The 95,433-nt window shown below is 57.4% G+C and carries 82 protein-coding genes and 5 pseudogenes; 25 read left to right on the top strand and 62 right to left on the bottom strand.

All coding sequences use genetic code 11. The features are described from left to right. Positions 1 to 185 precede the first annotated feature (185 nt). Complete coding sequence (locus AC07VR_RS15840) at positions 186 to 1,241, bottom strand: AraC family transcriptional regulator (RefSeq protein ID WP_495011759.1); 1,056 nt, start codon at positions 1,239 to 1,241, stop codon at positions 186 to 188. A gap of 356 nt (positions 1,242 to 1,597) precedes the next feature. Here AC07VR_RS15840 and AC07VR_RS15845 point away from each other — a divergent pair, with 356 nt between their 5' ends. From AC07VR_RS15845 to AC07VR_RS15870, 6 genes are all read left to right on the top strand, one after another. After that, positions 1,598 to 2,164 (top strand): RBBP9/YdeN family alpha/beta hydrolase, encoded by a 567-nt coding sequence (locus AC07VR_RS15845; protein ID WP_495011760.1) that lies wholly within the window; start codon positions 1,598 to 1,600, stop codon positions 2,162 to 2,164. A 143-nt stretch (positions 2,165 to 2,307) separates the two neighbouring features. Continuing rightward, positions 2,308 to 4,161 (top strand): DUF1302 domain-containing protein, encoded by a 1,854-nt coding sequence (locus AC07VR_RS15850; protein ID WP_495011761.1) that lies wholly within the window; start codon positions 2,308 to 2,310, stop codon positions 4,159 to 4,161. Positions 4,162 to 4,200: 39 nt separating this feature from the next. Then, positions 4,201 to 5,559: a DUF1329 domain-containing protein gene (locus AC07VR_RS15855; RefSeq protein WP_495011762.1), complete on the top strand. Its 1,359-nt coding sequence runs from the start codon at positions 4,201 to 4,203 to the stop codon at positions 5,557 to 5,559. Between the two features lie 156 nt (positions 5,560 to 5,715). Beyond that, entirely contained in the window at positions 5,716 to 6,789 is a 1,074-nt protein-coding gene (locus AC07VR_RS15860; protein ID WP_495011763.1) for a WD40/YVTN/BNR-like repeat-containing protein, read from the top strand. A gap of 31 nt (positions 6,790 to 6,820) precedes the next feature. Continuing rightward, on the top strand, positions 6,821 to 9,355 hold the full coding sequence (locus AC07VR_RS15865; RefSeq protein ID WP_495011764.1) for an efflux RND transporter permease subunit: 2,535 nt from the start codon (positions 6,821 to 6,823) through the stop codon (positions 9,353 to 9,355). Positions 9,356 to 9,362: 7 nt separating this feature from the next. Continuing rightward, entirely contained in the window at positions 9,363 to 11,141 is a 1,779-nt protein-coding gene (locus AC07VR_RS15870) for an acyl-CoA dehydrogenase C-terminal domain-containing protein (RefSeq protein WP_495011765.1), read from the top strand. A 221-nt stretch (positions 11,142 to 11,362) separates the two neighbouring features. Here the strand turns inward: AC07VR_RS15870 and AC07VR_RS15875 are convergent, their stop codons facing one another. Together AC07VR_RS15875 and yecR are read right to left on the bottom strand one after the other, a co-directional pair. Further along, the gene (locus tag AC07VR_RS15875) at positions 11,363 to 11,851 is read right to left on the bottom strand and encodes a hypothetical protein (protein ID WP_494994770.1); all 489 of its coding nucleotides are present in this window, start codon (positions 11,849 to 11,851) and stop codon (positions 11,363 to 11,365) included. Between the two features lie 217 nt (positions 11,852 to 12,068). Continuing rightward, a complete protein-coding gene (gene yecR / locus AC07VR_RS15880; protein ID WP_495011766.1) occupies positions 12,069 to 12,425 on the bottom strand; it encodes a YecR family lipoprotein in 357 nt (118 codons plus the stop codon). 534 nt (positions 12,426 to 12,959) lie between these two features. Between yecR and AC07VR_RS15885 the strand changes: the two are divergent. Beyond that, a pseudogene (locus AC07VR_RS15885) lies at positions 12,960 to 13,103 on the top strand (hypothetical protein); the annotation flags it as partial. Positions 13,104 to 13,272: 169 nt separating this feature from the next. On the opposite strand, the gene AC07VR_RS15890 reads toward AC07VR_RS15885, so the two are convergent. The 12 genes from AC07VR_RS15890 to AC07VR_RS15945 form a co-directional block, all read right to left on the bottom strand. After that, a complete protein-coding gene (locus AC07VR_RS15890; RefSeq protein WP_495011767.1) occupies positions 13,273 to 13,764 on the bottom strand; it encodes an Lrp/AsnC family transcriptional regulator in 492 nt (163 codons plus the stop codon). Between the two features lie 135 nt (positions 13,765 to 13,899). Continuing rightward, entirely contained in the window at positions 13,900 to 15,285 is a 1,386-nt protein-coding gene (locus AC07VR_RS15895; RefSeq protein WP_495011768.1) for an aspartate aminotransferase family protein, read from the bottom strand. Positions 15,286 to 15,296: 11 nt separating this feature from the next. Beyond that, complete coding sequence (locus AC07VR_RS15900) at positions 15,297 to 16,769, bottom strand: NAD-dependent succinate-semialdehyde dehydrogenase (protein ID WP_495011769.1); 1,473 nt, start codon at positions 16,767 to 16,769, stop codon at positions 15,297 to 15,299. A gap of 164 nt (positions 16,770 to 16,933) precedes the next feature. After that, positions 16,934 to 17,968, bottom strand: a complete 1,035-nt coding sequence (gene proX / locus AC07VR_RS15905) for a glycine betaine/L-proline ABC transporter substrate-binding protein ProX (RefSeq protein WP_495011770.1) — start codon at positions 17,966 to 17,968, stop codon at positions 16,934 to 16,936. An 84-nt stretch (positions 17,969 to 18,052) separates the two neighbouring features. Next, positions 18,053 to 18,949, bottom strand: coding sequence for an ABC transporter permease (locus AC07VR_RS15910; RefSeq protein WP_494994776.1), 897 nt, complete (start codon positions 18,947 to 18,949; stop codon positions 18,053 to 18,055). Then, on the bottom strand, positions 18,942 to 20,138 hold the full coding sequence (locus AC07VR_RS15915; protein ID WP_495011771.1) for a quaternary amine ABC transporter ATP-binding protein: 1,197 nt from the start codon (positions 20,136 to 20,138) through the stop codon (positions 18,942 to 18,944). Before AC07VR_RS15915 ends, AC07VR_RS15910 begins: the two co-directional genes overlap by 8 nt. A gap of 196 nt (positions 20,139 to 20,334) precedes the next feature. Further along, positions 20,335 to 20,724: a carboxymuconolactone decarboxylase family protein gene (locus AC07VR_RS15920; RefSeq protein ID WP_494994778.1), complete on the bottom strand. Its 390-nt coding sequence runs from the start codon at positions 20,722 to 20,724 to the stop codon at positions 20,335 to 20,337. Continuing rightward, the gene (locus AC07VR_RS15925; protein WP_495011772.1) at positions 20,717 to 21,529 is read right to left on the bottom strand and encodes an alpha/beta fold hydrolase; all 813 of its coding nucleotides are present in this window, start codon (positions 21,527 to 21,529) and stop codon (positions 20,717 to 20,719) included. The genes AC07VR_RS15920 and AC07VR_RS15925 overlap by 8 nt, the downstream gene beginning before the upstream one ends. A gap of 5 nt (positions 21,530 to 21,534) precedes the next feature. Further along, positions 21,535 to 22,611, bottom strand: a complete 1,077-nt coding sequence (locus tag AC07VR_RS15930; RefSeq protein WP_494994780.1) for an LLM class flavin-dependent oxidoreductase — start codon at positions 22,609 to 22,611, stop codon at positions 21,535 to 21,537. A gap of 29 nt (positions 22,612 to 22,640) precedes the next feature. Continuing rightward, complete coding sequence (locus AC07VR_RS15935) at positions 22,641 to 24,152, bottom strand: aldehyde dehydrogenase (RefSeq protein ID WP_495011773.1); 1,512 nt, start codon at positions 24,150 to 24,152, stop codon at positions 22,641 to 22,643. Positions 24,153 to 24,174: 22 nt separating this feature from the next. Then, positions 24,175 to 25,152, bottom strand: a complete 978-nt coding sequence (locus tag AC07VR_RS15940; RefSeq protein WP_495011774.1) for a flavin reductase family protein — start codon at positions 25,150 to 25,152, stop codon at positions 24,175 to 24,177. A 130-nt stretch (positions 25,153 to 25,282) separates the two neighbouring features. Beyond that, a complete protein-coding gene (locus AC07VR_RS15945; protein WP_495011775.1) occupies positions 25,283 to 25,882 on the bottom strand; it encodes an amino acid synthesis family protein in 600 nt (199 codons plus the stop codon). 168 nt (positions 25,883 to 26,050) lie between these two features. Between AC07VR_RS15945 and AC07VR_RS15950 the strand changes: the two genes are divergently transcribed. Next, positions 26,051 to 27,832: a helix-turn-helix domain-containing protein gene (locus AC07VR_RS15950; RefSeq protein WP_495011776.1), complete on the top strand. Its 1,782-nt coding sequence runs from the start codon at positions 26,051 to 26,053 to the stop codon at positions 27,830 to 27,832. Positions 27,833 to 27,944: 112 nt separating this feature from the next. Here the strand turns inward: AC07VR_RS15950 and AC07VR_RS15955 are convergent, their stop codons facing one another. Continuing rightward, positions 27,945 to 28,358, bottom strand: a complete 414-nt coding sequence (locus AC07VR_RS15955) for a VOC family protein (RefSeq protein WP_494994785.1) — start codon at positions 28,356 to 28,358, stop codon at positions 27,945 to 27,947. A gap of 277 nt (positions 28,359 to 28,635) precedes the next feature. Here AC07VR_RS15955 and AC07VR_RS15960 point away from each other — a divergent pair, with 277 nt between their 5' ends. After that, the gene (locus AC07VR_RS15960) at positions 28,636 to 30,447 is read left to right on the top strand and encodes an ABC transporter ATP-binding protein (RefSeq protein ID WP_495011777.1); all 1,812 of its coding nucleotides are present in this window, start codon (positions 28,636 to 28,638) and stop codon (positions 30,445 to 30,447) included. A gap of 110 nt (positions 30,448 to 30,557) precedes the next feature. Here the strand turns inward: AC07VR_RS15960 and AC07VR_RS15965 are convergent, their stop codons facing one another. Further along, positions 30,558 to 31,583 (bottom strand): SDR family oxidoreductase, encoded by a 1,026-nt coding sequence (locus tag AC07VR_RS15965; protein ID WP_494994843.1) that lies wholly within the window; start codon positions 31,581 to 31,583, stop codon positions 30,558 to 30,560. 238 nt (positions 31,584 to 31,821) lie between these two features. Between AC07VR_RS15965 and AC07VR_RS15970 the strand changes: the two genes are divergently transcribed. Further along, positions 31,822 to 32,481 (top strand): TetR/AcrR family transcriptional regulator, encoded by a 660-nt coding sequence (locus tag AC07VR_RS15970; RefSeq protein ID WP_495011778.1) that lies wholly within the window; start codon positions 31,822 to 31,824, stop codon positions 32,479 to 32,481. A 34-nt stretch (positions 32,482 to 32,515) separates the two neighbouring features. Here AC07VR_RS15970 and AC07VR_RS15975 read toward each other — a convergent pair. Together AC07VR_RS15975 and bcsR are read right to left on the bottom strand one after the other, a co-directional pair. Beyond that, a pseudogene (locus tag AC07VR_RS15975) lies at positions 32,516 to 32,620 on the bottom strand (hypothetical protein); the annotation flags it as partial. Beyond that, the gene (gene bcsR, locus AC07VR_RS15980; RefSeq protein ID WP_495011779.1) at positions 32,574 to 32,762 is read right to left on the bottom strand and encodes a BcsR/BcsP family cellulose biosynthesis protein; all 189 of its coding nucleotides are present in this window, start codon (positions 32,760 to 32,762) and stop codon (positions 32,574 to 32,576) included. The gene bcsR and the pseudogene AC07VR_RS15975, both read right to left, overlap by 47 nt. 291 nt (positions 32,763 to 33,053) lie before the next feature. Between bcsR and AC07VR_RS15985 the strand changes: the two genes are divergently transcribed. The 4 genes and pseudogenes from AC07VR_RS15985 to AC07VR_RS16000 all read left to right on the top strand — a co-directional run bounded on the left by AC07VR_RS15985 (position 33,054) and on the right by AC07VR_RS16000 (position 38,297). Then, the gene (locus tag AC07VR_RS15985; protein WP_495011780.1) at positions 33,054 to 33,407 is read left to right on the top strand and encodes a hypothetical protein; all 354 of its coding nucleotides are present in this window, start codon (positions 33,054 to 33,056) and stop codon (positions 33,405 to 33,407) included. A gap of 154 nt (positions 33,408 to 33,561) precedes the next feature. Beyond that, positions 33,562 to 33,780: pseudogene (locus AC07VR_RS15990) on the top strand (hypothetical protein); the annotation flags it as partial. 61 nt (positions 33,781 to 33,841) lie between these two features. After that, positions 33,842 to 36,094 (top strand): hypothetical protein, encoded by a 2,253-nt coding sequence (locus AC07VR_RS15995; protein WP_495011781.1) that lies wholly within the window; start codon positions 33,842 to 33,844, stop codon positions 36,092 to 36,094. Positions 36,095 to 37,070: 976 nt separating this feature from the next. Continuing rightward, the gene (locus AC07VR_RS16000) at positions 37,071 to 38,297 is read left to right on the top strand and encodes an RtcB family protein (RefSeq protein ID WP_495011782.1); all 1,227 of its coding nucleotides are present in this window, start codon (positions 37,071 to 37,073) and stop codon (positions 38,295 to 38,297) included. A gap of 67 nt (positions 38,298 to 38,364) precedes the next feature. Here the strand turns inward: AC07VR_RS16000 and AC07VR_RS16005 are convergent, their stop codons facing one another. From AC07VR_RS16005 to AC07VR_RS16130, 26 genes and pseudogenes are all read right to left on the bottom strand, one after another. Further along, positions 38,365 to 38,721: a hypothetical protein gene (locus AC07VR_RS16005; RefSeq protein ID WP_495011783.1), complete on the bottom strand. Its 357-nt coding sequence runs from the start codon at positions 38,719 to 38,721 to the stop codon at positions 38,365 to 38,367. Positions 38,722 to 38,919: 198 nt separating this feature from the next. Beyond that, the gene (locus tag AC07VR_RS16010; RefSeq protein WP_494994791.1) at positions 38,920 to 39,753 is read right to left on the bottom strand and encodes a MinD/ParA family protein; all 834 of its coding nucleotides are present in this window, start codon (positions 39,751 to 39,753) and stop codon (positions 38,920 to 38,922) included. Positions 39,754 to 39,921: 168 nt separating this feature from the next. Continuing rightward, entirely contained in the window at positions 39,922 to 41,325 is a 1,404-nt protein-coding gene (locus AC07VR_RS16015; RefSeq protein WP_494994792.1) for an undecaprenyl-phosphate glucose phosphotransferase, read from the bottom strand. Between the two features lie 501 nt (positions 41,326 to 41,826). Further along, positions 41,827 to 42,312 (bottom strand): winged helix-turn-helix domain-containing protein, encoded by a 486-nt coding sequence (locus AC07VR_RS16020; protein WP_495011784.1) that lies wholly within the window; start codon positions 42,310 to 42,312, stop codon positions 41,827 to 41,829. Continuing rightward, positions 42,309 to 43,061: an EAL domain-containing protein gene (locus tag AC07VR_RS16025; RefSeq protein WP_495011785.1), complete on the bottom strand. Its 753-nt coding sequence runs from the start codon at positions 43,059 to 43,061 to the stop codon at positions 42,309 to 42,311. Before AC07VR_RS16025 ends, AC07VR_RS16020 begins: the two co-directional genes overlap by 4 nt. 61 nt (positions 43,062 to 43,122) lie before the next feature. After that, a complete protein-coding gene (locus AC07VR_RS16030) occupies positions 43,123 to 43,557 on the bottom strand; it encodes a winged helix-turn-helix domain-containing protein (RefSeq protein ID WP_494994795.1) in 435 nt (144 codons plus the stop codon). A gap of 1,094 nt (positions 43,558 to 44,651) precedes the next feature. Next, positions 44,652 to 44,960 carry a VanZ family protein gene (locus AC07VR_RS16035; protein ID WP_495011786.1) on the bottom strand — a complete coding sequence of 103 codons (309 nt, stop codon included), beginning with the start codon at positions 44,958 to 44,960 and terminating at the stop codon, positions 44,652 to 44,654. A gap of 47 nt (positions 44,961 to 45,007) precedes the next feature. After that, positions 45,008 to 47,086 (bottom strand): YjbH domain-containing protein, encoded by a 2,079-nt coding sequence (locus AC07VR_RS16040; protein ID WP_495011787.1) that lies wholly within the window; start codon positions 47,084 to 47,086, stop codon positions 45,008 to 45,010. Beyond that, positions 47,083 to 47,850, bottom strand: a complete 768-nt coding sequence (locus tag AC07VR_RS16045) for a capsule biosynthesis GfcC family protein (RefSeq protein ID WP_495011788.1) — start codon at positions 47,848 to 47,850, stop codon at positions 47,083 to 47,085. Before AC07VR_RS16045 ends, AC07VR_RS16040 begins: the two co-directional genes overlap by 4 nt. Further along, entirely contained in the window at positions 47,847 to 48,506 is a 660-nt protein-coding gene (locus tag AC07VR_RS16050) for a YjbF family lipoprotein (RefSeq protein ID WP_495011789.1), read from the bottom strand. Before AC07VR_RS16050 ends, AC07VR_RS16045 begins: the two co-directional genes overlap by 4 nt. Positions 48,507 to 48,519: 13 nt before the next feature. Next, on the bottom strand, positions 48,520 to 49,632 hold the full coding sequence (locus AC07VR_RS16055) for a polysaccharide biosynthesis/export family protein (protein WP_495011827.1): 1,113 nt from the start codon (positions 49,630 to 49,632) through the stop codon (positions 48,520 to 48,522). An 893-nt stretch (positions 49,633 to 50,525) separates the two neighbouring features. Next, the gene (locus tag AC07VR_RS16060; RefSeq protein ID WP_495011790.1) at positions 50,526 to 51,944 is read right to left on the bottom strand and encodes a mannose-1-phosphate guanylyltransferase/mannose-6-phosphate isomerase; all 1,419 of its coding nucleotides are present in this window, start codon (positions 51,942 to 51,944) and stop codon (positions 50,526 to 50,528) included. Continuing rightward, the gene (locus AC07VR_RS16065; RefSeq protein ID WP_495011791.1) at positions 51,945 to 53,069 is read right to left on the bottom strand and encodes a glycosyltransferase family 4 protein; all 1,125 of its coding nucleotides are present in this window, start codon (positions 53,067 to 53,069) and stop codon (positions 51,945 to 51,947) included. Between the two features lie 258 nt (positions 53,070 to 53,327). Next, a pseudogene (locus AC07VR_RS16070) lies at positions 53,328 to 53,775 on the bottom strand (transposase). A 63-nt stretch (positions 53,776 to 53,838) separates the two neighbouring features. Then, the gene (locus AC07VR_RS16075) at positions 53,839 to 55,170 is read right to left on the bottom strand and encodes a hypothetical protein (protein ID WP_495011792.1); all 1,332 of its coding nucleotides are present in this window, start codon (positions 55,168 to 55,170) and stop codon (positions 53,839 to 53,841) included. Positions 55,171 to 55,434: 264 nt separating this feature from the next. Beyond that, complete coding sequence (locus AC07VR_RS16080; protein ID WP_495011793.1) at positions 55,435 to 56,769, bottom strand: hypothetical protein; 1,335 nt, start codon at positions 56,767 to 56,769, stop codon at positions 55,435 to 55,437. Positions 56,770 to 56,931: 162 nt separating this feature from the next. Next, positions 56,932 to 57,981 (bottom strand): pseudaminic acid synthase, encoded by a 1,050-nt coding sequence (gene pseI, locus AC07VR_RS16085; protein ID WP_495011794.1) that lies wholly within the window; start codon positions 57,979 to 57,981, stop codon positions 56,932 to 56,934. Continuing rightward, positions 57,978 to 58,535 (bottom strand): UDP-4-amino-4,6-dideoxy-N-acetyl-beta-L-altrosamine N-acetyltransferase, encoded by a 558-nt coding sequence (pseH, locus tag AC07VR_RS16090; protein ID WP_495011795.1) that lies wholly within the window; start codon positions 58,533 to 58,535, stop codon positions 57,978 to 57,980. Before pseH ends, pseI begins: the two co-directional genes overlap by 4 nt. Beyond that, complete coding sequence (gene pseG / locus AC07VR_RS16095; protein ID WP_495011796.1) at positions 58,535 to 59,671, bottom strand: UDP-2,4-diacetamido-2,4,6-trideoxy-beta-L-altropyranose hydrolase; 1,137 nt, start codon at positions 59,669 to 59,671, stop codon at positions 58,535 to 58,537. The genes pseH and pseG overlap by 1 nt, the downstream gene beginning before the upstream one ends. An 11-nt stretch (positions 59,672 to 59,682) precedes the next feature. Beyond that, positions 59,683 to 60,384, bottom strand: a complete 702-nt coding sequence (pseF, locus tag AC07VR_RS16100; RefSeq protein ID WP_495011797.1) for a pseudaminic acid cytidylyltransferase — start codon at positions 60,382 to 60,384, stop codon at positions 59,683 to 59,685. Further along, on the bottom strand, positions 60,381 to 61,016 hold the full coding sequence (locus tag AC07VR_RS16105; protein WP_495011798.1) for an LbetaH domain-containing protein: 636 nt from the start codon (positions 61,014 to 61,016) through the stop codon (positions 60,381 to 60,383). Before AC07VR_RS16105 ends, pseF begins: the two co-directional genes overlap by 4 nt. A 1-nt stretch (position 61,017) precedes the next feature. Further along, positions 61,018 to 62,178 (bottom strand): UDP-4-amino-4,6-dideoxy-N-acetyl-beta-L-altrosamine transaminase, encoded by a 1,161-nt coding sequence (gene pseC / locus AC07VR_RS16110; RefSeq protein WP_495011799.1) that lies wholly within the window; start codon positions 62,176 to 62,178, stop codon positions 61,018 to 61,020. Between the two features lie 3 nt (positions 62,179 to 62,181). Beyond that, on the bottom strand, positions 62,182 to 63,180 hold the full coding sequence (pseB, locus tag AC07VR_RS16115) for a UDP-N-acetylglucosamine 4,6-dehydratase (inverting) (RefSeq protein ID WP_495011800.1): 999 nt from the start codon (positions 63,178 to 63,180) through the stop codon (positions 62,182 to 62,184). Then, complete coding sequence (locus tag AC07VR_RS16120) at positions 63,181 to 64,467, bottom strand: lipopolysaccharide biosynthesis protein (RefSeq protein WP_495011801.1); 1,287 nt, start codon at positions 64,465 to 64,467, stop codon at positions 63,181 to 63,183. It lies immediately after the preceding gene. A 272-nt stretch (positions 64,468 to 64,739) separates the two neighbouring features. Continuing rightward, positions 64,740 to 66,965, bottom strand: coding sequence for a polysaccharide biosynthesis tyrosine autokinase (locus AC07VR_RS16125; RefSeq protein WP_495011802.1), 2,226 nt, complete (start codon positions 66,963 to 66,965; stop codon positions 64,740 to 64,742). Between the two features lie 37 nt (positions 66,966 to 67,002). Next, positions 67,003 to 67,443 carry a low molecular weight protein-tyrosine-phosphatase gene (locus AC07VR_RS16130; RefSeq protein WP_495011803.1) on the bottom strand — a complete coding sequence of 147 codons (441 nt, stop codon included), beginning with the start codon at positions 67,441 to 67,443 and terminating at the stop codon, positions 67,003 to 67,005. A 606-nt stretch (positions 67,444 to 68,049) separates the two neighbouring features. Here AC07VR_RS16130 and rfaH point away from each other — a divergent pair. From rfaH to AC07VR_RS16175, 9 genes and pseudogenes are all read left to right on the top strand, one after another. After that, positions 68,050 to 68,607 carry a transcription/translation regulatory transformer protein RfaH gene (gene rfaH, locus AC07VR_RS16135; protein ID WP_495011804.1) on the top strand — a complete coding sequence of 186 codons (558 nt, stop codon included), beginning with the start codon at positions 68,050 to 68,052 and terminating at the stop codon, positions 68,605 to 68,607. An 11-nt stretch (positions 68,608 to 68,618) separates the two neighbouring features. Next, positions 68,619 to 68,766 (top strand): annotated as a pseudogene (locus tag AC07VR_RS16140) (IS5/IS1182 family transposase); the annotation flags it as partial. Between the two features lie 2 nt (positions 68,767 to 68,768). Then, positions 68,769 to 69,044 carry a hypothetical protein gene (locus tag AC07VR_RS16145; RefSeq protein WP_495011805.1) on the top strand — a complete coding sequence of 92 codons (276 nt, stop codon included), beginning with the start codon at positions 68,769 to 68,771 and terminating at the stop codon, positions 69,042 to 69,044. Positions 69,045 to 69,125: 81 nt separating this feature from the next. Continuing rightward, positions 69,126 to 69,347 (top strand): hypothetical protein, encoded by a 222-nt coding sequence (locus AC07VR_RS16150; RefSeq protein ID WP_495011806.1) that lies wholly within the window; start codon positions 69,126 to 69,128, stop codon positions 69,345 to 69,347. 13 nt (positions 69,348 to 69,360) lie between these two features. Continuing rightward, complete coding sequence (locus AC07VR_RS16155; protein WP_495011807.1) at positions 69,361 to 69,981, top strand: hypothetical protein; 621 nt, start codon at positions 69,361 to 69,363, stop codon at positions 69,979 to 69,981. A 94-nt stretch (positions 69,982 to 70,075) separates the two neighbouring features. Next, the gene (locus AC07VR_RS16160; RefSeq protein ID WP_495011808.1) at positions 70,076 to 70,897 is read left to right on the top strand and encodes an aldo/keto reductase; all 822 of its coding nucleotides are present in this window, start codon (positions 70,076 to 70,078) and stop codon (positions 70,895 to 70,897) included. Positions 70,898 to 70,931: 34 nt separating this feature from the next. Further along, a complete protein-coding gene (locus AC07VR_RS16165; protein ID WP_495011809.1) occupies positions 70,932 to 71,366 on the top strand; it encodes a DUF1810 domain-containing protein in 435 nt (144 codons plus the stop codon). Positions 71,367 to 71,481: 115 nt separating this feature from the next. Then, positions 71,482 to 71,643 (top strand): hypothetical protein, encoded by a 162-nt coding sequence (locus tag AC07VR_RS16170; protein ID WP_494994845.1) that lies wholly within the window; start codon positions 71,482 to 71,484, stop codon positions 71,641 to 71,643. Between the two features lie 317 nt (positions 71,644 to 71,960). Continuing rightward, positions 71,961 to 72,425: a hypothetical protein gene (locus tag AC07VR_RS16175; protein ID WP_495011810.1), complete on the top strand. Its 465-nt coding sequence runs from the start codon at positions 71,961 to 71,963 to the stop codon at positions 72,423 to 72,425. A gap of 57 nt (positions 72,426 to 72,482) precedes the next feature. On the opposite strand, the gene AC07VR_RS16180 is transcribed toward AC07VR_RS16175, so the two are convergent. The 16 genes from AC07VR_RS16180 to AC07VR_RS16255 form a co-directional block, all read right to left on the bottom strand. Beyond that, on the bottom strand, positions 72,483 to 73,262 hold the full coding sequence (locus AC07VR_RS16180) for a carbohydrate deacetylase (protein ID WP_494994823.1): 780 nt from the start codon (positions 73,260 to 73,262) through the stop codon (positions 72,483 to 72,485). Beyond that, positions 73,234 to 74,418: a GNAT family N-acetyltransferase gene (locus AC07VR_RS16185; protein WP_495011811.1), complete on the bottom strand. Its 1,185-nt coding sequence runs from the start codon at positions 74,416 to 74,418 to the stop codon at positions 73,234 to 73,236. The genes AC07VR_RS16180 and AC07VR_RS16185 overlap by 29 nt, the downstream gene beginning before the upstream one ends. A gap of 5 nt (positions 74,419 to 74,423) precedes the next feature. Next, complete coding sequence (locus AC07VR_RS16190; protein ID WP_495011812.1) at positions 74,424 to 75,113, bottom strand: N-acetyltransferase; 690 nt, start codon at positions 75,111 to 75,113, stop codon at positions 74,424 to 74,426. 93 nt (positions 75,114 to 75,206) lie between these two features. Then, positions 75,207 to 77,144 carry a hypothetical protein gene (locus tag AC07VR_RS16195; protein WP_495011813.1) on the bottom strand — a complete coding sequence of 646 codons (1,938 nt, stop codon included), beginning with the start codon at positions 77,142 to 77,144 and terminating at the stop codon, positions 75,207 to 75,209. Then, positions 77,141 to 78,445: a lipopolysaccharide biosynthesis protein gene (locus AC07VR_RS16200; RefSeq protein ID WP_495011814.1), complete on the bottom strand. Its 1,305-nt coding sequence runs from the start codon at positions 78,443 to 78,445 to the stop codon at positions 77,141 to 77,143. Before AC07VR_RS16200 ends, AC07VR_RS16195 begins: the two co-directional genes overlap by 4 nt. Next, the gene (locus tag AC07VR_RS16205; protein ID WP_495011815.1) at positions 78,442 to 79,452 is read right to left on the bottom strand and encodes a polysaccharide deacetylase family protein; all 1,011 of its coding nucleotides are present in this window, start codon (positions 79,450 to 79,452) and stop codon (positions 78,442 to 78,444) included. Before AC07VR_RS16205 ends, AC07VR_RS16200 begins: the two co-directional genes overlap by 4 nt. A 12-nt stretch (positions 79,453 to 79,464) precedes the next feature. Next, positions 79,465 to 80,601: a glycosyltransferase gene (locus AC07VR_RS16210; protein ID WP_495011816.1), complete on the bottom strand. Its 1,137-nt coding sequence runs from the start codon at positions 80,599 to 80,601 to the stop codon at positions 79,465 to 79,467. Continuing rightward, positions 80,594 to 81,562: a glycosyltransferase family 2 protein gene (locus tag AC07VR_RS16215; RefSeq protein WP_495011817.1), complete on the bottom strand. Its 969-nt coding sequence runs from the start codon at positions 81,560 to 81,562 to the stop codon at positions 80,594 to 80,596. Before AC07VR_RS16215 ends, AC07VR_RS16210 begins: the two co-directional genes overlap by 8 nt. Beyond that, complete coding sequence (locus tag AC07VR_RS16220; protein WP_495011818.1) at positions 81,559 to 82,929, bottom strand: O-antigen ligase family protein; 1,371 nt, start codon at positions 82,927 to 82,929, stop codon at positions 81,559 to 81,561. The genes AC07VR_RS16215 and AC07VR_RS16220 overlap by 4 nt, the downstream gene beginning before the upstream one ends. Next, complete coding sequence (locus AC07VR_RS16225; protein ID WP_495011819.1) at positions 82,926 to 84,008, bottom strand: glycosyltransferase family 4 protein; 1,083 nt, start codon at positions 84,006 to 84,008, stop codon at positions 82,926 to 82,928. The genes AC07VR_RS16220 and AC07VR_RS16225 overlap by 4 nt, the downstream gene beginning before the upstream one ends. Before the next feature lie 2 nt (positions 84,009 to 84,010). Next, the gene (locus AC07VR_RS16230; protein ID WP_495011820.1) at positions 84,011 to 85,603 is read right to left on the bottom strand and encodes a GumC family protein; all 1,593 of its coding nucleotides are present in this window, start codon (positions 85,601 to 85,603) and stop codon (positions 84,011 to 84,013) included. Between the two features lie 20 nt (positions 85,604 to 85,623). After that, entirely contained in the window at positions 85,624 to 86,646 is a 1,023-nt protein-coding gene (locus AC07VR_RS16235; RefSeq protein WP_494994834.1) for a polysaccharide biosynthesis/export family protein, read from the bottom strand. A gap of 22 nt (positions 86,647 to 86,668) precedes the next feature. After that, a complete protein-coding gene (locus AC07VR_RS16240; protein ID WP_495011821.1) occupies positions 86,669 to 87,316 on the bottom strand; it encodes a CpsD/CapB family tyrosine-protein kinase in 648 nt (215 codons plus the stop codon). Then, positions 87,317 to 88,063, bottom strand: a complete 747-nt coding sequence (locus tag AC07VR_RS16245; protein WP_495011822.1) for a sugar transferase — start codon at positions 88,061 to 88,063, stop codon at positions 87,317 to 87,319. Then, entirely contained in the window at positions 88,060 to 89,142 is a 1,083-nt protein-coding gene (locus tag AC07VR_RS16250) for an NAD-dependent epimerase (protein ID WP_494994837.1), read from the bottom strand. Before AC07VR_RS16250 ends, AC07VR_RS16245 begins: the two co-directional genes overlap by 4 nt. After that, a complete protein-coding gene (locus tag AC07VR_RS16255; RefSeq protein ID WP_495011829.1) occupies positions 89,139 to 89,291 on the bottom strand; it encodes a hypothetical protein in 153 nt (50 codons plus the stop codon). Before AC07VR_RS16255 ends, AC07VR_RS16250 begins: the two co-directional genes overlap by 4 nt. Before the next feature lie 509 nt (positions 89,292 to 89,800). Between AC07VR_RS16255 and AC07VR_RS16260 the strand changes: the two genes are divergently transcribed. Further along, on the top strand, positions 89,801 to 91,498 hold the full coding sequence (locus tag AC07VR_RS16260) for a sulfatase-like hydrolase/transferase (protein WP_495011823.1): 1,698 nt from the start codon (positions 89,801 to 89,803) through the stop codon (positions 91,496 to 91,498). 352 nt (positions 91,499 to 91,850) lie between these two features. On the opposite strand, the gene AC07VR_RS16265 is transcribed toward AC07VR_RS16260, so the two are convergent. Then, positions 91,851 to 92,057 (bottom strand): hypothetical protein, encoded by a 207-nt coding sequence (locus AC07VR_RS16265; protein WP_495011824.1) that lies wholly within the window; start codon positions 92,055 to 92,057, stop codon positions 91,851 to 91,853. 278 nt (positions 92,058 to 92,335) lie between these two features. Here AC07VR_RS16265 and AC07VR_RS16270 point away from each other — a divergent pair. Then, a partial coding sequence (locus AC07VR_RS16270; protein WP_495011828.1) for a DUF6531 domain-containing protein occupies positions 92,336 to 95,433 on the top strand: 3,098 nt, incomplete at its 3' end.

Genomic DNA, 95,433 nt, shown 5'->3' on the forward strand with positions numbered 1-95,433 from the left:
CACTCAGTTTTTACGACTGCTACGCAGCCGAACGCAGGCTTCGCCAGCGGCTACGGAGGGCTGCACTGCATTGGTTCCTCGGCGCAGTAATGCTCTGGGCCGGTATCACAAACACGGGTTTTTTCGCGGCGACTGTACCAGCAGTCGCCGTTTTTTTTGCAAGCCATGCGTCCATTTCAATCGGTTCAGGGTGCTGTGGGGCCGGGCAGGGTGGTCGGGTCAATCTGTGCTCTGGCAGCGGCGTGTTTTTGCGCGCTGCGCCAGGCTGCCGGCGGCATGCCGAACTGGGTGATGAACCAGCGAGTGAAGGAACTCGCCATGGAGTAGCCGAGCATGTCGGCAATGCGCCCTAGCGAGTAATTCGGGTTTTCCAGGTAGCGCAGCACCAGATCGCGACGCACGTCGTTGATCAGGTCGTTGAAGGCGCAGCCGTCGCCTTTGAGGCGGCGCTGCAGGGTCCGAACGTTCATGCCCTGGGTCTGGGCGATTTGCTCGATGGTGGCGCGCCCCATCGGCAACAGCAGGTAGATGGCTTTGCGCACCTCGAACAGCATCGATGGTCCTTCGTGGCTGAGCAGCGAGTCGAGGTAACTCTGGGCGTAGCGCGCCATCGCCGGATCGGCATGGGGATTGGTCATGTCGAGGCTGGCGTCGGAGCAGACAATGCCATTGAACTCGCTGCCGAATTCCAGGTTACAGCCGAACAGGCGGCGATGCAGGTGCAGGTTGTCCGGGGGCTGGTGCGTGAAGTTGACGCTGTAGGGGTGCCAGTGTGTACCGAGCAAGGCGGCGCACAGGCGGAACATCACCCCGATTGCCAGCTCAGTGGCTTGTCGGCAAGGCATCGGTGATTCGGTGACCACCTCCTCGCGAATGATCACCATCTTGCCGGCCTCTTCAATGAAGATGGCCAGCGAATCGTTCATCAGATGACGGTAATGCACCACGACCTGCAAGGCATCACGCAGTGTGCGCTGGTGGCTGAGCAGCAGGCTGACGACACCGAAGTCCGAGAGCTGGCGCGATTCGGCCATGCTCAGGCCGAAACTCTGGCATCCGCTGGCGGCGGCCGAATCCTCCAGCAGGCGCACGGCTGCATCGATCGGAATACGTTGTTCGGGGGCTTGTAGCTGGGACTTGCTCAGACCGACGCTCGCCAGCAAATCGTGCGGATTGAACCCAAGGTACTGGGTGACTTCCAGGTAGTTGGTCAAGACGGCGGCGCGAACAAGCTTAGTCATGCAGAGGTCTTTCCTGGAGTAGTTCCGGTGGAAATGAGCGTGACTGACTATATCCAGCAAGTCATGAAATGAAAAGTTATGCCCTGAACGATGTGGTTCACCCATTCCTGTATCGGCTCATGACTGCCTCATAGGGTCAATCCACCCTCAAGCTTTGAATACCGTGACCTGGAGCAACCTCGAGGGTTTTTTCGACCCGCGCAAGAGTCACTTCAACGCCTCGAAATCTGTCATCAAAAGAAAAGCGACTGACGTCAAATGAAAAGCGCGTCGAGTGAGGGCTCTTTAATGTCAGCACTACAAAAAGCTTCTGGCGAATGAGCCAGTCGAGTCATCGAGAAAGCGAAGGTGTTGACGTGGACAAACTGCAAACTGCCGCAACCGTTCTGATCGTACCGGGCCTGCGCGAGCACGTTGCCGAGCATTGGCAAACGTTGCTTGAGGCCAGATTGAGCAAGGTGCGCAGTGTCCCGCCACTTGAAGCCGACAAGCTGGACTGCGTTGCGCGGGTCCGGGCGATCCAGCACGAACTGGAGCAGATCGAAGGGCCGGTGATTCTGGTGGCCCACAGTGCCGGCGTGTTGATGGTCGCGCACTGGGCTGCGCGGCACAGTCGTCCGATCAAGGGTGCTCTGCTGGCCGCTCCACCGGATCTCGATGCCAACTGGCCGCAAGGCTACCCATCCGCTGAAGCTCTTCGTACCAATGGTTGGGATCCTCTACCCCAAGGCCCGCTGCCGTTCCGCAGCCTGGTGGCCGGCAGCACCAACGATCACCTTGCCAGCCTGGAGGCCGTGACCCAAATGGCCCGCAACTGGGGCAGTGAACTGGTCAATCTCGGCGCTGTAGGCCATCTCAACCCGGCCGCCGGCTACGGCGAATGGCCGCAGGCTGAAGCCTTTATCCGCACATTGGATCGCTAGGCGCGACGAGCCTGGCTCACCTCACCCTGGAGGAAAGGAAGTAAGCACCTGAGTAACGGTGCCTGAAAGACACTCGCATCGCCGCCTTACCCGGATGTGAGCCGTTGTTAGAACAAAAAAAACAAAAAAACGGAGACAACGTAATGCACAACCCAACAAGTCACAGCTACTTTCAGCGCAGCCTGCTCGCCACGGCTATGCTGCTGGCCTGCATGCCGGCCGCCCATGCCTTTGAGTTCAACACTGGCAGTGAAGACTGGGCCGTGCGCTTCGATAACACCCTCAAGACCAGTTATGGCCAACGGGTGGAAGGTCAGAACTCGAAGATCGCCAACACCTCCAACCTCAACGACGGCGACAAGAACTTTCGTGTCGGTCGAGCGGTGACTGAGCGGGTCGATCTGCTGACCGAGCTGGATGTTGTCTACCAAAGGACAATGGGCTTTCGTGTCAGCGGCGCGAGTTGGTATGACCATGCCTATGACAACGCAGGTTCCAACTCCAACGCTTTTCCAGGACAGGCGGGCAACGCGGGTAACCTGGTTTCAGCGAATCCTGCTGGCAATTCGCTGAACGGCCACGTTGCACAGACGCATGGGCTGAGCGGTTATACCGATCGTTATTACAACGGCCCCTCCGGCGAAATCCTCGATGCCTTTGTGTTCTACAGCACCGAGATCGGCGAGGAGTCGATGTTCAGCGTCAAGCTCGGCAAGCACAACGTGTACTGGGGCGAGACCCTGTTCAACGCGGCCAACGGTATCAACTACGGTCAGGCAGGCCTGGACCTTGCCAAGCTGTATAACGTGCCGGGCACCGAAACCAAGGAACTGTTCCTGCCGCGCAACCAGATTTCCATGTCGTTCACGGTCAATCCAGAGCTGACGCTGGGCGCTCAGTACTTCCTGGAGTATCAGAACTCCCGTCTGCCCGAGGGTGGGACCTACATGGGGGCCTATGACATGCTGAACGATGGAGGGAAAGTCTTCTGGTTGCCACTGCCGACGGTTGGGAATGGTGCCTTTTTCGGCGCGCCGCGCGGCCATGATATCAAACCGCGCAATTCCGGCGACTTCGGGCTGATGGCCAAGTGGAGTCCGGAATGGCTGGATGGCACCCTGGGCTTCTACTACCGAAACACCTCGGACACCTTGCCGGCAGTGCTGATCAATGCGCCCAACCTGAATAAGGCTGGCCTGGCGGGTCTCCAGGGCACTGAATACTTCAGCGCCTACGCCGATGACATCGATATCTATGGCATCAGTCTGTCGAAGAGTGTGGGTCCGGTCAGCGTCGGTCTCGATCTGAACTATCGCGAGAACATGCCGCTGGTGAGCAATTTCAGCACCATCAACGGGCCATTGAGTGCTGAGGCTGGCCAGGGCCAGATCAACGGCGCCAACCTGATCGGTGCCGTGCCGGGCAAAGGTGATACCGGGCTGGCCCGTGGCAAGACTTTCCACGTGGTACTCAATGGCCTGGTGACTTTTGGCAGGACTCCGTTGTGGGATGCTTCCTCCTTGGCCGTGGAAGGTGCCATGACCCATCTGGTCAGCGTCAATCAGGCCGGCAAGCAGACCTTCAAGGGCGATTCCAGCTACAGGGGCGTCGACAAGGTCGACACCAATGCATACACCATCGCTGCCAACTTCACTCCGACCTGGTTCCAGGTGTTCCCGGGTGTCGATCTGTCCATGCCAGTGGCCTACAACGTCGGCCTCAAGGGCAACTCTGCCATCCAGCTGGGTGGCAACGAGGGCGCCGGTAGCTACTCCGTAGGCATCGCTGCCGACGTCTATCAGAAGTACAAGTTCGACCTGAAGTACGTGGACGCTTTTGGTCCCTTCGATACCTGCAATAGCGGTACTGACAACAACACCCCCGGTGCTAATGGCCTGTACCAGTGCATCCCCGGTCAGATCACTTCGCAGGCAGGCCTGGCGCCTCTGCTGAAGGACCGCGGGATGGTCACGGCCTCGTTCAAAACCACCTTCTGATTGACGCTCGGATTACAAAAACAAGTGGAGAGAATTCAGATGAGATTCCCAAGTAGCGTGCTGGCAGCCTCCCTGGTGGCCGTCATTGCCGGTCAGGCCCAGGCGGGTGTATCGGTTCAGGAAGCGGCCAGGCTGGGCACCAGCCTTACCGGTGTAGGCGCCGAGATGGCGGGCAATGCCGATGGTTCGATTCCAGCCTACAAAGGCGGGCTGACCACCCCGCCAGCCAGTTTCAAACCCGGCGACAGCATGCGTCCGAACCCCTTTGTCGACGAGAAGCCGGTGCTGGTTATCGATGGCAAGAACGTCGACCAGTACAAGGGTCTGTTGACGGCCACCACGGTGGAGCTGGCCAAGCGCTTCCCCAGTTACCGCATCGATGTTTATCCGACCCACCGTACTGTGGCTCTGCCCCAGGCGGTGCTGGACAACAGCCTGAAAAACGCCACCGGTGCCAAGTCCCTCGACGGCGGCCTGTCCATCGATAACGTACTGCCCGGTGTGCCGTTCCCGATTCCGCAGTCGGGCAGTGAGGCCATGTGGAACCACCTGCTGCGTTACCTGGGGGTCAATCTCAGCACCAAGTATGACTCCTGGAACGTTGATGCTTCGGGTGTGCCGACACTGTCCACCACTGCTCTGGCGTTCATGAACTATCCGATCTACGAAAACATGTCGAAGCCGATCAGCAGCACTGACATCTTCTACCAGATGAAGCTGTATTACACCGGTCCCGCGCGTCGCGCGGGAGAGGCGATCATGCTCAAGGATTCTGCCAACCCGTTGGCCCAGCCACGCAAGGCCTGGCAGTACCTGCCTGGCCAGCGTCGGGTGAAGCTGGCGCCGGACCTGGCCTATGACACGCCTAACCCTGGTACTGCCGGTACCAATACTTACGACGATACATTCGTCTTCAATGGCGCGTTGGACCGCTTCGACTGGAAGCTGGTGGGCAAGCAGGAAATGATCGTGCCCTACAACACCTACAAGCTGACCTACGCTCAGGACTCAAAGGTGCTGACGACCCCCAACCATATCGCTCCCGACTATGTGCGCTGGGAGAAGCACCGTGTCTGGGTGGTGGAGGGCACTGTCAAGGCCGGTGCGCGACACATCTACCACAAGCGCCGTTTCTACCTGGATGAAGACAGCTGGATCGCTTTGGCCTCTGACCAGTATGACTCGAGCGGCAAGCTCTACCGTGGCGGCTTCGCCTTCCTCAGTCAGAGTTACGACAAACAGGCCCCCGATACCTCGGCTTTCATGATCTACGACCTGGTGGGCGGCACCTACAACATCAACGGCATCGCGGGCCCGTACGGCGGCATCAAGTACATCGACCCACTGTCGAAGGCGCAGTGGTCGCCGGAGGCCCTGGCGGGGTCCGGTATCCGCTAAGCGGCAGGTGACAAAAGTCCGGGGCGACCGGTTGTCGTCCCCCGGCAGAGGGACTGGAAGATCGACGGCGTGAGTGCCGTTCATCCTGGGTTACCGACTCCGACGCCGGGTTGCACCTCAGGTGCTTCGCGGTGTCGTTTTCCTGGAAGGTGCGGTATGGGTTTCTTGAAAAAGTTTGAGCTGGCGCTGCTGTGCTCGATGCTGGCGCTGTTGCAGGGTGTCGCTCACGCGGCCAGTTATGTGGATGTGCTGGATCTGCCTGCCAAGCCGAGTGCTTTGGCCGTGCGTAGCCCCTTGATCGGCATCGCTCGCGCCGGTGAGCGCCTGATCACCGTTGGCCAGCGTGGCCATATTCTTTATTCCGATGACGCAGGCAAGCACTGGCTGCAGGCCAGCGTCCCGCTCAGCAGCGATCTTAATGCGGTGTTTTTCCCCTCTGCCGAGCAGGGCTGGGCGGTCGGCAACGATGGCGTGGTATTGCACAGCAGCGATGCCGGCGTCACCTGGCGCAAGCAGCTCGACGGGCGCCAGATAGGTGCCTTGCTGGTCAAGCATTATGCGGCGCTGGCCAGTGCCGAGCCGACCAACGAGCAATGGTCTCTGCTGGTCGCTGAAGGTCAGCGTCTGGTCGAGCAGGGCGCCGACAAGCCGTTCCTCGATGTGTGGTTCGCCAACGACAAGCTTGGCTATGTGGTCGGTGTGTTCAACCTGATCCTGCGTACCGAGGATGGTGGCCAGAGCTGGACACCTTTTCAGGATCGCACTGACAACCCGCAGGGCTTTCACCTCAACGCCATCGCCTCGACCGGCGATGCGCTGTACATCGCCGGCGAACAGGGCCTGTTGCTCAAGTGGGATGAGGCCCGGCAGCGTTTCGCGGCCTTGCATACGCCCTATCAGGGCAGCTACTTCGGCGTCGTCGGCAAGCCTGGTGAAGTGATCGCCTACGGCCTGCGCGGCAATGTGTTGCGCAGCACCGATGGCGGCGAGCACTGGAGCCAACTGACTAGCGGCCTGCAGGTCAGCATCACTGCAGCCATCGTGAATGCCCAGGGTCAGTACGAGCTATTCACCCAGGCCGGACACACGCTGATTAGCCAGGCCGGCGGTACACAGCTGCAGTTGCTGCCGCAGCAAGACCTGTCACCCGTGGCCGGTGCCACCCTGGCCGCCGATGGTTCGCTGGTGGTGGTGGGTAGCCGTGGCGCACAGGCATTGTCCGTCAAATAAGACCTCGAACATTTAGAGCGAGTACCCAGACATGGGCAATATCAAGCAAGACAGCATGCCGGTGATCCGCGATCTGCGTGACTTCGATCGGTGTTCCGGCAACCGGCTGGAGCGGCTGGTGTTCAACTACCGCCCGCTGTTCATGCTGCTCATGACACTGGTCACCCTGGTGCTGGGCTATATGGCGGTGAGCCGTCTGGAACTGCGCCCCAGCTTCGAGAAGATGATTCCCCAGAGCCAGCCATACATCCAGAATTTCCTGGCGAATCGCCAGTCGTTGCGCGGCCTGGGTAACTCGGTGCGGGTGGTGGTGGAGAACACCCAGGGCGATATTTTCGACCCCGGCTACCTGGAGGTACTCAAGCAGGTCAACGACCAGCTATTCCTCACCGAAGGCGTCGACCGCGCCTGGATGAAGTCGCTGTGGAGTCCTGGAGTGCGCTGGACCGAAGTCACCGAGGAGGGCTTCCAGGGCGGCCCGGTGATGCCCGGTACCTATCAGGGTTTGCCCGCGGACATCGAGCAGCTGCGCCAAAACATCAGCCGCGCCGGAATCGTGGGCAGCCTGGTGGCCAGTGACTTCAAGTCGAGCATGCTCATCGTACCGCTGCTGGACAAGGCCGGGGCCGGTGGCCAGCGCATCAACTACCACGAATTCTCGCAGATGCTTGAAGAGCAGCTGCGCGACAAGATCGAGTTCGCCGGTGACAGCGCCGCCCGCAAAGCCGGGGCAGAGGGCAAGGGCCTGTACAAGGTGCGGGTGATCGGTTTCGCCAAACTGATGGGCGACCTGATTGACGGTTTGATTCAGGTGATGATGTTCTTCGGCCTGGCCGTGGTCACCTCGCTGGTCATCATTTTTTTCTACACTCAGTGTGTGCGCAGCACGCTGCTGGTGGTGGGCTGTTCGCTGATCGCGGTGATCTGGCAACTGGGCATCGTCGCCTGGTTGGGCTACGCCATCGATCCCTATTCGGTCCTGGTGCCTTTCCTGATCTTCGCCATCGGTGTGTCCCATGCGGCGCAAAAGATGAACGGCATCATGCAGGATATCGCCCGTGGCACCCACAAGCTGATCGCTGCACGCTACACCTTTCGCCGTCTGTTCATTGCCGGTGTCACCGCGCTGCTGGCCGACGCAGTCGGGTTCGCCGTGCTGATGCTGATCGACATACCGGTGATCCAGGACCTGGCCATCACCGCCAGTATCGGTGTTGCGGTACTGATCTTCACCTCGCTGTTGCTGATGCCGGTAGCACTGTCTTATGCAGGCGTCGGTTCCAGGGCTGCCGAGCGCTCACTGAAAATCGACACACGTGCGGACGGGCACAAGGGCTTTGGCAAACTGTGGGACTTGCTCGACCGCTTCACCACGGCCAAGTGGGCCACAGGTGCGGTATTGGTCGCGGTACTGATGGGTATCTGCGGCTTTGTGATCAGCCTGCAACTGAAGATTGGTGATCTGCAGAGTGGTGCTCCCGAGTTGCGTGCCGACTCTCGTTACAACCGCGACAACGCCTACATCACCAGTCACTACGCGTTATCCAGCGACCTGTTCGCGGTGATGATCAAGACGCCGCCCGAAGGCTGTCTGAACTACCAGACGCTGACCCTCGCCGACCGCCTGGCCTGGGAACTGCAGCAGTCTGCGGGGGTGCAGGCGACGACCTCGCTGGTCAATGCCGTGCGCCAGATTACAGCTGGGTCTTATGAGGGCAATCCCAAGCTCAACAGTATCCAGCGCAACCAGGACGTCTTGAACTATGCCGCGCAGCAAGCCTCGGTCAACTCCCCGGAGTTGTTCAATACCGACTGCTCGTTGATGCCGGTGATTGCCTTTCTCAAGGACCACAAGGCCGAGACCCTGGATGCCGTGGTGGGGATCGCCGACACCTTTGCCCGGGAAAACAGCAGTGATGATCGCCAGATCCTGTTGGCCGCCGGGACCGCCGGCATCGAAGCGGCTACCAACATCGTGGTGCGCGAGGCCAATCGCACCATGCTGCTCTACGTCTATGCAGCGGTGACGCTGTTCTGCCTGATGACCTTCCGCAGCTGGCGCGCCACGTTGGTTGCGCTGTTGCCGTTGGTGCTGACCTCGATCCTCTGCGAGGCATTGATGGTGGTCATGGGCATTGGCGTGAAAGTGGCGACCCTGCCGGTGATCGCGCTGGGCGTAGGGATCGGTGTGGACTACGCGTTGTACCTGCTCAGCGTGCAGTTGCATTACCAGCGCCAGGGTCTGCCGCTGGCTCAGGCCTACCGCAACGCCGTGTCGTTTACCGGCCGGGTAGTGGGCCTGGTGGGCATTACCCTGGCGGCCGGCGTGGTGTGCTGGGTCTGGTCGCCGATCAAATTCCAGGCGGACATGGGCATCCTGCTGACCTTCATGTTCCTGTGGAACATGCTCGGCGCCCTGATTCTGATTCCTGCCCTGTCGTATTTCCTGCTGCGGGGGGCGTCGCTGGAGCGTCGCCCTGTTCCGGATGCCCTCGTGGCGCAAGCCGGTGAAACCTGCATATCCCAAAGTCCGGGCATGCCTCATGCCCTGACAACTCCTGAGTAAGCCAACTATGTCTGATTACAAAGCCCCCTTGCGCGACATGCGCTTCGTACTCAATGAGGTCTTTGAGGTGTCCAGGCTATGGGCCCAACTACCTAGCCTGGCCGAGGTGATCGATGAAGAGACGGCCGCCGCGATCCTTGAAGAGGCCGGCAAGATCAGTGCCGAAGTGGTCGCGCCGCTGAACCGCAGCAGCGACGAACAAGGTTGCACCTGGAGCAACGGCACAGTCAAAGCCCCGGAAGGTTTTGTCACGGCTTACCAAGCGTTCGCCGAAGGCGGTTGGGTGGGTGTCGGCGGCGACCCGCAGTTCGGTGGCATGGGGATGCCCAAGGCCATTTCGGCCCAGGTTGAGGAAATGGTCAACTCCGCCAGCCTGTCGTTCGGCCTGTACCCGATGCTGACCGCCGGGGCATGCCTGTCGATCAATGCCCATGCCAGCCAGGCGCTCAAGGAACGTTATCTGCCGAACATGTACGCCGGTGTCTGGACCGGTTCGATGTGCCTGACCGAGGCTCATGCGGGTACCGATCTGGGCCTGATTCGCACCAGGGCCGAGCCTTCGGCCGACGGCAGCTACACGATCAGCGGCAGCAAGATTTTCATTACCGGTGGTGAGCACGACCTGACCGAAAACATCATTCACCTGGTGCTGGCCAGACTGCCGGATGCGCCAGCCGGCCCCAAGGGCATTTCACTGTTTCTGGTGCCCAAGGTGCTGGTCAATGCCGATGGCTCACTGGGTGAGCGCAACGCGCTGTCCTGCGGTTCAATCGAGCACAAGATGGGCATCAAGGCATCCGCTACCTGCGTGATGAACTTTGACGGGGCGACCGGCTGGATCGTCGATGCGCCGAATAAGGGCCTGGCCGCGATGTTTACCATGATGAATTACGAACGTCTGGGCGTGGGTATCCAGGGGTTGGCGTTGGGTGAGCGTTCGTATCAGAACGCGGTCGAATACGCCCGTGACCGTCTGCAAAGCCGTTCGCCGACGGGCGAGCAGAACAAGGACAAGGCTGCCGATCCGATTATCGTGCACCCGGATGTACGGCGGATGCTGTTGACCATGAAGGCCTTGAACGAAGGCGGGCGGGCGTTCTCCAGCTATGTGGCCCTGCAACTGGATACCGCCAGGTACAGCGATGACGCGGCAACCCGCGCCCGCGCCCAGGAGCTGGTGTCGCTGCTGACCCCAGTGGCCAAGGCGTTCCTCACCGACATGGGGCTGGAAACCACGGTGCACGGCCAGCAGATCTTCGGCGGCCACGGTTACATCCGCGAATGGGGCCAGGAGCAATTGGTTCGCGATGTGCGCATCACCCAGATCTACGAAGGCACCAACGGTATCCAGTCACTGGACCTGGCCGGGCGCAAAATAGTCGGAAGCGGCGGGGCGCTCCAGCGTTTATTCGCTGCCGAAATTCGCAATTTCACCGCCAACGCCCGCGCTGACCTCGGCGAGTTCTGCAAGCCATTGAACGCCGCCGTGGACACCCTCGACGAACTGACCGCATGGTTGCTGGATCGGGCCACGAACAATCCCAACGAAATTGGCGCCGCCTCGGTCGAGTACCTGCAGGTATTCGGCTACACCGCCTATGCCTACATGTGGGCACTGATGGCCAAGGCGGCCATGGGCAAACAGGCCGAGGATGACTTCTACGCCAGCAAGCTGGGCACCGCGCGCTTCTACTTCGCCCGCCTGCTGCCGCGTATCCACTCGTTGAGTGCTTCGGTCAAGGCCGGCAGCGAATGCCTCTACGAGCTGGAAGCAGCGCAGTTCTGATCGAAAGGACAAGGAACCCTGACCATGATGGGGCTCAAGCAGGTGTAGATCGGAAGGGGGGAGGGCGCGAGGCAGAAACGAAAAAGCCCGCGTTCGGCGGGCTCTCTATAGATGGGGCCAAATCCTTTTGGCTGACCGCATTGTGCTCGGCAGGTGTGACGAAGGCATGACAGGGCAGATACGAAAAGCCCGCGCCAGGAGGGCCTGGATACTCTGTGTCGTTACCCTTTCTTCTTTCTGCACTCATCTATATTTCTATAGGAGAAGCTCACAATTGCCGAGACATTTGGCTCAGAGCCTAAAAATTCGCTGGAAATCTCTATCAGGTCGTCGCCTAGCTTGTACTTATCCGCTGACCAGACAACGCCCCGGGGGACCTTGTCATCCTTCACGGGCACTCCGTATTTGGATTTAAGTTCCAGAATAGCTGGAGAGGCCGTTTGACTCACATCATCGAAGAGCAGCTGGACCAGGCATAAATCACCTTTTCCGCTAAAAACGTATCTGTACGAGTCCGCTTGCGCCTTCATGGATGGAGATTGCTTTGATGAATATATAGTGGCCCCTGTATCGTTCGAACCGGAAGCCTCAAGCACGGCATATTTTTCAATCTGACCTTTCTTCAGACCCATCTTTGTGCCGGCAGGCCCATCCCATGGTCCGGAGTCACTGCATCCTGGCAGCCACAGCATTAAAGAAAGAATCAGCATTCCCCGAACCATAAATATCTCCTCTTATCGGCTTCAGATGGGCGGGTACCTCATAGCAAAAGGCCCGGCACTGGGCCGGGCCTCAGATTTTCATTTGCTCGAACTTCCCTGGAGGATTGAATTTCCAAACGACCTCCTGCAAATCCCTCGACGCCTGAGTGCAGCTCTCGCGTATTCCGGGCCAGAAGGGCTCGGGCGGTAGCGCCGAAGGGGGGGGTTATTGCTCGATGATCGCCCGGTACCGCTTTTGGTACTCCTCATACGACGGTCCAGATTTGTTCAACTGCTGAATTTGCTGCAGCTTCCACTGATCCTTGCTGAGCGGCCCGCCCGGAGCAGAAGTTGCTGCAGTAGCGGCAGCGGGCGCGGTGGTGGCCGGTGTAGCGGAAGGGCTGGAGGTGTTGAGGTTGCCCAAGCATTGGTATTGGACAACTATCTGACCTGCAATGCAGGTGCCGTAGCCATTCATCTGGCTGCAGTGCTGGGTTTTTCCTCCAAATGCCTCTGCATCGGTGTAACCCCACGCCGCGCATTTCGATTTAGCGATACTCTGGGCTTGCTCGACTCGAACCACAGGGGTCTCAAACTACTGGAAGTCATACGCCATATCAACGACGCCATCAGCTCGGCTTCCCCCTTTGGCGTAAAAGTCTTTGTTAGCGGCACAACCAGCGAGGGTTGTTGACAATACGAGAGCGAGAGCTACCGATAACTTGCGCGCAACTGGGTTCGATGTTGAGAGGGTCATATATGGACTCCATTCATTTTCAGTGCAGTCCGCAAACACCGCGGTTCATTCCTGTACTGTAGGCGGATGCCGAGCATTCTGTAGTCTTCAACGACAATCAGAGGCTATTTATTCATTCTGCCTTTGTGCCGTTTCTGGCATTCGTGCAGGGGAGGTCTTGCTTCAGGACTTCCCTACAAATTCCCCCCGCGTCATCTATTCCGGCCTGCCCCGCACAATCCTTCCCACCTTCACCTCATCCGCGTACGCAGTCAGCCGATCAGCCTGCTCATGCAACCTTTTGATCGTCTCCATTGCCTCCAGAAGCTCTGTATCCCCGCGTTGTTTTGCCAACCTGAACATCTCTAGGGCGGCTTCTTCGAGGCGCACCTGCAAGCGTTTGTCGAGCGTGGCCGCATCAACAAATGGGCGATCCCCAAGCAGTTCAAGTTCGTCGCCGAGATCCCTAAAACCAGCGTCGGAAAGATTAATAAGAAGCTCATCCGGGAACGCGAATTGAGCTGAAGGGCGCGGCGGATATTTTCAGGCAGGGGCTGGTGACCAACTCATCGTGACCCGGATTAAGGTGTTGGCGACCAGGCTCAGAAGCCGGATCACGGGCAATTTGCGGGTAGCCAGGCGCCTTGATCAATTGCTGGGTGTGGTTTTCCTGGGGTTGGCCTGTCGCCTGGCATTAGTCACTGGAAGGTAAAAGGTTCAACGCCTGAGCTGGCAACGCCCCGCCGGTCTTGATGGTCTTGGTCACGATGTAGGTGAAGTAGCGCTCGATGCCCAGGTCTTCCAGTAACAACTGATCGATAAAGCGCTGGTACTGATCAATGTCCGGCGCCCGGATCATTGCGATGTAATCCACGCCGCCGCCGGTGGCATAACAGAACTCCACTTCGGCAGCGTCGGTCATGCGCTGTTCGAAGCGGCGCATGTCCTGTGCCGTGTGACGTGCCAGGGTGATTTCCACCAGTAACTGTTGGCTCTTGAACACCTGGCTCCAGTCGATCAAGGCGCGGTAACCCTTCACCAGGCCCGCGCTTTCCAACTTGCGCACACGTTCCCAGGCCGGCGTCACCGACAGGTTGATCGCCTCGGCCAGGTTCGACTTGGTGACGCGTCCGTCCTCGGAGAGGATGCGCAGGATTTTCAGGTCATAACGATCAAGCTTGTGCATCGTGAACGAACTCCGCAGGCGATGGGTCATGTAGGAGCGAGCTTGCTCGCGATGGACGTTAACGATTACGCGTGCATTCTGACGAAACGCATCAGATTCACGACCATCGCGAGCAAGCTCGCTCCTACAGAAGCATCAGCCCAGCACCTCATTGGCGACCTGGTCAATCGCGCTTTTGGTGATGTCGACGATCAGGTCCGCTTCTTCCTCGGTCAGGATCAGCGGTGGCGCGAAGCCCAGGATGTCACCATGGGGCATGGCCCGGGCGATCATGCCGCGTTCGAGGCAGGCGGCCGAGACTTTCGGGCCGACTTTCAAGGCGGCGTCAAACGGCGTGCGTTGCTCACGGTCGGCCATGAACTCGACGGCGGCGAGCATGCCGTCGCCGCGCACTTCGCCCACCAGCGGGTGGCCTTCCAGGGTTTCGCGCAAGCGGCGGTTCAGGTAGCCGCCGACCTGCTCGGCATTGGCCGTGAGGTTCTCCCGTTCCAGGATGTCGAGGTTGGCCAGGGCGGCCGCGGCGCAGATCGGGTGCCCGGAGTAGGTCCAGCCATGGCCCATGGCGCCTTCATTGGTTGAAGCCTTTTCAATCACGCTCCAGACCTTCTCGCCGATGATCACCGCCGACAGCGGTGCATAAGCGCTGGTCAGGCCCTTGGCGGTGGTGATCAGGTCCGGATGCATGCCATAGCGCTGGCTGCCCATCTTCGAGCCCAGGCGGCCGAAGGCGCAGACCACTTCGTCGGCGATCAACAACACGTCGTATTTGTTCAGCACCGCTTGAATCGCCGCCCAGTAACCGGCGGGAGGGACCACGATGCCGCCGGTACCCATGACCGGTTCGCCAATGAACGCGGCGACGGTATCGGGGCCCTCGGCGAGGATCATTTTCTCCAGCTCGTCGGCGCAATAGCGGACGAATGCAGCCTCGTCCATACCGGCCGGGGCCTTGCGGTACCAATGGGGGCAAACGGTGTGTTTGACGCACGGTGAAGGCAGGTCGAAATGCTGATGGAACGCCGCCAGCCCGGTGAGGCTGCCGGTCATGATGCCCGAGCCGTGATAACCGCGGTCACGGGAGATGATTTTCTTCTTCTGCGGCCGCCCCAGCACGTTGTTGTAGTAGCGCACCAGTTTGATCTGGGTTTCGTTGGCGTCGGAACCGGACAGGCCGTAATAGACCTTTTTCATCCCTTCAGGCGCCCAGTCCATGATGCGGCTCGACAGCTCGATGATCGCCTCGCTCGAATGGCCGACGTAGGTGTGGTAGTAGGCCAGTTCCTTGGCCTGCTTGTAGATGGCGTCGGCGACTTCGGTGCGGCCGTAGCCGATGTTCACGCAATACAGCCCGGCAAAGGCGTCGATGAATTCGCGACCTTCATGGTCGCGAATGCGGATACCTGATGCACTCTTGATGATACGTCCCTTGAGCGCGCCGCTGGCGTGGTCATGGGCATGGGTCGAGGGGTGCATGAAATGCGCACGGTCTTGTTCGAACAACGTGTCGAGTTCTTGATTCATAGCGGATCTCCTTAGAACTGGCCTTGATGGTGCAGACAAAAATATTTGCTTTCGACAAAGGCTTCGAAGCCCTCGGTGCCGCCTTCACGGCCCAGCCCCGAGGCTTTCATGCCACCGAACGGGATGGGGTGGCCGGTGAATTTGACGCCGTTGACCGCGACCATGGCGTGGTCGAGTCGGCGGATCAGCGGGTAGATCAGGTCCAGGCGGTTGGAACAAATGTAGGCGGCCAGACCGTATTCGGTGTCGTTGGCCATTTCGATGGCCTGCTCAAGGGTGTCGAACGGCATCACCCCGGCGATTGGCGCAAAGTTTTCTTCGCGGTAGATACGCATCTGCGGCGTGACGTCGGCCAGTACCGTCGGCTGGTAGAACAATCCACCGAGGGCGTGAGCCTCGCCGCCCACCAGACGTTGCGCGCCCTGTTGCAGCGCGTCGGCCACCCGCTCGGCGGTCACATCGAAGGCGGCCTGGTGCATCAGCGGGCCGATGTCGATGTATTGCTCTTGCTCGCCCATCAGCGCCGGGCCGACCCGCAGTTCATGCACGGCGGCAGCAAAACGGCTGAGGAAAGCCGGGTAAATCGAGCGTTCAACCATGATCCGGTTGGCCGCGCAGCAATCCTGGCCGCAGCTCTGGAACTTGGCCTCTACCGCGACTTTTACCGCCAGTTCCAGATCGGCATCGGCGCAGACAATGAACGGCGCATTGCCGCCCAGTTCCAGCGACACCTTCTTCACATCCTGGGCCGCTGCTTGCAGGACCAACTTGCCAACCCGGGTCGAGCCGGTGAAGCTGACCGAGCGCACGCGACTGTCCTGAACCAGGGTTTTCATGGCCATTTGCGGCTCGCCCAGCACCACGTTGAACACGCCCGCCGGGAAGCCCGCTTCTTCCGCCAACTGCGCCAGGGCAAAGGCCGAATACGGCGTTTCATGGGCCGGCTTGATCACCACCGTGCAACCGGCGGCGAGTGCGGCGGCCGCTTTGCGGGTGATCATTGCCGACGGGAAATTCCAGGGGGTCAGCAGTGCACACACGCCCACCGGTTCCTTGACGGTGCCCAGGTGCGCGCCGGGGATATGGCTGGGAATGTTATGCCCATAGAGGCGTCGGGCTTCTTCGGCGAACCAGGGAATGAAGCTTGCGGCGTAGGCGATTTCGCCGCGGGATTCGGCCAGGGGTTTGCCTTGCTCCTGGCTGAGAATGCGCGCCAGGTCTTCCTGGTGCTCAAGGATTAACGCCGCCCAACGCCGCAGAATTGTGGCGCGAGCATCCAGGCTCAATTCGCGCCAGCCTGCAAACGCCCGGTGCGCTGCGTCAACGGCCGCGACAATCTGTGGCGGGTCGAGCAGGGGCACATGGCCAATCAACTTCTGGTTTGCCGGATCATGCACGGCGATGCTGCGACCGCTGTCACTGTGGACCCAATGCCCATCGACGTAGCACAGGGCTTTGAACAGCAGCGGATGTTTGTAGGTCATGGCGTTCACTCCAAATCGTCTGAGTGGGAACATGCTAGGGCAGGGCGGTAGTGGGGATTGGAGGTTTGACGGGGGGACGGCAGCGGTTTTTTTCTGATTGCAGGCCGTCAAACAGAGGTTTTTGTGGTGAGCGGGCAAGCCCCCTCACCACAAGGTATCCGGGTCTATTTAGCGGCTTTGGCCATGGCAACCCACCCATCCATCGTCGCTTTGTTCTCACTCATCCAGTCATCAGCCAACTTGCGAATATTGCGTTCGCTGGAGCCATCCTGGCTGATGGTTTTTTCCCAGTAGCTCCAGGTTGCCTGGGAGAATGTCATCTGATCCACCAAGGCCTTGACGGCCGGGTTGGCAGCGATAAATTGCTTGTTGCCGATCGCGTACCAGTTCCATGCGGCCATGGCCATGCGGCAAGGGTCGGCGCCGCCGGCGCAACCGGCCACCCCTGGGGTCAACGCCGAAACTGTGCTCGGTACATTGCCAGGCAAGGCATCGAACGGTGTCGGCAGCCATACCACGTCCTTGCCCGGCACCATGGTGTTGGTCATCCACGACGGCGCCCAGGCATAGAAAAATACCGGCTCGCCGCGCTTGAGACGGGCGACGTTTTCGAACATCAGCGCTTCATATTTGCCGCGCACCGGGTTGACGGTGGCCTTGAGGCCGAACTTGTCGAGCTGATAGTCGACCACATCGCCGCAGCCCCAACCCGGATCGCAGCTGATCAGGTCAGCCTTGCCGTTCTTGCCGAACAGCCCGGCGATCTTCGCGTCTTTCAACTGTTCCAGACTGGTGATGTGGTAGGCGTCGGCGGTTTTCTTGTCGATCATGTAACCGTTGTAGCCGGCGCCGGTGATGGAGCCGCTGCCCACCACCTCGATACGGTCCTTGACCTTGTCAAAGCTGGGTTGCAGCTGGGGCAGGGTCACGTCCATCGAGAGGTCCAGGTCGCCCTGGGCCGCCGCCGGGAAAAACAGCGTGGTGTTGACGGTGCTCAACCTGGTCGCGTAACCGAGGCGCTTGCTGGCTTCGATGGCGATTTTGGTGATGACGTAGTTGCCGCCGGTGCTTTCCGACTGCACAAAGCGGATGGTCTTGCCGTTGCCCGGCAGGTCCTCGGCCAACACCTGCGTGCAGGCCAGGCCCACCAGGGACAACGTTGCTGCAAATCCAAGCAAGGCTTTGAATGGACGCATCATGATTTCCTCTTTCTTTTTCTCGTTATGGTTAAGGGTTGGCAGTCAATAACTGGCATTCATGATTTCTTTTTCTTTTTCTTTTTCTTATGCGTTGACCGGACGCGGATTGAGCAGTCGCTTGAACAGTGATTTGCGTTTGCGCGGAGTCGGTTGCGCCAGGTTTTGGGTGATGCGGTCGAGCATCATCGCCAGCAGCACAATGGCGATCCCGCCCACCGCCGCCCGGCCCACGTCCATGCGCCCAAGGCCTTGCAATACCACCAGGCCCAGGCCTTCGGCGCCGATCATCGCCACCACCACCGACATCACCATGGCCGTGAGGACCGTCTGGTTGAGGCCGCCGAGGATGGTCGGGATCGCCAGGGGCAACTGGATTTCCCAGAGCAATTGCTGGCGATCGGCGCCAAAGGCCTGGCCGGCTTCAACGAGTTCCGTTTCCACCATGCGGATGCCCAGGTAGGTAAAGCGGATCAGCGGCGGGCAGGCGGAAATCACCACCGCCACTTCACCTGATACGGTGCCCACGCCAAACAGCATCACCACTGGCACCAGGTACACGAAGGTCGGCGTGGTCTGCATGATGTCGAGGATCGGCCGCATCACGCCCCAGACCCGTTCGCTGCGGGCGCACCAGACGCCCACCGGAATCCCGATGAGCATGCAGATCACAATTGCCGTGGTGATCAGCGACAAGGTAGTCATGGCCTCGTCCCACACACCCAGGGCGGCGATGATCACCAGGGCGACGGCGCTGAACAGCGCCACCCCCAGGCTCGCGGCGCGGTAGGCCACGAGGAACATCAGCAGCACCATGATCGGGAAGGGAATGGCGTGGATCACGCTGTCGCTCAACGCCAGCAGGTGTTCCACCGGCCAGCGAATCGCCTGGAACATCGGCCGCAAATGAATGCCCAGCCATTCGACGCCCTGGCTGATCCATTGGTCCACGGGGAAAACGGCAAGGTCTTCTGAACTAAGCATGGTGTGCAACCTCCGCAGCGGATGGGCGATGGGACGGGACGCTGGCGATACAATCGAGAATGTGGGCAGTGTTCAGGGTGCCGACAAACAGCCCCTCGCCATCGACCACGGCCACCGGCAGGCCTGGTTTGAGCTGGCGTGCCACTTCCACCAGCTTGGCGTTGGCCCGCACGCTGACAAACTGAGTCGACAGGCGTTGCAGGGCATCGGCACCGCCGCCGATGGCCAGCAGCGCACCTGAATCCAGCACGCCGACCGCTTTGCCGCTGGCATTGAGGACGAACGCGCTGGAACTCTCACTGCCGACAATGCGGGTGTCGCCCTGTACCAGCAGGGTGTCGGCGGTTTCCATGATCGAGCGGGCATCAAACAACCGGGAGCGATCCACCTCCCGAGTGAACGCGGCCACATAGTCGCTGCCGGGGTCCATGACGATTTCCTGGGGCGTGCCCTCGCGCACGACTTGGCCGTCGGCCATGATCGCAATGCGTGTGCCCAGCTTCAGGGCTTCCTGAAAGTCGTGGGTGATGAACAGGATGGTTTTCTTCAGGGTCCGTTGCAGGCGCAGCAACTCGTCCTGCATTTCCGTGCGAATCAGCGGATCGAGGGCGCTGAAGGCTTCATCCATGATCAGCACATCGGCGTCGGTGGTGAGGGCACGGGCCAGGCCGACCCGCTGGCGCATCCCGCCGGAGAGTTCATGGGGATGGTGATCGGCCCACTTGGCCAGGCCGACGATTGCCAGGACTTCCTCGGCGCGTTTACGCCGCTGGGCCGCAGGAATGCCTCGCAGCTTGAGGCCGAATTCGGTGTTCTCGATCACGGTTTTGTTCGGCAGCAGCGCGAAGTGCTGGAACACCATGGAGATGCGCGTTCGTCGGACTTCCCGCAGCTCTTTTTCGTTCAAGGTCAGCAGGTCTTCACCGTCGAGCAGAATCTTGCCCGCCGTCGGTTCGTTTAAGCGATTGATGCAGCGTGCCAGGGTGGATTTCCCCGACCCGGACAGGCCCATGATCATGTAGATCGCGCCACTGGGAATGGACAGCGATACGTTATTGAGGCCGACCACGGTGGCGGTCTCGGCCAGGATTCGGTCTTTGCTGACCCCGGCCGTCAAGAGCTGCATGGCTCTGTCTGGCGAAGAGGAAAAGACTTTGTAGAGGTTCTCAATCTTCAGTCGTTCGCTCACCAATTGCCTCCAATTGTTATTTTGCAATCTGCGGAAAACTTCATTAATAGAAATTTTTGGGCTACTGGCAGTCAGGGTCATTCAGGTGTTAGTGACGCAAAGGTGCAGTCTCAAAAATTTCTTGTTGTTGTGCGATGGCACTTACAGCATGAGCGGCGTGGCGAGTGCAAGAGTGAGGCGTCAGTCGGTCGCAAAATCATGATTGCTCCTCCTGACTCATGGTTTCCCGCGCTTTGCGGGCGACACGAAAGGCTTCGACACCCGCCGGCACGCCGCAGTACACCGCGATCTGTACCAGCGCGGCGCGCAGCTCCTCGTCGCTGAGGCCGTTGCGTATGGCGCCACAGAAGTGGGTGCCGAACTCGTCCATCCGGCCCAGCGCCGCCAGCATGCCCAGGTTCAGCAGGCTGCGTTGCTTGAGGTCCAGGGCGTCGTCGGTCCAGACCATGCCCCAGCAGTACTCGTTGAGCACGGCCTGGAAGGGCCGGGAAAAATCGTCGGCCTTGCCCAGGGCCTGGTCGACGTAAGCGTTACCCAGGACCTGGCGGCGAACCGTTTCACCTTGGGCTTGCAATGACTTATCCATGATGTGTCTCCGAATCAACCAGGAAGTCGTGCATGATCAAAGCCACCTGTTCTGGTGCTTCGATCAGGATGCAGTGGCGCAACCCCGGCAGGATTTTCAGGTGTGAGCCTTTGATGCGTTCGTGCATGAACGCGGCCATTCTCGGGTTGGAACCCGCATCGTCAGCCCCCGTGGCAATCAGCGTCGGGCAGCGGATCTGCGATAGCTGTTCGCCGAAATCCGACTCCGCCAGCACCCGATACGCCGCCGCGTAACAGCCCGGGTCGTTGTCGGTATTGTGTTGGCGCAAGCGGGTGACGGCTTCAGGGTTGCGCGCTTGAAAGTCCTCGGTCAGCCAGCGCGACAGCGACGCTTCGTAGTGCGCGACGGGCTCACCGGCTTGCAAGGCCGCCAGGCGGGCTTGCACCCGTTCGCGCTCTTGAGCGTTACGCCCGGCGACCGTCGACAGCAGCACCAGGCGCTGAACCCGTGCCGGATGGGTCAGGGCCAGGCGTTGGGCGATCAGCCCACCCAACGAGAAGCCGGCCAGGTCGAAGCGCTTGAAGCCGACATGCTCGGCCAGGGCCAGGACTTCACCCACCAGGTGATCGATTTCATAACGACCCTGGGTGCGGGATGACTGGCCGTGGCCGCGCAGGTCGAAGGTCAGGATGGTGAAGTACTCTTTCAAGTGCTCCACCACATCGCGCCAGGCCTCAAGGCGTGAGCCGACACCGTGGATGCAGATCAGCTGGCGCGGTCCCTGGCCATCGAGGCGATAGTTGAGGGTGACGTTGGCCACGCTGAATCGTTGTGTGTCGCTCATGGCGCTTACCCCGTGACCTGTTCGCGACGTTTGGCGCGCTCGCGCTCGGCGAATACCGGCATCACTTCATCGATAAACAGGCGCAGCGTCTGCTTCTGCAATTCGAACGGCAGGTTGAAGGTCAGGCCCAGGCAATACTGGTCGACACCGGCGGCTTCGTAATCGAGCAACTTCTCGATGATCTCGTCCGGGGTACCGAACATCAGGTTGCGCCGCAGGTTTTCCGGGTTGTAATTCTCCTTACCCCGCACGCTTTCAAAGGGCACGGCTTCAGGGAAACCGTTGTGCACGGTGCCGACGTTCTGCATCAGGTTTTCGAAGGCGCGGCCAAAGTCCATGCTGTGGCGCACTGGCAACTCCCAATCTTCTGGCTTGGCATACACGCAGGTACGGCGCTGCATCATGAAGCGCGGACGCGGTACATGGGGATTGTCGGCCACGGCCTTGTTGAACTTCTCCCCCAGCACGGCGATTTCAGCGGCCGGTGCCGAGAGTGGGGTGGAGAGGATGTTGGCGCCGATGCCCACCGCCCAGTCGAAGGTGCCCGGATCTCGCGCGGCGACCCAGATGCGCGGGTGATCCTTTTGCAACGGTTTGGGCACAGCGGCCGTCTGCGGGAACTTCCAGTAGTGGCCGTCATGGGCGTAATCCCCGGCCCAGAGCTTTTGCACCGCCGGCACCAGTTCCTTCATATAGCCCACGCCTTCCTGCTGTTGCAGGCCGGGGGTCATGCGGTCGAATTCATACTGATAGGAACCGCGGGCAATGCCGAATTCCAGGCGTCCGTTGGTCAGGTGATCGCACAGCGCCGCTTCACCCGCCAGGCGGATCGGGTGCCAATAGGCGGCTGCCAGGGTCGCGGTGCCCAGGCGAATGCGCTGGGTGTGCTGGCCCAGCCACACCAGGGTCTGGAACGGGTTGGGGGCGATAGTGCATTCGAGGGTGTGGTGCTCCGAAGTCCACAGGGTTTCGAAGCCGCCTTCATCGGCGATCGTGGCCAGTTCCAACAGGTTGGCCATTACGGTCTGCATGGGCACGTCGGGGGAAAAACGTTCCATGCTCAACGATACGGCAAATTTCATGGGTAGCTCCTTGAATAACGAAGGCTTGATCAGCGCAGGCGAATGACGAAGGGGTCCTGCATCTCGCCGGAGTAATCGATGACCACATTCTTGGCCCGGGAAAACTCGCGCATCACGTCAAAGCCCCCGCGACGGCCATAACCGCTCTGCTTGAAGCCGCCATTGGCAGACATGTAGGCGGCGCTGCGGTAGGTGTTGATCCACACCGTGCCGGCGTCGATCCGATTGGCGAAGCGCATGGCGCGATCGATGTTCTGGGTCCAGATCCCCGAGGCCAGGCCGTAGGAGGTGTCGTTGGCCAGGCTGATCATCTGTTCTTCCGAGGTGAACGGCATGACGCCCACCACGGGGCCGAACAGTTCGTCGCGCATGAAGGGCATGTCGTTGGTGGCGTTGGCCATCACGGTAGGTTCGAAGTACCAGCCTTCGGACAGGTGCGAGGCGGTGGGACGTTTGCCACCGATGGCCGCCTGCGCGCCCTGTTTCACGCCGCTGGCGATGTAACCCTCCAGTTTTTGCAACTGGGCTTGCAGCGCCAGCGGGCCGATATCGGTGTGTTCTTCCATGGGGTGGCCGACGTTGATGCGCTGGGTACGGGCCACCAGGGCTTCAACGAACCTGTCATAGATCGGCGCTTCGACAAAGCAGCGCGAGCCGGCGACGCAACTTTGCCCGGCCGCGGCGAAGATGCCAGAGACCACGCCGTTGACCGCCTTGTCGATGTCGACATCGGCAAACACCACGTGGGGTGACTTGCCGCCCAGTTCCATCTGGCACGGCACCAGGTTGTTCGCCGCATTGCCGGCGATGCGCCGCCCGGTGTCGGTGCTGCCGGTGAACACGTATTTGGCGATGGCCGGGTGGCGGGTCAGGGCATCGCCGGTGACCGCACCATTGCCAGTGACGACGTTGACCACGCCTGCCGGGAAGCCGGCTTCGATCACCAGTTCGGCCAGGGCCAGGGTGGAGGCGCTGGCATGCTCGGACGGTTTGATCACCACGGTATTGCCGATGGCCAGGCATGGCGCGAGGGTGCCGGTGAGCAGCATCAGCGGCGAGTTCCAAGGGGTGATCATGCCGATCACGCCCAAGGGTTCTCGGGTGCTGTAGTTGAGCTGGTTGAGCTTGTTGACCGGGATGGTTTCGCCTTGCAGCTTGTCAGCCATGCCGGCGAAGTAGGTATAGGCGTCCGGCAGGGCGCTCATCTGGGCGCGCATTTCCCGCAGCAGCTTGCCGTTGTCGCGGGTTTCCAGCAGGGCCAGGGCTTCGGCGTTTTCCGCCACCAGTTGGGCCAGGCGATAGAGCAATTTGCCCCGCGCGGTGGGCGTCAGGTTGCGCCATTGCGGGTCGTTGAAAGTGCGCTGGGCCGACGCGACGGCATGGTCCACGTCGCTGGCATCCGCCTGGGCGAATTGATACCAGGCCTGGCCGGTGGTGGGGTCGAAGCTGTCGATCCAGATATCGCTGTTGGGGGCGACGAACCGACCATCGATGAACAGGTTAAGGCGATTGCCCTCAAGGGCGCTGACCGTGGTTTTCATGCAAGAGTCCTGTGGGTGCGTGTCAAAGGGATTCGTGGGCCAGTGCTGCGCGTGGCAGCGGGGTGTTTTCGATCATTGCCACCCGGCCGCTGGCGGCGGAGCCGGTGTAAATGCCGAACTGCTGGTTCTCGCGCTCGCGGGCGTAGCGGCGCACCACTGAACGCAATTCGTTGACCGGCATCAGCTCGATGGGCAAGTCGTCCAGGGGGAAGAAACGCAGGGTGTCGGGCAACTCGGCGTCGAGTTGCCCGAGTTGGGCGCGGTAGATCAGGTAGCCGGGGTCGGTGTCGTCGACATCGAACACCGAGTACAGAAAGGTCGATTCCAGTTCGATCGGCAGGGCGCTCTGGCCCGCGTCAATGAAGCCTTTGCGCTTGCCCGCCACGGGCAGGGTCCAGCCACCTTTGCCATCGGCGCGGAACAGAATCGCGTCGCCGGCTTCGATCAGGTAGCCGATGATCATCTTGTGAGAGTCCAGCCAACTGGCCGGCAGCGGGTCCTGGATGTTGGCGTAGCGACCCCGGCAAAAACACAGCGGCAGCTTGGGGCTGGTGCCGAAGGCGCGGACCTGGCCGATCAGCACCAGGTGGTCGCCGGCTTCGATGCGCTGGTCCACGGTGCAATCGAACCAGGTCAGGCTGTCGGTGAGAATCGGCGCGCCGGTGTGGACCTTGTCGTGGTTGACGGTGTGAAACTTGTCCGGTGACTTGGAGGCAAACGTGCCCGAGACGTCCACTTGCCCTTCATGCAGCAAGTTGACGGCGAAGTGTTCGGTGCTGGCGAACGAGGCGTAGCTGGCCGCCGACTTGCCGACGCACACCAGGAGCAGCGGCGGGTCAAGGGAGACTGAGGTAAACGAATTGGCCGTCATGCCCCGTGGGTTGCCCTCGGTGTCATGGGTGGTGATGACGGTAACCCCGGTAACGAAGGTGCCGAAGGCCTGACGCAAGGCGCCAGGATCGACGGCTGCAACGTTGGCGCTGACCATGGTGCTCGGCATCGGAGTACTCCTGTTTTTAAGGGCGTGTTTCTTATGGTTTGCAGCAAGCCTACGGGGAAGAAAACCGCTGGGCTTGCGTCGATCAAGAGCAACTGCAGCAGAAGTTTTGCTGCGGTTCGAAGGGGGTGTTTCAGTCCTTTGGACTTTCCACTTCCATCTCCGCCATGTCCTGATAGCGGTCGGCAATACGCGGGTGCGGGCGCGAGCCGTCGGCGGCACCGATGGCGATCAGGACTTCGTCCGGCCCTGGCGCATCGGCGATCTGGAAATTGGCGGTGAGAAAATGCGAGCGCTTGCCGGTTTCGCTTTTGTGCACCATCGGCAGGGAGAGCAGGGCACCGGGTGCGTTGCGGGTGTTGGTAAAACTCAGGTAGGCCGTGCCTTGCACCGCCTCGCGGAACAGGTTGCCAAAGCGCAGGGTGTGGATCAGCCCGGAAGCGTGCTCGATTTCCCCATTGACCCCGACGCAGGCGGCCTTGCCAAAGGCTTCGACCTGGTCGCCCGGCATCAGCGCAATCAGGCGGCGGGTCAGCTCATGGCCCAGGCCCGGGGCCAGGCGCAGGATCTCCGGGCGCAGGTTTTCCACGAAGCCCTGGCCGGCCCAGGGGTTTTTCAGCACGGCGGCCACGACGATCAGGGTGATTGGCTTGCCGGCGTCCTTGCCGCCCTCGATAAAGGTTTGCTCGATAAAGGTGGAATACTTCCTGACGCCCAGATTCTCTAGATTCATGATGACTCGTCGCCCTTGTGGCTGTTGGTTATGGCCTTAGGCTAGGAGCAAAGGGAAACAGAGTCTTCCGTGGTTCAGCAGTGCAAATGAGCTGGACATTGCTCGGAACCGGAGCAAGTATCAGGCCGGCCTGGCAGGCTAGTTTCCTGCCGTGACCTTCATGTTCAGGTGAGCGCCTTGAATCGAGAAATGCAGATACTGTCGTTGCGCGATGTGGCCAGCCAGATCAACTCCGGCGGCGATCTGCAATCGATGCTGCACCAGTTGGTCTACGCCAGTTGTCGTCACACCCACTGGACCATGAGCTCAATCATGGCCATTGATATGGAGGCCGGTTTTGGCCACGTCATTGCCCGCCATGACCCGACCCTGGTGCAGCGGCCCCTGGTGGATTGCTGGGAGCTGTCATCCAGCCCGGTGATGACCGCCTTACAGCGCAATGAGCCGGTGTTTATCCGCGACGTACGTGAATGCGAGTACCCCGGGTATCGCAGCGAATCCCTGGAGCGCGATTACCGTACGGTGATGGTGATGCCGATGAACTGCACCGACTTCGATGGTCGGCCCATGGTACTCAGCGTGATTTCCCGCACGATCATGGACGTGTCAGAGGAAGACCGGGTGTTCCTCGGCATGATCATCCATCTGGGCGCCATCGCGGTGGAGCGTCAGCGTCAATTGGAAGCCGAGCGCCGCGCAGCCGAACGCATGCAGCAGGCGTTGCATGTGCATACCACCTTGTTGGAGCACGTGCTGGGCGGCGGTTCCGTGACGTCGCTGTCGCTGATGGTCGGTAACCAGTTACCCAACCCGGTGATTGCGGTGGACTTTACCGCTAATCAGGTGGTGGCCGGTCGCTCACCGGATACGGCGTTGTTCGATGACATTGCCTGGCAGGCGGCGGTCGCCGGCGTGCTGAGTGTGCAGATCTCCAGGGCCGCGCATGAAAGCTTGAGAAGTGCGCTCAGGAGTACGGTCAATCTGTTCCTCGACGACGGCCAGCGTCAGTTCACCCTGCGGGCGCAGATCGAGCCGCTGATGATCGATCACGAGCTGGTGGGGGCACTGGTGCTGTTCCCTGTGGCACAGCGGGTCAATGAGCTGGATCTGTTGATGCTGGAAAGCGCCAGGTTCGCCTTGAGCGTGCAGATGATGCGCAGCTTTATCCGCTTTCGCTTCGAAACCCGAACCCAGACCGAACTGCTGTTCGAGGTGCTCGAAGGCCGCTGGCGCGACGCCGATGATATCCAGCAGCGGGCGCAGCGCCTGGGCATCAGCTTCAGCACCGCGCAGCAAATGATCATTATCGATTACGGCGGCAAGGCCCAAGAGTCGAAGAACCTGCATCACAACGTGGCACGAATCCTGGCGCGGGTGGCGATCCACTCAACGGTGATCATCGTCGACAATGGCCTGGTGTGCCTGGTGCCCTCGGAAGGCGAGAAGGGCCGCGAGCGGCTGGCCAAGGTCCAGCGCCAGATTGCCGATGACCTGGCGCACTACCTGGGGGCCGAGCCGATTCTGCTGGCCAGCGGCGTCTGCAGGATGCTGACCGATTACCCCGCCGCCTGGGAACGCTGCAGGCGGCTGATCGATATTGCTCGTTCGTTCGGCCGCAATGGCCCGATCTCCGATCAGGACTTTGGACCGATACCCATCTTCATGGCGGCGGTAGGCGGTGAAGATATTCGTACCTTCGTCAATGAAAGCGTCGGTGCCATGCTGGCTCATGACCGCAAACACCACACGCCTTACCTCGAAACACTGACCGTCTACCTGAGGGAAAGCTGCCGCAGTCAGGCCTGTGCTGATGCAATGGGAGTGCACGTGACGACGCTCAGGTATCGCCTGTCGCGGATTCAGGATCTGTTCGGCATTGATGTCGAGACGCCGGAGCGGCGGTTTGCCACGGAGTTGGCGATTCATTTGCAACGGGTGATTGATAACTAGGATGACGTTTTCGAAATAAATGAACCCTTCGGTACACCGGCCCGCAGCCGGCTGGTGTGGCAGGGGAGCGACCGATGAAGGCCGTCCCCTTATCGAATGGCTGAAACCAGGTTCACTGATCCTTTTCGCAATTGATCATCCACGACACACCGAAGCGATCAACCAGCATTCCGAAGCGGGCCGCCCAGAAGGTGGCTTCCAGCGGCATTTGAATCGTCCCTTTGTCCGCCAGCGCAGCAAAGATCCGCTCTGCTTCGGCAACGCTGTCGACATTCAACGAGATCGAACAACCGCTCATACCGTTAGTGGGGCGATCGGGTGTGGTGTCCGAACCCATGATTGCCTGATCGCCGACCAGCAGGCGGGTATGCATGATCAGGTTGTGGCAGTTCGCTGGAATTTGCTCGCGAGCCGGGCTTTCGCCAAAGGTCATCATGACTTCGATCTTGCCTGGCAGGCATTGGGCGTAGAAAGTGAAGGCGGCTTGGCAGTCGCCGTTGAAGATCAGGTAGGGATTGATTTTCATGTTCTGCTCCCGGCAATGGTGGGTGCATCGGCTGGACGTTGGGTTTGTCCGCGAATTCCGATGGGCGTTGACCCCCAGTAGCAAAGCGCTAAATCGCGGTGTGCGGTTGTGTTTTTTTAGATGTTTTTTCTATGGATCAGCTGAGGCTTATCGCCCCACCTGCAGACACGCGCGTTAGCTGGAGCGCCCCGTTGTCGAGCTGAAGTACCATGGTGCATTGTCATGATCAACGAACCCGACACACCCATCTCCCATCCTCAGCCGAGTCCATTGCCCTATGCCTGTTCTTGACCGTTTCGCCTCGTTGCTCGACCAGGCGAGACGTGCCTTGTTGCTGGTCTGGGGAACTTCCCGCGGGCTGTTTCTGGGGCTGGTGCTGGCGACGCTGATTGCCGGTGTGCTGCCGGCGTTGGCGGCCTGGCTGGGACAGCGCATCGTCGATGCGGTGGTGACCGCCATGCAGTTGCACGCCCGGCAGGGCAGCGCGCCGTTGTGGCCCGCTGTGCGTTATGTGCTGTTTGAAGCCGGTGTGCTCGCGTTACTGTCCGGAACCCAGCGTGCACTCTCGGTGCAGCAGTCGTTGTTGCGGGTGCAGTTGGGGCAGAAGGTCAACACCATGATTCTGGAGAAGGCTCAGACCTTGTCTCTGGTGCAGTTCGAGAACTCCGAGTTTTACGACAAGTTGGTCCGGGTGCGGCGCGAAGCCTCGACCCGGCCGTTGGCGCTGGTGATCAAGTCGCTGGGGCTGATCCAGAACCTGATTGTGCTGATCAGCTTCGGCTTGTTGCTGGTGCATTTTTCACCTTGGGCGCTGGTGCTACTGGTGGTCGGTGCGTTGCCGGTGTTTTTCGCCGAAGCACATTTCTCCGGCGATGCTTTTCGTCTGTTCACCCGTCGCGCGCCGGAGAGTCGGCAGCAGAATTACATCGAGACGCTGCTCTCCCACGAGGGCTACATCAAAGAGGTCAAGCTATTTGGCTTTGCCCCGCTGCTGTTGCAGCGATACAGAGACACGTTCACCCGTCTCTACGCCGAAGACCGGCGCCTGACCCTGCGCCGGGATGGCTGGGGATTTGTGCTCGGTCTGCTGGGGACGGGGGCGTTTTATCTGGCCTATGCCTGGGTGGTGGTCGATACCGTCCACGGCAACATCAGCCTGGGGCAGATGACCATGTACCTGGTGCTGTTCAAGCAGGGGCAGGCTGCCGTAAGCAGCAGTCTGAGCGCCATCAGCGGTCTCTATGAAGACGGGCTTTACCTCTCGAGCCTCTATGAGTACCTCGCCGAACCCGTGGTGGTGGACACCGGTGGCCTGAGCGTGGGCGTCATGCCCGGTGACGGAGTGCGTTTCGAGAATGTCGGTTTTCGCTATCCGGGGGCGAGTCGAGCCGCTCTGGAGGGCATCAACCTGCACCTTGTACCGGGTCGCAGTGTGGCACTGGTGGGTGAGAACGGTTCGGGCAAGACCACGCTCATCAAGTTGCTGACCCGTTTGTATCGCCCCGATCAAGGGCGCATTCTGCTGGACGGCAGCGATTTGCAGGGCTGGGAAGAGGATGCGCTGCGTCGGCGCATCGGCGTCATCTTCCAGGATTACATTCGCTACCAATTCTCCGTGGGCGAGAACATCGGTGTGGGCGACACCTTGGCCTTTGACGATGAAAAACGCTGGCATGAAGCCGCCGCCGAGGGCATGGCCGCACCCTTCATCGAACATCTGGATCGAGGGTATGCCACGCAATTGGGACGATGGTTTGCCGGTGGGCAGGAACTGTCCGGCGGGCAATGGCAGAAGATCGCCTTGTCCCGCGCCTATATGCGCCGCAACGCCGATATCCTGATTCTGGATGAGCCGACCTCGGCACTTGACCCGGCAGCGGAAGCGGCGGTGTTCGAGCATTTCAGCCGGCACACCCAAGGCCGCATGACCTTGCTGATTTCTCACCGCTTCTCCAGTGTGCGCAATGCAGACCACATCATCGTGCTGGACCAGGGAACGATCCTGGAACGGGGCGATCACGACAGCCTGGTCGCGGCTGGCGGGCGCTATGCGCAGTTGTTTGACTTGCAGGCACGGGGTTATCGATAGACCGGGAGCCTCATGAGGCCCCGGGCCAATCACGGTCAAGGCATTGGCGGCAGTTCATGGGGCTGCAGATCGAACACCTGCACTCTGACACCACCACATCATGCCCGGACTTATGCCGTCACCTTGGGTAGCCAATCATGGCTGCGATACCAGGCGACCGTATCGGCAACCGTTTGCTCAAACGGTCTGAACTTCAGGGCGAGTTCGTTTTCGCTCTTGGTATGGTTGAAGTGGCTGCGCCCGGTTTCCTTAACCATCAGCCGTACAGTCGCCAGGCTGAGCAGGACAGGTTTGCCGCTGATGCGCGCGTAGAGTTCCTGGAGTGTCGCCAAGGTGTACAGCAGGGGCAAAGGCACATCACGCGTCGGCGTCTTGACGCCTGCGATTTTGCCCAGCAGGGGCACCAGTTCCCGCATGGTCATATGGCGGCCTGCTGCCAGGTAGCGCTCTCCGCTTCGTCCGCGCTCTGCCGCCGCGATATGCGCCAGTGCTACATCCCGGGCATCGACAACGGAAAAACTGCCGGGCACCAGACCTGGCAATTTGCCAAGAACCACGTCGTTGACAAATTGCCCCGATGAGGTGGGCCCGATGTCCGCGGGGCCCCACATCCAGCCAGGCAGCACCATGCTGGCATGCATGTCTGGATGGTGCTCCAGAAACGACAGCACGGCCTGGTCGGCCAGTATCTTGCTGCGGTAGTAGTCGTCGGCATCGGCCAACTCACGCAGGCAGGTCTCGTCGATAGGTCGGCCCGGAGCCCCATTCAGCACTGCAATGGATGAAGTCTGGATAAAGTGCCGGATGCCGGCACGGTAAGCCTGCTCGATGAGCCGTTGTGTCCCGTTCACATTGATGCGTTTGAGTTCCTTCCAGTGGCTGCCCCCCTTGTAGTTGTCTCGAAAAAAGGCGGCGGTGTGAAACACCACATCGCACCTTTGCAACGTCCTGGAGAAGGCAGACACGTCCGCCATATCGCCCACCACCAACTCAACCCCCGCCAGCCCGGCGAACTGTTGCCGGCCTTTGGCTTGTGAGCGGACCAGTGCCTTGACGGAGAAGCCGCGCGCAACCAACTCGCGCACAAGGTTGTTGCCAAGTAGTCCGGTAGCGCCTGTAACAAAAGCGGATTTCAATTTTTTGGTATTTTGCATGTCGAGTGATTTTCAAAGTCCATTTGAGTTTTAAATGTAGCGAAGTGTAATGACAGATATCAAGTGATATCTGAATTTTCCGGGGAGGCTGTCAGCGGGTTGCCGGAGTCGACCCCGGGTTGGCGTGTCGTCCGCCTGACGGGCGATACCAATATCCGGCTATGCCCCCTGCGCAAAAGCATCGTTTGATACCCAAAGTTCATGTGATATCTTTTTGCGCATGAACCCAAAGACCGCAAGAAAACGCCTGACCCGCGAGGAAAGCCGGGCCCAGACACGTGAACGCCTGATCGAAACTGCGCAGCACCTGTTTGTATCGAACGGGTATGGCGGCACATCGATCCGCGATCTCGCGGATCGGGCCGGCTATTCGCAAGGCGCCTTCTACTCAAACTTTTCCAGCAAAGAGGATGTCCTGCTGGAGCTTTTGCGCCGGCATATGGAAGCCGAAGCGATGCAACTTTCCACGGTCATGGAAAGTGACGGGCGAACGCCGGAACAGCTGCTCGCGGGATTGGAGACCTGGGCTTCCACGCTCAACCACGATGCCGACTGGTGCATGCTTTCCATCGAGCTGCAGTTGCATGCCAACCGCAGTTCGACGTTTGCTGTTGAATACCAGAAGGTCTGGGATCAGCATCGGGCCGAGATTGGTCGCGTTGTCAGCCAGCTGTTCAGTCAACTCGGGCGCATTCCCCCTGCCGCGCCGGACGAACTGGCCGCGGCGTTCATGGCGCTGACCCATGGACTGGCCCTGCAAAGAGTGAGCACTCAGCCTGATCCGTCAGGGCGGCTGATTCTGGTATTCCTGCGCGGGCTGATCGAAAGTGCCGTGGTTGTTGATGCAGCACGTACCGGAAGCGTTCGTCCTTGCCATTGAAATCCGCGCGGTGCGAGTTGACCAAAAATATCGTGCCGCCGCCGTCACCGATTCCCCCTTCGCACGGATAGCCGGTGTAGGGGGAACCGATCTCACCCGTGTTGCGCGGGTGCGCCAGGATGAAGCTGTGAGCACCCACTTGGTAAGTCGCCGACGGGCTCCAGAGTCGGTGTAACCAGGCCATCTTTGAAGTGTTTATAGTTTGGTTGTATTTCCTGGTAGCTCTCTGTACGGGTGCCAAAACTTCTAAACAGATTCGCAATGTCGCGTACATATTCCATGCGTTGTACCAGTTATGAAATAACTCGGGAATTCAACATTTCGTTAAGTTGACAAAGCTGATGCAGTGGTGCGGCCATTTTTTGATGTCTGCATTTGGATGGTTGATTGTTATAAAAGGTCGGAAATATTTGATTGTGTTCGCCTGAATGCTTTCAGGCGTCATGTTGTTTAAGGAAGGCGGGGCTGTTAGAAAACGTCGAGTAACGCATATCGAATAAAGCGTAATGTAATGATGGCAGGTACGTGTACTTAGCGAAATATGACTTCACGAAGCGAAGGGGTATACGTTTTTGGAAGCCTTCGATGATTTGATTCTTGGCTATGTACTAAAGAAGCTGACCGATGTGTTTGAAGAGATAGTGGCGGTGTCTAAAAACACCTCTTCGGATAAGACGGCGGGCGTCGTGGGTCTCAAGCAACGTAAAGCTGCAAAGAAAATTCCCATCTGGCTGGGGCGCTTGAGAGTCAGCACTCCTTATCAAGTGACCCATGTGCTGCTTGATCAGATGCACGCTTCACGAAAGCTTAATCACGACCTGCGCTACGAGGCACAAGCCGCCTTGCTGGAGGCACTGGTGGAGGAAGAGCTGGCGATGGATGCCGCGAGTTATTCGGTGGCTGTTGTCGAGGGTAGATTGAGATGATTTTCGGATCGCTGAACGTGTTTCTATTGGGCTCGCTCTGCGTGTCGGAAACACTTGGGGAATGGCTAATAGGCCGCCGGGTGCTGCTGAATGGGGTAGAGGTTGATTACGCGATCTATACCGACAATCAGATTGGCCTGGTGGTCACACCGCCCAGATAGACGACTACCACGTCACGGCTATTGAACTGGACTTCACACCTGATGCCGATTGGACGTTGGAGCCGCCGCATATATTATTCGGCCCGACGGGCAAGTAGGTCTACCCTGTGCGAGCGACCAGCTCCATCCCATCGAACGGCAATGTGGCGATGAAGGGCATGCCCTACGCCGCTCGCGTGTATACCTACGACGACCGGTACCCACTCGCCTGAATCCTTCAGAAAGCTTCGCCGATATAATCGTGACCAATCCCATATAGAAGGCTGAATCACAATGATTAGTCGCCGCCAATTGATAAAAATCAGCGCACTCGGTACCGCTTCATTTGCGGCGCCGGCGGCTTATCCTGTGAGCGAGATAACCATGAGCTATAACACTCGCAACCCGATCGGCAGTACCGACCCGCGCGATTTGTCCGATAACGCCAAGAGCATCGACAACTTCGCTAATGGGCCCGCCTCAAGGTATACAGATCGGTTCAGCGTGGATCGTAAAAGCATTCCAGGGATGATTGCTGAGTTCGATTCGGATCAGACGCAGCGCAATAGCGAGTTTCAAAGTGCGCAGGGTGATCGCGAATCCACATTCATAACATTTCGGTCCGAAAGCAAATCAGCGTTCGAAGCGGCACAGGCCAGTCGTGCCTCGCAGTTCGAGCATTTCCTTCAGTCCAGCGGCTACGCCTTGCTCGGCGACTATGCGGACAGCCCACTGCAAATCACCGCACACAACCAGTATTTCATGAAGGGTGGGCGGCCGTATCGTCTGTCGTCATTCGTTGCAGTACCGTATTCAACGACCGGTGACTGGACGACCGAGAGCGATGCGTTTGTGCTGCTAGGGGATGATGTGTTGCGGCAGGAAATGGCCGGCCCTGGAGGTGCGGCCCTCTCCAATTATCAGAATCCCGTGTATGGATCAATTAAGTCGGATCTATATAAGAGAGCGCTGGAAGAGGTGAGCGCGGTCAATGATTTTGGGGCCGACCCTTCAGGGTTGGCAAATTCGACCGCAGCGCTTCTGGCGTTCTATACACACTGTCTATCAACCGGGCATCCAGGGGTTATTACGGCTGGAACGTATTTGGTAACTCCGGGCCAGCTGGACTTTTCCTCCGGGTGGATTGATCGGCCTTTTCCTCACATTAAAACCGCAGGGCACGGTTCGGTTTTCTTCGTCGCTGCCTCTGATGTTAACGCGCCGATGCTACGCATCAATAATGGCACTTCCACATCGGCACTTTACCGGCTGTGGCGTGGTGGCAGTCATGGCGGTGTCACCTTTGTGGATCCGTTCCCGGCATCAACCGCCACCGCTAGGCACGGTCTTTCAATTTACGGGTTTAGTGGAACTCATTTCGGGTATATCCGTGGGCAGGGTTTACGCGGCGATTTGCTCCACTTTGAGCGCAAGCTTTATGCAGGGAATAATCCGGATCCGCATAATGTCAGCTTTTGCGAGTTCGATGGTGTTGAGTCCAATGCCTCACTCGGTTACGGAATGAACAATGACAACTCCGTTGGCGTTACCCACTGCAAATTCAAATTCACACGTATTATAGATGGTATTTCGGGTGGGATTCGTGGAGTTGGTGTTGCCAGTGAATACGCCCACATCTCTATGGGCAATCAGCGTGGATGGGCTATAGATATTCCGTTTGATCTCCTTAACGGAGGGCGGACCGCTATCAAGTTCGTGGAGCTTGATAATTGCGAAAAAGGTTACAATATAGAAGCGCTAAACATACTAACGATTGAAGAGTCGCGTATCGTTCATAGATGCCAATTGTGGCCCAATACCTCAGCCGTTTATTGGCCGACTATTAGCTATAATGTGTCACCCCTCGCTAAAAATGTTATTAACTTGACTATAAACGGCATCCATAGAATAGACGCGGGGGGGAGTCTTTCCGTAATTGGTAAATTTGTAGAGTGCAATAACAGCGCTAATATTGCGGGCATGACAGTTAATTTGGATATTGTCGATGGTGCTGGGCTGGGTATATTGGACAGTCAGATTGCAGCTGGTCTATCTCGTAGCGCTCCGGATGTTCAGGTTTTTAGGCGTGGAAAGAAAATAGCTAGCACGTCTAGTATTGTCGGATGTGCTTTAACAGCAACCACTTCACAGCAGGTGGCTAATTCCGGCTATCCAGGAGTAGGCGCTAAAATAAATTTTCCAACCAAGAGTTATGATCATGGGGGTAACTATAATCCTGCAACTGGCTGTTTTACAGTTCCTTACGAGGCTATTTACAGGTTTAGAGCGTGTATAACTTTAGCTGTCCCTGTAGGGACTCGTGTCAGGCTTGGAATCGGGAGAACATCTTCATCATTAATAGCCTCTAGGGTCTATTATGCAGATACGGCAAATGCCAGGACTTATACTCTTGAGGGGGCTTCCCTTATACATGCTGGGGAGGAAATTTATGTGCAGGCGGATCAGAACAGTGCAGCAGCCGTAAATCTTGTGGGTGTGGATGCCGTGTCAGTTGAAAATGCATGGTCAATTGAAGCTATGCAATAACCAATGCTGGCTTTCACTTTGGATTCGTCCGCCTTGGTTTGCGTCTGGTCAACGCGACAGAAAAGCCCCGTTGCCTAACGCATTTTGTGCGGTGACCTGCGGATGGGTTTTCTCCAGCCAGTGAAGCAATTGGACAAGAATCGGCAGGCTCTTCTGTTAACGAGCATCGTAACGTTGCTCGTCGCCGATTTCTTTGATGTCGCGCTCTATGCCCGCAGCTTCCTTCTTTTGATAGCTAACCTCCCACCGAATGCCATCTGGCTCCCTCCTGCCTGTGATCTTGCGCGGATGGCGTCGTGCCGGTTTTTTTAGAACGAGCTAAGCCGCGATTTCCAATATTAGGCGTCCCCATCAATTCAACGGTGGGCTTGCCTCAATGCCGGTAAATTAAGGAGTTTCAGATTCAACGCATTTCCCCGTAGCAGCTGCCGAAGGCTGCGTTCGGCCGCGTAGCGGTCGCAAATGGGTGATAGCGGTCTACCTGAAAGGACGAAGTTTGCCATCTTACGAGTGCTGCGCACTCGGACGCAGCCTTCGGCAGCTGCTACGGGGGATGTGCGCAGCCAAACGCCTTGACTTACCGTCATTCGGGCTTGCCCCAGTGCTCTCAAGCAAATTGCAGTGGTCAACTAATACCGGACACCCAATCGCCCCCATCAATTCGACAGTGGGATTGCCCTGATGCCGGTAAGTTAAGCCGTTACGCGAACCGTAGCAGCTGCCGAAGGCTGCGTTCGGCCGCGTAGCGGTCGCAAATGGGTGACTGCGGTCTACCTGAAAGGACGAAGTTTGCCATCTTACGAGTGCTGCGCACTCGAACGCAGCCTTCGGCAGCTGCTACGGGGGAATGTGCGCAGCCAAACGCCTTGACTTACCGTCATTTGGGCTTACCCCTGCGCTGGCTACGGCTCGCTAAACTTGTAGTAGGCGGTGCATGTTTCACCCGCCGTTGTCGCCTTCAGGAAAGCACCAAGTCATGCAACAACACAGCTACCAATTACTGGAAGTCGCCCACGGCAAGCCGATCAAGCTCTGGACCCAAGGCGTTCCCGTTGAGGCAGAAGCCAGGCAGCAATTGATGAACACCGCAAAGATGCCGTTCATCTTTAGGCACCTGGCCGTTATGCCGGACGTTCACCTGGGTAAGGGATCGACCATCGGCAGCGTGATTCCCACCGTGGGCGCGATCATTCCGGCAGCGGTCGGGGTCGATATCGGCTGCGGCATGATCGCTGCCTGCACCTCGCTGACCGCCGCCGACCTGCCGAACAACCTGCACGGCCTGCGCTGTGCGATCGAGAAGGCCGTGCCCCATGGCCGCACCTGCGGGCGTGCCGAGAGGGACAAGGGCGCCTGGGATAACGTGCCGCGCCCGGTCGATAAAGCGTGGTCGGCACTGGATGCCCGGTTCAAGGCCATCACCGACAAATACCCCAGGCTTGCCACTACCAACAACCGCAAGCACCTGGGAACTCTGGGAACCGGCAATCACTTCATCGAGGTTTGCCTGGACGAGGCGAATCGGGTCTGGTTCATGCTGCACAGCGGCTCGCGTGGCGTGGGTAACGCCATCGGCAATCTGTTCATCGAACTGGCCAAGGCCGACATGCGTCAGCACATCGCCAACTTGCCGGACCGTGACCTGGCCTACTTTGAAGAAGGTAGTCGACACTTCGCGGACTACGTCGAAGCGGTCGGCTGGGCCCAGGACTTTGCCCGGCAGAACCGTGCACTGATGATGCAGTCGGTGATTCTTGCGGTGCGTCAGGTGCTTGGAAAACCCTTCGAGGCGGCACTGCAGGTGGTGAACTGTCATCACAACTATGTGCAGAAAGAGCGACATTTCGGCGAAGACATCCTGGTGACCCGCAAGGGCGCGGTGTCAGCAAGGAAGGGCGAGTTGGGCATCATCCCCGGCTCCATGGGCGCCAAGAGCTTCATCGTCCGAGGGCTGGGGAATGAGGAATCGTTCTGCTCCTGCAGTCATGGCGCCGGTCGTACCATGAGCCGTACCCAGGCGAAAAAAAGCTTCACCGTCGAAGACCAGATCCGCGCCACCGCCCATGTCGAGTGCCGCAAGGATGCAGCGGTCATCGACGAAATCCCGATGGCTTACAAGGACATCGATCAAGTCATGAACGCCCAGCGCGATTTGGTGGAGGTGCTCCATACGCTGCGCCAGGTGGTGTGCGTCAAGGGATAGAAAGCGATAAGGAAGAACATGAAACCCGGTTTGAATAGCAGCTGATTTTAAAGGGGGGGCTTGGGCGTTATTTGAGGTGGGTGGCAGAAATTTTTGCGTACGTTTCGCTATCGGTTGTGGCGAGAAGGCGTTGGCCATTTTTGAATTGAACGTAGAAGGTGATGTGCTTTACTTTTCCGCACAGCAGCAGGCCGGTGACCAGCCCGACGGGGCCAAGAACCAGAGAGCCGGCAAGGCCCCAACGGATGGCGCTGCCTTTGTCGGTGACGATCTCTTCGCTCGAGCACTCGAGGATTTTCAGTTTTGAAATTGGAATATTCAGTTCGCGAGACGGATTAACTGAGGATCTTAAAATGAACATGCCGTCACGAAATTCGGCATCACCTGCCAGGAAATCGCCAGATATCACCATTATTCGCGACATGAGTTTTCTTCTTTTGATTTTGCTTGAAATTAGCTGTGCTACTGGGCTCCAAGACCCTTTCAGAGTCAATCGACTTGCGACAAAAGGTGAGCGACTTCGTCCCATTGTGCGTCGAGCTTGCTGCTGAGCTGTTCGCGCCGGTTTCAGGCGGCGGGGAAGGTGTCCGGTGCCGTAAATGTTCGTGATCGCCGCGGACAGTCACACCAGAGCGGCTGCAGCACTCTGACGCACCAGTCGCTCAACGAAGAACTCCAGATGCCCCCGCGGGGCGGTTTGCAACGGCCAGCGGTTAACTTTCTGCGCAAGGGTCTTGAATGCAAGGGCGCCCCTGGAGCGTGGAAAAGCCTCATACAATGCACGATGGTTCTTCAGTGCCTTGACCATGCTTTCTTCATAAGGCAAAGCGCCGGCATAGTGTAAGGAGACGTCAAGGAAGTTATCGGTAATTTTCGTGAGCTTGCTGAACAGACTGCGACCTTGCTGCTGGTTGCGCACCATGTTGGCCAATACACGGAAGCGGTTCATACCGTAGTCGCGATTAAGTACTCTGATGAGTGCATAGGCGTTGGCGATCGAGGTCGGCTCATCGCACACCACCACCAGCACCTCCTGCGCCGCGCGGACGAAGTTGACGACTAAATCGCCTATTCCGGCCGCGGTGTCGATTACCAGGACATCCAGATCATCCTCAATATCGCTGAAGGCATGGATCAGTCCGGCGTACTGCGCGCTGGTCAGATTAAGAATGTTCTGACTGCCGGGGGAGGCCGGGACGATACGGATTCCGCCGGGCCCTCGAAGTAGCACGTCGCGCAGCTCGCAGCGCCCTTCGAGCACGTCGATGAGAGTCTGATTGGGGGGCAGGCCGAGTGAGACGTTGACATTTGCCAGGCCTAGATCGCCATCCAGCAATATGACGCGTCGGCCAAGTTTAGCCAGAGCCAGCGACAAGTTGACTGCCACACTCGTCTTTCCTACACCACCTTTGCCACTGGTTACCGCGATAACCTGTACGGGATGCATGCTGTCCATGTCATTCTCACTCTATTTGATTTGACAGCTGTTTAACTGGATTAAGCCCCGACGTTCCGCTATAGCGCTGTAGAGTGTTTGCCCATGCAGTAAGCGTTAGAACAATCAAGCGGGTTTTTATAAGCGATCAGCAACTGCCCAGCGGTTCGACAAGAATGATCAAGCGTATTAATAGACATCCTTTGACAGGAGCGTGAACGGGGTCTTGATCAAGATTTTTATATCAAGCCACAGTGACCAGTTATTAATGTAGGCAAGGTCCATTTCGACGCGCTTTTGCATCTTGTCGATGGTTTCGGTTTCGCCCCGGCAGCCGCTGATCTGGGCAAGTCCGGTGATCCCCGGTTTAATCCGGTGGCGAGCCATGTAGGCGCTGATTTTTCCGGTGTAGTAGTCGTTATGGGCAACGGCATGAGGGCGCGGCCCTACGAGTGCCATATGGCCTTGCAGCACATTGAAAAACTGTGGCAATTCATCGATGGAAGTACGGCGTATGAAACGCCCCACAGCGGTAATCCGCGAATCTTGACGGCTAGCCTGCTGGACATGCCGGTCATCATGTACACGCATGGAACGGAATTTCCAGACGTTGATGATCTTGCCGTTCCAGCCATGACGCGCCTGCTTGAAAATAATGGGGCCCGGGGACGACAGTTTGACCGCGACGGCAATGAGCAACAGCAGTGGGCTGAAGCCGATAAGGGCCATGAGCGCCAGGCCACGATCCAGTAACGCCTTGCTAAACGCCGCGGTGGGGTAGCTGGTCAGTGGGCTTTCATTGAGATGTATGGCGGGTAAGCCATCCACCTCGCTCACCGAGTGATTAAGAAGAGTCATGCTGTTCAGGTCAGGAACCCAGACGACATCGACATTCATATCAAGAAGGTCGATATACAACGCTTCGATGTGTTGTGCTTCACTTAATGAGAGGGCAATGTACAAACGCCGAATATCATGAGCGGTGATCAGCGTACGCAATTCATCTAACTGACCCACGATTCTGGATGAGCTGGCGCCAATCAGTTCGTTGGTCGGTTCGTCAGGTGTGGCACTGACAAGGCCGACCAACGGCACAGATTCCAGTCGGGACAGTGAGTCTGCCAGTTTCAGTGCCAGTCCATTGGTGCCTATGATCAACGTGTTGTGCTGGCGGTTCAGCTGGCGATGATAGAACTTTGAAAAGCTGTGCATTGGAATATAAAGCAGGGCCTGTAACCCATACCCCAGCAATGCCCAGGTTATTATGATTTCACGGGAGAACAACTCACCGGTTTTGCTGAGGAAGCCGATACTTGTCAAACCGGCCAAGGTGATCAACCAGCCGATAAGAAGCCGTGCCAGGCCGCTCAGGTAACCATGCTGTTTATGATAGACCTGCATCAGTGAGTAGGAGGGAACCGACCCCAGAAGAAACAGGACGGCAAGCACGCGGTAATGAGAGCCGACTTCTCCTGTTTGGTAATAGGCGAGCGCGAACAGTAGTGCAATGACAAAACCCATTGCAACGGCCCATTGGCCCCAAAAGGTAAGCCCTTTATAGACTGATTTCCGGTTTATACGAGTATGTAACAAAGCGCAAACCCTGTGGTATTTTTTTTGCCTGATTATGGACGGCTCAAAATAGCGAGCTGCACACGCTCGTCCATGCCTTACTTCTGTTGTCTTCCTGGAGCAGATAGGTGTTTGTGTTCTGTACACATCATCAAGTTCGGCCGGAGCGACAACCTTGAATCCGACTGGCTTAGTGTTAGCCTGCGCTTTGTTGGTTTGGTATGTTTAATAGTAAGCAGCAGGCGCAGAAGCGTCTGTATGATGCTTTGATATTAATGGGTTGCTTTCTGCAGCGTCTGACGTTTTATAACGGCGACAATGATGTGTAGTGCTGCTGAGTGTTATAAAAAGTCAGTCTGCGGGAGTGGATAAAAGGTTAATCGCGCGAGCGTAATAACCTTGGTGGTGGGGGAATGGAAGGCATGCTTGAGTAGAAAAAGGATAATAAAAAAGGTCAGGGTTTTATGTTTTACTTGGGGGGTAACCGCATTTATTATTGTTGGAATCTGCGGTCTTGTTTGATCAGCAGGTAATATTTACTTTTTGAACCAGGCAATAGCCACGGTTTCGCACGGAGCGGAACAGGCGCTCCCCATTAGCGGTATCGCTGAATTTTTCTTGCAGCCTGCTCAGACACATTTCAAGGCCGCGGTAACGCTCAGGATCTCTATTGATGCCCTGGATCAGTTCTGTCTTGCTGGATACTCGCTGCTCATTGGATAGCAGTTGTTTGAGCAAGAGTGTTTCAATGCCAGTGAGCGAAATTCTTTTCGCCATATTGGACAGTGTCCGCTCCTCGGCATTGAACGACCATGTCTCGGGATTTTTGTACGGCTTTTTAAGGAGCTCTCCCTCCTCGGCCAGTACGCTCTCGTCGGGGTTGAGTTCGGAGGAGGGGTGCGTGTGCCCAGGGCCCGGTGATTTGAGTTTTTTTCTCGCCAGGAAGTCACGGGTAAAAATTAAAAGCTGTTTATTTACCGGGATGTTATCAAGCATCATTCTAGTCATGGCAAATTCAATCCTTTATTTGCGAATGCCTTGGAGGGGGAGTAATAGTCTCCCTGAAAGAAATCAAACGGCAGGCTTCTTGCCAGTACATGATGGTGTTCAAGCTCTATTCGCTCGGCAATGAATCTGACTTTCTTTGTATGAGTCATGATGTTCATTTGGTCGTAGAGTCTATTGAGTAGTTCTGGTGTGGCGTTGAGCTTTTCACTCAGGTCGTTTTTTTGCAGATCAACTATCAGGTAGTTGAATATGTTTGGGGTGCTCTGGGTCTTGGTGCTGCCTTCGAGTAGGCTGTAGCTCGAAAAGGCGATGTCTATGCCGCTATCTTTTAGCAGGTAGATGTGGCTGATAAGGGTTCTCTTCTCTTCAGTCGTGCTGAGGGGGGATGAGAATTCATAAATACTGACTGTTAATATTTTGTCATGTATTTTCAGTGCGTCACTGACGCGGGTAATATACTCTATCAGTACGGTATCTAATAAGTTGCGTGACCCTATGGAAATAAAAATTCTGCCAAAGGTATCAGGTATCAAAGGAGCGGGCTGCACCATTGATGAAGTTGCTGTCAAGTGAGTCTGAGTGAGTTTTTTGCTGCGAGTGACATCCAGTAGGGCAGCTGAAAGTGTTCGACATACCTTTAGGGCGTCGAAATTCTCACCTGCGCCGTGTGCCTGTATCCCGCAGCCGAACAACGTGTCGTCACGCTTGAATATTGACTGTCGAAATAACTCTGTGTTGGGACTGTCCATAGTGGCGAATTTCTCGTTAACATCCATTTGTCTGTTATTTAGTCATGGGTAGGTTGTATTTTTACGATATAACGCCCCGGCACAATCGATAGCCATAGCCACGCACGTTTTGAATGGCATTAATGTCATAGACCTTTTTTATCTTGCCGCGCAGTCTGCTGATTGTTTTTTCCAGGGCGCGCGGGTCGTAAAATCTTACATTCCAGTCTAGAGCTTTTGCGATATCGTCATGACTCAAAATATGTTCTTGCGCATTGATCAATGCGTCCAGAATTTTCATTTCTGAATAAGAGACTTCCAGTTTTTTTGCATCCCCGCATAGGCAGAGGCGTGCCTGGTCCAAAACCAGCTTTATTTCAGACTTCCACTCGGGGTTCTGAAATAGTTCCGGGAAAAAGTTTGTTTTTTCATGAGGGTCGACAGGCAATTTAATGCAATGATCGGCGCCGGCGAGATAGCACTTGACTTTAGTGAGCGACTTGGTGTGTGTGAACACTATAAAAATTCGTGCCAAAAAATTTTTGAGCCGAATTTTTTTAACAAGTTCAATGCCTTCATTAAAAACGGACGGGGCGTCGATTTCAATGATTATCGCATTGGCGGAACTTATATTGGGGGCCTGCTCCAGGGGGGGTGCAGTAGCTCAATGCGTCAACGTGTAAAGTGTCCGATACAATAAGCAGTTTTAAGTTCTCTGCCAAAGCTGCGGTGCGACCAAAGGCTAAAATGGCTGTCCTTTGCTCTTTGAATGTGCGTCCTGCATCAATCATGTGATCTAACTCAAGTACTTAGCGGTAGCGGCACAATAATATTGCCACACAAGTTTAACGGTGCATCTGACAATTTATAACATTTTTACCTGTCAAACCCTTTGCCAGGCGGTGTAACCCAATGCTCCTCAAGGTTTTGAAAATAGCGGTTTTAAAGCGCTATCCGAAATTTTTCAGGCACATACCCTACAGATATTTTTGCTTATTTAACAGTTCGACTTTCAGCTTAGAGCTTGGGTATCAATCGCCAAGGCGCAGCGGCCATCCAAAATTGGCTCGTCTTAAGCCTCTGAAACGACAGGCAATTTTCCCGTCTGGTATGGCTCCTATGCTCAGGCATGACCGGGAAACCCACAGCGTGCCCCAGTGATTACTGACTGTTTTACAGCGTCAGGATACTGTCGATTTTATTGACGGAATTCCCAGCCTACTAATTTAAACAATGTCATATAGCCATCATTGTTGCCAGGCGCATTTTTCAATCGATATCAGGTTTCAGAAGCGCGCGCTCGTTATGCCATGTCAGCATGAAAACTGACCGATCCTGCATGATGCTTATCTTGGAGATCATCGGTGCGTCTGGATAGCGTATCAATTTAACCACACAATTGTATTCGCCTGACATGACGGAACGACGATGCTATCGGACTGTTAGATAGGAAGTTGCAAGGTAAGCCTGGATGAGTCTCGATTGTAGGGCGATTGATCCAGAGCTGTTTTCACTGTCGTGTTGAAACCCATCTCAGGACCAGGCGGGTGTCGATGCTGAAATGCATGGCAGGCTGAGCATAACAAGGGCAAAGCGTGCATCTCGCTGCTACTAGCGCGTCCAGCGCCACGCAATCAGCAAGCCGAGCAACACGCCGACGCCATTCGCCAGGGCGTCGTAAGCTGATGCCGTGCGTAATGGCATCAGTTCTTGTGCATATTCGATCAGGATCCCCGTGAGTAGGCAACCCAGTGCGATCCAGCGCAGCTTGACCTGTAAAAAGGCCAGCCGGCAACTGAAGGCCAGAGCGAAAAAGCCAACCAAATGGTGCAGCTTGTCCTGCTGGGAAAAGGTTTCGGGGATCGGTTGCGCGCGCAATCCGGCTGTCAGCAAGGCCACACTAATGCCGATGAAAAACAACCCCCGTACCCAGAAGGGGAGTTGTGTGGCACGCGCAATCGACAGGCTCACTCAGTGATCTTCTCAAAGTTTTTATAGAAGGCATCGCCGTTGCGGCCATCGGTCATGGTGTGCAGCGAATACTGGCGGTTAAGGCGCGCGCCACCATCGCGGGTCAGCGGTGCCCAGATCAAATTGGCGCGACGCATGGTGGAAACGCTCATCAACTCGTCGAAGGGGACCGAGATATAGATACCTTTGTCGAAGCTACCCTCACCGAACTCTGCTGCTGACGCGGTGGTGCGGGTGACCCAGCCACCGAACTTCACGCCGTTACTGAACTCATGGGACAGATCGATCGTGGTACCCCAATCGCGCGCCAGGTAACGCCCGACACTGACCGCCGCCTGCAAATCGAACGGCAGCTCTGTATAAGCAGTGACGTGACCGGTCAGGGTCCTGTATCCGCGCAGGCCAAAGCCCTGGTCAAACGCACGCTGGCGTACATAGTTCAAATCAGCACCCAAGGCCCAGCGCTCGCCCATGGGGCGGTACAGCAATTCACCGCCGACGCCGGCGAACATTGACTCCAGATAACCGGCATACACCATGCCATACAAGTCTTGATCCAGTTGCCTGGCGTGGTTGAGCTGAAATGTCGGCATCGTTACATCAGAAGTCGTGATGTACTTGCGCAAATCGGTTCGCACTCGGGGCAGCTTGCTCGGTGCGTCGTACTTGAAGTTATCGAAGTTGTTTATGAGATTGGCGCTTACGACGCCGCTTGTCCACGTGTTGCGGGTAAAGCGGTATTCTGCGTCCACATCGGCGGTCAGCTGGTACAGCATGCCATCAGGACCGCCAACGTTTTGCTTGTAACCCAATCCGAAACCATAGGTAAACCGTTCTGGTGCCTGGGTGTACAGAGTGTTTTCAATGTGTGGGGTGGCCCGGTTTACTTCGGTGGTGCGGTGCAGGTCTGTAAGGTCTTGTTGATTGTTCACCACGGCCCGGAAGGTTTCGCGCGGCACACTGGTTTCTTCCACGGGCATGTCGTAACGCTTGTTCACCAGGGTGAACCAGTCGATTTCGTCATTCGCGCTGTTGTCCAGAATCCGGCTGGCCCGGCCCACGCCTTTGGCCGAGTAGAAATAGCGTGACTGCTCGCCATACACCATCAGCTCGGAATCGCGCTGAGTAATGCGTTCGACCTTATAACCCGCGTTGTTTTCCAGTCGTTTGGAAACCTCGGCCCAGTCGACCTGATTGAGCGGCATAGTCGGCGCGTGTGCTGGAAGCGCTTCGACAGCGGGATCGTAGCGCTTGACCGGCGCCTTGCGGCTGGCGAAATTGGTATGAACCGTGATGCCAAACAACGCGGTATTGCCGCGCTCCCAGCCCGCGGTCAAATCGACAGAGTCACTGAGCTTGTAGACCGCCCCAATGTTAATGGGGGAGTCCTGCACCTGGTTATTGCTTTTCGGTTCGTGCTTGTAGTCGTTACCGTCGAACTCGAGTTTCAAGCTCAAGGGGGCCCAGGGTGTTTGATAGGCTACACCGCCAAACAACGAGGGCGAGCCGCGAAAATACGCGTTGGTATTGATGTCGCCCGCAGTCTCGCTGACTGGGCGTGTATCAAAGCGCTTACTGACGTGTCCCAAAGGGTTGTCGAAATCCCCCCGGTTACCGATGTAACCCCAGGCAATGCCCAGGCTGAAATCCAGGTTGTAGTAACGCTTGTTCGCCACAAAGTATTCGCTGGAAAACAGGCCGGTGCCACCGATATCGCGAAAGCCGAGCGCGACCTCGGGCAGCCAATGGCTTTCTTGCCAGAGGCGGGCCTTTGCATCGACCGCTTTGTCTTTATAACTCTGGTTGCCGCTGAGCGACTCGGACCCGTACTTACGGTTGCTGATGGCGGTATAACGGAAACTACCTTCCAGCCAATCGAGGGGCTGTAATGAAATGCTATAGCGAGAATAAGGGTCCGTACGGTTGGCGTTCAGGCTGAATTCGCCGGCCGGTGCCATCCGGGCGGTAGGCGTTTGCAACAAACCCACGCCACCGAAATCATTCTGGGTAAAACGCGGCTCGCCATGAGCCAAACTGCAGGGCAACAACACTACGGCTGCAAAACATAACTTCAAGGGGCCACCTCGACCAGCGGTTGGGTGGCGAGAAACTCGGCCAGCTGTTCATTCAAATCGGGCGTGGGCAGATCGGGACTATCGTTTCGCACAGGCACCAGAATCGTGCTGCCCGCGGCGGCAATCACCCCATCCTCGCGGTTCCAGGCGGCGATGCCGACTCGCTTGACCTGGCCATCGGGATGAACCAGCCACAGGTAATCGGCCTCTGCGTCGGCGAGTGGCAGACAGCTTTTGAGATATTCATGGGCTTGCTGCAGGGCGCGATAAGGCAGCTTGCAGGGTTTTTCCACCGCGCCCAGGACAGTGACCGTCGTCGGACGCAGGGGGTAAATCAGCTGGTCACCATCATTGAGCGAGTAATTGCGGGCGAACGCGACCTCCAGCGCCACGGGGTCGAGCACCGCGACTTTGCGGCCGGTGACGGGCAGTCGGCTGACATCTTCATACAGGCGCGCAGCCAGGGCTGCAAGGCTGCTTTTTTCTTCCAGCAAGGCGCCGCGCTGGACCATTTTCAAATCGAACAGCACGCCGGCTTTAAGGCGGCTTTGCTGCTCCAGCAGCGGCTGGTGCAACCAGGCGGCGGCCAGCCAGTAACTTTCGGCGTTCGGGCGGGCCTGGCTGACGGCATCGAGCAAGCGTGCGCCTGGCTCCAGCGTGAAGGATCCGGCGTTTAGTACATCACCCGTCACCGTGACAGCGGCCTGAGTCATCGCAGAACTGGCCAGCAACAGGCAAGCCGACAGCGTTTTCGAAAATCTCACCGGGCCGTCTCCCGGTCAGGGCGCAATTGCACAATCTTCAAGAAAAGCTCCGGCGTGAGATGTTGTTCGCTCTGCAGGATCAAGCCATCGCCAGGCCTGACCCAGAAACGGTTGGTAGCGTGGAATCCCAGCTCGGGTATGTCGATGCGTTCGTCTATGCGCTGCAACGCATAGTCCTTGTCCAGGATGGTGACAGTTTCGATGGCCTGTCGACTGAAACGACTGTTGACTGCCAGTCCGACCCGCTGACCCTGGTAGAGATCTATCCAGCGGGTACTGCTGTAACCGTCGGGCAAGCGTTGCAAGCCAAGCTTGAACGGCGACTCGCCGTCGAAGCGTGTGCCATCGAGATTGATATCCAGGCCGACGCTGCGCACAGCCAGGCCGTCGCGCATCAACAACACCTGCTTGCCGGAGGCGACCCAGAACTCCAGGTCGTCCTGCTGGCGAAGCTTTGCCATCACCCCTTCGCTAGCGTTCGTGGTGACCTTGATCTGTGCATAGGGCACGGCCTCCACTTGCGCCGCAGTTACTGCTAGCGGCTGGACGCCCAGTGCGGAGTCTTTAAATGTATCCAGCGACGCCTGCATCAACGGATTGCAGCCACACAGTAGTAAACCCATCGCCAGGCATGAGCTGTTACGCAAAGTTTTCAACGCTTATCAAACCTTATCGGCTGCTAGCTGCACTGATGTCGTTTTGAGCCGCTGCTCCGGTACCCAGGATGGTCGCGGAGGGTACCAACTGGCTGATCAAGCGGTTCCAGCGGGTCACCCCGGCAGGGCCGACGTAGACAATATCCTGGGGTTGCAGATCGAAGCGACTGGCGAGGGCAAAAGCGGTAGGCGATTCGGCGTCCAGCTGAAAGACTTTTGCCGGCTCGGTTTCAAGGTTTTCGGCACCCCGAATGACATAAAGCGCATTGCCATTGGACGTGGTCTGGTTCAGTCCACCGACTGATCCGACCGCATCCGCCAGATTCATCCGATTGATTTTGAACGTGAGCGCCCGTGGCTGGTTGACCTCACCCATGACGTAGATCTTTTTACGGTCATTGTAGGGAAGGTACAACTGGTCGCCGTCTTTCAAATAGACGTTTTGCAACTGCGAGCCTTTGCTGTTAAGTGCGTCCAGATCCAGCCGATATTGACGCCCGTCGCGGGTCAGCGTCAGACCGGAAAGGTCGGCATTCAATGGGTCGACATTGGCGGCGCTGATAGCCTCGACGACACTGGCCGGCGAAGTAGTAATGGGCTGTGGAGTGGCGTTTAAAACAGCACCGGAAACAACTACTTTTTGACTGGCAAACCGTAAAACGCTCAAGTCAACCTGGGGGCTGTCGATGTATTGTTTCAGGCGATCAGCAATAAAAGCGCGCAGCTCTTCGATGGTTTTACCCGCTGCCTGAACATTGCCAACATAAGGATAAAACATAGTGCCGTCCGGACGTACAAGACGGCCGTTGGCATCAATTTGTTGTTGTGGCCCCGACGGCGCAGTCAACTCCGGATGATCCCACACAGTGATGTACAGCACATCGTTGGCGCCGATCCGATAAGCCCCCGGATGGAACGCCAACAACTCGGCCGGCACCGAAACGTCCCTTTTTGTCGCCATGTTCTGAGCAATCAGTTTGGGCGTTATCGGAATCAACTCGACCCGACTGCTTTCCGGTGAGCCATCGTTCACTATTCTACTAGTGTCCAGGTGTTGACCGGGTGCGAACATACAGCCTTGCAGGGCAACGCCTGCAAGCACAGCGAGCGACAAACTACGAATCATGATGGGGGACACTTGTGGAGGGAACACATCAAAACTCAACCACCCGGATTGCTCCGGGTGGTCGAAGACTATCGACCTTGGGGCGCGCTTAGCGGGTAGTACCGGTGGTTCCGGTAGTGCCGGTGGCGCCGCCATTGTTTCCGCTACCGCCACTGGATGACAGCGCAGCGGCCCCAGCTGCAACAGCGACGCCAATACCGATGGCAGTCGATGTGGTAACGCCACCCAAGACACCTGTCGGGGTGGCCAAGGGAGTGCTTGTTAAGGGCTTAGTCGGTGCGCTTGTAGAAGGAGATACCGCGGGAGGCTCAGCAGCCAGGGCGCAGGTACTTAAAGCAAGCATTAGGGCGGAAGCGAGTAGTTTGGTCATGGAAGATTCCTTTTGATGCATCGTCTGTATTTGCGGTGATACTCAGAAATGTGAGTGCAAGGCAACGAGCTTTGAGCGTCCGGTAGCTTGAAGCATAGTCATGGATTCGGGCCCGAATAGAGCGCCGTTCCGGGTCTATCTTCAGTGGCATTCATTTTGCGTTTATTGCCCCTAGAATACCTGTGTAGGACGCCTGACATGTCTGACGTTTTCTAACATGTTCGCTGGTCTGCCTCTCGTTAATGGGTATGTGGTGCAGAACTTTATAGTCTGGTAGAAACCGCCAAAGCCAACAGCAGAAGACTAGGGAGCCTTGCTGCCGTGGAAAGCGCGCTAAATACACACATCGCTTTTTTGCCATGTGTGGTTTATGGATCGCTTACGAAAGAATAATCACTGAGGGTTTTTAGAGGTAGGACGTGTATGAATGGCAAGCTAGAGCTGCTTGAGAAGAGCTGTATCAGGGGCATTCGGATTTTCACAGGATTTCTACTCTATGGAAATCGCCAATGCAGAAACGCTTTCACGCCCTGCCATACTTGTCTTCAAAGCGCACTATATCGTCTTCACCCAGGTAAGAGCCGGACTGGACCTCAATCAATTCCAGAGGGATGACTCCCGGATTTTCCAAGGCGTGGATCTGGCCAATGGGAATGTAGGTGGACTGGTTTTCCGTGATCAGATAGGTCTTGTCGCCATTGGTTACTTTGGCGGTACCGCTGACAACGATCCAGTGCTCGGCACGATGATGATGCATCTGTACCGATAGCTTGGCGCCTGGCTTTACGGTGATGCGTTTGACCTGGTATCGGTGACCATTGTCGATGGAGTCATATACCCCCCATGGGCGATATACCTCGCGATGGTTGATGTGCTCATTGCGTGAAACCGTCTTCAATTGCTCGACGATCTTCTTTACGTCCTGTACATGGTTCTTGTGGGCGACCAGGACGGCATCCTTGGTTTCCACTATCACAAGGTCATCCACGCCGACAGTCGCTACCAGGCGGCTATCCGCATGCACATACGTGTTGCGCGAATGCTGGTCGAGCACATCGCCCTTGAAGACATTACCCTGCTTGTCCTTCTTACTGACCTCCCAGAGTGCCGACCAGGAGCCGATATCGCTCCAGCCTGCATCCAGCGGCACCATGACCGCATCGGCGGTCTTTTCCATCACCGCATAGTCGACGGAGTCCTCCGGGCAGGCGGCAAAGGCCGTTTGGTCGACACGCGTGAAGTGCATATCCTGCGAACCACCGGCTAAAGCCTCCCTACAAGCTGCCAGAATGTCCGGTCGGTAAAGCTGCAGCTCTTCCAGATAGCGGCTGGCGCGGAACATGAACATCCCGCTATTCCAAAAATAGCTGCCGCTAGCCAGATATTCCTGTGCGGTAAGCAGGTCAGGTTTTTCAAAAAAACGGTTCACCGCGAAACCACCGGCATCAACACTGTCTCCTTTCTCGATATAGCCGTAGCCGGTTTCCGGATGAGTGGGGACAATCCCGAAAGTCACTAGCTTGCCGGCCTCCGCCAGCGGCAAGGCCGTCCGGATACTGGCCTGGAACGCTTGAACATCCTGTATCAGGTGATCCGCCGCCAGCACTAACAGTATCGGGTCTTCAGTTTCGCTGTAGACCTGCAATGCCGCCAAGGCAATGGCCGGTGCGGTATTACGGCCGACTGGTTCGAGCAGGATATTGGTCTGTTCGATACCCAACAGGCGCATTTGTTCGGCGGCGAGGAAACGGTGCTGCTCGTTGCAGATAAGCTGTGGTGCCGCGGCATCGAGTCCCTCAAGACGTTTTATTGTGGCCTGCAGCATGGAAAAATCGGTATCGGCCAGCGGCAAAAACTGTTTCGGGTTAAGTTGGCGCGACAGTGGCCACAGGCGGGAGCCATTGCCACCGGCAATGATGACGGGGGTGATTTGGGCGTTCATTTAGCTGTTCTTCCTGAACTCAAAAAAATCGGCGCACTTGTCATCAACAAATGCTTTGAACTCTGTCTTGAAGCGTTCGGTGGAAAAACGCTCGGCGTGATGACGGATGGCTTCAGGGTTGAATTCGAATTCGGTTTCAAATCTCCTGACTGCCTCCTGTATTGATTGTTCGCTTTGTTCGCTGAAAAAAAGGCCAGTTTTGCCATCGATAACGGTTTCAAGGGCGCCTCCTTTGCCGAATGCAATTACAGGCGTGCCGCAGGCTTGTGCTTCAACCGGTATAATTCCAAAGTCCTCTTCTGCAGCGAAGACAAAGGCTTTGGCCCGTTGCATATAATCACGCAGCACATCAAATGCCTGATAACCCAGTATGGTTACATTGCTGGTCGCAGCCAGTTTAACTTTGTCGTATTGAGGGCCTTCACCGATTACGATCAGTTTCAGGTCAGGCATACCTGCGAACGCTCGAACAATCAGGTCCATTTTCTTATAAGGAACCATTCGAGAGGCCGTTAGGTAGAAGTCCTCCTTGTCTTTCTTTAGAGGGAACTCGCTAATTGCGACATTCGGGTATATGGTTTTTGAATCGCGGCTGTAGACTTTCCGAATGCGACGGCCAATGTAATCGCTATTTGAGACAAAATAATCTACACCGTTCGAGGTCCGGTGATCCCAGTTCCTGATTTTAAAAAGTAACGCGCGCGCTATCCAGCCTTTAATCCCCTTATCAAGGCCTGCTTCACTCAAATATTGATTTTGCATATCCCACGCGTAGCGAATGGGTGAGTGGCAATAACAAATATGTAGTTGGTCGGGGCCGGTAATGACACCCTTGGCAACAGCATGGCTGCTGCTAATTATTAAATCGTAATCGGAAACGTCTAGCTGCTCTATGGCGAACGGCATCATCGGCAAGTAAGACTGATATTTTGTTTTTGCTTTTGGTAGTTTTTGAATTAGCGTTGTTTTAGCGAACTTGCCGTTTATTTTTAATCGGTCCTGGGGGGAGAGAAAGTCGATGACCGATACTAAATCAGCTTGAGGCCAGATATTTATGATCTCGGCGAGCACTCGCTCTGCACCTGCAAAGGTAACTAACCAGTCATGGATGATTGCGACTTTCATATTTTGCCTTTCTGCGGAGTGACTCTGGATTGTTTGAACGCGTGTTTTTTTCAGGTGATCCGGAAGGATTTAGTTTGGGTTCGAATTTTTATTAAATTGGTTGTGGTTGCCTAAGGAAGGTCTGAGGTGCCCACCGATTTTTGATGCCCTCTTTGTTTGAGGTTTAAAAATGCTGACTTGCTCGAAAATCAGACCTTTCCTGCCTTTAATCCAGGTTGCTTTTCTTTAATCTCGCTGCTTCAGATCGATTAGTCCGCGTTACAGGTGTACCTCTCCTGTATTCAATAATCGTTTTTGCGCTGTCCATAGATTCGACAATACGAATAGCGTCGCCTGCCGAGCGATGTTTTTCGACAAGCCACGAAAGCATAATTTCGTATAGCCAAACTGACGCTTGATCACCCGAGGCGAATGTTCAGCCTTGGCCTGTACTTGCGATTTCGCATATTCGATCTTGCATCGCAGATGGCCGATCAAGCTCTTTTTAGCGTCTTTTTATACGTGCGGGGTAGTGCGGCAATCGACCAGATCAACCTTCGATGCTGATGCTCAGGACGCTGTAACCAAACCAGTTCTGCATCAAATGCACCCGCAACATGGCCATAAACAACGGATACGCCGGACGACCGCCTTCACCCCTTGAATAATGCGGCTCGATCAATTCAATCAAGCCCTTCCATGGCACGATCTGATCCATCTCGATCAGGAAACGCTCACGGTGGGTTTGCTTACGTTTGCCAGCTTACTTGGCATCGGCGGGACATCTGTTTCATCGGAGCTCAACCGTTCGATTCGTGAGGGGAGTCTTTTTCAGCGTTTGCTTGGGGCTTTTATTTCGGAGTTTTGTTTTTATCAAAAATGCCAGTGGTAGAGCTGAAATTATTGCGTATTGCCCGCCACCTGAGGTAAATAAATTTACGACAAGTACAAATGGAAGGAAAGCACTAAAGATAAGGTAGAGCGGTGTCCACATTATTTTCCTTCTATAAACTAATCGATGTAGAAAGCCTGTGAGACCTCCAAAAAACAAACTCGCTAACGCTCCACCAATTGGCCCGAAATCATACAGTATCGGCCCGAAAAACGTCGTATATACACCTGGCCTCAGTACGGATTTGGCAATTATTGGTTCAATGTCCGCTCCTCCAAAAATGCTGACGATTATTTTGGCAGGTATATATAGGGTTTGAAGTCCGAACGTTGTCATCTCATCCGTGCGTGCTGCTAGATAAAAAAATTCGTACGACCCATGCAGTATGTATTGGCAGAAGTTAACGGCTGAAAATAAAAAACCTGACAGTATGTTTGTGTCTTCATGGGTCAAATAGGTTACTACTGAGTCGCTTGCTGGAGCGAACATAGCGTAACCTGATGTTTGCATTGACTTGATGGGATCAAGTCCAATTTGAATTGTTCTCTCCCAAAATATTGATCCGCCAAACCAAACTAATGCTGCTGAAAGCACAAGGCCTACTATTATTTTTTTTACGTTAATATTTAACGTTCCGGTTGTTATTATTGATATTGTAAATATACTCAGATACATTACCAGGCTACTTCTCGTCCCTTGGAAGGTGACGTCAAATAACGGATTGAGTAGGGAGATGAATATCATTGGATAGTGGGCGCGGTGACGAAGTCCCGCTGAGCGGGACAGAAAAATAAAGAATGGTAAGAAAAAAAGAAATGAAGATAATAACGACCCAATTAGTGCCACGCTGCCTGATCCGCCGGATGAGATCATCTCCCGATTAGCCATGAAGTCTGTACTTATTGCTCCACCGGACCGAATAAAAACTCTTTCAAAGCACCGTACCAATAATCCAAAAAAACCTAGAGCGAAAATTGTGTTGACTAGGCTGTGCATTTTGCTTTTGTTGAACGAGATATAAGAGAAAGACCCGCTTTTTCTTCTGTATCCAGCTATTAGGCCAAGAATAAATAATGCGTTGTATAGCGGAAAGATAATTATTGATTTTCCATCCCCTTGAAAATTAAAATCAATTGGAGCAATAACCCAAAGAAGCAGATAAATTGATAGACCTATAAGGTAGATCTTTAGTGGATGAAGAATTTTGAGTTTTGCCGGAAAATCGTTCATGTTTTTTCGCTTGGAATGACTTAAGGGTTTATGCGGTCTGCTGTTTCTTTCTAAGTACGCAATAGTCAGCCCTCTCGAGGTTGAAGTTTAGAGAAGAAAACGGGGCTGGAGATGAGGCGATTATCGTTGGTGTGGAATTTATGCTCAATCATTGTTGTTTCAGAATATCTGTGGTGCCACATCTCCAGCGTATTAGTGCGCTATCTTGTTATTTTTCTTTTACGGTATTGTCAGTGGTATTGATAGAATCTGCGTATCTTAAGTTTATACGCATGTTTGAGCTACCTCCAATAGGGTGTTGGCTACTGAGCGGACGTTATCTGTCGCCATGACTGCGGGCATGTTTAATGGGTCCGATATTATGCCCGGGAAGCTCGTTGCATAAAGTCGCTGGATCAATCGCACGCGCTCTTCATCATTGGCAAGAGTAAATTGATTCATTTCGATTCGTCGAACTACTTCGGTGATTTCTGTGGGTTTTCCGATCCGTGCACAACCCGGCCCTTCTTCTACAATGCTGGGACCAATTTGTACTAGCGGTTTTCCGGACAATACACATTCCACAGCAACAGTGCCTGTGACGGTGCATATGAGATCCACCTTGTCGAATACAACTGCCATGGTTTCATGAAGGGGGATCGGCGATACTTTAGGATGGGTGTGCAGTACTTCGAGCAGCTCGTCACTAAGTTCGTACTTGGCCTTGGGATTGACTTTTACCCATAGATGCCAGCCGATGGGCAAAGCGTCCGCAAGTTGAGCAATGAGTTTGGGTTGATCACGAAACTCTTGCCCCCAGAGGTCAATGTTCGCTTCCGGCTGCAGTTGCAAGGGATAGAGTGCAAGACGTTGTCCCTTGCTCTCCTTCGCCTTGGCGGTAGCAATCCGTTGCCAGGTTTTTAATCGTTGCTGTATCTGCCGGTCAAGTGACCATTTTCGCCATGGGGCCGGTGTATTGAAACGCTCGCCAGACAGATATCCACGCAATATGGTCAAACGATCTTTCGTTGAACGAGGCAAGGGGAGAGTCCGTTCAGGTTCTAGACCGGAAGGTGGAATCATGTAGTCGGGCACGCGTTCGCGCTTACGAATGGCCTCAGCAAGTGCAAGACAATCGGCTTCGCTCGGCAATTCATTGTTATGCTCAAGCGGTACTTTACTGTCATATGTATAGACTGAGTAACGACCACTTGGATAGCCCAGCATACAGGGGTGGAAATAAGGAATATTTCGGCGGCGACACGCGTCAATGACGATTAACTCATGAAATAGAGTGCTCTCACCGATCACCACCTCTGGTCGCTCATGATCAAGCCATCGATCAATGGCTGTCTTGTAGTAACGATAGTGCCGGTCGTCGCCGCCAAAGTAATTGATATAGCGATCGGCGCGCCTGACTCGATCTAAGCCATTTGCCTGTCCAGCATCGCTCAAGTCGGTACGGCGAGGAAAGGGTATTGTGAGTATGGCATCCCCGGGAGGCATAAATACCGGGTTTTGCACCAACCAAACGACACTGTGCCCTAGTGAACGTAGTTCATGAGCCAGAGCGATCCAAAATACTGTTTTGTAGCGATTTTCGATGAAGGCGAATTTCATTGTCCCTGATCAGCCTTTTTTGTCAGTTGTCCGAACCCATTATTGGGAGTGCAGAATAGGTACAGTGCCAAGCAGTGGTACAAGAGGAGATTTCTAGATAATTTTCTGCAAAAAAAGTTTAAGTTAATCTTTCCAGTACGAACACGACAGCTTGGGCGCGTATTATTCTACGTCCTCCAGACGTACTGGTGAATTTATGCTAACTGCTATATTTACCCGCTTTCCAAGCACATTTTCTATTTGCTTTGGAGAAGCACCAAAGCCTGGCCGGACACTTCGCACAGCCTCCGGAGTGATCACGTCCCCAGCTTTCAAATTCTTCACGAAATATAGTGACCGTCGGAACTTCACATTTCCCAGTTCGCTGGATTTGCGCCCGTAATCAACTTGGCCCAATGCTGCCCAAGCAGTCTTGCTGTCGCGGCACAGCGCAGCCAACTCCGCCGGTTCGAGCGAGAAGCTGTCATCCGGACCACCGCCACTGCGGTTGAGAGTGAAGTGTTTTTCGATGATGGACGCGCCCATCACTACGCTGGCGATGGCGGTAGTATTGTCCAGCGTGTGGTCGGACAGGCCTGTGACCAAACCGAAGCGGCGCATCATGTCGGGAATGGTACGCAGGTTGTAATCAGCGGCTGGCGCGGGGTAACCACTGACGCAGTGAAGAATGGCCAGTTCCTTACAGCCACCTTCGTGAGCGGCGTCGATGGCTTCCTGGATTTCTTCGGCATCGGCCATACCGGTGGAGATAATCATCGGCTTGCCAGTGCTGGCAACGTACTTGATCAAGGGCAGGTCAACTGCCTCAAAGGAAGCAATTTTGTAGGCCGGTGCGTTGAGGTTTTCCAGCAGGTCGACAGCGGTGTTATCGAAGGGCGAACTGAAAATGGTGATCCCCAGTTTGCGAGCATGCTCGAACAGTGTCGCATGCCAGTCCCAAGGCATCTGGGCTTCCTTGTAAAGCTGATAGAGCGTCTTGCCATCCCATAGACCACCGCGGATCTGGAAGTCTTCAGAGTCGCAATCGAGGGTGATGGTATCGGCAGTATAGGACTGCAGCTTGACCGCATCAGCACCGGCTTTTTTCGCTTCTTCGATGATCTTTAGCGCGGTTTCAAGCTTGCCGTTATGGTTAGCGGAGAGCTCGGCGATGATGTAAGGAGCGTAATCGGGGCCAATTTTTCGCCCTGCAATTGAAATGTTCGGATTCATGCGCTTCTCCCGGAGAGTTTTACCAATTTATCCAACATGTCGGCACGCTTCTCAGTCCACTCAGATGCAAGCAGGCCCAGCCGATATATATCGATAAGGTCTTCATTGATTTTGTGGTGCTCGCGAAGTATGCCTTCTACGCTGAAGCCAAATTTTTGGTGCAGTTTGATGACCGGGGCATTGAAGGCGAGCACTTCACAATGAAGTTTATGAAGGCCAAGTTCACCAAACGCACAGTCCAGAGCAAGGAATTCCATTTTACTGCCGGTGCCTTTCGGTGCCTCGGGAGATGCATAGAACGCCCAGGCTGAGTTTTCGCTGGTTCTGTCGATCCCGTTAAAACCAATAATGCCGAGCGGTATATCAGCTGCTTCGTACATGAAATATCGCTGGTCGTCGCGCTGCTGAATTCGTGCCCACCAAGCAAGGTGTTCGTCCATGTTGATTTCGTGGCGGGTATACATATTGGCCCGCACGTTGGGAGCATTACGCCAGCTGAGCATTAGTTCAAGCTCCTGCTGTTTTATATCGCGCAGTTTTCCAAGTAGCTGCATTACATGCTCCATTTTTCAGTATTCAGCTTGTCCAGCGTGCTTGCGACAAATTGACAGCCCGTGCCGTCTGTAATTTGCTTGGCGTGCTCGGTGATGTTCTTCATGCGACACTTGTCATGCCGAAGCACACTGATTATTTCTACCAACTCTGCTATCAGGTGCTTTCCAAGACTTAGCGTTACGACTGCCTGTGCTTTATCCAGAATTGCTGCGGCCATTTTCTGGTTATCCGCCAGAACGACCAACACGGTCGGCAGACCCAGGCAGCAGCGTTCCCAGGTGGTGGCCCCTGCAGCACCGATCGCCAGGTCACTCTCGGCCATCAGCTGGGCCATATCGCTGACGCCTGACTTGACGGTTGTGGACCACGGCATCTGTTCGGCCAGTTGGCGAACTTCGGCAAGCCAGGGAGCAGTGGACCCCATGACCACGGTAATCCGGCAGTTGTCTGGTAGTTCAGTGGATTTGAGCGCTTGCAGAACTTGCCCGGTGGCGTTGTTCTTGTCCACACCGCCCATGGTGATGAGCAGGTGTTTGAGTTGCGGTTTTTTCCGACGCTCCAGGCTGTAGGCGCGTAAGGCCGCGAACTCGGGTCGTAGCAGGGAATATTGCGAGCCGCAGAGCAGGGTGCAAGCGTCAGGGAGCCAAGGTGCATAGTCCTTGGCATTGCGCCCGAAGGTCTGATCCAGCAGGAGATCGCACTGGTGTGGACGGTCAGCCAGATCGTCGATCACCATCAGTCTGCGGTAATGCGACTTCAGTGCAGTTTCCCAATGAGCATCGAGCGCATAGTGGTCGACGATCAGCCAGTCAGGTATCAACTCGCCGAGGATGGCGGTGCATTCGGCGGCGTCTTTTTCCTGAGTGGAGCCAAGCCAGGCGGCATGTGCCAGTTGTGGCTCAGCGGTCGGCACATTGACGCCAATCCAGTTCGCCCCTGCCGAGCCCGTGAGAGGCAAGGCATGGACCTGGAAGCCTTTGCTGCGGATATGCTCGATCAAATTGCCGGGATGTTCGCGGCAAATAAACCGGCATTCGCTGCCTTGCAACTTGAGCTCAGTGGCCAGGGTCAGGCAACGCATGACGTGCCCCGTGCCCATTTGCAGTGAGGCGTCGACGCGGAAGGCGACCTTCATTGTCTGCATCTTCACTGCGTTTCAGCCTGCATGGCCTTGAACAACCATTCGGCTCGCACCCAGTCTTCCGGCGTATCGATGTCCTGTACGCGGTGCCGTGGCAGAACTACGGGCATCGAGCCCGGGCTGAAGATCATCCGGCCTTGCAGCCAGGCATCGGCCTGGCCCCAGTAGAACTGCCCGGCGTCGTGCCAGGCTTCTTCAAGATCCTGAGAGCGGGTGCTGAAATGCTCCGGACTGAACATTTCGACCCGACCCTCGGCATTCAGGCGAATCGCTCTCTGGATCGGGAAGGCGTAGCTGGTTACCGAAAAGGCGTAATCGCAGCCGGCATCGTTGAGAGTGCCAAAACCGCGGCGGATATCTTCGGGGCTGACGAAAGGGGCGGTGGCATACAGGCAGCAAGCGTGCTCAACGGGTTGACCTTGGGCATTGAACCATTCAATGGCGTGTTGAATGACCGGAATGGTGCCGGTATGGTCGTCCGACAGTTCCGCGGGGCGCATGAAGGGCACCGTGGCTCCATAGTGACGAGCCACCTCGGCTATCTCTGGATCATCGGTGGAAACAATCACCTGATCGAAGCAGCCGCTTTGCAGCGCTGCATCGATAGACCAGGCGATCATCGGCTTTGCGCAGAACAGCTTGATGTTCTTGCGCGGGATGCGCTTGCTGCCGCCTCGAGCAGGAATTACTGCAATTTTCGTAGTCAACTATTGTTCCTCGGCTTGATGACGAGGTTGGGTGAGCTTCCGAAGACCAAGGAGTTTGCGGGTATATCGGTATCTTTTATATAAGTATTGGCCGAGACCACGACATTGTCGCCGATTAAGCATTTCCCCAAAATCTTCGATCCCGAAAACATTTGGACATTTTTGCCAATCTTCGGGAACACGCCTTGGTTATTGCCCACCGTACACAACTGAGCGAAAGTGAAGTCGTTTCCATAGCTTGCCCGTCCCATCACGCTGCCCACCGGGTGGTCTAAATGGAAAACCTCTGGCATCAAGACCTCATAATACAAGTCCACCCCATTCAGGGTCTTGTTTAAATAATAAATCTTATCGGCCAGCACTGGGTTTGTTGGGTTATCCAAAAAAACTTGGCGGGAGAGGAAGTACAAGAAGATGCAGTATTGCCCGGAGTGATAGATGGAAAAGAAAACCCTTCCGTCTTTCATGTAGTACTTGTTTGAGGACTGACTAAAGCATTTTTCAGTTTTGCTCAGGGCTTCGGCTAGACATCTAGATAAAGAGTCGCTTTCGGCTTCATCCAGCAGAAACAAATTATGAATCTGATGTTGAATCAATCTGTTCAGCACTTCGAGTGATGGCGAAATGATCATCTTATGCCTCTAAAGAGTATTTAAGGGCCTGGAGCACTTCATCTTGCTGAACATCACTCATGGTCTGGAACATTGGGATGCTGATAGCTTCCCGGTAGTAGGTTTGCGCCTGCGGGAAGTCTTCAGGCTGGAAGCCCATGCGTTCATAGTGAGGCTGGGTGTGCACCGGGATGTAGTGAAGATTGACGCCGATACCCTGCTCACGCAGAGATTCAAAGACCTGGCGGTGAGTCTTCTGGATTTGATCCAGCTGCAGGCGGATAACGTATAGGTGCAGGCCGGAGTAGCTGTCCGGGTGCTGCCAGGGTGTGCTGACCGGCAGGCTGGCCAGCAGGTCGTCGTAGCGGCGGGCCAGTTGATGGCGGCGAGCCACATATTGATCCAGGCGCTCCATCTGGGTAACTCCCAATGCGGCCTGCAGTTCGGTCATGCGGTAATTGAAGCCCAGATCAATCTGCTGGTAGTACCAGGGGCCATCGGCCTCATGAGTCATCTGCGCCGGATCACGAGTGATGCCGTGGCTGCGCAGCAGGGCCATTTTGTTCGCCAGTTCGCCATCGTTGGTCAGTGCCATGCCGCCTTCGGCGGTGGTAATGATCTTCACGGGATGGAAACTGAATACGGTGATATCGCTGTAGCGGCAGTTGCCGATGAACTCGCCTTGGTACTTGCCACCAATGGCGTGGGAGGCATCTTCGATGATCTTGAAGCCGTAGCGCTGGGACAGTGCATGAATGGCCTGCATGTCGCATGGCTGGCCACACAAATGCACCGGCACTAGCACTTTGGGCAGCGTGCCCTCGAGTTCGGCTTGTGCCAGCTTGAGCGAGAGCGCTTGCGGGCAGAGGTTGTAGGTGCGCGGGTCGATATCGACAAAGTCGACCTCGGCGCCGCAGTACAACGCACAGTTGGCCGAGGCTACGAAGGTGATCGGTGTGGTCCACAACCGATCGCCCGGGCCAAGCCCAAGGGCCAGGCAGGCAATGTGCAATGCCGAGGTGGCACTGTTCACTGCCAGGGCATGGCTGGCACCGACGTGCTGCGCGACATCTTGCTCGAAGCGAGGAACCATCGGTCCTTGGGTCAGGAAATCGGATTGCAGTACACCCACGACCGCATCGATATCGGTTTGGGTGATTTCTTGGCGGCCGTAGGGAATCATGTATCAGATGCTCCCGATCTTTTCGCGGTTGATGTCGATCCAGTTTTCCAGATCGGCGTCGCTCATCCACTCGCTGTTGTTATCGCTGGCGTAGACGAAGTCTTCCGGCACTCGAGTACCGTCCTTGATGCGCTTGGCACAGGTGGCCCAGCCATTGATCGTCGGCAGAATCTTGAAATGCTGAGGGTATTCGTAGGTGTAATAGGCGTCTTCGGCGCTGATCATCTGCTCGTGCAGTTTCTCGCCGGGACGGATACCGACGACTTTCTGCTCCGCCTCCGGGGCAACCACTCGAGCGAGATCTGTCACTTTCATGGAAGGGATTTTCTTCACATAAATCTCGCCGCCTTCCATGTCTTCAAAGGCGTGCCAGACCAGCTTTACCGCTTCCTCGAGCGAGATCATGAAACGTGTCATGCGCTCGTCGGTAATTGGCAGTACGCCTTTGTTCTTGATCGACATGAAGAACGGGATTACCGAACCACGTGATCCCATGACGTTGCCATACCGGACCACGGCGAAACGTGAGTCATGAGCGCCCGAATAGGAGTTGCCTGCGACAAACATTTTGTCTGACGCCAGTTTGGTCGCGCCGTACAAATTGATTGGGCTGCTGGCTTTATCGGTGGACAGGGCAACAGTGCGACGCACACCTTTATCAATACATGCGTCGATCAGGTTCATCGCCCCGTTGATGTTGGTTTTCACACATTCAAACGGGTTGTACTCGGCAGTCGGTACAATTTTGGTTGCGGCGGCGTGCACCACATAGTCGACACCGTCCAGTGCCCGGTACAGGCGGTCCTTGTCACGCACATCGCCGATGAAAAAGCGCACCCGCGAGTCGCCTTCGAACTTCTTGGCCATGTCCCACTGTTTCATCTCGTCACGGGAGAAGATGATGATCTTTTTCGGGTTGTATTTTGCCAGCGTCATGGGCACGAACGTATTACCGAAAGAGCCGGTGCCGCCAGTGACGAGAATAGTTTTGTTAGTAAGCATTTAACGGGTTCCTTTGAAAAGCGTTATAGGTGTAGATGAAATCGATCGGTACTGCGCCGGGGTCAAACGGATAAAAGCCAAGCACTTCCACAGCAGGATCAGCAAGAAAGCGGCACACAGACCCAATGGCACCGCTTGTAAGGGCCAGTGTCTGGAAAAGAGCCAGGTTGTTGGAAGAAAGATCAGCAGGCTGGCTATATGACTATGAATAATCGGCCGGTCGAGCCCTTGTGCGTACAGCGCATAGTGCGGAACCATGCCCAGCGAATAGAGCAGCGTGATTAGCAGGGTCCAAGGAAATAGACCTTGGTTTTCAAGGTATAACGGCTTGTTAAGCCAGATCAAAAGTGGATCAATAACCAATAGCGCAATTATCGCAAACGCACCTGAAAACATCAGGGTCTGCAACAGTAATGCACGCAGCTTAAGACGAAAAGAAACAGCGTCCTTGTTGTGATACGCACTGATCAGGCCGGGGTAGATAAAGGCGAATACGCCGGCGTCGAGAAATGACAGAAGCGCACTGCTGATTCCCATAAACAGCACATAAGCGCCCAGGGTTTCCAGGCTCGTCAGGTCCGCAAACCAGTAGCGATCCACTGTAAACACGCCGCGGATAGCCAGAGTGGCTATCAACAAGGGGATGGCGACTTTCAGGCCTTTGCCAATCCACTGCCAATCGACCTGCTTATGCCAACCGGAAATATTTAACTGCTTTAAGCGATAGATACCCAGCAACAGTGCTGCCAGGCTGCCAAGCGTCCAGCCGCCAAGCACAAAGTCCAGATCGCGAGTATCAGGCTGAACAAACATGACCGACGTAACGATCACCGCCCAAATGCCAGAACGGAGAAACAACACGACGCTAGCGAGCAATTGCTCCGAGATCGCTATCAGCAGGCGACCCAGCTCCTGCGTCAAATGCTCTAGTACCAGCAATATAAAGAACCAGCCCGCGACGCTCCAGGGCAGGAGTCCCTCTAGGAAAATCAAGCTCAGCAGCGGTAGGACTATGGCGTAAAGTACCAGCGAAAGTGCGCCTTGGTCCTTGAACAGTCCACCCCATTCGTGGCGCTCTCGTTTAAGAATTTCCCGTGTGGTGAACGTGTAGAAGTCGAACCCCAGCAGATAAAGTGCATAGCCGATAGTGACGGTGAGCAAGCCGTAGAGACCCAGCTCCGCCGGCTCGAGAAATTTCGCCAAGAAAAATATCAACAGAAACTTGCTGGCGAGTGTTATACCGCGTAGTGCGATATTAATAACGCGTGTGAGGCTTTGTTTCGGCATTGGATGTTGTGTCTTTTACAATTGGCGAAGGGGGGGCTATGGCCAGGCTTAACGGAATTTGCAAGGCTACTTATAAGGCCTTTTTCGACAATCAATCAGTAGCAGTAATAACTATGATTTGGGCACGCTACCGCCCCAGGATTAGACGCTAGTCCCTGAGAGCGGCTTGAGTTATCAGTGGCTCTGCATCTTGTGTTGCTGATGCAGAGAGTACGGTGCTATGGATGCTGTTAGAGGGTTTGCGCAGCTATCATCAGGGCTATTGTGTAACTTTAAACTTTCTCTGACTTATATTCGTAGTTGTAATAACCATAATCGCTATAGCCATATTTAGCTGAGGCGCGTTTTTCAACGCCATTGAAAATCGCGCCTTTCAAATCAATGCCATTTTGCGCAAAGCGACGCATGGTCAATTCAATTTCACGAGCCGGGTTAAGCGCAAAGCGCGCCACAATCAAGCTGGTGCCCGACTGGCGACCGACAATGGCTGCATCCGTCACCGCCAGCAATGGCGGGGTATCCAGAATCACCATGTCGTACTGGGCGCTGACTTGCTCCAGAAAGGCACTGAAGTTCGAGTGCATTAGCAGTTCTGAAGGATTGGGCGGTATTTGTCCGCGGCCAATAACGTCAAGGTGTTCGAATTCAGTTTTATTGATCGCGGTTGCAAGGTCGCAGCGCTTGACCAGTAAATCAGAAAGCCCGTTTTCAGCGGGGACTCCAAATATTTTATGCAGATACCCTTTGCGCATATCCACGTCGACCAGCAATACCCGTTGGCCGGTTTGAGCGATGACGGCGGCAAGGTTGGCGGAAATGAACGTTTTACCGACCTTGGGGCTCGGGCCGGAGATCATCAGGCGATTATTGCCAGCTTCAAGCATGGCGAAGTGCAGGCTGGTGCGCAGGCTGCGCAATCCTTCCATCGCAAGGTCGGTGGGGTGACTGCTGGCCAGTATGGGTGCAGTCTTGTTGGCGCGGCCCCGGGCATGGGGGATTTTGCTTTCTTCAACTTTCTGCAGCGTGCTGAAAGGAATAGATGCATACACCGGCAATCCCAACTTTTCAATTTGATCCGGATTTTCCACACCGCGGTTAAGGGCCTTGCGAAAAAGCACCAATGCAATCGCCAGGCAAGTCCCGAACAGGGTGGCGAGGAGTACGATCAGGGCCTTCTTCGGTTTAATCGGCTTGCGCAGATCCACATCGGCGGTATCGATCAAGCGCACGTTGCCCACGGTGCCGGCACGCATCACATCCAGTTCCTGGGATTTATTCAGGAGCTGGGTATAAATTTCGGTGCTGACTTTTACGTCGCGGGTGAGGCTAAGGAGTTCTTGCTGTGTTGAAGGCAGGCCCTCGACTTTTTTGGCCAAGCCATGCTGTTTGCCTGTCAGCTCGGCTATTTGGCTGAGCAAGGCTCGATAGGCGGGATGCTGAGGGGTAAACTTGCGGTCCATTTCCGCTTGCTGCAATTTCAGTGCGGAGATGCTGGTGTCAAGCGCCACGATCTGATCGAGAATGGCTTTGGCTTCCAGGCTGATATCGATGGATTTACTACGAATCTGATACTTGTTCAGGGCGTTTTCGGCTTTCTCCAGATCTTGACGGACCTGAGGCAGTTGATCTTTTAGAAACTCCAGGCTTTGAGCGGCTTCGGCCGATGTCCGCTCAACATTTTGCCGTACATAGAGCCTGGCGATTTCATTGAGGATTTGAATGGCCTCAGCCGGGGCCGTGCTCTCAAGAGCAAGGCCAATCATGCCGGATTCTTTACCACGTTCTGCTACATCAAGCACCTTTTGGTACTTCAAGATACTGGTCAGGCGTGGGTCGCGCGCAATGCTGAACGTGGTGCCAGGATTAGCCTGCAACACTTCGATCTGCAGTTTGATGCCGTCCTGGTCATAGGCTTGACCCACCTGGCTTTGAACCAGGACATTGTCGTCTCTATCCAGCAACGTGAAGTGGCCGTTTTCACCGCTGACCAGCGTCAGCTCCTGACTCAGGAGCCCTTGTGGGAGCTCGAGCTGAAATACTTTCAGCTTTTCGCCGCCCCAGGCAAAGCTGTTCATGCCAAGCCATGGCGTCGCGACCGTATTTATAGCGTCTGGTTTGAACCGACGAGCAATAAAGTCGCCGATCACCGGAAAGCGATTCGGCTCGACGGTAAGATCGAGCGTTAGATTATCGACAACTTTGCCGATGATTGCGCGCGACTTGATTAGTTCAATTTCTGTGGCGGAAGGCGACTCTTTACCCAACATGCTGCCGATATCGGAGAAACCAAGCATGTCATTTTTTTTTGCCTCCACCTGTATCAAGGCAGTCGCCTGATAAACAGGAGTGGCCAACACCGCATATGCAGTTCCAACGGCCATAAAGGCAGCAGTGATCCCGCCAATCAACCATTTATGATCGACCACTGTCCCGAGTAGACCCATCAAGTCGATTTCATCATCATCGTCATGTGAGGTTAATGTTGGAGCTTGCTGCATAAGTGGGTTCTTTTTTAACAAGTATTCGAGGAGTGGTTTAGCGTGCGAGACGCCGTGCCCAGGCGTTTACTGCTTCTTCAATCAACGCGTATGCGTGCACAAAGGCCGGTTTGCCTTGACGGTAGGGGTCGTTGATTTCGCGGTCGTTCTGCCACTTGCCCAGCAAGAAGACCTTTCCGCGCGCTTCAGGCGCAAGCTTGAGAACACGGTCTATGTGGTGCTGCTCCATCACCAGAATCAGATCCGATTCGCTGATGGCGGCGGGGGTCAGTTGATTGGCTTTGTGGTCTTTTGGCAGATGGCCATGCTCCTCCAGTACCACCCGGGCAGTGGGTTCGATGGGGCTGTCTTCAAGCGCGTGAAGACCCGCGGAGCTAACTTCGATGTCGGATGGAATAAGTGCGTCTCGCAACAAATTCTCTGCAGTAGGACTGCGGCAAATGTTGCCAATGCAAACGATTAAAATCTTTTTAAACAAGGCAACCTCCATTGTCGCGTCAACTATTTGCAATAGTGTCGAAAATCATAACTGTGAAATTGCGAAGACTTCAACCTTTAAATGCCGAGCGGTGATAGGGCGCTGCACTTAAAAAACTATCCATTGATTAATGCGGACAAAAAATAACATTTTCAGTTCTTTGCAGACAAAAAATAACAATTATTGATTGTATGCAGACAAAAAATAACATTTTCGGATTTTCTTGTGTCGGCCGTTATAAGGTTGTTTTTATAGTTAAGAGCCCGACACCGCGAGCACAAGAGTCTTGCCCGGCGTTCAGGGTTTTTTAACATTTGGTCGTTGGTTACAGGTTTTGGGTGTTCTGAATAGGCGAAGCTTTCATGATTCGCCTATTCCTTTCCCCTCGGTTGGTTACGGTACTGGCTAGTTGCCCGGCCCGTAAGGCTGTGCCCAAGGAAATGCTGCTGGTGGTTAACAAGTCGCTGATCCAGTACATCAGGCTTTGAAAATGTAAACCCGACGATGTCGTAAGCAGGCGTTATCCGAATGCGCTGACCAGAGCAGTGCCGGGACTGTTTTTTTGTATGGGCGAAGCCATGATGAGTAATTCGAAGTTTAAGGTAGATGAAGCAGAAGGGGCTCATTGTGTTCGCCCATAATGGAACAGCTGTTCGAATCAGCGAGCGTGAGAACCTCACCGCTAGCCCGTGGTATTTGGTCCAGTGCAAGGCGAGCCAGGACGAACGGGCGGTGACCCATCTGGTGAACCAGGGATATACCTGCTTTCGCCCCACGCACCGGCGCGAGCGTGTTGTACAGGGGCGGCGGCGGATTGTTTGCGAATCGCTGTTTCCAGGTTACCTGTTTATTCAGCTCGGTTCGGATGATAACTGGGCGCCCTTGCGTTCTACCCGCGGCGTATCGCGAATCGTCAGTTTTGGAGGCAAGCCGCTTCCTGTGGAAGATGCCTTGATCGCAGAACTTCGCGAGCACGATAGCGGAGCTCCGGTGGAGGTTCGGTTTGCCTGCGGAGAACGGGTGCGTATCAACGAGGGGCCGTTTGTCGAATTGGAAGCCATCTTCCTGGCGATGGAGGGAGAAGAGCGAGTGGTGCTGCTGATGAAACTCCTGCAACGTGAGCAGAAAATCACCATGCCCTTGGCTGGGGTGAGTAAGCGTTGAGAAACGCTGTGTTCCGGCACCTGCTGGAATTACACCCGTTGGCCGCAAAAAAACCTGGCCGTGATCAATGGTTATTTGCAAAAAAGGTTTTCCCTTCGCCAGGGGACGATCATCGATACCACTCTCCCTCATTGGAGCTTCGATGTTAAAGGGAACGATCGATGTTACTGACTAAACCCGAGCAGGACCTCAAGCGTGACCTTCAGGGCATCGCATCAGACCTGAAGTGGTCTGCGGTCGAACTGCGGCGGATTGCCGAACGTCTGGGTATGGCCGGGAATGACGCAGATGCTCAGGCTGTGCTGCGCATGACGGCGGTGTTGCGCGCGGGCGAAAACAAACTCGATGTCTATGCTGAAGAGGTGAGGTCCGGGCGGTTTGGCAGTCTGGTGTCGAGCGGTGAGCGTCTTGAAGCGCTTGGGCATCGCAGCCTGTGAGTCGAGCGCCTGCCTGCGCAGGACGGCGCAGCGACGCCAGTGCTTGAGTTGAACGACAGTGTCACGGGTAAGGAGATTGCCATGTCAGCCACTTTAAAACTGGCAACGGGACTGGTTGTGTTGTTCGTGCTGGCACTGTTGGCTGTTGCGGCTGCTGGCTGGAACAGCAAGGTGATGAGCTCGCTGGAGGGACGATCTGAAGGGCTGAAGCATTGCCCGGAAAGCTCCACCGCAGCCTCCGCGGATTCTTTCGCCAGAACACGACCGTCATGCGGTTCAGATCAGATGGCATCCAGTATTTGAAGGTGTTGCAGGTATGAGGTTGGTGGAAATCGCTCAGTACGCAGGCATCTCAGTGATGATTCCCGCGGCTTTGGTTGTTACGGGTTGGCTTTGCGTGTCCAGGTCAAGAAAGTCGGCACTGCTATGGGGCGTGATTTTGCTCCTTGCCTACCTCATTGTTGGCGCGAGCAAGATCCTTTTCAAAGGCTGGGGCATTGGCTGGCAAAGCCTGGATATCGCGGTCATTAGCGGTCACGCGACGAATTTCAGCCTGGTCGTGCCGGTCATGCTGAGTCTGCTTGCCGGGCAGATACAACCGCGGTTTCGATGGCCGGCAGCCGGTCTCGGCCTGGTGGTCAGTTGGTGGTTCACGGTTAATTGTGTGGCCCCGTATGTACACCCGCTGTCAGAAGCCATTGCAGGCGGGCTGCTCGGATCTTCAGCCGCCTGTGCATTCCTTTATTTCACCAGGAATGTCGATGTCAGGAGCATTCACTCTGCGGCATTGGTGGGTGGTCTGCTTTTTATCGGCTTTTGTTCAACGCTCGAGAAGTATTCAGCGGAAACCACGCTGGGTCATATTGCCGTATCGCTTTCTGGAGAGGAAAAAGCCTTTCGCCAACCCTCTTGGCGCGTGCTGCCAAACCGGTCATAGGGTCTGACGTTCAGCCCTTGACCTTCACTCCTGTCGCCCCCTTTGCTGAACGGGTGCCACACTGATAGTCATCGGATGTCATCAGGAGGTTGCAATGCGAACGCTCGATCTGGCAGGCGTATCCGTCCCGGTCATCGGCCAGGGGACCTGGCGCATGGGTGAGGATCCGCACCAGCGCGCTGCTGAAGTGGCTGCGTTGCGATCAGGCATTGAACTGGGCATGACGCTGATCGACACCGCGGAAATGTACGCCGAGGGCGGCGCTGAAGACGTCGTCGGTGAAGCGATCCGTGGTCAGCGTGATCGGGTGTTTCTGGTCAGTAAAGTCTACCCGCACAATGCCAGTCGCAAAGGCATCCCCCTGGCGTGTGAGAGGAGTCTGAGGCGTCTGGGCGCTGACTATCTCGATGCGTACCTGCTGCATTGGCGCGGTGAATATCCCCTTGAAGAAACGGTCGAGGCCTTCGAGCGCCTGCGCGAGGCGGGCAAGATCGGACGTTGGGGTGTCTCCAATTTCGACCTGGCGGACCTGCAAGAGCTGGCTTCTGCGGCCTGTGCAACCAATCAGGTGCTCTACAACATCGAAGAGCGTGGCATCGAGTTTGATCTGTTGCCCTGGGGGCAGCAGCACCATCTGCCGCTGATGGCGTACTGCCCGATCTCCCAGGGGGGAGAACTGCTCAACAGCCCGACGCTCAAGCATATCGCCAACCTTCATGGCGTGACTCCCGCGCAAGTGGCGCTGGCCTGGGTGCTGCGTCAGGACGGGGTCATCGCCATCCCCAAAGCCGTCAAGCCCGAGCATGTCCGGCTCAATGCTGCTGCGGCGACATTGAAACTGGACACCGAGGACTTGCAGGCGATTGACCGGGTGTTCTGCGCTCCAAAGCGCAAGCACCCACTGGCAATGGTTTGAACCCATGCATGATGCCTGAGGTGAGTGTACTGATATGAACAGCACCGACCAGGATGATCCCTTTCACCTGCAGCGCTTTGTCCAGGCGCAGGACCCGGTTTTTGATCGAGTACAGGCCGAGCTGCGCAGCGGGCACAAGCACAGCCACTGGATGTGGTTTGTCTTCCCGCAATACGCTGGCCTGGGGCACAGCGAGGTGTCCCGGCTTTACGCCATCAGCTCCCTTGAGGAGGCCGCGGCGTATCTGCGTCATCCGCTGCTTGGTCCACGCCTGGAAGCCTGTACCCGACTGGTTACGCAACTTCAGGGAACATCCATCCGGTTGATATTCGGGACTCCGGATCACCTGAAATTCCACTCTTGCATGACCCTTTTCGAGCTTGTCGCTGCCGACGGCAATATTTTTCGTACAGCGCTTGAGCAGTATTTCGATGGTCAACCCGATCAGCTCACGTTGTCGCTGATATAGAAAATCGATTTCATTGCCTTTCAGGCTTTGGTTATCAGTTGTCATCCACAGCGAAGCGGATGAGTTTGTCCTATCCTCAAAACTGACGAGAAATCCTTAAGGACAGGAGGTAGGTATGGCCACTGAAAACAAACCCCGAGAGCCAAATGATCCGTCCATGGAAGAGGATGAAGAAGAAGCTACAGAGGAAGAAAATCCGCCGCCGCAAACCTGGAAGCATCCAGACGATGGTAAAAGCCTGTCGGAACTGGATGAAGAGCGGCCGCTGAAGCCCTGATGCCCGGCAAAAAAGCCCTGTCACTGTGCGTAATGCCAGTCAGTTAAGGAGTTTGCGGCTCCGCACATTCCCGTAGCAGCTGCCGCCAGGCTGCGTTCGGCTGCGTAGCAGTCGCAAATCATGCCGCCACGGTTAACCAGTAACACTGCAGTGCCTGATAGTGCGGCCCAGACCGAACGCAGCCTTCGGCAGCTGCTACGGACCGCAAAAAAGCTTAACTGACTGGCATTAGTCACTGTGCGGGGCTTTTTCGTCTAGTTGATGCAGGTACGGCTCGCGGTGACATACTGAAAATCCGAGCAGGCCGGGAGGTTGCCATGAGATATCAATCGATAACGGAAGAGCAGTGGGCCACGGTCACATCCGCCGCGCAAGATGCCCGACAGCTTGAAAACTATGCGGTCGGGTTGACGAGGAGGCTCAAGGCGCTTTTCGATGACGAACACCCCAAAAATAGTTGGGGGGTGACCTTTGAGATACTTGAGGACGGTACTTCATGGCGTATTGAGTCGCCGTTCGGTGTGGCTAGAGCCCGGCTCGGAATTTTCACCAGTGAAGCCGGGATGTACGGGAAATATGCCATAGAAAGACAGCACAAAAGCCCTGAGGATCAACCGATCTGGCTGCCGGTATGGGCCCTTCATCTCACGCTGCAAGGCATGGTCCACCCTGGTGAAGAGGGTGGAGAGCCGATCAACCTCAGGACTTCTTCTTTAACCCATTCGGACGATGCAATCGTGCATTTGGGCCTGTCCTTGCTCTATGCGTTAGGACAGGAGTAGGGCTGAACAAGCAAAACAGGCTACCCGGGATGTGGGCTTTATTTTGTCGGCAGGATTTTAAAAGGATCCCGTCAGTGCGTTGCCTGCTCCGCCATAAGGCACTCGTGGTACACCCGGCAGGCGACTTTCCAGCACCTGGGTCAACGATTCTCCAGGATTGAGGTATTCATCGCCGAAATCGGCGCCCAGCAGGTTGGGATGGGTGATGACCTCAAGCACGCCGCTGCTCGGTGGTGGCGCATTACGCAGATCGGCCGGGGTGCAGACGTGGTCGGCGGTGGTACCGGCGAGGCTGCGAAGACGCCGGTTGAGCAAGGTCTTGAACAGGCGTTTACCGGGCCCGATATTTTGCCCGAGGTTGCGTGCCAGGCGTATCGCGACACCTTGGCTTGCGGCAAAGCGCGCAACGATTTCGCCGATGGGCCAGATATTGTGCACGTGCTGGTGGGAGTCCAGGTGACTGGGTTGCAGGCCCAGCTCCAGACAGCGTTGCCATTGCGCCTCCAGCTCTTGCAGCACGGCCTCGCGGGCGGAGCGGGTAAGCCACAGGCTGCGGCGAGACAGGTCCAGGTCGAACTCACCACTTTCGGTGCAGAAGATCGGTTGTTCGAGTATGGCTTCGCTGAGCGGACGGCCATAGGTGAGGTTGAAGTGCAGGCCGATTCGCCCCAGCAGCAAGGGGTGTTGCGCCATGGAACAGGCGGCGGCAAACGCCGGCATGTTGGCCATCGCGGTGGCGGAGCTGATCAATCCGGTCTGGAAGGCCCGCAGGATCACCGCGTTCTCGCATTCGCTGAGTCCGAAATCGTCAGCGTTGACTATGACGTGCTGAGGCATCGTAGCCCTCCTGTGTGGTTGGGGTACTCGTGTCACGCTTGTCGGGCGCCGCCGCACGTTTGGCCCGCAGCCTCTTCAGATGCGGTTTGAGTGTTTGCCAAAGACGCAGGGCCAGGCCCATACAGAGGCCGCCGGGACGCCAGGAGTAGAAACTCCAGCGCCAATGTTCCACTTCTCCGGTCATGCGTTCATGCAGTTGGTGGCTGGAATTTTCCAGACTGACCCGAGACGCGTCGACCCATTGCCAGCCTTCGTCCAGCCCCCAGCGAATCCACTCATCGAGCAACACCCGGCCGCTGCCCAGATCGGCGTACTGCGGCAGGAACGCCAGGTTGTAGTCATAGAGCCGACCCTGTTCCAGCAACCCGAGACGGTAACTGATACAACGCCCATCGAGCTCCAGAACCACTACCCGCACCATGCCTTGGGCGGCGAGGGCGGTAAAGGCCCCGTCCATCCAATGTCGGTGCCGGGCGTCGGAGAAAATCCCGACCCCTTCGTCGCCCTTCCAGCTGACCGCCTCGACCTCGCTAATGATCGCAAGCAATGGCCCCATGCTCGTGGCATCGGGTGAAAACCGTCGCACCACGGCACCACAGGCGGCGATCCGCTTGTGCGCCCGACGCAGTTTGTAGCGCGTATCGCCGCAGACCTCCTGGCGGTCGGTGTCGCTGATCCGGTGCATGGGGGCCCGGCAACTGAGGCGCTGTTCGCCGGTAGAACTCAGGCGCCTCCACTGCGCCAGGATATTGGTCCGGGCTTCGGTTTCAGTCAGCTCGTTAAGTTGTAGCAGAGCGTGCGGCAGTCGGTGGCGAATTTCTCGCAGCGCTTGCCGCGCGCTGTCGGCTTGCAGGGTGGCGAGCAGGGCGATACGGTCGCTGAGGGGGAAGCCCAAGTGATGCAACACCCGAAACGGCAGCCCGGCGAAGCGCTCGCGGGACGCCACCAGCGGCAGACACAAACACAATTCCCCGGCCTGCCACGCCAGCAGCACATGCAGGTGCTCGTCGGTTCGCAGTGCACGCTCGGCCGGGCACAGCCAGGCCAGTGTGTTGAACGGCGTACTGTCCGCAACCCGTTTTCGCAAGGCCTCGTAGGCCGCGGCCGGGAAGTCCGCGGCGCATAGCGAGGTGCGCCACTGGAAATGCACCGACATGGCGATCAGACCGCAGGCGCTGCGACGGTGGGCGTTCCGGGTTTGCGCAAAGCGTCCAGTCGCGAGCCGCTGTAGCGGGTTTCGCGGAACAGGCGCCAGCGCCCGAACAGGCCATACACATGCATGACCCGGCCTTGCTCTTGATACCCCATGCGGATGTGCAGCTTGAGGGCTGCGATGTTATGGGTTTCGCAAACATCCACTACCTTGGTATAGCCCTTTGCTTGCATGACTTTCCACAGATCGAGCTGGAAATCCACCGAGAGGGTGCTGCCCCAGTAGGCGCGGATCTGTTCGCCGCCGAACTCGAAAAACTCACCTTCCTTCACCGGGAACATGCAGCCGTAATAGTGATGATCATAGTAGTCGCCATTGCTGCCCCAAATGAAGGCGACCGCGTTGCCCTGGTCGTCCAGGTACATGTGCCCGGTGTGGCCCTCGTCAGCCAGTTCGGCCATGGTTTCCACACGGTCGCCGAAGTGTTTGGCAAAGGCCATGGCATTCTGCGCGGTGATGGTTTCCAGGCGTAGCGGTGAGTAGGGTCTTAGCTTGTGCGGCGCGATCGGGCTGACCAGATCGCGCTCCATCCACAGCAGTTCCCAATGGAAAAACACATAGCGTTTCCACAGCGTGTTGAGGGTGTGACGCAGGCCTTTTTGTCGGATTCGTTCACCGAGTTTGTGCAATGCACTCATGTTGCCTCCTGATGGAGCTGGCCGTGTGAAAGGGCAGTGACGACGGGACTACGCAAGGCGCGGCAAGATGCCAGCGCGGCAAAACATTCGGGTTCATGAGGCGCTCCAGCTCAGGGCGAACAGTGTTTCGCCGGGCAGCTCGAAGCTGACCCGGCCTTCCTGACAGTGAAACGCTGCCGGCCGGCTCTTGCTGTCGGCGCCGAAATACACCAATGCGCCCGATGACAACGGGCACGACGCTTCTACGCCTTGCAGGCTGACATGCTGCAGGCGCGTGCCCTTGTTGACGCCCAGAAGGCTGCGTTGTTGACCGGTGGTCATGGCCAGCACGTCAACCTCGAAGGCGTCGTTGTCCAGGCGCAGGACCTTTTCCAGCCAGTGCCCGGCGATGAACTGTTGGGCGAGGCCCACTGGTTTGAGTTCGAAGCGGTCGTCGCCGAGCACCCGCAGCATGCCCTTGGGGTAGTTCGTCTCGTCGTCGACCTGGAACCAGTTGAGCATGTCGAGCAGACCATCCTGGGCCGAGTTGATGACCACCGAGGCCCACCACAGCGAAGCAAAATGGGTTTCCTGATCGTAAGGGCTGAGGCTCGAGCCGCTGGACATGTTGGTCTGATCCAGTAGCAGTGCCTTGCGCGGCCGGCCGTGGGAATCGAGCCCGACCAGTTCGGCGGCCCGGCGCACGCTGTCGCGGTAGACGCGGGTGGCCAGCAGGTCGCGGATCATCCATTCGTGCCAGGCCAGGGCATCGATCTTCTCGCCCGACTCGCTCAGCAGCCGCCGCGCCCAGTCGATGCCGCGCCGATCGGCCGCACTTTCGGCAAACGGCCCGTTGATCAGCCGTGAGCTGGCGGGCATGGCGATGCGTACGCCGGCCTTGAAGTTACCGGGGTCGTTGCGCACCTGCCGCACCATGCTGTTGAAGAGGCTCTGATAGCTGGCAAAGTCGTTGTAGTTGAGGTTCGGTTCATCGGCGAAGGCAATGTAGTGCACGCCTTTGCCGCCCAGGGCGCGGGTCGCGGCGAGCCACGCGTCGAGGCCGGCATTGCTGACCGCGTCGGCGCGCAGGTCGGCCCTGCGTTGCGTGCCGGCGAGCAAGGTGATGTCCTGGTTGATCCTGAAACGGTCCTGGTACAGCCGACGGAAGCGATCCTCGTAGTGCGGGTCGGTGTTCAGTTTGTCGACGAAGCTGTAGTAGGTGCCCGCCCGGGGCTTGAGTGCATCGAGCACCGGATAGCTCGATTCCGGCGGCACTGCGTAGGGCAGGGCGGTTCCCAGATTCGGAGTCGGGCCCAGCACCTCAGGGTGCAGGGTGAGTCGGGCCTGGCCAGCGTCTTGACGCAACGGCTTGAGTTGCTGCACCTGCTGGGCGAACAGGTTGGCCGTACCGTCCAGCCAGAACGCCACTTTGCCGCTGCCTTGCAGGCGCAGGCGCCAGACCTGTTCGACGCTGGCGCTCGGCAGTTCGACTTGATCGAACTGCCAGTACGCGGGGTAAGGGTTGAGTGTCAGCCGGATCTGCTTGCCATCGGCCACCCGTTGCGCTTGCAGGGCGCCGACGCCACCGTGGAATTTTCCGGCAAGTATCGCTTTTTCACCGGCAGCGACCTTGAAATACAGCTCGTCACCGTCCCGGGTTTCGGCGCTGAAGTGAACCTTGGCCGGGGCGAACAGGGCCACCGTACGGTCGTCATGTTCAATTCGATAGCGGCGGAAACTGTAGCCCGGGATCTCCAGTTGATAGCTGGTGACGCTGGGAGGCAATGGCCAGCTCTGACGACCGCTGCTTTCACTGGCGGCGATCAGGCGTTCGCCGTGCAATTGTCCCCGACCGTCCAGCAGGTACAGGTGTTCTTCGTTGGCGTCGGCCTGCCAGGCCGGCACCCAACTGACGCTCAAGGTATCGGCTTTGTCCGGTTGCAGGTAAAGGCTGCCGTCGCGAATATCGGCCCAGCGCATGGGCGCGGCGTGCGCGCTCAGGCCCGGGTTCAGACTCAGACCCAGGCTCAACAGCAGCGCCAGGCGTTTCATGCGGACTTCCTCAGCAACATCTCGCGCACCGGCAGCAGATCGCTGGGCAAGATAATCAGGGTTTGCCACACCGGCACACCGCTCAGCCGGCAGTACAGAATCAGCAAGGCGAGGGTCACGGCCAGATAAGCGATGGACGAGGCCAGGGCGGCGCCGACGATTCCATAGGGTGCAATCAGTAGCAGATTCAACGCGAGGTTGAGTACCGCGGCCAGGCCCATCCACAGCGAGATACTCCCCGGGCGATTTTTGCCCAGCAGGTCCAGACGCAGGATGCTGGCATAGCACAGACCCAGCAGGCCGGGCAGTAGGGCCAGTAGCGCTGGATAGGCAGGCTGGTAGGCCACACCAAACAGCGTCACGATCAACCATTCACCGATCAGCGCCATGCTCAGGCAAGCGCAGATCATTACCGTGGCGGTCAGGCGCAGGGCCAGTGGCGTCAGGCGTTCGATTCCCTGTTCCTGTTGCAACAGGCGCTTCATCAGCGGCGTGGTCACAGCTTCCGGGACTATCAGCAGCAGCTCGGCGGCCGCACTGGCCATGGCGTAATGACCCAGGGCGGTGGTACCGAGGATGGCGCTGATGAACAGGTAATCCGAGCGCAGAATCACCTGCTGAAACAGCAGATCCGGATGGCTCTTGGCGCTGTAGTGCAGCAGTTCCTTTTGCCCGGCACGGTCCCATTGCAACGTCAGTGGTTGATTGCGCCCCAGCCAGAACCAGCCAACCAGCACGACCAGACTGATGCCCGCCAGCCAGCTGATCAACGCCGCTTCCAGCGCCGCGCTTTTCCACATCCAGAACAATGCAAGAAACAGCACCAGCGGCGCCAGCGACTCGATCAGCCGCAGTGCGTTGAACGCCACCACACCGCCGCAGGCATTGTGCAGGGTCAGCAGGCCGCTCTTGAGTACGGTCAAAGGCACCGCCAGCAGCAACAACCAGGCGAGTAATCCAAGCTGCGCGGTAACCTCAAGGCTAGTCCCGAGTTCGCGCAACAGGGCAACGCTGATCAAGGTCAGCAGGCCTGCGAGCAAGCAACCGAATACCAGCACCTGGCTGAGCAGCAGGCCCATCGAACGCTGTTGCGCCGCCTGATAGCCAACCGCTGAATTCAGCCCGCCGCTGGTGGCGGCGCTGATCAGCTCCGGCAAGGTGCTGAGCAGGGCGAACAGGCCGCGCTCGCTGGGGCCGAGAATGCGCGCCAGCAGCACGTTGCGCAGCAGGCGCAGGGCGATCATCGCCAACCGTGTGCCCACGCTCAGCACCAGGTGGCGCACATAATGATTGCGGCTCATGTGTGGCCGCCCCGGCTGATGCGCCAGGCCAGCAGCGAAGGGCGGCTGGCATTGCGCTGGCTGACGCCGATGCGCGGCAGTGCCATCGGGTCGCCCTTGCCGCGATAGATGCCGGCGCTGGTGCTCAGGGCGTAGGTATAGCGGTGCACGGCAAGACGTTGGCGGACACGCAGGTCATGGTCGCCATTGGGGTAGCAATAGACCGGCAGGGGATGCAGACAACCCTGCAGCAAGGCGTCGTGGCTGCGGCTCAGTTCCTGGTCCAGGTGAATGTCATCGAGCCCGGTGAGGATCGAGTGGCTGGCGCCGTGTGGACCGAAGCGGATCAACCCGGATTTTTCCAGGGCGCGCACCTGCTGCCAATCCAGTGCCTGGGGCAGCGACTCCCTTGGGCAATTGTCGGTGAGGGTGTCGAGGTCCTGCAGCGACAGGCCTTTGAGACTATCCAGGTAATTGGCCAGGGCCAGGCTGCGCTGGTATTCGTTGCCGTTGCGCAAGAAAACAGCTGGCAGCGGCCGGCCGATCCGCTCCAGGTGTTCGATGATCCGTTGACGCGGGGCGCAGCCATAGATGCCCCACAAGGTTTCACCCAGGCTTTCCCACCAGAAGCGCTGGTGACTGCCAATGAAGTCGGTGGACAGAAAGATACTCGCCGGCACCTGGTGCTGCAGCAGCAGCGGAAAGGCATTCAAGGCATTGTCACGCCAGCCGTCATCGAAGGTCAGAGCGACTTTCGGGCGCGCCGATGGGGCTGGATGGGCGTCGGCTTGCAGCAGCTCCATCAGGGGCACGCAGTCGAAATGGTGCTTGAGCCAGTGCAGCAGTTGTTCGAAGGCATGTGGGCCGATACACAGCTCATTGCGATGAGGCAGCTCGGCACTACGGTCGTCGGCGAGCACCCGATGCAACATCAGGATCACCCCCGCACCGCGCAGCTGGCTGCGTCCCAACGGCGAGTTGAGGTAAAGCCAGCCACGGGTGCGCTTGAACATTTGCTTGATCGACATGGCGCGACACTCTTATCGATTCTGCTCGGGACTCCATTGGCTATAACGCTGGCCACGCAGAAACTGCCACAGACCGACACTCATCCCGGCGAGGGTCACCAGTACAAAGGCGGCGAGGCGAAAGGGTTTGGGTAAACGGTGCTGCACGTCGAGCAGACCGGCGATGGCTATCGCGTAGCCCAGCAGTTGGGCGATCAACGCCAGGTTGTAGAACCCGTGGACGCCCCACAGCCAGAGACTGCTCAGCAACAGTGGCACCAGCAGTACCGGCGCCAACCGGCGAATCAATTTGTGGCTGATCAACGCCAGCGCATACAGGCCGTGACGCAACGGATTGAGCAGTTCACTGCGCTGCGCGAGGCTTTGCAGGCCACCGACGGTCACCCGCTGGCGGCGGCGAAATTGTTTGTCGGCTTCGTCCACGCCCTGGTCGATCACTTGGGCTGATTCGACATAAACGATGCGTTTGCCGGCCACCGGCGCGCAGGTGCTGAGAAAGAAGTCATCGCTGACTTGCGCCGGTATGACCTGGAACAACTCGCGGCGCAGGGCGAGCAGGGCACCGTCGGCGGACACCATGCAGCCGGTCCGGTTTTCCACCCGACGCAGCCAACCCTCGTAGTGGCGGTAGAGGCTGTCTCCCAGGCTCAGGCCTTTACCTGTAATGGGAATCAGCATGTGCCCGGCGCAGGCACCGACCTGCGGATCGTTCAGCGGCTCCAGCAATTGGCCGAGGGTATCGGTTGACCACTGATTGTCGGCGTCGGTGAACACCAGGATGTCGCCGGTGCTGAGCGCGACGGCGGCATTCAGTGTGGCGGCTTTGCCCTGGCGTGGCAGGTCGAGTACCTGGATGCGCGGGTCGATCACCCGTTGCGCGCACGCCACGGTGTCGTCGCTGGAGCCATCACTGGCGAGGATGATCTGCAGCGTCCGCGCCGAGTAATCCTGAGCGAGCAAGGTCCGTAATTTCTCCTCGACATGCGGGGATTCGTTGTGCGCGGCGATGACGACGCTCACCGACAAGGGTTCAGCCGCCGGGTAGTGACGCCTGGTAAAGCACGGCGCCAGGATTGTCAGCATCACTGGGTAACCCAGATAGGCGTACAACGGTAATAGCAGGCACAACCAGAAAATGAACTCAGCCACGCGCAGGTCTCCTGGCTTTCCAATGACAAAGACTGAGGACGAAGGCGGCTCCGGCCAGGTGCAGGCGTAACCAATGCAGACCCCAGAGTTGCAGGGTCAGACCGGGGGCAAGGTGTTTCAGACTTTGGCGCAGGCTCAGCGCCAGCGCCGGCAGGCTGGTCATCAGCAACAGGGACAGGGCCAGATGAGGCCGGCCGTCCAGCAATGCCGAGATCGTCAGACCGTCCAGTAACCAGGCGCCCATCGACAGCAACGGGAAGCGCAGCAAGCGCAGACTGACGCCGTTGCTGTGCAGCAGCTGCAGGTGGCTACCCTGGCGCCACAGCTCTTTGCCCAACCACTCGCGCCAGCTGCCTTCATAGCCCCAATGCAGGGCGACACACTCATTGACGCTCACCAATCGGGCGCCGGCCCGGCTCAGGCGCATTGTCAGGTCCTTGTCTTCAGCCGTGCGCAGGCTCTCGTCGAAGCCGCCGACCCGTGCGAACCACTCCTCCCGCAACAGTAGATTGGCCGTCGGCAGCCATTGCACCGTGCGCATGGTTTGGCTGCCGGATCGCAACAAGCGGCGCTGCCAGGCGCGGGCGAACCATGGCGCTTGAGTGGGGGCGTGAAGCTCCAGCGCGAGGACATCGGCCCGACCACCGGCCTCAAGTTCAAGCAGCAGCGAGAGCCAGTTCTGCGGCATTTCAATGTCGGCATCGAGGAAAGCCAGCCATTCCCCACGCGCGTTGGCGGCACCGTGATTGCGCAACGCACCGATGTTTACGCCGGGCAGAAACAACACCTGAGCGCCCAGTTCGCGGGCGATCTGCGGGCCCTGATCCTGCGAGCCGTTATCGACCACCACCAGCTCGCACTCAAGGTCCGCGATCTGGGCCGACAGGCGCGCGGCCTGCAGGGTACGGCCGATGTGCCGGGCCTCGTTGTACATCGGGATGATGATGCTGATGAGGATCATGTTTGCGGCTCCGGCAGCGGGCTTTGTTCAGCCTTCAGGCGTAGCACGCTGGAGAGCGCGAGCATGATCCACAGGTATTTCTGGTTCGGCGTGCTGAGGAACATCAAGAACAGCGTCAGCGACAGCAGGCTCATGGCCAGGTGCGTGACCATGTCCGCTTGCTCCCGGTTATCTCGCAGTAACCAGGCGTGGCGGGCACGCAGCATGTTGTACAAGCCCATGCCGAGCATGCCGATGAACAACAGCCCCGCGGGGATGCCAATCTCGCTGAAAATCTCCAGGTAGGTGTTGTGGGCGCGCCGGTACAGGTCACCGGCCTTGCGGTTGGTCGAGAACGCCTTGGCGTAGCCGGTGGTTGCGTAATGCCGCGGGAAGGTTCCGGGGCCGGAGCCGAGCAGCGGGTGTTCGCCGATCATCCGGGAGCCGACCACGATGTACGAAGCGCGGCGTCCCAAAGACTCATCGTTGTGGCCGCTGGCGCCGGCGGTGAGCACGCTGAGCGACTGGATGCGCGCGATGTAGCCCGCCGGCAACGCGTAGATCGCCAAGGGAATGAAGATCACCAGGCCGAGCATGGCCAAACCCAGGTGGCGCGGGCGAATCCGTGGCAATTGCGCGCGGTAGTGGTAGACGCCGATGAGCAGGCTCAAGAACAGCACCACCAGCCCCGAACGTGATTCGGTTTTGGTCATGCTGCCCAGCAGCAGTAAGCAGCAACCGGCCCAGAACAGCCGCTGCAACAGATTCGGACTCTTGATCATCAGCAGCAGCGCCAACGGTACGGCGAAGGCGATCAACAAGGCAAAAGCGTTCGAGTCTTCGAGCAGACCGGACGCTCGGCCTTGATCCTGATACTTGCTGGAAAATATCGCCAGCATGCAGGTCAGGGAGACACTGAGGGTCACCAGCCGGCAGAACAGGTCCTGGTTCAGCTCGCGGCCGATCAGCAAGGTGATCACGAAGAGCACCAGGCCCACGCTCAGCTCCCGCAGATTGCCGAGGGACATGCCCAGGTCATCGGTTACCAGCATGCTCAGAAAGTACAGCACCATAAACCACGTCAGGAACCGCCAGACATTGCTGCGTAGCCGCTCGGACGGGAGCTGGTGCAGGGCCAGTTGCAGGCAGAGGATCAGGGCCAGCGCGGCGCCGAGGAGTTTTGCCCCGGAAACAGCGTTGTCTTTGAACAGGCCTTCGAATGGCACCAGGGCGACGATGCCCAGCAGGCCCCAACCGGGACGCCGGTACAGTACCGCGACGCCGACCAGGACCAGCACGACGCCAGGCGCCAGATAAGGGTAGGGGCTGGCCAGCAGCCCCAGGCAAACCAGCCCTAACAGGCTGACTATCGAGAGTGGAAAAATCACGCGCGAGCCTCCCGTGCAGTACGGATGTATAGCTGCGACCAGCGCTCGGCCAAAGCCTGCAGGTCGTAGCGATCAAGCTGGGTACGGCGAGCGTTTTCCGCCAGTAGCCGAGCCAGCTTCTTCTCGCCCAGCAGGGTAGCGATCTGGCGGGCGAGGGCGGCGCTGTCAGTCGGTGGGGCAAGCAGGCCGTTGTACCGGTCCTCGATGACATCGGGAATCCCGCCCACAGCGAATGCCACCACCGGTACGCCGGCTTGCATGGCCTCGAGCAGAATCATCGGCGTGCCTTCGGTACGCGAGCTGATCACCAGTGCATCGAGCTTCGTCCACCAGGCGTGCATCTCGGTCTGGTAGCCCGGCAGCTCGATGCGCTCGAGCAGTCCGGCAGCGGTGATCCGTGCGAGCAGGCTGTCGCGTTCGGGGCCGTCGCCGAGCATCACCGCGTGCAACTCGGGATGTTGCTGGCAGAGCGGGATCAGCGCATCGAGAAATAAATCCGGGCCTTTCTCGCTGCTCAGCCGTCCGACATAGCCCGCCAGCCAGAGCTGGTGGTTGTCCTTGTGCTGGAGCAGGGCGGTGGCGGCCGGCAAGCCATTGGGGATCACTTGCAGCTTTTCTGCCCGCACGCTCGCGCGTCGATGCAGCACAGCAATGCTTTCGGCGACACAGACCACCCGATCGACCGAAGCGGTACGGCACAGTTGCAGGCTCAGCCAGGTGTAGAAGCGTTGCTTGCGACTGCGCGGGGTAAAACCGTGTTGGGTGATGACCAGCGGCAGGCGCCACAGTGTGGCCCCCACCCAGCCAAACAACAGACCCTTGAAATTATGCGTATTGACCAACGGATGTTCGTCACGGCGTTGATGCAGGTGCCGCAACAGTCCGCCCAGCCCTGTGCAGCTGCGGCAGTCGACCCCGGCGTCACGAAAGCGCGCGATCAGCTCAGGCGGCGCGTCCAGGAACAGCACCTGGTGCTGTCCCGGCGTCGCCAGGCAATGGTCCAGCAACATCCGCTCAGCCCCGTAGAACCCGCCGCTGCTGAGCAGATGGATGATCGGCAGCGCAGGGTTGAGCGGCATGTTCAATTGCGCACCCAATGCACGAAGCTCGGCACCGTCCAGTTCGGGTGCGGATTGGGCTGTTCGGCATTCTGATCGTTGATCACCAACAGCACCGGCAGGCCGAGCTGATGGGTGATTTGCGCCGGGTGTTTGAAGCGATGATCGAAGAACTCACGCACGTAGACCAGGGCGATGGCCAGCAACAGACCGGTGAACATGCCAAACGGAATGATCAACAGCGGTCTCGGAAAGGCCGCCTCGGTCGGTTCATACGGCGGGCTGAGAACGCGTGCGTTCGACAGGTCGTTGTCGAGCAAACGCTGGCTGCTGCTTTCTGCAAAGCGTTGGGCGTAGGTGGAGAAAGCCGCGTGCAGAGCGTCGATCTCGGTGTCCATTTGCCGCAGCTTGCTTTGGGTCTCTTGCAGCTGATGGATGCGGTTTTTGTAGTCGGCGATGCGCGCGGTCTTCTGGGAAATCACCGAGCTGACAATCTCCAGATCGTTGGTTCGCTCCTGAATGCGATTGCTGACGATCTTCAGGAATTGCTGCCGCGAGCGGGAAATCTGCTCGCGGGTCATCTGCATCGGTTCGCTGCCCGGCTGGAAGACCGCCAGATCGTTGTTGTAGCGGGTCACCTGGGCCGTCAGTTGTTCGCCGAGCTGCTTGATTTCCCGATCTTCGAAGGCGACGTTGTCCACCGTGGTGGTGAAGGTGTAGGGGAAGGTGTAGTCGTTGAGCTTGGCATTGTTGGCAGTCGCCAGGCTGGTTCTCAGGTAGTCGAGCCAGCGTTGGTTTTCCAGCAGACGGTCACGGTACAGGTTGAGCGCTTGCTCTTCGGTGTTGATCGCGTTCAGGCGGAAGGTGATTTCTTCCTTGGGATCAGAAGAGCCGATGCTTTCCAGCAGACCCAGGCGTGTACCTTCCAGGCCATCGAGACGCACCTGATACTGTTTTTTCTTCTGTTCGTAGAAGGCCTGCGGCAGGTCAATGGATTGCAGGTCCTGGCGGTTGGCCAAGTAGTTTTGCAGCAGTTGCGCGACGTATTTCGTGCCCTGTGCCGGATCACTGAAGCTGTAGATAATCGAGATCACGTTGGAGCCGGGCAGCGTTTCGACCTTGAGGCCATCCATGGCCTGCCTGGTCAGATCATCCAGGGCGGTGTCGCGTACCGGGTCGACCTCGAGTCCCAGCACATTGCGCACCGGGTTGATCGCATACTCGCGCAGCGGATTGATCACGACCCGGTGCAATGGATTGAGCACCAGGGTATTCAACAGACCCGGGCTGGGCGAGTATTGGCCCTGATCGCGTAGCTGGCTGATGGTCTGGCGAACCAGAGCCGGTGAACGCAGGATGTTGCTTTCTGTTTCCATGTCCGCCAGTGACGGCGGAATGAACTTGTCGGTGTCCTGGGTCAACGACGTCATGGCATCGCTTTGCGAGAGTTTTTTGGACTGCACTATCACTTGGGCGGTGATATCGAAGCTCTGTTTGAGCACCAACGGCAGCACGAGTGCGATCACCGCAAAGATCAGGAAGACTCGCTTCACCAATTGCTTGTTGGCGAAGAAGATCCGGAAAAACTCGTGCAGGTAATTTTCCTTTGGATTCATGGCCTTTCACCTGCGTGTGGTTAGTTGTTGTTACTGCCTTTGTCGTCTACACGGTAGGAGAAGCCGAAGCCCACGCCCTGGAACAGCACGACATCTGCCAGTTGCCGCGCGAGCTCGCCGGCACTGGCCAGCTTGGTCTTGGGCACATAAAGCATGTCGTTTGGTTGCAGGTAGGCCATCTGCGACGCCTTGGCGCTCAGGGCTTCGTCGACGTTGTAGCGGTGGGCGACCACCTGATTGCCGTTACGGCGCATGATCACCACCGAATCGAGCCGTGCCTTGACACTCGTCCCATGAGCCAGGGACAGCGCTTCAAGCACCGAGATCGGCCGACGGATCGGATAAGCGCCGGGCTGCCCGACTTCACCGAGCACATAGATTTCATTGCCTGCCGTGGACTTGAGCAGCACGTCGACGGTCATCCTCCCCGGTAACTGCGCGTAGCGGCTGTTGAGGTAGGATTCCAGCTGGTTGACGGTCATGCCTTGCAGCGGGATCGAGCCGATTTCCGGGAAGCTCGCATAGCCGTCGGCACCCACGGTGATCTCGCGGCTCATACCGGTGGCTGGGTGGCTCAATGCGTTTTTGAGGTTCTGCTCGTTGGTCAGCGGGCTGATGACCTGCACCGTCACCTGGTTGCGATTGGGCTGGAACAGCATTTTTTGCTGATAGGCACGCTGAATCGCCTGGCGCGCCTCATCGGTGGTCATTCCGGTGATTTTCACCGAAGTGTTGGCCCCCGGCAGCTCAATGGTGCCATCCGGCAACACCAACTGGTTGCCGTTGAGCTGGCTGGCCGCGGTGAAGTTAAGACCGATCTCATCACCGGACTGGATGCGATAGGCATTCGAGCCGCTGGTACTGATGTGGAAGATCACGTCGAGAACATCCTGCGGTCGCAGCGTCTGCTCGACCTTGGGCATGTCGCTGGCCTGGGCGTTGGCCGGTGCGGCGGTCAGGATCTGCACCGGCATCTGGTTTTCCGGTTGGCTGGAGCAACCTACGAGAGGCAGCAACAGCAGGGCAAGCCATTTAGCTTTCATGTCGTTATCCTTTGGCTGCTGCTCACAGGTTGTTGTAGAGCCATTTGGGCATGTAGTACTTGCGGCGGTTGAAGACACTGCCGACCAGTTTTGCGCCGGCCTGGGTCAGGCGCTGGGCCGAAGCCTGCGCCACCTCCCAGCGGGTGTCCTCGGCGCTCACCACCAGAATCACACCATCCACCAGAGTGCCGATGACCAGGGTGTCGGCGGCCGAATAGACCGCATCACCATCGATCACCACGAAGCGATACAGCGCACCGAGTTGCTTGAGCAACGGGCGTAACTGCTCTGGACTCAAATGCTCGGTGCCGCGGATGTGACGACCGTTGGGCAGGATGTGGAAGGGCAGGGTCGAGACCTGCACGATGCAATCGTGCAACAGCGGCGGTGTCTCCTGGTTGAACAGCAGATCGCGAAAGCCGCGTTCCTTCTGCAACCCGAACTGCTGGGTGAGGTTGTTCTGCGCTTGGCTCGCATCGACCAACAGCACCTGGCCGCTGCTCATCTGCGCCAGTTGACTGGCCAGCGCCAGAGCGCTGGTGCTGGTGCCGCCGTCGGTGTTGGCGGCAGTCAGGAGGAGAGTCCGCAGATTCTGATCGAGCACGGTCGAGGTCAGGTTAGTCTCGCTCGGGTTCGCGATGCTCAAGCTTTTGGTAGATGAACCGTCCATTTAACTCGCTCCGTGGCCGCTGAATACTGTGAAGGGGGTTTTCAACAGAATCTTCAAATCGAGCATGGGGCTTTGTGTTGCGATGTAACTCAGGTCCAGCTCCACGCGTTGGTCGAAGTCGATATTGCTGCGCCCGGATATCTGCCAGAGGCCGGTGATACCGGGGTAGATGCTCAGCCGCACGAGGTGGCTGTCCTTGTAACGGTAGGCATTGAATGAGGTCGGGCGCGGACCCACCAGGCGCATGTCGCCGGTGACCACGTTGATCAGATTGGGTAACTCGTCCAGGCTGCTGCGACGCAGCCAGCGACCGATCCTGGTGACCCGCGGGTCCTCATCGATTTTGAAGTCGATGGCATCGGCGCCATGTTTGTTCAGGTGGCGCACGGACTCTTTGAGTTCTTCGGCGTTGGCCACCATGGTTCGGAATTTGTACATACCGAAGCCGCGACCGCGATAGCCGGTGCGATTCTGGACGAACAGGACCGGACCGGAACTGCTCAGCTTGACGATCGCCGTCAGTGCCAGCAAAACCGGCGAGAGCAGGATCAGCAGCAGCAAGGCACCCACGCAGGCCAGCACACGATTGGTTCGCGATAAGGTCCAGGGGCGACCGCCGTCGCGGCCGGTGATCCAGCCGCAGCCCTGCCTATGGATTGCGGCATCAAGTCGCATGCGATGGTTGGTGTCCATGCGTTTGTCTAGCCGCAGCTCCTTGAGCAGCACATTTTTTGGGTGGCCGGTCATAAACTTCTCCGTTTCTGCACAAGTACTGCCAGTGACGAAGTCCCACTTTCGAACGGTGCCTCAACAACGGGCAGTTGGTAGTAATCACGGAACCAGGAAACGAAGCGTGCAAGCCCCTCGTCCAGTTCCACCCGGGGGTAAAAGCCGATTTCTGTCTCCAGCTCCGAGACGTCGGCACAGGTGTCGAGTACGTCCCCCGGTTGCAACGGCAGCAGCTCGACCTGCGCCGGGATTTCCAGGTGTTTTTCCAGAAGAGCGACGTAATCCTTGAGCTCGATCGGATGGTGTCCGCCAATGTTGTAAAGCCGCCAGGGCGCCATGCTGGTCGCAGGATCCGCGTGATCGCGATCCCAGTCCGACGCGGCTTTTGGTGCATGGTCGAGCAGGCGTGTCAGGCTTTCGATGATGTCGTCGATGTAGGTGAAATCGCGCTTGTGCTGGCCGTAGTTGAATAGCTTCAGCGGGCGTCGTTCGACGATCGCCTGGGCGAACTGGATCGGCGACATGTCCGGACGACCCCAAGGGCCATACACGGTGAAGAGGCGCAGGCCGGTGCACGGAATACCGAACAGGTGGCTATAACTGTGCGCCATCAACTCATTGGCTATCTTGGTAGCGGCATACAGTGAGAGAGGGTGGTTGACGCCTTCTTGTACCGAGTAAGGCGTGTGCTGGTTGGCACCGTAAACCGAACTGGATGAGGCATAGATCAAATGGCGCACAGGGTGATGACGGCAGCCTTCGAGGACATTCAGAAACCCGGTCAGGTTGCTGTCGACGTAGGCGTGCGGGTTGTCCAGCGAATAGCGTACCCCGGCCTGTGCAGCCAGGTGGATGACCACCTCCGGTTGCTCGCGGGCGAACAGCGCGGCGATCGCCTGGTTGTCGGCCAGGTCCAGATGAAACAGCGGGAAGTCGCCCGCTTGTGCTTTGACCCAACGCACACGGGCCCTCTTCAGGGCCGGGCTGTAGTAGTCGTTGAAATTGTCCAGCCCACACACCTGATGCCCATCGCGCAGTAGACGCAAAACGCAATGGGCGCCGATGAAACCGGCTGCACCCGTCACCAGAACTTTCATTCGCTCGCCCCTTCCGGGACAAAGCTGCGCAGGCCGATTCCACGATAATGCAGCCCCGCGACCGCGACATAGACCCGGTGGCCGACGTCTGCCAGTGCGGCGGTTTGAATCAGGCCAACGTAACCCGTACCGAATACGCTCACGTCCATATTGGCGTGCCTCGCAACGAGCGGTGGATGTAACTTGCATAAGACTGCTGAAGTGGGTATAGACCAGCGCGGCCAAAACGTGTCAACGAAATGACATGTTATTCGTGGTCGGTAAATCGGTAGATTCAGGTGCTCTGCCATCAGGAGCTTTGTGGCCGCGGCTTTGGAACATTCTTGAGTCAGAAAAAGCGTCAAAATTTAAGCGACGGACGGTCGTATCGCTTGATCCGTAAGGCTCTAAGCGGTAGTGGTGTGTCAGATTTGAGTCACCTTTTTTTTGACACTCTCATGGATGAAACAGCGGTTTGCACTTTGATGGTGCGATGCTAGGGTCTCAAATAATTAGTGACGGAGATGGCAGAGACGAATCATGGTCGTCAATTAATTGACTTTTTGGCGAGCGTGGTAAAGGGAGGATCGGCAATTGCGCATCGGCGTTCCCTTACCTGTGTTAACGGGCGTTTACAGTGATGGCGCGGGGGTTGCACGCCAGCCCAAAAGAGGGATTTATGGTGAGGTACATCAAGGAACTACTGATCGTTCTGTATGTGCTGAAAAACTACGATTATTACCTTGAACGCATTACCACGATGGGCTTCGGTTTGCCGGTGCTGCTGTTTGCCGCAATGTTCATCGCCCTGGTGCTTGTTTTACTGCTGAGCGCCTGCATTCGCCAGACGCTGGTCCGTCATCTGTTTGCGCTGGTTTTCTTCATCTCAGCGGTATTTTTCGACATCTACACCAGGGTCACCGCCGATTACCTGACCTACAGCAGCTTCGTCTCGCTGGTCTATTCGGGCGGGTTCATTCAGGAGGCGGCTTACCAATACCGTCAGGTTATTCTCGGCTCGGCGGCCAGTGGGTTGTTGCTGCTGCTGGGCATCGGGCTCAAACCGCGGCGGCGCCTGCCTCTGCCAGGTTACCTACTGACGGCGGCACCGGTGCTCGGGGTGGTGCTGCTTTCGGCCGTGCTCTTCGTGCGGGCGGGCGAGGGCGCCAGAGGCTTGCCTATCATGTACACGCCGCTGGCTTACCTGACCCTGTTCGGCTATGAGACCGCGCATAACACCGTAGGCCCCCGTGAGAAGGTCAGCCTGTCACGACAGCCTCAGGCTGTCGGCCACGATATCGTGCTGATCATCGATGAAAGCGTGTCCGGCAATTACCTGGATATCAACGCCCCATTCGGTGTGCACAGCAACCTGAAAGAGCCCCGTGCGGGGGTGGACATTTACAACTATGGCTATGCGGCGTCCATTGCCAACTGCAGCGCTGATACCAACGTCACGTTGCGCTATGGCGGTACCCGCAGTGACTACAGGCGGATCAACTCGACTCTGCCGTCGATCTGGCAGTACGCCAAACAGGCAGGGTTACGCACGGTGTATATCGATGCCCAGCGTACGGGCGGCCTCTTGCAGAATCTGATGACTGACCTTGAACGCAAGGACATCGACGAGTTCGTCCAGTTCGACCAGACCCGTGTGCGCGACCGGGACATGGCGGTTGCGCATAAACTGATCGAGCTGCTCAACGACGGCCAGCCGCAATTGGTGGTCATCAACAAGGTCGGTGCGCACTTCCCGGTCCATGACAAATACCCGGATGACTTCATGAGCTATCGGCCGGCGCTGTCACGCGGGCAGTATGTCGAGGTCGCCGACACCGGTTCGCGTGACGGCTTCAACGGCCAGCCCGATGACTGGATGCTGTACCGTAATGCCTACAAGAACACGCTGCTGTGGAATGTCGGCGAGTTCTTCTCGCGTATCTTCGCCAATGCGGACCTGAGTCACGCGGTGCTGATCTACACCTCCGATCACGGCCAGGACCTGCATGAACGCGGCAACCCGGGCCTGAATACTCATTGCGGGGCGGATCCGCTGGAGGAAGAGGGCCTGGTGCCGCTGGTGGTGATCCAGGGCAGTGACCTGCATACCCTCGACTGGCAAACCGCGCTTGCGGGTAATAAAGACCGCTCCAGTCACTACAACATCTTCCCTACGTTGCTGCAGCTGATGGGTTACGACCTGGCGGCGATCGAGCCGGTTTACGGCAAGCCGTTGACTGAGCCCACCCAGGACGACTTTACGTTCAACATCCGCTTCAACGCGCGTCTGGGGGCCAAGCCGGTCTGGAAGCATATCGACCTCACGCAAATCGTGACGCCACCTCAGGTTCCGGCGGGTCTGGCGGCGGGTGGATAGCGGGCTGATGCCCGTCCGTAGCAGCTGCCGAAGGCTGCGTTCGGCTGCGCAGCAGTCGCGAATCATGCCACCGCGGTTAGCCTGTAACACCGCAGCGCCTGATTTTACGACCGCTACGCGGCCGAACGCAGCCTTCGGCAGCTGCTACGGAGCGCGTCGTCGCAAGCCCCCTCGCCACAGGTCTTGTGCCCGGCACCTCTGCCCTAGTTGATCGTTCCCACGCTCTGCGTGGGAATGCCTCACTGGACGCTCCGCGTCCGCTTCGGCAGTGACGCAGAGCGTGGGAACGATCATTGGTAGATCCGACACTCAGTAATCAAAAAAAGGGCGCCTCTGAGGTTGCCCGTTTTGTTTATGGTGCCATCTGCGCCTGCAATCGCCGTCCGATGACGTCCATTAAATCGCAGCCGTCGCGCAGCGGGATGGCGAGGACCCGGGCGAGTAGTCGATCGTTCCCACGCTCTGCGTGGGAATGCCTCACTGGACGCTCCGCGTCCGCTTTGGCAGTGACGCAGAGCGTCACGGGCTGCATTCCCACGCAGAGCGTGGGAACGATCATTGGCAGATCCGACACCCAGTAATCAAAAAGCGGGCTTGCCCCCTCGCCACAGGCTCCGCACTCATTGCCTCTGCGGCTGTTGAATTGTTCCGTTTGATTTAACGAAAACTCCTACCCGCTCTCTCGAACTTCCCCGACTTCATTCCCCCGGCATCCCCTGCACAGTCTCGCGTCCTGTACCACTCACGCGAGGGATTGCGGATGTATGCCCCCACCACCTGCCGGCCCGGGACACGGGCGTTGTGAAGACCTCCATCGGCTTGCTGGTCTTCGCCGTCATGGACCCGAAAAACCCCGACATCGACACCGTCCTCAACGACTTCAAACACTGCCTCAACGATTACCCGGCCTGGGCCGAGAGCTTCTGGACCGGCTGGGCGCTGGATGTCGAACAAGTCTTCAAGGTCGGCCATGAGGTCAGCCTGGTCGCCCCGAAAAACTCCCGGACACGGGTCAGCACGACGGTCGCGAGGTGTCCCGCCAGCGGACCCTTGACCCTGGTGCACATGTTCCAGTCCGCCCGCTTCGTGCCCATCGGCAATACGCCGGTGCTGCTCGAGCCGGTCATCCATGGCCGCAGCGGCGAGGTGGTGGTGGGGGAGCCGATTCACGCAACCATCGGTCCCGACGGCATTCTCGAAATCCCCAAATGCTGGCGCGGCCAGCGCTATCGCATCACCTTTTTCCCCCACGTTTCCCAGGACCATGTCAAGGCGCTGTACGCCTCCTATCAAGGGCTGATCGGTGAGCTTGAAGGTTGGCTGCGCAACGCCTGGTCGAGCCAGTTTCAGCCGGCGTGGGCGAGCTTTTCCGAGGCCGACCTGCTTGAGCGTTACCGCGCCCTGCAGCAGGCCAACTGGCGCGGCTTCGAAAGTGCCCTGTTCGGTGTGTGGGATGACGTTCAGCAGCTCTACCGGCTGCTGGCCGACCTGCAACCGAACAGCGCAAAACTCCTCGAGTACCTGACCCCAGCCGAACTCGACACCCTGCTGAGCGCGTCCAGGGAGGCCATCGCCAACGGCCTGCTGGTGCTCAGCGATGAGCCGCTGCAGTTCGTCTACCTGTCGGCCATCGTCAGTTGGCTACGGATGCTGCCACCGCCTTACCTCATCGAAGTACTGGCCGAAATCCGCAGCGAAGTGCTGATCAATCTGCTGCTGATCAGCTGCACCGCGGGGATTGGCTTCAAGCTGCGCATGAGCACCCGGGTGCTGGGCCAGATCAAGTCCGGCCGTGCTCGACAGTGGTTTGCACAGTTGGGCGAAAAGCTCGCCGAATTCACCGCCGCCCATCGCCTGGGCGCCCACGCCGACCACCTCAAACCGCTGCTGGTCAAGGCTCGGGGCGCGCCGCTCGCGCCAACCCCAAGCGTGCCCCTCAAGATTGCCCCCATGGACCCGCATCACCCCGGCGCCACGCCGACGCTGGCGGTGAACAATCCCGCGGCCCTGGCGCGCGACAAGAGCGGGCGCATGACCCGCCTGAGCCAACACCAACCCCACGACGACGCCCCCAAGCAGGCGACAAACCCCAACGGCGCCAGCGCCGACAGCGCCGATAACACCGCCACCCGCGGCTGCCCGGTGTCGATGGTCACCGGCGAAGAACTGCTGAGCCTCACCGACGGTGAACTGGACGGGGTGCTGCCGTTCAGCTGGACCCGGCTGTACCGCAGCAGCGCGGTGGAGCTCGATGGCGGGCTGGGGTGGGGCTGGAGTCACCCGCTGGCGCAGCGGCTGGAGATCAGTGGCGATTCGGTGATCTGGATCGATCAGGAGAACCGCCGCACCACCTTCCCGCTGCCCAGTACCGAACGCCCGGCGATCCACAACAGCCTGGCGCGGGCGGCGATTTACCTCGGCGAGGCTCCCGAGGAATTGATCCTCGCCCCGGCCGGTGACAGCGCGCGGTTCTACCACTTTCGCGACGGCCGGCTGAGCGCCATCAGCGATGCCTACGGCAACCGCCTGCAGATCAGCCGCGACCGTCAGCAACGCATCCAGCGCCTCGACAACGGCGCCGGCCGCGCCCTGCGCCTGCGCTACGAGCGCGCGCAGATCATCGCCGTCGACTACCAGAGCTTGCACCCGGCCGACACCCTCGAAGACGCCTGGCGCACCGAGCAGACCCTGGTCCGCTACCGCTACGACGAACGCCAGCGGCTGGTCGAGGCGAGCAACGCCGCCGGTGAATGCGAGCGCTACGACTACGACGATCAGCAGGTCATCCTGCAGCGGCAACTGGCCGGCGGCGCGAGCTTCTTCTGGGAGTGGGAACGCGCGGGCAAAGCCGCGCGCTGCATCCGGCACTGGGCGAGTTTTGCGCAGATGGACCAGCGCTACGTCTGGGACGAGCAGGGCGGGGTCAGCGTCCGGCATGCCGACGGCCGCGCAGGGCTTTACGTCCATGACCCGCAGGCGCGGCTGCTGCGCCAGGTCGAGGCGGACGGTGCCGAACACCGCAAGGCCTACGACGACCAGGGCCGGCTGACCGCCGAACAGGACCCGCTCGGCGCCGTCACCGAATACCGCTATGACGAGGCCGGGCGCCTGATCGCGGTGCTGCCCGCCGAGGATGAGCCGACGGCGTATGAGTACCGCAACGGTCACCTCCACCGCCGCCAGCGCGGTCAGGCGCAGTGGACCTATCGACGCAATGCCCAGGGCGATATCACCGAACAGATCGATCCCGATGGCCAGGTCACCCATTACCACTACGACGCCAAAGGTCAGTTAACCGGCATCCGTTATCCGGACCATAGCCTCCACACTTTGGGTTGGAACGGGCTTGGCCAGCTGATCGAAGAACAACTGCCGAACGGCGGCCAACGCCGCTATGCCTACGACACGTTGGGCCGGCAGATCCGCCGTCAGGACGAACACGGCGCCGTCACCCAGTACCAGTGGGACGCCGTCGGCCGGCTGCTGCAGACCACCTTGCCCGGCGGCGCGAGCCGCGCCTTCAGCTACAACGCCTACGGCAAGGTCACCGCCGAACGCGATGAGCTGGGCCGCCTCACCCGCTACGAATACGCCGACGACCTGCACCTGGTCAGCCGCCGGATCAACCCCGACGGCAGCCAGCTGCGCTACCGCTACGACACTGCGCGGCTGTTGCTCAGCGAGATCGAAAACGAAGCCGGCGAACGCTACCGGCTCGAATACGCCGCCAACGGCCTGATCCGGGAGGAGACCGGCTTCGATGGCCGGCGCACCGCCTACGCCTACGACCTCAACGGTCAGCTGCTGGAGAAGACCGAGTTTGGCGACGACGGTAGTCAGTTGCTCACGGCTTATGCGCGCGACGCTCACGGCCGGCTGACCCGCAAGACCCTGCCTGACGGCAACACCGTCGACTATCGCTACGACGGCCTCGG

This window comes from Pseudomonas sp. GW821-FHT02H09 (genome assembly GCF_059421425.1).

What these genes read in the sequence shown, in the direction of transcription:
- AC07VR_RS15840 (WP_495011759.1), bottom strand. Translation starts at nt 1,241, where the DNA reads ATGACTAAGCTTGTTCGCGCCGCCGTCTTGACCAACTACCTGGAAGTC.
- AC07VR_RS15850 (WP_495011761.1), top strand. Translation starts at nt 2,308, where the DNA reads ATGCACAACCCAACAAGTCACAGCTACTTTCAGCGCAGCCTGCTCGCC.
- AC07VR_RS15855 (WP_495011762.1), top strand. Translation starts at nt 4,201, where the DNA reads ATGAGATTCCCAAGTAGCGTGCTGGCAGCCTCCCTGGTGGCCGTCATT.
- AC07VR_RS15860 (WP_495011763.1), top strand. Translation starts at nt 5,716, where the DNA reads ATGGGTTTCTTGAAAAAGTTTGAGCTGGCGCTGCTGTGCTCGATGCTG.
- AC07VR_RS15865 (WP_495011764.1), top strand. Translation starts at nt 6,821, where the DNA reads ATGGGCAATATCAAGCAAGACAGCATGCCGGTGATCCGCGATCTGCGT.
- AC07VR_RS15870 (WP_495011765.1), top strand. Translation starts at nt 9,363, where the DNA reads ATGTCTGATTACAAAGCCCCCTTGCGCGACATGCGCTTCGTACTCAAT.
- AC07VR_RS15875 (WP_494994770.1), bottom strand. Translation starts at nt 11,851, where the DNA reads ATGCTGATTCTTTCTTTAATGCTGTGGCTGCCAGGATGCAGTGACTCC.
- AC07VR_RS15890 (WP_495011767.1), bottom strand. Translation starts at nt 13,764, where the DNA reads ATGCACAAGCTTGATCGTTATGACCTGAAAATCCTGCGCATCCTCTCC.
- AC07VR_RS15895 (WP_495011768.1), bottom strand. Translation starts at nt 15,285, where the DNA reads ATGAATCAAGAACTCGACACGTTGTTCGAACAAGACCGTGCGCATTTC.
- AC07VR_RS15900 (WP_495011769.1), bottom strand. Translation starts at nt 16,769, where the DNA reads ATGACCTACAAACATCCGCTGCTGTTCAAAGCCCTGTGCTACGTCGAT.
- proX (WP_495011770.1), bottom strand. Translation starts at nt 17,968, where the DNA reads ATGATGCGTCCATTCAAAGCCTTGCTTGGATTTGCAGCAACGTTGTCC.
- AC07VR_RS15910 (WP_494994776.1), bottom strand. Translation starts at nt 18,949, where the DNA reads ATGCTTAGTTCAGAAGACCTTGCCGTTTTCCCCGTGGACCAATGGATC.
- AC07VR_RS15920 (WP_494994778.1), bottom strand. Translation starts at nt 20,724, where the DNA reads ATGGATAAGTCATTGCAAGCCCAAGGTGAAACGGTTCGCCGCCAGGTC.
- AC07VR_RS15925 (WP_495011772.1), bottom strand. Translation starts at nt 21,529, where the DNA reads ATGAGCGACACACAACGATTCAGCGTGGCCAACGTCACCCTCAACTAT.
- AC07VR_RS15930 (WP_494994780.1), bottom strand. Translation starts at nt 22,611, where the DNA reads ATGAAATTTGCCGTATCGTTGAGCATGGAACGTTTTTCCCCCGACGTG.
- AC07VR_RS15935 (WP_495011773.1), bottom strand. Translation starts at nt 24,152, where the DNA reads ATGAAAACCACGGTCAGCGCCCTTGAGGGCAATCGCCTTAACCTGTTC.
- AC07VR_RS15940 (WP_495011774.1), bottom strand. Translation starts at nt 25,152, where the DNA reads ATGCCGAGCACCATGGTCAGCGCCAACGTTGCAGCCGTCGATCCTGGC.
- AC07VR_RS15945 (WP_495011775.1), bottom strand. Translation starts at nt 25,882, where the DNA reads ATGAATCTAGAGAATCTGGGCGTCAGGAAGTATTCCACCTTTATCGAG.
- AC07VR_RS15955 (WP_494994785.1), bottom strand. Translation starts at nt 28,358, where the DNA reads ATGAAAATCAATCCCTACCTGATCTTCAACGGCGACTGCCAAGCCGCC.
- AC07VR_RS15960 (WP_495011777.1), top strand. Translation starts at nt 28,636, where the DNA reads ATGCCTGTTCTTGACCGTTTCGCCTCGTTGCTCGACCAGGCGAGACGT.
- AC07VR_RS15970 (WP_495011778.1), top strand. Translation starts at nt 31,822, where the DNA reads ATGAACCCAAAGACCGCAAGAAAACGCCTGACCCGCGAGGAAAGCCGG.
- bcsR (WP_495011779.1), bottom strand. Translation starts at nt 32,762, where the DNA reads ATGGAATATGTACGCGACATTGCGAATCTGTTTAGAAGTTTTGGCACC.
- AC07VR_RS15995 (WP_495011781.1), top strand. Translation starts at nt 33,842, where the DNA reads ATGATTAGTCGCCGCCAATTGATAAAAATCAGCGCACTCGGTACCGCT.
- AC07VR_RS16000 (WP_495011782.1), top strand. Translation starts at nt 37,071, where the DNA reads ATGCAACAACACAGCTACCAATTACTGGAAGTCGCCCACGGCAAGCCG.
- AC07VR_RS16005 (WP_495011783.1), bottom strand. Translation starts at nt 38,721, where the DNA reads ATGTCGCGAATAATGGTGATATCTGGCGATTTCCTGGCAGGTGATGCC.
- AC07VR_RS16010 (WP_494994791.1), bottom strand. Translation starts at nt 39,753, where the DNA reads ATGGACAGCATGCATCCCGTACAGGTTATCGCGGTAACCAGTGGCAAA.
- AC07VR_RS16020 (WP_495011784.1), bottom strand. Translation starts at nt 42,312, where the DNA reads ATGACTAGAATGATGCTTGATAACATCCCGGTAAATAAACAGCTTTTA.
- AC07VR_RS16025 (WP_495011785.1), bottom strand. Translation starts at nt 43,061, where the DNA reads ATGGACAGTCCCAACACAGAGTTATTTCGACAGTCAATATTCAAGCGT.
- AC07VR_RS16055 (WP_495011827.1), bottom strand. Translation starts at nt 49,632, where the DNA reads ATGATTCGTAGTTTGTCGCTCGCTGTGCTTGCAGGCGTTGCCCTGCAA.
- AC07VR_RS16060 (WP_495011790.1), bottom strand. Translation starts at nt 51,944, where the DNA reads ATGAACGCCCAAATCACCCCCGTCATCATTGCCGGTGGCAATGGCTCC.
- AC07VR_RS16065 (WP_495011791.1), bottom strand. Translation starts at nt 53,069, where the DNA reads ATGAAAGTCGCAATCATCCATGACTGGTTAGTTACCTTTGCAGGTGCA.
- AC07VR_RS16075 (WP_495011792.1), bottom strand. Translation starts at nt 55,170, where the DNA reads ATGAACGATTTTCCGGCAAAACTCAAAATTCTTCATCCACTAAAGATC.
- AC07VR_RS16080 (WP_495011793.1), bottom strand. Translation starts at nt 56,769, where the DNA reads ATGAAATTCGCCTTCATCGAAAATCGCTACAAAACAGTATTTTGGATC.
- pseI (WP_495011794.1), bottom strand. Translation starts at nt 57,981, where the DNA reads ATGAATCCGAACATTTCAATTGCAGGGCGAAAAATTGGCCCCGATTAC.
- pseH (WP_495011795.1), bottom strand. Translation starts at nt 58,535, where the DNA reads ATGCAGCTACTTGGAAAACTGCGCGATATAAAACAGCAGGAGCTTGAA.
- pseG (WP_495011796.1), bottom strand. Translation starts at nt 59,671, where the DNA reads ATGAAGGTCGCCTTCCGCGTCGACGCCTCACTGCAAATGGGCACGGGG.
- AC07VR_RS16105 (WP_495011798.1), bottom strand. Translation starts at nt 61,016, where the DNA reads ATGATCATTTCGCCATCACTCGAAGTGCTGAACAGATTGATTCAACAT.
- pseC (WP_495011799.1), bottom strand. Translation starts at nt 62,178, where the DNA reads ATGATTCCCTACGGCCGCCAAGAAATCACCCAAACCGATATCGATGCG.
- pseB (WP_495011800.1), bottom strand. Translation starts at nt 63,180, where the DNA reads ATGCTTACTAACAAAACTATTCTCGTCACTGGCGGCACCGGCTCTTTC.
- AC07VR_RS16120 (WP_495011801.1), bottom strand. Translation starts at nt 64,467, where the DNA reads ATGCCGAAACAAAGCCTCACACGCGTTATTAATATCGCACTACGCGGT.
- AC07VR_RS16125 (WP_495011802.1), bottom strand. Translation starts at nt 66,965, where the DNA reads ATGCAGCAAGCTCCAACATTAACCTCACATGACGATGATGATGAAATC.
- rfaH (WP_495011804.1), top strand. Translation starts at nt 68,050, where the DNA reads ATGAAGCAGAAGGGGCTCATTGTGTTCGCCCATAATGGAACAGCTGTT.
- AC07VR_RS16145 (WP_495011805.1), top strand. Translation starts at nt 68,769, where the DNA reads ATGTTACTGACTAAACCCGAGCAGGACCTCAAGCGTGACCTTCAGGGC.
- AC07VR_RS16150 (WP_495011806.1), top strand. Translation starts at nt 69,126, where the DNA reads ATGTCAGCCACTTTAAAACTGGCAACGGGACTGGTTGTGTTGTTCGTG.
- AC07VR_RS16155 (WP_495011807.1), top strand. Translation starts at nt 69,361, where the DNA reads ATGAGGTTGGTGGAAATCGCTCAGTACGCAGGCATCTCAGTGATGATT.
- AC07VR_RS16160 (WP_495011808.1), top strand. Translation starts at nt 70,076, where the DNA reads ATGCGAACGCTCGATCTGGCAGGCGTATCCGTCCCGGTCATCGGCCAG.
- AC07VR_RS16165 (WP_495011809.1), top strand. Translation starts at nt 70,932, where the DNA reads ATGAACAGCACCGACCAGGATGATCCCTTTCACCTGCAGCGCTTTGTC.
- AC07VR_RS16170 (WP_494994845.1), top strand. Translation starts at nt 71,482, where the DNA reads ATGGCCACTGAAAACAAACCCCGAGAGCCAAATGATCCGTCCATGGAA.
- AC07VR_RS16175 (WP_495011810.1), top strand. Translation starts at nt 71,961, where the DNA reads ATGAGATATCAATCGATAACGGAAGAGCAGTGGGCCACGGTCACATCC.
- AC07VR_RS16180 (WP_494994823.1), bottom strand. Translation starts at nt 73,262, where the DNA reads ATGCCTCAGCACGTCATAGTCAACGCTGACGATTTCGGACTCAGCGAA.
- AC07VR_RS16185 (WP_495011811.1), bottom strand. Translation starts at nt 74,418, where the DNA reads ATGTCGGTGCATTTCCAGTGGCGCACCTCGCTATGCGCCGCGGACTTC.
- AC07VR_RS16190 (WP_495011812.1), bottom strand. Translation starts at nt 75,113, where the DNA reads ATGAGTGCATTGCACAAACTCGGTGAACGAATCCGACAAAAAGGCCTG.
- AC07VR_RS16195 (WP_495011813.1), bottom strand. Translation starts at nt 77,144, where the DNA reads ATGAAACGCCTGGCGCTGCTGTTGAGCCTGGGTCTGAGTCTGAACCCG.
- AC07VR_RS16200 (WP_495011814.1), bottom strand. Translation starts at nt 78,445, where the DNA reads ATGAGCCGCAATCATTATGTGCGCCACCTGGTGCTGAGCGTGGGCACA.
- AC07VR_RS16205 (WP_495011815.1), bottom strand. Translation starts at nt 79,452, where the DNA reads ATGTCGATCAAGCAAATGTTCAAGCGCACCCGTGGCTGGCTTTACCTC.
- AC07VR_RS16215 (WP_495011817.1), bottom strand. Translation starts at nt 81,562, where the DNA reads ATGATCCTCATCAGCATCATCATCCCGATGTACAACGAGGCCCGGCAC.
- AC07VR_RS16225 (WP_495011819.1), bottom strand. Translation starts at nt 84,008, where the DNA reads ATGCCGCTCAACCCTGCGCTGCCGATCATCCATCTGCTCAGCAGCGGC.
- AC07VR_RS16230 (WP_495011820.1), bottom strand. Translation starts at nt 85,603, where the DNA reads ATGAATCCAAAGGAAAATTACCTGCACGAGTTTTTCCGGATCTTCTTC.
- AC07VR_RS16235 (WP_494994834.1), bottom strand. Translation starts at nt 86,646, where the DNA reads ATGAAAGCTAAATGGCTTGCCCTGCTGTTGCTGCCTCTCGTAGGTTGC.
- AC07VR_RS16240 (WP_495011821.1), bottom strand. Translation starts at nt 87,316, where the DNA reads ATGGACGGTTCATCTACCAAAAGCTTGAGCATCGCGAACCCGAGCGAG.
- AC07VR_RS16245 (WP_495011822.1), bottom strand. Translation starts at nt 88,063, where the DNA reads ATGACCGGCCACCCAAAAAATGTGCTGCTCAAGGAGCTGCGGCTAGAC.
- AC07VR_RS16250 (WP_494994837.1), bottom strand. Translation starts at nt 89,142, where the DNA reads ATGAAAGTTCTGGTGACGGGTGCAGCCGGTTTCATCGGCGCCCATTGC.
- AC07VR_RS16255 (WP_495011829.1), bottom strand. Translation starts at nt 89,291, where the DNA reads ATGGACGTGAGCGTATTCGGTACGGGTTACGTTGGCCTGATTCAAACC.
- AC07VR_RS16260 (WP_495011823.1), top strand. Translation starts at nt 89,801, where the DNA reads ATGGTGAGGTACATCAAGGAACTACTGATCGTTCTGTATGTGCTGAAA.
- AC07VR_RS16265 (WP_495011824.1), bottom strand. Translation starts at nt 92,057, where the DNA reads ATGATCGTTCCCACGCTCTGCGTGGGAATGCAGCCCGTGACGCTCTGC.